Here is a 110,919-nt window from a genome sequence, read left to right as displayed (position 1 = left end):
ACGAGAAAGGCGAAGATGGCCAGCAGGGTGACGTTCTTTTCAAGGACGGCGTGTTTCTGAAGAATGCTCATGTCCGGTCCTCCTTATTCGGCCGGAGTGGCATGGGCCGTGGCGGCGCTGGCTTCGACAGCCGGTGCGCGTTTCACGGTCATCCACAGGTTGTAGCACATGATGAGGCCACCGGCGACGTAGAGCACGCCACCAAGGGCACGCACGACATACATCGGGAACTTGGCGCCCACGGTGTCGGCGAAGGAGTTCACGAGGAAACCGTTCGCATCGACTTCACGCCACATCAGGCCCTCCATGATGCCGGTCACCCACATCGAGGCGGCGTAGAGCACGATGCCGATGGTGGCGAGCCAGAAGTGCCAGGAGACCATGCTGAGCGAATACAGACGCTCGCGGTTCCACAGCTTGGGCACCAGGAAGTAGAGCGCGCCGAAGGTGATCATGCCGTTCCAGCCAAGCGCGCCGGAGTGGACGTGACCGATGGTCCAGTCGGTGTAGTGCGACAGCGAGTTCACCGCGCGGATCGACATCATCGGGCCTTCGAAGGTGGACATGCCGTAGAAGCCGACCGAGATCACCATCATCCGGATCACCGGGTCGGTGCGCAATTTGTCCCAAGCGCCCGACAGGGTCATCAGGCCGTTGATCATGCCACCCCAGGACGGCATCCACAGCACGACCGAGAACACCATGCCCAGGGTCGAGGCCCAGTCAGGCAGCGCGGTGTAGTGCAGGTGGTGCGGACCGGCCCAGATGTAGATGAAGATCAGAGCCCAGAAGTGGATGATCGACAGCTTGTAGCTGAACACCGGACGTTCGGCCTGTTTCGGGATGAAGTAATACATCATGCCCAGGAAGCCGGCGGTCAGGAAGAAGCCCACGGCGTTGTGGCCGTACCACCACTGCGTCATCGCGTCTTGCACGCCCGAGAAGACCTGCACCGACTTCGATCCCCAGATCGAGACCGGGATGGCCAGGTTGTTGAAGACGTGGAGCATCGCGACGGTCAGGATGAAGGACAGGTAGAACCAGTTGGCCACGTAGATGTGCGGCTCTTTGCGGCGGACGATGGTGCCGACGAAAACCGCAAGGTAGGCAAGCCAGACGATGGTCAGCAGCCAGTCGACGTACCATTCCGGCTCGGCGTATTCCTTGGCGTGGGTCGACCCCAGCACATAGCCGGTCGCGGCCAGAACGATCACCAGCTGATAGCCCCAGAACACGAACCAGGCCAGGTTGCCGCCCCAGAGGCGCGCGGCGCTGGTGCGCTGCACGACGTAGAAGGACGTCGCGATCAGCGCGTTGCCGCCAAAGGCAAAGATCACCGCGCTGGTGTGCAGCGGGCGCAGGCGGCCGAAGTTGAGGTAGCCCTGCGCCCAGTCAAAGTTCAGCGCGGGAAAGGCCAGCTGAGAGGCGATGAAAGTCCCGGCGATGAAACCGATCACGCCCCAGAAGGCGGTCGCGATGACGCCGAAGCGGACGACATCGTCCATGTATTCGTTTTGCGGAGCCGGTGCCGCCGGCTCGTCGGTGTGGCGCAGGACCCACAGAAACAGCCCGGCGGAGACCGCCAGGACAATGATCGCATGGATCAGGTAAGCCACATCTCGTGCGTAGTTGATTGCGATCATCGAGAATATCGCAATCAATCCAAGCACGATGAGCTTGAGATAATTCAACATTTTTCGTCCCTTCGTCTGACCCGCGCGATTCGTTGTCCGCAGGGGCGGTTTTAGACTGGGGACGTGTTAGCTATGTTCGCCGAAAGGCATCCTTGATCTGCATCAATGGATGGCCACGCTAACCTTGACGCGGGTCAAGGTGCGACGAAAGGCGCGGGGTTAGCCTCGGGCCACGCAGCGACGGAGACGCAAATGTCCTTCAAATCGATACTGACCGTGGTCACCGACCATGATCTCATGACCTCGACCCTTTCCCATGCCGCCACGGTGGCCAAGATCCATGACGCACATCTTGGCGCCTTGTGTCTTGGCGTGGATCGCACCCAGACGGGGTACTACTACGCCGGGGCCAACGCGATGGTCCTGCAGGAAACCCTGGAACGGGCCACCGCCGAGGCCGAGGCGCTGGCCACCGCCGCGCGCGGCGAGCTGGAAAAGACCGACACGCTGTGGAGCGTCGATCACGGCGTGGCACAGCTGGCCGACATCGGCCGGCATGTGGCCTCGCGGGCACGCTTCACCGACCTCGTGGTGCTGCCGCAGCCCTATGGCGAGGGCAAGGGCGTGGAACTGGAACCCGTCCTCGAAGGCGCGCTGTTCGAGGGCCAGGTGCCGGTCATGGTCGTGCCCGAGGATGTCGAGCCAGCGGCCAAGCCCAAGCGTATCGTGCTTGGCTGGAACGAAAGCAACGAGGCCCTGCGCGCGGTACGGTCCGCCATGCCCCTGCTGAAGCAGGCAGATACGGTGCATGTGGTGGTGATCGACCCGCCGAAACACGGTCCGAACCGGTCGGACCCGGGGGGGATGGTGTCGGAATTCCTTGCCCGCCATGGCGTCAAGGCAGAGGTCGACGTGCTGGCCAAGACGATGCCGCGCGTGTCCGATGTCCTGCTGCGGCATGTGTCGGACATCAGCGCCGACATGGTCGTGATGGGCGCCTATGGCCACTCGCGCTTCCGCGAGGCCATCCTGGGCGGCGCCACCCGCAACATGCTGGAACAGGCGGGTGTGTCGGTCTTCATGGCCCATTGATGCGGATGCCATGACCGGATCGGGGCCGTTCGTGTCGGGAGCACGGGCGGCCCCTTTTCGTGAGGGGGCTCAGGCGGCGGGTGGCACAAGTCGTCCCGAACTGACCGGCACCGCAGAGCCCTGGACATGGATGCTGTCCAGGGCGCCGCCGGTGGCCTGGATACGCAACCCGATTCGGCTGGGGCGGCCCATGTCGACCCCCTGTTCCAGCACCAACCGTGTTTCGCCTTCCGACAGCGCGCCCGAAGCCAGCAGTTGTGCCGCGAGGATGGCAGAGGCCGATCCGGTGGCCGGGTCCTCCGGGATGCCTTCTCCGGGGGCGAACATGCGTGCGGAGAAATCCGTCTCTTGCCCCGGCGCATAAAGGTAATGCGAGCCAAGGCCGGTCGCGGCGCATAGCGCCTCCCATGCGGCGCCATTGGGCCGCGCGGCGGCCAGGGCGGCGCGGTCGCGCACCGGGACGTACCCAAAGGCCGGTCCACCCTGCCAAAGGGCGGGGCGGTGCCCTTCAAATCCAATCTGCTCTGCCGAGAGGCCAAGCGCGGCGGCGATCGCTTTCCTGCTGGGCATCTCGCCGGTGTTGGCCGCGTGTGGCAGGACCGGCGCGCGGAACTCTGCTCCCAGGCGTCCGTCCCGGCGCCAGACTTGTACCGGAACCAGCCCGGCCACTTCTTCCAGCGTGATGCGGGTCTCGAAATCGCCTTCGGGTGCATCCTTCAGTGCAAGGTGGATGGCACAGCCAATGGTCGGATGCCCCGCAAAGGGGATCTCTGCCGTGGGAAAGAAGATCCGGACGCTGGCGGTGTGCGCCGGATCGGCGGGAGACCGGACAAAGATCGTCTCGGACAGGTTGAACTCGCGCGCGATGGTCTGCATCGCGGCATCGCTCAGCCCATCCGCATCCTCGACGACGGCCAGCGGATTGCCGGCATAGGCGGTTTCCGTGAAGACGTCGCAGGTGAAAAAGGGCAGTCCCTCAGACAAGCAGACCCCCGTCCGCGTCGTCCCCTGCCTCGTCCATCAGGCGGGACATGTCCGGCACGGTGACGTGGCGCTTGCCTTCCAGGTGGATCACGCCGTCCTTTTTCAGGGCCGAGATCTGGCGGCTCACGGTTTCCAGCGTCAGGCCCAGGTAATCGGCCATCGCCTCACGGGTCAGCGGCAGGTCAAAGACGATCGGGCCGGCGGCGGCACCGCGCTTGTTCAGGGTGGCGTCGCGGCGGGCAATGATCGACAACAGCGAGGCGATCTTCTCGCGCGCGGTCTTGCGCCCCAGAACCAGCATCCATTCGCGCGCGGCATCCAGTTCGTCCAGCGTCATCTCCAACAGGCGCTGGGCGATATGCGGCGTGCGTGTCATCAGGTCCTCGAAAGGGGACCGGCGGAAACAGCACATGACGACATCGGTCGTGGCCACCACGTCGTAGGCGGCGGTGTTGCGCCCGGGGCGGCCAACGAAATCGCTGGGCAGCAGTAGGCCCACCATCTGCGTGCGACCGTCTTCCATCGCCTGGCTCAGGGTTGCGATCCCGGACACGACGGACCCCACGAAATCCATGCGGTCGCCGGCCCAGATGATCGACTGTCCGGCCTCGAACTTGCGGTAATACTTGATCTGCTCAAGGCGCTCGAGTTCGTCGCTTTCGCATCGTGCACAGACCGCCCGGTGGCGGATCGGGCAATCGCCACAGTCGGGCGCGACACTCAAGCTTCGTTCATTCAGCATATCGCTTGCCTTATGTTGATCTGCGTCAAAGCCCGGCGCTTTTCCGTGCCCTAACCGTACGCTTATGGCGAACCGAACTCAACTCGCGCGGCTTGGACTCTTTGACGCCAAAGTGCCGCGATACACGTCTTATCCGACCTCACCGCATTTCGATGGCGACGTGGGGCCGGCGCGATTCGACGAGTGGATTCGCTCTGTTCCTGTAGATGGTAACATATCCCTATATTTGCATGTACCTTTTTGCCGCAGGTTGTGCTGGTTCTGTGCCTGTCGAACGCAGGGAACGTCGACATTAGGCCCAGTCGAAAGCTATGTGACCGTTCTGGAGCAGGAGCTGGAGCTCTTGCGCGGTGCCTTGCCGCAGGGGGTGCGCCTGTCGCGACTGCACTGGGGTGGTGGCACGCCGACCCTGCTGTCACCTGACCTGATGAAACGCCTGATCGCGGCGACCCGACGGGTCGCCGATTTTGCGGAGGGCTACGAGTTTTCCGTCGAAATCGACCCGAACGAGATCGACGCGGCGCGGCTGGACGCCCTTGCCGAAGGCGGCATGAACCGCGCCTCGATCGGGGTGCAGGATTTCGACCCGCAGATCCAGGGCGCGATCGGTCGCGAACAGGGCTATGACGTGACCCGTGCGGCGGTCGAGCTGATCCGCGCGCGTGGCGTCGCAAGCCTGAATGCCGACATCCTGTTCGGCCTGCCGCACCAGACCCGTGCCCGCATCACCGAAACCGTGCAAAAGCTGCTCAGCTTCGCGCCGGACCGCGTGGCGCTTTACGGCTATGCGCATGTGCCCTGGATGGCCAAGCGGCAGCAGATGCTGCCCTCGGACGCGCTGCCCACGCCACAAGAGCGGCTGGAGCTGTTCGATACGGCACGGCGCCTCTTCGTCTGGGATGGCTATGCAGAGATCGGCATCGACCATTTCGCCACCCGCGACGACGGGCTGGCCGTGGCACAGCGCAACGGCAGCCTGCGGCGGAATTTCCAGGGCTACACCGATGACACCTCGGATGTGCTGATCGGGCTGGGGGCGTCGTCGATCTCGAAGTTTCCGCAGGGGTTCGCCCAGAACGCGCCTGGCACGTCGAAGTACATCGCCGCGGTGAGGGACGGCCAATTCGCCACCGCGCGCGGCCATACCTTCAAGGGCGACGACCGTCTGCGCGCCCGCCTGATCGAGGCATTGATGTGCGATTTCCGCATCAATGCCGCCGAGATCCTGCGCGATTTCGCCATCTCGCGCGAGGCGCTGTTCACCCTGTTCCGTGAGGCCGACGCCCGGTTCGAGAACATGCTGGTCATCAGCGACGACGGGCTGTTCATCCCGCAGGAAATGCGGCCGCTGACCCGTATCATCGCGCGCGCCTTTGACGCCTACGACCTGTCAAAGGCAGGCCATTCCAGCGCGATCTGACGCGGCTCAGGCCGCGTCGAAGGCTGCGGCCAGCAACTCCCGGGTATAGTCCGTCTGCGGCGCCTCGAAGATCGCCTCGGCGGGGCCATATTCCACCACGTCGCCCTGTTTCATCACGATGACCTTGTGGCTCATCGCGCGCACCACCTTCAGGTCATGCGAAATGAACAGGTAGGCGAGGTCATACTTGCGCTGAAGGTTGCGAAGCAGGTTCACGATCTGCACCTGCACCGTCATGTCCAGTGCCGAGGTCGGTTCGTCCAGCACCACCAGCCGGGGCCGCAGCACCATGGCGCGGGCGATCGCGATGCGCTGGCGCTGCCCGCCCGAAAATTCGTGCGGGTAGCGGTGCATGGTCATCGGGTCCAGGCCAACCTCGGTCATGACCTCGGCCACCAGTTCGCGGTGGGGGCGCCCGTCCGGCGCGCCATGCACCTCCAGCCCCTCGGCGATGATCTGTTCGCAGGTCATCCGCGGGCTCAGCGAGCCGTAGGGGTCCTGGAAGACGATCTGCATTTCCGAGCGCAGCTTGCGCAGGCGCTTGGTCGACCAGGCGTTCACGTCCTGGCCGCGATAGGTGATACCGCCCTCGGACTTGATCAGCCGCATGATCGCCAGCGCCAGCGTTGTCTTGCCCGAGCCGCTTTCGCCCACGATGCCCACGGTTTCGCCGGCGCGCACCGCGATGGTCGCGTCGTTGACCGCCTTGACGTAGCCCACGGTGCGTTTCATCAGCCCGCGCTGGATCGGGAACCAGATCTTGAGGTTGTCGGTGCGGGCGATTTCCTCGGCGCCTTCGTCCACGGGGTCCGGTTTGCCGGTGCTTTCCGCCGACAGCAGCATCTGTGTATAGGGATGTTTCGGGGCGGCGAAGATTTCGGACGTCAGGCCCTGTTCGACGATCTCGCCATCCTTCATCACGCAGACCCGGTCGGCGATGCGCCGCACGATGCCAAGGTCATGGGTGATGAACAGCAGGCTCATGTCCTCCTCGGTCTTGAGGTTTCCCAAGAGGTCGAGGATCTGCGCCTGGATCGTCACGTCGAGCGCGGTGGTCGGCTCGTCCGCGATCAAGAGTTCCGGCCCGTTGGCCAGCGCCATCGCGATCATGACCCTCTGCCGTTGCCCGCCCGACAACTGGTGCGGATAGGACCCCAGCCGGCTTTCGGGGTCGCGGATGCCGACCTTGGTCAAGAGTTCGATGATCCGTTCGCGGGCCTTGGCGCCGGTCAGCCCCTGGTGCAGTTCCAGGCTCTCGCGGATCTGCTTTTCCAGCGTGTGCAGCGGGTTGAGCGAGGTCATCGGCTCCTGGAAGATAAAGCTGATGTCATTGCCGCGCACGTCGCGCAGGCGCTTGTCCGCGGCGCCGATCATCTCGGCCCCGTTGTAGAGGACCGAGCCTTCGACACGGGCGGAGTCCCCCAGCAGGGACACGGTCGACAAGGCGGTGACCGACTTGCCAGAGCCGGATTCGCCCACCAGCGCGACGGTTTCGCCCTTCTGGATATCAAAGGACACGCCCTTGACCGCCGGGATGGTCTGCCCATCCTGGCGGAAGCTGACCTTGAGGTCGCTGACCTGAAGCAATGCGCTCATGAGAAGGTTTTCCTGGGGTCGAATGCGTCGCGGACACCTTCGAAGATGAAGACCAGCAGCGACAGCATGATCGCGAAGACCGTGAAGGCGGTGAAGGCCAGCCAGGGCGCCTGCAGGTTCTGTTTCGCCTGCAGGGTCATTTCACCCAGCGACGGCGCGGAGGAGGGCAGGCCGAAGCCGAGGAAGTCGAGCCCCGCCAGCGTCGAGATCGTGCCGGTGACGATGAAGGGCATGAAGGTCAGCGTCGCCACCATCGCGTTGGGCAGCATGTGCCGGAACATGATGGTCCAGTTCGAGACTCCCAGGGCCTTGGCTGCGCGGACGTATTCCAGGTTGCGCGCACGCAGGAATTCCGCCCGCACCACGCCCACCAGCGCCGTCCAGCCAAAGAGGATGGTGAGAAAGACCAGCAACCAGAAACTTCGCCCCAGGATCGCGAAGAGGATGATGATGATATAAAGCGACGGTGTCGCCCCCCATATCTCGATCACCCGCTGAAAGATCAGGTCCAGCCAGCCGCCGAAATAGCCCTGTAGCGCCCCGGCCACGATGCCGATGACAGAGGCGCAAGCGGTGACGATCAGCGTGAACAGGATCGACAGGCGGAACCCGTAGATGACGCGCGCCAGCAGATCGCGCTTGCCCTTGTCGGTGCCCAGCCAGTTCTGCTCGTTCGGCGGCAGAGGCGCGGCGCCGCGCCGGTCCACGGGCGTGTCATAGCTGTAGGGGATCAGCGGCCAGAGGATCATCCCCTTGTGGAAATTGTCATCCGTCAGCACGCCGGCCTCGGCGTTCTCGATCAACCCGTCGGGATCGTCGAAACAGGCATCCAGCCCGCCGGTGATGATGAGGCAGCGCACCTCGGGGTCGCGATAGGCGGCCTCTGTCCGGAAATCGCCGCCGAACTGGGTTTCGGGGTAGAAGTTGAAGATCGGGGTAAAGGTCTCACCGCGATAGCGCACCATGATCGGCTTGTCGTTGGCGATGAACTCGGCAAAGAGCGACAGGCCGAAAAGGATCACGAAGATCCACAGCGACCAGAGGGCGCGGCGGTTGCGCTTGAAGTTGTTCCAGCGCCGCTGGTTCAGCGGCGACAGGGAAAACAACCCCTTTTTCGGCTCCGGCGGCACGGTGACGGCGGGCTGCGTGTCCGGGGTGGTCTCGGGCTGGGGATTCGCGACCATGTCTCAGCCCTCCCGCTTTTCGAAGTCGATGCGCGGATCGACGACCACATACATCAGGTCAGAGATCAGCCCGACGACAAGCCCGATCATCGAGGTGATGAAAAGCGTGCCGAAGATCACCGGGTAATCGCGCGCCACCGCCGCCTCGAAGCCAAGGCGTCCAAGGCCGTCGAGCGAAAAGATCGTCTCGATGATGATGGAGCCGCCGAAGAAGACGCCGATGAAGACGCCCGGCAGACCGGCGATGACGATCAGCATGGCGTTGCGGAAGACATGGCCATACAGAACGCGATCCTCCGACAGGCCCTTGGCGCGGGCGGTCATGACATAGTGCTTCTTGATCTCGTCGAGAAAGCTGTTCTTGGTCAGCAGAGTCAGCGTCGCAAAGGCAGAGATGGTCGAGGCGGTGATCGGCAGGGCGATGTGCCAGAAGTAGTCCGCGACCTTCATGAAGATGTTCAGGTCTTCCCAGTTGTCGGAGACCAGCCCGCGGATCGGGAAGATCTGCCAGTAGGAACCCCCGGCAAAAAGCACCAGCAGCAGGATCGCAAAGAGAAACCCGGGAATGGCATAGGCGACGATGATGATGCTGGAGGTCCAGGTGTCGAAACTGGTGCCGTCGCGGACGGCCTTGCGGATGCCCAGCGGGATCGAGATCAGGTAGGCCAGCAGGGTCGACCACAGCCCCAGCGAGATCGAGACCGGCATCTTTTCCAGCACCAGGTCGATCACGCCGATCGAACGGAAATAGCTCTCGCCGAAATCGAGGCGGATGTAATTCCACATCATGTTCAGGAAGCGTTCCAGCGGCGGTTTGTCGAAGCCGAACTGCCGTTCCAGGTCTGCGATGTATTCCGGTGGCAGGCCCCGGGCGCCCGCATAGGTTTCATCGCCCGGGGTCATGCTGCCGGCATCGGGGGAGTCCGAGCCGCCGGCAAAGCCGCCGAACACGTCGCCCTGGCCCTCGATCTGGGCAATGATCTGCTCGATCGGGCCGCCTGGCACGAATTGGACCAGCACGAAGTTGATGATCATGATCCCCAGCAGCGTGGGGATGATCAGCAGTATGCGTCGGAGAATGTAGGCTCCCATGTCAGTCCAGCTGACCTTCCGCCTTGAGCGCCGCTTCCTTCTCGGGGTTCACCCACCAGAAGCTCAGATAGCCCAGTCCGTAGGGCGGGATCTGTTCGGGGCGTTCGTACATGTCGTAGTAGGCGACCCAGTGGTCGGCGATATACCCGGTCGGGATCACGAAGAACTCGTAGCGCAGCGCGCGGTCCAGCGCCATCAGCGCGACGTCGGTATCCGCCTGGCTCTGGGCGTCGAAACTGGCCTCGATGATCGCGTCGACCAGCGGGCTGGCAAGGCCCGCGGGGTTGAACAGGCTGAACTCGGCCTCGCGCGATCCGTACATCTGCGTCAACCCGCCGCCGGTGGACAGGAAGGCGCCATAGCGGGTGGAGTAAAGCACGTCGTAATCGCGTTCACGGCGGCGCAGCGTGTATTGCGAGGGGTCGATCCGTTCAAAGGTTGCATCGACACCGATCTGGACGAGGTTGCGGACAAAGGACTCATGCATCGCCTCGACCGAGGGTTCGATATTGGTCGGGATCAGCATGTTGACCTTCAGCGTCTCGCCATCTGCATTGCGGCGGATGCCGTCGTCGCCCACTTCCCAGCCGGCCTCGGACAAGAGCCGCGAGGCCGCGCGCAGGTTGCCACGGTCGGGCAGGCGGGCAGGGTCGGAAGAGTGCATCACCCGCACCGGTTCTTCCAGAAGGTCCGCGGGCACGATGTCACCCAGGCTTTTGAGGAACTCCAGTTCCGCGCCCTCGGGCACGTCCTTGGCCTCGACCGGGGTGCCCTCGACGAATGAGCTGCGCGGGGAATACAGCCCGTAGAGCAGCGACTCGTTCGACCACTCGAAGTTGTAGGCAAGGGCAATAGCCTCGCGCACGCGCTTGTCCTGCAACTGCGGCTTGGCCAGGTTGAAGACGAACCCGGTCGGGTTCGGCGGGCTGCCGTCGGGGATTTCCTCCAGCTTGACGACGCCCTCGTCGACCTTGGGGAAGTTATAGGCGGTCGCCCATTGCTTGGGATCGCTTTCCACCTTGAAGGTATAGGTCCCGGCCTTGAACGCCTCGAAAGAGGCGGTCTGGTCGGCGAAATACTCGACCCGGATGCTGTCGTAATTGTAGCGGCCGGCGTTGTAGGGCAGGTCCTTGCCCCAGTAGTCGGGATCGCGTTCATAGACGATGTGACGGTTCACCTCGTAGGTTTCCAGCTTGTAGGGGCCGGACCCCAGCGCCACCTCCAGCCGCGGCTCGTCCAGGCGGCGGTTTTCCGGGTCGGCTTCGAACCATGCCTTTGAAAACACCGGGGTCGAGCCCACGGTCTCGATCCGCGACCGTTTGGTCAGCTCGGGGTTGAAGGTGAATTTCACTGTGTAAGTGTCCAGCGCCTCGGCGCTGGTGACCATGCGACCGACCGCCTGCGCGTAGGACGGAAGGCCCTGGGTGATGAACAGCTTGTGCGAATAGACCACGTCCTCGGCTGTGACAGGGGTGCCATCCCAGAACTTGGCGTCCTCACGCATGTGAAAGATCACCCAGTCGCGGCTTTCGGGGTATTCGATGCTCTCGCAGAGGATGCAGTAGTACTGGCCGACCGAATCCTCGACCGACTCGATCAGCTGGTCATACATCACCGTGGTCAGGGTGCCTGGGCGGCCCTTGCGCGAATAGGGGTTGAGGCTGTCGAAGGTGCCGGTGGCGCCGATCACCAGCTCGCCGCCCTTGGGGGCGTCCGGATTGACGAAATCGAAATGCGCATAGTCCGCCGGGTAGTCCAGGTTGCCGAAATAGGAATAGCCATGCGAGGTGACGATCTTTTCGTCTCCGTCCTGCGCCAGCGCGGCCACGCCCAGCAACGCCACGCCGATGGCAAGGGCCCCGGTGGCGACGAACCGAAGGTCCGGCAGGGCGCGGGCCCGGGTCGTGCTGCGGCGATGTGGTCGTTTGGCCTGGATCGTCATGGTCATCTCCCTGTCAACCGGCGGTTCGGCCCGGTAATTGAGCGGTATTCTTTGTTAATTCTAAGCTAAGTTTTCCGCGCGACCACATTCAAGACGAGATTACGGAAACGTCAACGCCTTAAGGGGGCTCCGCCACCGTGTCGGCGGCAGCCTGCGCGGCAATTGCGCATGAAAAAGGCCGCCCGGTCGGGGCGGCCCTTTGAAAGCGCGCGATGCGGTCGGATCAGCCGCCGGTCGTCTGCAGGTAGGCGATCAGGTTCACGCGATCCTCGGCCTTGGGCAGGCCGGCAAAACCCATCGCGGTGCCGGGTGCGAAGCCGCGCGGGTTTTCGAGGAAGTGGAACAGGTTTTCCGGCGTCCAGACGTCCGCCGCCTGTTCCAGGGCGCCCGAATAGCCAAAGCCTTCCACGGCATCCACCGCGCGTCCAACCACACCGTCGAGGTGCGGGCCGACGGCGTCGGAGCCGTCCAGCTTGTGGCAGGCGCGGCACTTGCCCCAGACGCGTTCGCCCTTGCCGGCGTCGGCCGAGGCCATCAGCGCGGCGAAATCAACCTCTTCCTCTTCGACGGGTTCGCCGTCTTCCACCTGGATCGCAAAGCCCGCGGCGTGTTCCTCGCCGCCGTGGCCGCCGCCGGTGTGGTACAGGCTCTCCGCAGCCCATTTGCCCATCAGGAAGATCAGCAAGGCGCCGCACAGGCCGCCGACGATCTTGGTAAAGGTCATGGTATCGAACATGGGAAGCCCTGTCTGCTTGGATCTCTGTCGGGCGCGTATCTATTGCTTTCCATCCCCTTGGGCAAGCGGTAGAAGGCGCGACCAATCGCCCGCGTGCGGCGGGATTTGCGACGAGGGCCACAGATGACACAGCGGATCGCCTTCCAGGGAGAGCTTGGCGCCTATTCCCACCAGGCCTGCACCGAGGCCCGTCCGGGCGCCGAGGTGCTGCCCTGCCGGAACTTCGAGGACGTGATTTCCGCGGTGCGCGAGGGCCGGGCGGACCTTGCCATGTTGCCGGTCGAGAATTCCACCTACGGGCGCGTCGCGGACATTCACCGGCTGCTGCCGGAATCGGGCCTGCGCATCGTCGACGAGGCCTTTGTGCGCGTGCACATCAGCCTCATGGCACTGCCCGGCGTGCAGATCGAGGAGCTGGAGCGGGTGCGCGCGCACCTGGTGCTCTTGCCGCAGGCGCAGAGTTTCCTGTCGAAATACGGCATCCAGGGAATCGCCGCGGCGGACAGCGCCGGGGCAGCCGCCGAGCTGGCCAAGGCGGAACTGCGCGATGAGGGCGTGCTGGCATCGGACCTCGCGGCCGAGATCTACGGGCTGCACATCCTGGCCCGCCACATCGAGGATCACGCCCACAACACCACGCGTTTCCTGTTGATGGCGCCGGAACCCGACATCTCGCGCCGGGGCAGCCACGGGATGATGACCACCTTCATCTTCCAGGTGCGCAACATCCCGGCTGCGCTCTACAAGGCGATGGGCGGTTTCGCGACCAACGGTGTCAACATGACCAAGCTGGAAAGCTACATGGTCAATGGCTCCTTCACCGCGACGCAATTCTATGCCGACATCGAGGGCCATCCCGAAGATCCCGGCGTCAAGCGCGCGCTCGAAGAGCTCGATTACTTCACCGACATGCTGGACATCCTGGGCGTCTATCCGCGCGACCCCAAGCGCGACTGATCCCGGCCCGTGGCTCAGACCGCGTGGGGCCGGTTGATGCTGGGGGCGGTTGCCGAGGGCTGGGCGGGATCACAAGCAGGATGATCCGGTTTCCAAGGGCAGACATCTTGTGACGTCAGGACATTCCGTCCAGGCCGGGGCGGATACACTCAAATCCGGGTTTATGCCGGGTCGGACAACCAAAAGCGTGTCGATCAGCATGGAAAGGCAGCCGTCACCAATTCTTTGGCGACGGATGGGGCTGCCCCGTCAGATCAGCAATCCGCCCGCCCCCTCGTGACGCAGCAGCCAGACCTTGGTCTCGACCCCGGTGCCGCCGGAAAACCCGCCCAGCCCGTCGCGGCCCAGCACGCGGTGGCAGGGGATGATCAGGGCAATCGGATTGCCGCCACAGCCGCGCCCCACTGCCTGTGGCGGCGCGCCAAGGGTGCGGGCGATGTCGCCATAGGTCAGGGTCTCGCCAAAGGGGATCGCGGCGATCTGTGCGCAAACCTGCTTCTGAAAGGGGCTTGCCGCCACCCGCAGGGGCAGGTCGAAGGTGGTCAGGCGCCCGTCGAAATAGGCGGCCACCTGGTCCGCCGCGCGTCGCAGCAAGGGTGTCGCGTCGCTTGCATCGCTCCGGGTCCAGGTGGCCCGGGTTATGGCGCCATCGGTTTCGGTGATCTCGAAGGGGCCGGTAGGGGTGTCGATGCAGGTCCGCGGCATCAGTCAGCCCAAACCCGGATCGCGGCGTGCCGCCGGCGCTGTGCCAAGGGGGCGAGGCCAGTCAGTGGGTTCTGCCGGGGGCTATTGCTGGGCGACGTCATGCCGAAACGCTAGGGGCCTGCGACGCGGCGCACAAGTTTCATGTCGCAAACGGTGCGGACCGGGCACAGGGTGTCGTCGCAGGCTGGCCGCAAACAGGGAGGAACGGATGCAGACGGGATTCATCGGACTGGGCGCGGTGGGCGCCAAGCTGGCAGGCAACCTGCTGCGCAACGGCGTCGGACTGACGGTATTCGACCTCGACGAGACGCGGCTGGCCGGGATGGTCGCCGCAGGGGCCGAGGCGGCGGCATCGGCGGCAGAGGTCATGACCCGCTGCGACGTGGTCATCACTTCCTTGCCCAGCCCCGCCGCCTCGGAGGCGGTTCTGGCCGAGATGCTGACCGAGATGGGGCCGGGCAAGACCTGGGTCGAGATGTCGACCACCGACCCGGCGGTGATCGTGGCCCAGGCGGCGCGGGTGGCCGAAACCGGCGCCGTCGCCATCGAGGCACCGGTTTCGGGCGGGTGCCACCGGGCGGCGACGGGCAATATCTCGGTCTTTTGCGGTGCGCCGCGCGACAGTTTCGAGGCGATTCTGCCGCTGTTGACGATTCTCGGGCGACAGGTGCTGCACACCGGCGAGGTCGGCACTGCCTCGCGCCTGAAGGTCATGACCAACTACCTGGCCACCGCCAACCTGCTGACGCTGTGCGAGGCCCTGGCGACGATGCAGGCGGCGGGGCTGGACATGGCCACGACCTATGAGGCAATCCGCATTTCCTCGGGCAATTCCTTTGTCCACGAGACCGAAAGCCAGCTGATCCTGTCCGGCAGCCGCGACGTGGACTTCGCGCTGGACCTGGTGATGAAGGATATCGGCCTGTTCCAGGCGCTGGCAGATGAGCATGGCGTGCCGCTGGAACTCTCGCCGCTGGTGATCTCGATGATCCGCGACGGTCAGCAGCGGATGGGCGACCGGGCCCAGTCCGACCGGATGATCGAGCGCCTGGAACACGCGGCGGGCCTGTCCGTACGGGCGCCAGGCTTTCCCGAGGTGCTGGTGGACGAAGAGCCGCCCGCGCGCGGCGCCGAGGTGGTGGTGCGGCGCTAGCCCGGGCGCAACGCGTGCGTTGGGCGCGGCCTAGAGACGACCGAGGCCCCGCAATACCTCGTCGAGATCCGCCTGCCAGTCCGGACGGCCCAGGTTGAAGGCCCGCGTAAGCGCCGTGTTGTCGAGACGCGAGTTGTGCGGGCGGGCCGCCGGGGTGGGGTAGGCGCTGCTGGGAATATCGGCCACTTCGGGCGTCAGCCCCGCACGGGCAAAGATCGCGCGGGCGAAATCGGCCCAACTGACATCCGGCCCGCCGGAAAGATGATAGGTGCCGGTCCTGTCCGGATGCTGACACAGCGCCTCTGCCGCGGTCAGGCAGACCCGCGCGATGGCGGCGGCAGAGGTGGGGCCGCCCACCTGGTCGGCGACGATACTCAGCCGCTGCCGTTCCGCGCCCAGCCGCAGCATCGTCTTGACGAAGTTGTTGCCATGCGCGGAAAAAACCCATGAGGTCCGCAGGATGGCATGGGGGCCGCCCGCCGCGCGGATGCCGGTTTCGCCGGCCAGTTTCGACCGGCCATAGGCATTGATCGGACGGGTGGGATCGTCCGGCGACCAGGGGCGGGTGCCCGACCCGTCAAAGACATAGTCGGTCGAGATATGGACCAGTGGGGTCCCGGTCTCGGCACAGGCGCGGGCCATCGCGGCGGGGGACGCGCCGTTGATCGTGGTGGCCAGCGGCTCTTCGTCCTCGGCCCGGTCGACCGCCGTGTAGGCGGCGGCGTTGATGACGACCCGGGGCTGTTGGCTGCGGATCGCTTCTGCGCAGGCCTCGGGGTCCGCCAGATCGGCTTGGTCGCGCCCCAAGGCGGTGACCTCTCCCAGGCGTTGCAACTCTGTCGCGACCTGTCCGGTCCGGCCGAAGATCAGGATCATGCGCCCACCCCCAGCCGCTCTCCCACCCCTTGCCGGGCCTGCAGGGCCCGCCACCACGGCTCGTTCGCAAGATACCAGTCGACGGTCTTTTCCAGCCCTTCCTCCACCGTCACCGAGGGCCGCCAGCCGAGTTCCTCGCGGATGCGTGTCGGGTCGATCGCATAGCGGGCGTCATGGCCGGGCCGGTCGGTGACGAAGGTGATCAGGTCGGCATGGGACCCGCTGTCGCGCGGGCGCTTCCGGTCGAGGATCGCGCAGAGCGTCTGCACCAGGTCCAGGTTCGTGCGCTCGTTCTCACCGCCGATGTTGTAGCTGCGGCCCACCGCGCCTTTTTGCACCACCAAGAGCAGCGCCTCTGCGTGGTCCTCGACATAAAGCCAGTCGCGCACGTTCGAGCCGTCGCCGTAAATCGGCAGCGGCTTGCCCGCAAGCGCGTTCAGGATCACCACCGGGATCAGCTTTTCCGGGAAATGAAACGGCCCGTAGTTGTTCGAGCAATTGGTCAGGACGACGGGCAGGCCGTAGGTTTCGTGCCAAGCGCGTACAAGGTGGTCCGACCCCGCCTTGGACGCCGAATAGGGCGAGCGCGGATCATAGGGTGTTTCCTCGGTGAACTGTCCTTCCGGCCCCAGAGAGCCAAAGACCTCGTCGGTGGAAATATGGTGAAAGCGGAAGTCCTCGGGCCGGCCCGCGCGGGTCCAGTAGGCGCGCGCCGCTTCCAGCAGGTGAAAGGTGCCCATGACATTGGTGTCGATGAAGGTGCCCGGCCCGTCGATCGAGCGGTCGACATGGCTTTCGGCGGCCAGGTGCATCACCGCGTCCGGGCGATGCTGCGCAAAGACCCGGTCCAGCGCGGCGCGGTCACGGATGTCCGCATGTTCAAAGGCATAGCCGGGATCGTCCGCGACCGAGGCCAGGTTGTCGAGACAGGCGGCATAGGTCAGCGCATCCAGGTTCACCACCTCGTGCCCTGCGGCAATCGCCTGCCGCACCACCGCCGAACCGATGAACCCGGCGCCGCCCGTGATCAGCAGTTTCATGCTGTGCCTTCCCATGCGAACGGGCTGTTGAGCTTGTTGAACACTGGCGCCGCGGCGTCCTTTTCGCTCAGGATCGGAGGCCCCTCCAGGCCCCAGTCGATGCCGATGGCCGGATCGTCGAAACGCACCGCACCTTCGCAGTCGGGGGCGTAGTAATCCGAACACTTGTAGATCACTTCGGTGTCGGGCGCGCGCGTGACGAACCCGTGCAGGAACCCACGTGGCACAAGAATTTGCCGTCCGTTCTCGGCACTCAGCTCCACCCCGATCCAGTTGCCATAGGTCGGAGAGCCCACCCGGATGTCCACCGCCACGTCGAACAACCGCCCGCGCCCGCAGCGCACCAGCTTGTCCTGGGCATGGGGCGGTGCCTGGAAATGCAGCCCGCGCAGGGTGCCGGCCTCGGCCGAGAGCGAGTGGTTGTCCTGCACAAAATCGAGGTCGATCCCGTGTTCGGCCATGCGCTTGCGGTTCCAGCTTTCGCTGAAATAGCCGCGCGCATCGCCAAACCGGCGCGGCGTCAGGATGAGCACACCAGGCAAGGCGGTGGCTTGAACGTCGAGCATAGGGCCCCCATCGGTGCAGAGTTCGACGCCCTTTTAACCAAGTCAGGCGGCAACAGTAAGGCGCAAGCGGGGCGTCAGGGCACTGATTGTTTCCCCTTTCGCCACACTCTTGACAGAGTGGGGGGGCACTAGGGCGGAACACAGGGATTTCAGGGGGTCGCATGACCAGGCGCAAGGGCATCATTCTGGCGGGCGGATCGGGCACACGGCTGTACCCGATCACGATGGGTATCTCGAAACAGCTGGTGCCGATCTACGACAAGCCGATGATCTTCTACCCCCTCTCGGTGCTGATGCTGACCGGCATCCGCGAGATCTGCATCATCACCACGCCGCAGGACCAGGACCAGTTCCGCAGCACGCTGGGTGATGGCAGCCAGTGGGGACTTTCGCTGGACTACGTGGTGCAGCCCTCTCCGGACGGGCTGGCACAGGCCTATCTGCTGGCCGAATCCTTTCTCAATGGCGCGCCCTCGGCGATGGTGCTGGGGGACAACATCTTTTTTGGCCACGGGCTGCCGGAACAGCTGCGCACTGCCGATGCGCAAGAGGCGGGCGGCACGGTCTTCGGCTACCGGGTCGCCGATCCGGAACGCTACGGCGTGGTGGACTTCGGCCCCGATGGCACGGTGCGCTCGATCATCGAGAAGCCGACCAAGGCACCGTCACCCTACGCGGTCACCGGGCTCTATTTCCTCGACGGCAGCGCGCCGGACCGGGCGCGCGCGGTTGCCCCCTCGGCACGTGGAGAGCTGGAAATCACGTCGCTCCTGGAGATGTACCTGCACGAAGGGCTGCTCAACGTGCAGCAGATGGGGCGCGGCTATGCCTGGCTGGACACCGGCACGCATGGCTCGCTCCTGGATGCGGGCAATTTCGTCCGCACCCTGTCGGAACGGCAGGGCCAGCAGGTTGGCTGCCCCGAAGAGATCGCCTATCAACAGGGCTGGATAGATGCGGATGCCTTGATGGAACGCGCCCGCATGTTCGGAAAATCCGGCTACGGCGCCTACCTGGCGCGACTGGTAGAGACATGAGCGATGTGACGACAGAGCGGCGCGGGCGCGTGCTGCTGGTGACTTTGGACCGGCCCAAGGCCAACGCGATCGACGCCGCCACCAGCATCGCGCTGGGTGAGGCGTTTCGCTGCCTGCAAGAGGACGACACGCTCTCCGTCGGCATCGTGACCGGGGGCGGTGAACGCTTCTTTTCCGCCGGCTGGGATCTCAAGGCCGCCGCCGAAGGCGAGGCGGCGGATGCGTATCAGGGCGTCGGCGGCTTCGCCGGGCTGACCGAATACTGGGACCTGACCAAACCCGTCATCGCCGCCGTCAACGGGCTGGCGCTGGGCGGCGGGTTCGAACTGGCGCTGGCGGCGGACATGATCGTCGCCGCCGATCACGCCGAGTTTGCCCTGCCCGAGGCCACCATCGGCGTCGTGCCCGACAGCGGCGGGGTGATCCGCCTGCCGCGCCGCCTGCCGCGCGCGGTGGCGATGGAAATGCTGATGACCGGCCGCCGCGCCGGGGCCGAAGAGCTGCACCGCTGGGGCGTCGTCAATACCGTGGTGCCCGCGGATCGGCTTATGGACGCCGCGCTGGAGCTGGCAAACCGTGTCGCCGCCTCCGCGCCGCTCTCGCTGCAGGCGATCAAGGAAATCGACCGCGCCACCGACGGGCTGGGCGAGTGCGCAGCCTTTGACCGCATGCGCGCCGGCAACCTCTCTGCCTACGGGCGCGTCTACGCCAGCGAGGACGCCATAGAGGGCATCGCCTCGGTTTCCGAAAAGCGCGACCCGGTCTGGAAGGGCCGCTGATGCTGGAGACCGAAACCTTCCTGCACGATTGGACAGGAGAGATCGCGGCCCCTCTGACCCTTGTCCGCAATAGGGTCAAACCCGAGTGGGTGGACGAATACCGCCACCTGAACATGGCCCACTACCTGACCATCTGCGACCAGGCAAACTGGGCCTTCTGGAACTGGATCAACGCGCCCTTGCAGAGCATCGAGGCGCGGGCGGGCCATGAATACGCCATCGTGGAAAACCACGTCACCTATACCGGCGAACTGGCCGAAGGCGCGGCGTTTTCCATCCAGACGCAGCTTCTGGACCTCGATGCCAAGCGGTTCGTCCTCTTCCACCGCGTGCTGAACGCCGATGGCAGGCCAAGCGCCACCAACGAGGCCAAGATGCTGGGCTTCAACCTCGACACCCGCCGCGCCGAGGCCTGGCAGCCGCAGGTCACCGAAAGGCTGGCGCAGGTGCTGGCGGCACATCGCGCGCTGGGCACCCCGCCCGAGGCCGGGCAGGGGATCGCGCTGAAGCACCGCTGAGGCTTTACAATCGCGCGGCCACGCCCGAGTTTCGTCTCCACGTCAGCAGGAGGAGACGACAGGTGAGCGACAAGGACCTATTCCCGAACGGCTGGGCGCCGACGACGCGCTATCCCGACCCGGCGGTGCAATCGCTCGATCCCGCCTTCGACAAGTACCGCCTGCCGCTGGCGGGGGTCGAACGGCTGGCGACGGGCCTGCGCTGGGCCGAAGGCCCGGTCTGGTTCGGCGACGCCCGCCACCTCCTGTGGAGCGACATCCCCAACAACCGCATCATGCGCTGGACCGAGGAAACGGGCGCCGTCAGCGAATACCGCGCGCCGTCGAACTACGCCAACGGCCACACGCGCGACCGGCAGGGGCGGCTGATCTCCTGCGAACATGGAACGCGGCGCATCACCCGCACCGAACATGATGGCACGATCACGGTGCTGATGGACAGGTTCGACGGCAAGCGCCTGAACTCGCCCAACGACATCATCGTGAAATCAGACGGCTCGATCTGGTTCTCCGACCCGGTGTTCGGCATCCTCGGAAACTACGAGGGTTACCGTTCTGACCCCGAACTGCCCGAGGCGGTCTACCGGCTGGACCCGGAAACGGGGCAGGCCTCCCTGGTGGCCGACGGCATCCTTGGGCCCAACGGCCTGTGCTTTTCGCCGGACGAAAGCCTCCTCTACATCGTCGAATCCCGCGGCACGCCCAACCGCAAGATCCTGGCCTGTGACGTCGGCGCGGACGGGCAGAGCCTGTCCAACCGTCGCGTTCAGATCGACGCGGGGGCAGGCACGCCGGACGGGATGCGCTGTGATGTGGACGGCAACCTCTGGTGCGGCTGGGGCATGGGCGATCCCGGTCTCGACGGGGTCATGGTCTTCGCCCCCGACGGGCGCCCCATCGGGCGCATCGCCCTGCCGGAACGCTGCGCCAATGTCTGCTTCGGCGGGCGCGCCAACAGCCGCCTGTTCATGGCCGCCTCGCAATCTCTCTACGCGCTCTACGTCAACGTCGCGGGCGTCAAGGGCGGCTAGGCCACACCGGGACTACGCAAGTTTCTTTGGGCCGAAAATACCTCCGGGGGTTTGGGGGCAGAGCCCCCAACGCGCCCAAAAGCGAAAAGCCGCGGAAACGCGGCTTTTCTCAACTCTTCAACGCAGGGGCCGGGACTCAGTCCAGCGCCGCATCCGTGATGACATGGGTCCAGGCGCCTTCCGGCTCCTTGGTGATCACCGGGTCGGACCCGCCGGCCAAAAGCGTATCCACGGTCCGCTGGTAATCCGCCGGGTCCAGCGCGCCGTTCGATCCGGCCGTCAGCTTGGCGACCTCGCCCATCATGCGGATCTGGTGGCCCTCGGTCTGGGCGCCGGTCTCGTCATAGTCCAGCACGATCATCGCCGCGTCCTCGGGGTTCTCTTCGGCCCATTTCCAGCCTTTCATCGAGGCGGCCACGAACCGCGCCATCTTGTCGACGTACGCGGGATCCTCGAGGTTCTCCTCCAGCACATAAAGGCCGTCTTCCAGCATCGCCACGCCCTGATCCTCGTATTTGAAGGTGATCAGTTCGGACGGGTCCACGCCCGCGTCGATCACCTGCCAGTACTCGTTGTAGGTCATGGTGCTGATGCAATCCGCCTGGCGCTGCAGCAGCGGGTCGACGTTGAAGCCCTGCTTCAGCACCTCGACCGAGCCTTCGGCCTTGCCGTCGGTGGCGATGTCCAGCTGGCTCATCCAGGCGAGGAAGGGGAATTCGTTGCCGAAGAACCAGACCCCCAGTGTGCGGTTGTCCAGGTCGGCGGGTGCGGAAATCCCGGCGTCCTTCCAACAGGTCAGCATCATGCCCGAGGATTTGAACGGCTGGGCGATATTGACCAGCGGCAGGCCGTTTTCGCGGGCCGAGAGCGCCGCCGGCATCCATTCCACGATCACGTCGGCACCGCCGCCCGCGATCACCTGCGTCGGCGCGATGTCCGGCCCGCCGGGCAGGATCGTCACGTCAAGGTCGGCCTCTTCGTAATAGCCGTTTTCCAGCGCCACGTAATAGCCCGCGAACTGCGCCTGCGTGACCCATTTCAGCTGCAGCGTGACCTCGTCCGCCGCCAGCGCGGGGCTGGCCAGCCCCAGGGCCGCAACGGCGGCGATCCATGTCTGTTTCATCTTCAGTACCTCCTTGGTGCCTAGTGTCTTGTGGCCGGTTTTGTCCGGTCCGGTTATCGGCCGCCCCGGTGCGAGGCGTGCCAGAATGTCATGCGGCGTTCGGCCAGGGCCACGAGCCCGTAGAACACCGTCCCCGAGAGCGCCGACACGAGGATGGCCGACCAGACCATCCCGAGGTCAAGCTGGCCGATGCTGGTCGAGATGCGAAAGCCAAGGCCCAGCGTCGGGCTGCCGAAGAACTCGGCAACGATGGCCCCGATCAGCGCCAGCGTCGAGCAGATCTTGAGCCCGTTGAAGACAAAGGGCAGGGCGGCGGGCAGGCGCAAGGTCCACAGCGTCTGACCCCAGGTCGCGGCATAGGTCCGCATCAGGTCGCGCTGCATCGCGGTGGTCTCCGACAGGCCGGCGACCGTGTTCACCAGCATCGGGAAATAGACCATCAGAACGACCACCGCCGCCTTGGACTGCCAGCCAAAGCCGAACCACATCACCAGGATCGGCGCGGTGCCGACGATGGGCAGGGCGGCCATGAAGTTGCCCAGCGGCAGCAACCCGCGTCGCAGGTAGTCCGAGCGGTCGACCAGCAGCGCGGTCACAAAGGCCGCGCCGCATCCGAAGATATAGCCTGACAACGCCCCCTTGAGGATCGTCTGCACGAAATCGCCCCAAAGCGTACCAAGGTTCTCGGCAAAGCTGGCCGCGATCAGCGAGGGCGGCGGCAGGATCACGGTCGAGACCTGCATGCCCCGCACGATCAGCTCCCACATGCCAAGGATGGTCAGGCCGAAGATCAGCGGCACCGCAAGGCGCACAGCGCCGGTATCCCGCGCAGGCCCGTTCGCCAGCACGACGTTCACGCCAAAGCCCACCGCCCAGAGCAGGACTGCGAAAATCACCAGCGTCATGGCATCATCCCCATCCTGCGCAGCGTGCGCCTTTCCAGGGCCGCGATGGCATAGACCAGCAGCGCCGCCAGCGCCGCCGCCACCAAGAGCGCGGCCCAGATCTGCGCTGTCTGGCCATAGTAGCTGCCCGCCAGCATCCGCGCGCCTAGCCCGCCTTTCTGCACCGGCAGTTCCCCGACGATGGCGCCCACAAGGCTGGCCGCGATGGCGATCTTGAGCGAGGCAAAGAGGTAGGGGATGGACGAGGGCAGGCGCAGCTTCGTCAGCACCGAGGTGGTCGGCGCGCTATAGGTGCGCATCAGGTCCATCTGCATGGCGTCCGGGCTGCGCAGCCCTTTCACCATGCCCACGACCACCGGGAAGAAAGAGAGATAGGCCGAGATCACCGCCTTGGGGATCAGCCCCTGCACCCCGATGGAATAAAGCACCACGATGATCATCGGCGCCAGCGCCACGATGGGGATGGTCTGGCTGACGATGGCCCAGGGCATCACGCTCATGTCCATGACGCGGGAATGCACGATCCCCACCGCCAGGCCCACGCCCAGCAGGGCGCCGATCAGGAAGCCCAGGAAGGTGGCGTTCAGCGTCACCAGCGCGTGGTAAACCAGGCTGCGGTTCGACAGCGTCCCCGACCGCACGATCCCGCGCCGCCCGTTCAGCTCTTCGTCGATGGTCGAGTCGTAAAGCTCCACCAGCACCTGATGCGGCGCGGGCAGTTTCGGACGGTCCGAGCTCCAGCTGTCCCCAAGCGCATGGGTGTTGCGAAGGACCAGAGCCCAGTTGCCCATGTCGCGCCGGTCCACGGCGGAGGGCGGGGACACCTCGACGCCCGCACGTTCCGCCGCTGTCAGCACCTCCTTGACGTTCATCGGGACGACGGCAACGTACCAGATCGCCAGGAGGGCCAGCACCATGCCCAGCACAGGCGGCAGACGCAGCCAGCGGGGCCAACCCGTCCCGGCGGTGGCTCCGGCCTTCGGATCGCTCGCCTCAGCCATGCGTTCCCTCCCGGCGCGGGGCGAGCTTGTTCCGGGTCAGGCCCGGGACGGGAATGCGCTGCGTGACCCTCATTCCTCGTACCCCGCGCGCAGCCCCTCGCGCACGCGGTGCGCGATCTCGATGAATTCCGGCGTGTCGCGGATGTCCAACGGGCGCTCCTTGGGCAGGGGGCTTTCGATCACGTCGGTGATCCGGCCCGGACGCGGACTCATCACGACGATATGCGTCGACAGGTAGACCGCCTCGGGGATCGAGTGGGTCACGAACCCGATGGTCTTTTCCGTCTTGTCCCAGAGCTTCAGCAATTCCTCGTTCAGCCGGTCGCGCACGATCTCATCGAGCGCGCCAAAGGGTTCGTCCATCAAGAGGATGTCTGCATCGAATGCCAGCGCCCTTGCAATTGACGCACGTTGCTGCATGCCTCCGGACAGCTGCCAAGGGAATTTCTTTTCAAAACCCGACAATTCCACAAGCTCCAGCACCCGCGCCACGCGCTCTGCCTGTTCGGCCCGGGAATAGCCCATGATCTCCAGCGGCAGCGCGATGTTGCGCCCGATGGTTCGCCAGGGGTACAGACCGGCGGCCTGAAAGACATAGCCATAGGCACGCGCCCGGCGCGCCTCGTCCGGGGTCATGCCATTCACCGTCAGGCTGCCGCCGGTGGGATGCTCCAGCGCCGCGATACAGCGCAGGAAGGTCGTCTTGCCACAGCCCGAGGGGCCGATGAAGCTGACGAAACTGCCCTTGGCGATGTCCAGGCTGACGTCTTTCAGCGCATGCACCGGCCCGTCATTCGTCTGAAAGGTCAGGTCGAGGTGGTCCGCCCGGATGACGGGGGCAGTGGTGGCGGTTTCCGCCTCCGGCCAGTTCTTTATTTCTTCATCGCTCAACACGCGTGATCCTTGTTTGGCGAAGCGGCAGGGCCGCTGTAGGCTGGACATTCAGGATGTTGGATACCGGGGATCTACCATGACCGACTGCAAAAAGCTGCGCCCGGGGGGCACATATGACGGCAAGCAGGGTTTTTCCTATTTCGAGGGCATCGCGAAGGAGACCGCAGGCGCGCAGGGGATCTGCATGCACCTGCTGACGGTCCCGCCGGGCGGGCGGGCCAGGGCGCATAAACATGCGACCCATGAGACCGCGATCTATGTCATTTCCGGCGGGGCGAAAATGTACTGGGGCGAGCGGCTGGAACATTGCATGGAGACGGGGCCGGGCGACATGATCTACATCCCGGCGGATGTGCCGCATCTGCCGCTGAACGACGGGGACGAACCCGCCGTGGCGGTGATCGCCCGCACCGACCCGCATGAACAGGAATCCGTGGTCCTGCTGCCCGAGCTGGAGGCGCTGGTTCCGGCCTGACGCGGGCACGCTCATTCCGGCATCTCCCAAAGAGCGGGGTCCGCGAATTCCACGCTGTTGCCCGCCGGATCCCGCACATAGACGGATCGCGGCCCGTGCGGCCAGTTGAAATCGCTTTCAATCGCGATGCCGTTATCCGTCAAGTGTGCGACCATCGCGTCCAGATCCGCCCCTGGCACAGAGAAACACAAGTGCCCCGGTCCGCGCGCCCCATGCGGCGGCACGGGCAGGGCGCCCGGCTTGGGCGGCTGCTCCGTGGCCTCCGCGATGAAGGCCAGCACGACCGATGTGCCGCAGCGAAAGAAGACATGCCGCCCCTCGACCCGGATGATCTTTTCCAGCCCAAGGAGATCGCCATAGAACTCCTCGGCGGCGTCGAGGTCATCGACGTAGATGGCGGCTTCGAGGACGCCGGAGAGGGCGGGGGCGGTCATCGGGCCTCCCTCGGCGAAAGGAGATCTCGGCGTGCCCAAAACCGCCAAGCCAGCCAGATAATGGCCGCGACGGCCACTGGTCCAAGAAAGTACAGGTAAAACCTGTCAATCATGCCCCCCGGAGCGTCACAATTGAAAACCATTTGTCCTTCACCACCCGAACCAAGTTCCGGCGGGACGAACGTTGGCGGTTGGCTGCAGTGGATCAAGCCGGAAATGATGTTCTGAACAAGGGAACCCGCAGCCAGAACGGCAAGGCCAATCGACACCCAGACATGCAACCAGCGACGCGATGCCCACATCAAGGCCCATGCCAAGCCGACATATAGCGCCAGCGTGACCACCAAGGATATGAGCATCGCACCAAGCATCACACCCCGCTCGCCGGGATGCCGGTGCGCGTCACCGGGCGCGGCGCGGTCAGTTCCTTCCACTTCGACAGCGCCTTGTTCGTGGGCGTGCCCGGTGTCCGTTTGACGAACTCACCATGCCCTTCGCGCGACCGCAGTTCGCCGTCGTGCACGGCCACATGGCCCCGCGTCAGGGTAAAGCGCGGCAGGCCCTTGACCTGTTTGCCCTCGAAGACGTTGTAGTCAATCGCAGAGACCTGGCTGGCGGCACTGATGATCTTTTCCTTTTCCGGGTCCCAGACCACGATATCCGCGTCAGATCCCACCCGGATCGCCCCCTTGCGGGGGTAGCAGTTCAGGATCTTGGCGATATTGGTCGAGGTCATGGCGACGAATTCCTCGGGCGTCAGGCGCCCGGTGCCCACCCCATGCGTCCAGAGCATCGGCAGCCGGTCCTCAAGCCCGCCGGTGCCGTTGGGGATCTTGGTGAAATCGCCCACGCCATAGCGTTTCTGATCGGTGGTGAAGGCGCAGTGATCCGTCGCCACGACCGACAGAGAGCCGGACATCAGCCCGTGCCACAGGCTTTCCTGGTGTTTCTGGTTGCGGAAGGGCGGCGACATCACGCGGCGCGCGGCATGGTCCCAGTCCTTGTTGAAATACTCGCTTTCATCCAGCGTCAGGTGCTGGATCAGCGGCTCGCCCCAGACGCGCTTGCCCTGCTGGCGCGCGCGCCGGATCGCCTCATGCGCCTCTTCGCAGGAGACATGCACGATATAAAGCGGCACACCGGCCATGTCCGCGATCATGATTGCGCGGTTGGCGGCCTCGCCCTCGACCTGCGGCGGGCGCGAATAGGCATGCGCCTCGGGTCCGGTGTTGCCCTCCGCCAGCAGCTTTTGCGACAGGTCCGCCACCACGTCGCCGTTCTCGGCGTGGACAAGGGCGATCCCGCCCAGCTCGCCGACGCGCTGGAAGCTGGCGAACATCTCGTCGTCCTGCACCATCAGCGCGCCCTTGTAGGCCATGAAGTGCTTGAAGGTGGTGATGCCGCGATCCTCGACGACGGTCTTCATCTCGTTGAAGATCTGCTCGCCCCACCAGGTCACCGCCATGTGGTAGGAATAGTCGCAATGTGCGCGGCCGGACTTGTTGTCCCACATCTGCAGCGCGTCCAGCAGGCCCTGGCCGTCGGGCGAGGGCAGGGCAAAATCCACCACCATCGTCGTCCCGCCGGCCAGTGCCGCCCGGGTGCCGCTGTCGAAATCATCGCTGGAATAGGTGCCCATGAAGGGCATTTCCAGGTGCGTGTGCGGGTCGATCCCGCCCGGCATGACGTAACAGCCGGTGGCGTCCAGCTCCTCGTCGCCTTTCAGGTTCTCGCCGATCTCGGTGATGAGGCCGTACTCGACCAGCACGTCGCCCTTGTAGCTGAGATCCGCCGTGACGATGGTGCCGTTCTTGATGACTGTGCTCATGTGTTTGTCTCCCTGGTGTATTCCGCCCCGGCCCTGAGCCGGGGCCGCGCCCCGGACATCAAGGGATGGCGTGTATCATGTCCTGCCAGTTCGGGTTGAACTCGGTGATCAACTGGTCTTTCCATGCGCGTCGCCACCGTTTCAGGCGGCGTTCCCGGCGCAAGGAACTCTCGAATTCCGCGTGTTCCTCGAACCAGACCAGTGTGTGGATACCATATCGTGCCGTATGTACGGAAAGCCCGGCGCGATGTGTCGCGACGCGGTCGCGCAGGTTGGTGCTGCGACCGATGTAGAGTGCGCCCCCCGGACGAGCGGCCATGATGTAGACGAAATGAGGCACCTGTCCTGAGTGCCGAATTTCGGTAAACAAAGTGTAAACCCCGCCCCGGCCTCCGCGCCGGGGCCTCGCCGGCTCGGAACGGCAGAAGGTCCCGGATCAAGTCCGGGACGGGGTCTCCGGTCCGCGGTGTCACTCCACGATCTCCGCCGTCTCCACCACCGCGTGGAACAGCACATCCGCCCCCGCCTTGGCCCAGTCCTTGGAAATCTCCTCGGCCTCGTTGTGGCTGAGGCCATCCACGCAGGGGCACATCACCATGGCCGTCGGCGCGACCCGGTTGATCCAGCAGGCGTCATGCCCGGCGCCAGAGATGATGTTGCGGTGCGAATAGCCCAGCCGCTCCGCCGCGTTCCGGATCGCCGCAACACAGCCCTCGTCGAAATCCACCGGGTCGAAGCCACCGACCTTCTCGAAGTCCACTTCCAGCCCCATGTGGGTGCAGATCTCCTCTGCCGCCGCCTTCAGCCGCGCCTCCATGTCCTTGATCACCGCCAGTTCGGGCGACCGGAAATCGACGGTGAACACCGCCTTGCCGGGGATCACGTTGCGCGAGTTCGGGTAGACGTCGATATGGCCCGCCGCGCCCACCGCATGCGGCGCATGGCTCAGCGCGATTTCCTCGACCTTCTCGAGGATGCGGGCCATTGCCAGCCCTGCGTTCTTGCGCATCGGCATCGGGGTCGAGCCGGTATGCGCATCCTTGCCCGTCACCGTCACCTGGGTCCACGACAGCCCCTGGCCATGCGTGACCACGCCCACGTCCACGCCCTCGGCCTCGAGGATCGGACCCTGTTCGATGTGCAGTTCGAAAAAGGCATGCATCTTGCGCGCGCCGACCTCCTCGTCGCCCTTCCAGCCGATCCGTACCAGTTCGTCGCCGAAGGACTTGCCCTCGGCATCCTCGCGCGCATAGGCCCAGTCCTGCTCATGCACCCCGGCAAAGACACCCGAGGACAGCATGGCCGGGGCAAACCGCGTGCCTTCCTCGTTGGTCCAGTTGGTCACGACGATCGGGTGTTTCGTCTTGATGTCCAGGTCGTTCAGCGTCCGGATCAGCTCCAGCCCGCCCAGCACCCCCAGCACGCCATCGTATTTGCCGCCGGTCGGCTGCGTGTCCAGGTGAGAGCCCACGTAGACCGGCAGCGCGTCGGGGTCGGTTCCCTCGCGGCGGGCGAACATGTTGCCCATCGTGTCCAGCCCCATCGTGCAGCCGGCCTCTTCGCACCAGCGCTGGAACAGGGCGCGCCCCTCGCCATCGGCGTCGGTCAGGGTCTGGCGGTTGTTGCCCCCGGCGACCCCGGGGCCGATTTTGGCCATCTCCATCAGGCTGTCCCACAGCCGGTCGGCATTGATGGTCATGTTTGCAGCAGGTGCGGCCATGTCGTATCTCCCCGTGAAATTCCCCGTCTCTCGCGGGTGTTCCGATTTGACCAACCGGTCAAATCAACGCTACCAGAGGGAAGGAGTCAGTCAAGCGTCCTGCCGTCAATTCCGGCAGATGCTGTTAAATAGGGCAGGGGCGCGTGGCCATGATCGGAAAATCGGCATCGGAACAAAGTGGAAAAGCCGCGCCGCAGACCCGTATCCAACGGGCCAAGCGCGAGGCGATCCTCGAGGCCGGGCTGACGGTCTTTTCCGAGGCCGGGTTCCGCGGCGCCACGCTGGATCGGATCGCCAGCGAGGCGGGCCTGTCGAAACCCAACCTGCTCTACTACTACCCTTCCAAGGAGGCGATCTACGAGGCGCTTCTGCGCGGTCTGCTGGAAACCTGGCTGGACCCCCTGCAGGCCATCGACCCAATGGGCGAGCCGGTCGAGGAACTGCTTGGCTACGTGCGCCGCAAGCTGCAGATGTCGCGGGATTTCCCGCGCCAAAGCCGGCTCTTCGCCAACGAGATCGTGCAGGGCGCGCCCCGGATCATGCCCGTGCTCGAGGGCGAGCTGCGCGGCATGGTCGACAGGCTGTCGATGGTGATCGAGGGCTGGATTGCCGAGGGGCGGCTGGCGCCGGTCGACCCGCGCCACCTGATGTTCTCCGTCTGGTCGCTGACCCAGCACTATGCGGATTTCGACGTGCAGGTGCGTGCCGTGCTGAACGCGGACGACCCCTATCCCGGGGCCGAGACGCATCTCGAACTGTTGTTCCGGCGTTTGTTGACGCCCTGATGGCCCCCGAAGACCGGACAACGCATTCCGGGCCGGGCCGTTGAGGGGGCGCTGCCCCCGTCTCCCTGCGGTCGACTCCCCCGGAGGTATTTTTGGCCCAAAGAAACATGGGCGCGGACCGGTGTTTCTTTGGGCCAAAAATACCTCCGGGGTGAATGGCGCCGCAGGCGACAGAGGGGCAGCGCCCCTCCTGCCTTACTCCGCCGCCTTGGCCATCGGGTTGTTCGGATGCGTCGTCCAGTTGGCATAGTCGTCCGACACGGTCTTGCCCGTGCGCGGGTCGGTGCTGCCCGCCGCCATCCGCTCCATGGTGATGCAGTCCTCGACCGGGCAGACATCGATGCACAGGTTGCAGGCCACGCATTCCGCGTCGTTGACCTCGAAGACACGGCCTTCCTTCATCCAGATCGCCTGGTGGCTGGTGTCCTCGCAGGCGGCATAGCAGCGGCCGCACTTGATGCAGGCGTCCTGGTCGATCTTGGCCTTGGTGACGTAGTTCAGGTTCAGGTACTGCCAGTCGGTGACATTGGGCACCGCCTTGCCGATGAACTCGGAGGTCGAACGATAGCCCTTCTCGTCCATCCACTGGCTCAGCCCGCGCTTCATCTCTTCGACGATCCTGAAGCCATAGGTCATGGCCGCCGTGCAGACCTGCACGTTGCCGCAGCCCAGCGCCATGAACTCTGCCGCGTCGCGCCAGGTGGTCACGCCGCCGATGCCGCTGATCGGCAGGCCATGCGTTTCCGGGTTGCGGGCGATTTCCGAGACCATCGACAGGGCGATCGGCTTCACCGCCGGGCCGCAATAGCCGCCGTGGCTGCCCTTGCCGTCAATCGTCGGTTCAGGGGCGAAATTGTCGAGGTCGACCGAGGTGATCGAGTTGATCGTGTTGATCAGGCTCACCGCGTCGGCGCCGCCGTTCTTCGCCGCCGCGGCAGGCTTGCGGATGTCGGTTATGTTGGGGGTCAGCTTCACGATCACCGGCTTGTCGTAGTACTGTTTGCACCAGCGGGTGACCATCTCGATGTATTCCGGCACCTGGCCCACAGCCGAGCCCATGCCGCGTTCGGACATGCCGTGCGGACAGCCGAAGTTCAGCTCGATCCCGTCACAGCCCGTCTCCGCCACGCGCGGTAGGATCGCCTTCCACGATGACTCGTCGCAGGGCACCATGATCGAGGCGATCAGCGCCCGGTCGGGGTAATCCGCCTTCACGCGCGCCATTTCCTCGAGGTTGGTTTCCAGCGGCCGGTCGGTGATCAGCTCGATGTTGTTGATGCCCAGAACCCGCCGGTCGGCGCCGTAGACGACGCCATAGCGCGGGCCGTTCACGTTCACGACGGGCGGGCCCTCTTCGCCGAGGGTCTTCCAGACCACGCCGCCCCAGCCCGCCTCGAAGGCGCGGCGGACGTTGTATTCCTTGTCGGTCGGCGGCGCCGAGGCCAGCCAGAAGGGGTTGGGCGAGGTGATGCCCAGGAAATCGGTTGTCAGATCAGCCATCTCAACGTCTCCATTTGATCCGTCGCGCCCCGGATTTGATCCGGGGCCTCTTGCTTGGGTCGGAGGTCCCGGGGCAGGCCCGGGACGGGGTCACTGCGCCATAAGCGTCGCGTGAATGTCCTCTGCGGCGTCGCGGCCCTCGGCCACGGCGACCACGGTCAGGTCCTCGCCGGGCGTGCAGTCGCCCCCGGCCCAAACCCCCGGAACCGAGGTCCGCCCGGCGCCGTTCACCTTGACCTTGCGGCCCTCCAGGTCCAGCCCGTCGACTGGCGCCAGGGTCTGGCCGATGGCGCGGAACACCTGGTCGGCGGGCAGGCGGATGGTTTCGCCCGTGCCCTGCAGCTTGCCGTCCAGAAGGGCGGTGTATTCCAGCTCGATCTCGCGCACCGCGCCGTTGCCGTGCATGGCGACAGGCATCACGTTGAACATCAGCCGCACGCCTTTGGACGCCGCCAGGTCCTGTTCAAATCCGCTGGCGGGCATTTCCTCGCGCGAGCGGCGATAGGCCAGAGTCACGGTCTCGGCGCCCAGCAGTTTCGACTGCACGGCGGCATCCACGGCGGTCATGCCGCCGCCGATCACCACCACGTTGCGGCCCACCGGCAGGGCGGCCAGGTCGTCGCTCTGCCGCAGGTCGGAGATAAAACGCACCGCGTCCTCGACCCCGGCCTTTTCACCGCCCTCGATCTCCAGCAGGTTCACCCCGGCCAGGCCGACGCCCAGGAACACCGCGTCGAAATTCTCGCGCAGCCCGTCCAGGGACACTTCGACCCCCAGCGCGTTGCGGTACTCGATGGTGATGCCGCCGATGCCCAGCAGCCAATCGACCTCGCGCGCGGCATAGCCGTCCACGGTCTTGTAGGCCGCGATGCCGTATTCGTTCAGCCCGCCGGGCCGGGGCCGCGCCTCGTAGATGGTGACCGCGTGGCCCTTCATCGCCAGCCGGTGCGCGCAGGCCAGTCCCGCGGGGCCGGCGCCCACAACCGCCACGCGCTTGCCGGTCTCGGGGGCGCGGTCAAAGGGGTGGCCCTGCCGCGCCATCAGCGCATCGGTGGAATAGCGTTGCAGCCGCCCGATCTCGACCGGCTTGCCCTCGGCGGTCTCGCGCACGCAGGCCTCTTCGCACAGCGTTTCCGTGGGGCAGACCCGGGCGCACATGCCGCCCAGGATGTTCTGTTCGAAGATCGTCTTGGCCGCCGCCTCCGGCTGGCCGGTGGCGATCTGCCGGATGAACAGCGGGATGTCGATTTCGGTGGGGCAGGCGGTCACGCAGGGCGCGTCGTGGCAGAAATAGCAACGGTCCGCCGCCACCGCCGCCTCGTGCGGGTCGTAAGGCGCGTGAAGATCCTCGAAGTTCCGAGCCAACTGATCCTGGCTGAGGCGCCCGGACTGGATGCCGGGGGTCTGCGGGCTGGTCATGGCCTCTCCCTGTTTTTTTCCTGTTCTGTGGACTCAGCCTGCCACAGGTCGGAATTTTATCAAACGGTAAAATTCTGCCCCGGCCAGAAACCCGCTGTTTTCCCGCCCTCTGCCCACCCGCGCAGCAAAAAGGGGGCCGTCCGGCCCCCTTGTCTTCGGCAGGTCGCCCGGCTGGTCAGGCGCCGGGCACCAGCACCAGCTGAACACGGCGGTTCTCGGCGGCATCCGGCGCGCGCGTGTTCTTGAGATAGTCAAAGCCCACGCCCACCGCCTCGATCTGGCCGGTGCCCAGGCGCATGGTGCCCTGGACATAACGCGCGACGGCATTGGCCCGGCGCTGCGACAGCGCCTTGTTGTAGGCCGCGCCCCCCACCGCGTCGGTGTGGCCGATGAAGATCAGCTTGCTGTCCTTCAGCCGCGGATCGCTGAGCGCATTGGCCAGAGTCGACAGTTTCGCCATCGCCTGCGGCGTCAGCGCGTCCGAATCGTAGGCAAAGAGCACCTCGAGGTCGATGGTGGGCAGCGGTTCGGGCTTTTTCGTGCGGTCCTCGATGGCGATGGCCACGCCGGCCCGGGCCGGCGTGGCCGAGGCCGGCGGCTTGGGCTTGCGCTCGACCACGCCCAGGTTGACCACGTCGTCCAGCGTGAACTTGGCCCCGCCGCCGAATTCGGCGTTGTCGCATGCCGTCGGATCGACAAGGCAATCGCGCATCTCCGCGGCGGCGGCATCCGGCTTGGGCGGATCCCCGAGAGAGAAACTGTCCAGCGTCACGGTCGACTGGGCGAAGGCCACGCCGGGCAGGACCAGCGCGGCGGCGAAAAGGGGAAGGATCGTCTTGGTCATGGCAATATCCAGCGTTGGTCAGAAGGAAAGCAGGTATTTCGGCACGATTGCCAGCTGCACCCGGCTGAGTGTCGTGCCTGGGCCAGGGCGGCAAGGATCAGAATGGGAAATGAACGGTGCATCGCGGCCCCCGGAAAATATGGGGACAAGATACCCGAAATCCCCTGCTTTTTCCACTTACCGCATTTTTTCCAAGCGCGCAGGTAGGGATTTGCTATGCTTCCAACGGATTTGTCTGACCAGAGGATTGCCATGCCCCGCGTTGTCCGCCCGTTTGCCGCTGCCTCTGCCATGGCGCTCTGCCTCCTGCCCGCACAGGCCCCGGCCCAGGACGGGATCCAGAAGGAACTGGCCATCGAGGGCTACAACAACGAGGCGATTCACACCTACGCCGAGAGCTCGGACTTCCGCAGGCTGGGCCGGGGCGTCGGCAAGCTGCAGATCCGGACCGACGCGGGCGAAAACCCCTGCACCGCCTTCCTGGTGGATGCCACCCATATCCTGACCAACTACCATTGCATTCCCGGCGTGCTGGAAGACCCGCGCATCGGCGCCACGGAAATCACCTCGGTCACCTGGATCGCCGGGTTCGTCGAGCCGGGCCGGGACGAGGAAACCGCGCGTTTCACCGTCAACCCGGTCCCGGTCGAAAGCTCGGCAGAATTGGACTATTCCGTGCTCGAGGTGACGGGCGTGCCGACCGACCGCTTTCCGCCCTTGCCGCTGTCCGATGCCCCGCCGGTCGAGGGGATGCCCTTCTGGATCATCGGCCACCCGATGGGCAAGTCGCAGCACATCAGCCGCGAGGGCTGCCGCGCCGCGCGTCCACCGCTGGAAAAGGCGCCCGAGGCCCAGTCGGGGCAGCGGGTGCGCCATACCTGCGATACGCTGGGCGGCAATTCCGGCTCTCCGATCATCGACAGTTCCGCCCGCCGGGTGATTGCCCTGCACAACTCCGGAAACCGCAACGTGGGCATCAACTACGGCATCCCGATGGCCGAGATCCTTGGCCGTTCGAAGGTCCTGAAACCCGCGGCTGCTCCGACGCCCAAACCTCTGCCGATGCTCATGTCGGCCTTTCCCGCCAGTCTCGGCGTGGGTGGGGAACTGTCGCTGGTGGCCGACATGCCCGCCGACTGCACGCCGGCCTTTGTCGACATCTCTCCCAGCCTGCAACTGACGCCGATCCCGCTGGAAGTCTTCGAGAAGGTCGATCTTGGTCCCGGCCAGACCCGCTACCAGGTCACCCCGACCAGCCGCTATGCCGTCGTGGTGCAGGAACAGGACGAAAAGGGCGAACACCGCATCGGCTATCTCTGCAGCAGCAGCGGCGTCAGCGATGCCGAACAGTTGAAATCGGCACTGCGGCTGGTGGTGGCCGACCTGAACAAGGGGCAGCTTTCGGGCAAGGTCACACTCGATGGCGGTACCGTCGACTACGCCTTCAAGAGCTACGTGATCGAGTAATGTGCCTGATCCGCGCGGTCCTCGCCGCGACCCTGACCCTGGTCGGCAGCGCCGCCTTTTCTGCCGAGATCACGCTGCGCGATGACCTGCGCCCGCGGCTGTCACAGCTCTGGCCGATCTACGGCGAGGAAACAAACACTGGCCGCAACCGTCCCGTGGTCCTTCCGGCGGGTGAAGAAGATGGATACTATCCCAACGGTCTTCGGATCATCTCGGTCTCGGGTGTGATTGAACCCGGCGATGCCGAGCGGCTTGCCGCGATGATCCGGGTAGCGGTCCCTGTTCCAGCATTTGTCATCGTCTTCGACAGCCCAGGCGGCAATTTCGCGGAAGGGGTCAAGATCGGTCGCCTGCTGAGCCACTATCGTGAGGGAAATTCTGCTCCGAAGCTGCATGGCGTGATCGTCCTTGACGACGCGGAGTGCATGTCCGCCTGCGCCGTGGCATTCACCTTGGCCGCCAAGCTACGCGATTCCGGTCGGTCGGTGCGCTATGTCGAACAGGGGGCGCAGCTGGGCTTTCACATGCCGTACGTCCCGGTGGACCAGCAAGATCGCCAGACTGAAATCGTTGCCGCGATGGACCTCACCTATCAGATCATGTCGGAATACATTCGTTTGATCGGCAACGGCATCGCGCCCTCGGCGTTGGTGCAGAATGCGCTTCACTACCGCCGCCCCGACGCGTTCTTTCTGTTGCGTGGGGGGCTGGTGACGCGGTTCATGGACTTTGTCCCGGTCGCGGGGCCGAAGGGCGGCACGGCACTTGCGCTTTCTGGCCTGACCCAGCGCGACGCGCTCAACATGTGCCAGTATCTGACCTATTCGCAGGGGCGCGACATGGTCGCCGCCGAATACGAGTTCTGGCCGGTCGACATAGGCAGCGAATTTCCCGATGACACCCCGCTCAAGACTCTTTTCGAAAGATACGGCGATCGCCGGCTGGCCAATGACGGGTGCAGTATCGAGTGGCAGCAGGGCGATACACTGGGCATTGCCGCCTTCGGTGACTGTGGCCGCCGGTCCACCGGCAGCGGATGGTGTGCGGCGCCGCGAAACAACAACGGTTACACCCAGCACCGGGGCGACCTTCCGCGCGCCACTGGCGCCCTGCTTGGGGACAGTCTCGGCTGTCACGGCGGAAACCTGACCACCCGCTATTACCGCTGGGACGCGGGCAACCGGTTCTTCGAAGAGGAAGACCCCGAGGCCTACAGCTGGGTCGGAGAACGCCATGACGCGCCCGAAGCGCCGATCCTGTCGATGGACTGGTCCGGCGCGCGGCTCGAAACCAATCTCAACATCCGCAGCGCGCCCGGCGGCGACCGTCTCGCCCGCTGGTCCGAGGGCACCCCGGTCGAGGTGCTGGACTGCACCCTTTCCGCGGACGGGCAGGGGGTCTGGTACCAGCTCCGCAGTGCCGGGCAGACCGGCTGGGCCAGCGCCCGCTACGTCGAGGTGCCGGCGCTTGCGGGATGGGATCTGATGATCCGGCCGGTCGGGTTCGAATAAGGGGCCGGGAGGCGGGTTAACGAAACCTGACCGCTTTGTACGAAATGCTGGAATCGCCGTACGTTTTGTACAAAACGTACAAAACGCGACGGGGGTCAGACGCCCAGGTAGCGGTGCGCCAGTTCCGGGTCCAAGCCATCCAGCGCCCCGGTCCAGGCCGTGCGCCCCCGGTTCAGGATCACCGCCCGGTCAGAGACCTGCGTCAGTTCCTTCAGGCTCTTGTCGATGATCAGAATGGCCATGCCCGTCTCTCGTTTGAGCTGGCCGATGGCGTCCCAGATTTCCTGCCGGATCAGCGGTGCCAGCCCCTCTGTCGCCTCGTCCAGGATCAGCAGGCGGGGGTTCGTCATCAGCGCCCGGCCGATCGCCAGCATCTGCTGTTCGCCTCCCGACAGCGACCGCGCCACCTGTGTCCGGCGTTCGTCCAGGCGCGGGAACAACATGCCCACCTTGCCCATGTCCCAGGGGCCGGGACGGGCGGCGGCGGTCAGGTTCTCCTGCACTGTCAGGTCCGAGAAACAGCGCCGCCCCTCGGGCACCAGACCAATCCCCAGCCGCGCGGCGCGGTGCGCGGGAAGACGGCGCAAGTCCTTGCCGTCAAAAGAAATATGTCCCTCGGCGCGCAGCAGGCGGCAGATGCATTTCACCGTGGTCGTCTTGCCCATGCCGTTGCGCCCCATCAGCGCCACGACCTCGCCCGAGGCGACCTGAAGGTCGACCCCGAACAGCGCCTGGCTGGCGCCGTAGGTGGCTTTCAGCCCTTCGACCTGCAAGAGCGCGCTCATGCCTCGTCCCCCAGGTAGGCTTCGCGCACGGCCTTGTCGCGGCGGATTTCCCCGACCGTTCCACTGGCGATCACACGGCCATAGACCAGCACGCTGACCCGGTCGGCCAGCGCAAAGACCGCGTCCATGTCATGCTCCACCAGCAGGATCGGCGCCTGCGCCCGCAGCCCGTCCAGAAAGCCGGTCAGTTGCGCCGAGCCCTCGGTGCCCAGGCCCGCCATCGGCTCGTCCATGACAAAGGCGCGCGGTTCCAGCGTCAGCGCCACCGCTACCTCCAGCTTGCGCCGCTCTCCATGCGACAGCTCTGCCGCCCGCATCGCCCGTTGCCCGGCCAGCCCGACCCGCTCCAGCGCCGCCTCGGCCCGGTCCCGGATCGCCCGGTCACGCAGCACCGGGCGGAACATGCCAAAGGGGCGTCCCTGCGCGCCAAGCGCCCCCAGCGCGACGTTCTGGAGAACCGTGTCCTCCATTGCCAACTGACTGATCTGAAAGGTTCTTGCCAGCCCGGCGCGGGCGCGGGCCTGCACCGGCAGGCCGGTGACATCCCGGCCATCCAGCACCACCTGCCCGGCATCCGGGGCCAGCGCACCGCTGATCTGCGCGATCAGCGTCGACTTTCCGGCCCCGTTCGGACCGATGATGGCGTGGATCTCTCCGGCCCGCAGCGAGATCGAGACGTCATCCGTCGCCTGCAGGGCGCCGAACGCCTTGCGCAGGTCCCTGGTTTCCAGAACCGCCTCAGCCATGCGCCCGCGCCTTTCCGGCGATCAACCCGATGACGCCGCCGCGTCCGAACAGAACGATGACCAGCAACAGTAGGCCGAACCAGATGTGCCAATAGTCGGACCAGCCGCCGATGTAATGTTCCAGAACCACGAAGAGGCAGGCGCCGACGACCGGTCCGAACAGGCGCGCTGTGCCGCCGATGATGATGAAGACGATGAACTCTCCGGACAGTTGCCAGCTGAACATGGTGGGCGAGACAAAGCGGTTGAGGTCCGCGAACAGCGCACCCGCCAGCCCGGTGATCGCCCCCGAGATCGTGAAGGCGATAAGGCGCAGGCGGAACGGGTCCAGACCCACGGCGCGCACCCGGTCGGGCACCTGTCGCGCCGCGTTCAGCGCAAGGCCGAAGCGCGAGCGCGCCAGCGCGCCGTTGAACCCCAGCGCCAGCACCAGTGCCGCAAGGCAAAGGCCGTAAAACTGGATCGGGATCAAGGTGTTGAGGCCGGGAAACCCGTTGCGGACATAGATCGACATGCCGTCCTCGCCGCCGTAGGCGGACCAGGAAATCGCGAAATAGTAGAACATCTGCCCGAAGGCGAGCGTGATCATGATGAAATAGACGCCGCTGGTGCGCAGCGACAGCAGGCCGATGACCAGTGCCGCCAGCGCCGAGGCGATCACCGCCACCAGCCAGATCACCGGCATGGACTTGGTGCCCTCGATCAGGAAGGGCGCCTCCATCAGCGGCATGTAATTCTGCGCGTGAAAGGCGAGAATGCCCATCGCATAGCCCCCGATGCCGAAAAACACCGCGTGGCCAAGGCTGACGAGCCCGCCGACCCCCAGGGCGATGTTCAGCCCCACCGCCGCCAGCGACAGGATCACGGCGCGGGTGGCCAGCGTGATGGTAAAGGGTTCGTCCGCCAAATGTGCATAGAGGGGCAGGGCAACGAGCCCCGCCAGGACGGCGAGGTTGAACAGGGTTTCACGGGTCATGCGCGTGCTCCGAACAGGCCCGTCGGGCGCCAGATCAGGACCACGGCCATCAGGATGTAGATCGCCATCGAGGAGAGCGAGGCGCCGGTCTGCGTGGCGGCGGCGGGCGCCATGAACAGCTTGAAGAGTTCGGGCAGGAAAACCGAGCCCAGCGTGTCCGTCAGTCCCACCAGCAGGGCGCCCACAAGCGCGCCCTTGATCGAGCCAATACCGCCGATCACGATGGTGACAAAGGCCAGGATCAGAACGGGTTCTCCCATGCCTACCTGCACCGACTGGATCGCGCCCACCAGCGCACCGGCCAGTCCCGCCAGCGCCGCGCCGAGCGCAAAGATGAAGGTATAGAGCCGGTCGATATCGACACCCAGCGCGGCGATCATCTCGCGGTCGTTTTCGCCGGCGCGGATCTGCACGCCGATCCGGGTCCGGGCGATCAGCCAGAAGAGGCCCGCCGCCACGGCAAGACCGGCGAGGATCAGCGTCAGCCGGTACAGCGGATACTCGATGCCGCCGGGCAGGGTCACGGGGCCGGACAGCGCATCCGGCACGTCGAGGTAGAGCGGAAATGAGCCAAAGACCCAGCGGGTGCCTTCCGAAAAGACGAGGATCAGCGCGAAGGTGGCCAGCACCTGGTCAAGGTGGTCGCGATCGTAGAGCCGCCGGATCACCACCAATTCGATCACTGCGCCGGCTGCCGCCGCGCCCGCCAGCGCGGCCATCAGTCCCAGCGCGAAGGACCCGGTTGCCGCCGCCGCCGCAGCCGCGCAAAAGGCGCCCACCATGTAGAGCGAGCCATGCGCCAGGTTGATCAACCCCATGACGCCGAAGATCAGCGTCAGCCCGGCCGCCATGAGGAAAAGCATGATGCCGGATTGCAGACCGTTCAGGATCTGCTCAAGGATCAGGGTAGTGGTCATGGGGAATGTCGTCGGGTCGGACGCCCCGGGACGGCCCGGGGCGTACAGGTGTGTTACATCTTGCAGTCGTCGACGTAGGCGTTTGCGCGGTCTTCCATCGCGGTGGCGACGATCTTGTTGGTATAGATGTCGCCTTCCTTGATGACCTCGCGAACGTAGACGTTCTGGATCGGGTGGTTGTTGGCCGCGAAGGAGAATTCACCCCGCACGCTGTCGAACTCTGCCGCCTTGAGCGCCGCACCGAAACCGGCCTCGTCCGAGATATCGGCCTTGTCCAGCGCCGAGAGCATCAGGTTGGCTGTGTCATAGCCCTGCGCCGCGTAGATCGACGGAAGGCGGTCGTATTTCGCCTGGAATGCCTCGACGAAGGCGGCATTGGCGGCGTTGTCCAGATCCTTGGACCAGGTCGAGGAGTTCTTGACCCCCAGTGCCGCGTCGCCCACCGCCTGCAGGATGCCCTGGTCAAAACTGAACGCCGGACCGACCAGCGGCAGGTCCACGCCCGAGTCCGCGTATTGCTTGAGGAAGGAGATGCCCATGCCGCCGGGCAGGAAGAAGAAGACGGAATCCGCGCCGCTGGCCCGGATCTGGGCGATTTCTGCGGCATAGTCGGTCTGGCCCAGCTTGGTATAGACCTCGCCCGCCAGGTCACCTTCGTAGAAGCGCTTGAAGCCGGTCAGGCTGTCCTGGCCCGCCGGATAGTTGGGCGCAAGGATGAAGGTGTTCTTGAACCCGGCCTGCGTCGCATAGGCGCCCGCGCCCTCGTGCAGGTTGTCGTTCTGGTAGGAGACCGAGAAATACCTGGCATTGCAGCCCCGCCCGGCCAGTTGCGCCGGCGCGGCGTTGGTCGAGAGATAGAACTTGCCCTGAGCCGTGGCCGAGGGCACCACCGCCATCGCGAGGTTGGACCAGACGATGCCGGTCAGCAGGTCGACCTTTTCCGACTGGATCATCTTGTCGGCCAGCTGCACGGCCACGTCGGGTTTGCGCTGGTCGTCCTCGATGACCACCTCGATATCGGTCCGACCCGATTGTTCGATGGCTAGCATGAAGCCGTCGCGCGTGTCGATGCCCAGGCTTGCGCCACCGCCGGACAGCGTGGTGATCATGCCCACCTTGACCTCGGCTGCGGCCGGCAGGGCCAGGGCGGCGCACAGCAGCCCGCCCATCGTCAATGTCTTGAGACTCATGGAATTCTCCCGGTTGTCAGATGTCAGAACGCGCGGAACGTCAGCGTCGTCAGCGTGCGTTCGATCCCGTCGATGTCCAGCAGGTTGTCGTTGATGAATTTGCCCGTGTCCTCTTCCTTTGGGATGTAGATCTTGAGGAGCAGGTCATACTCGCCGCTGGTCGAGTAGAGCTCGGAATGGATTTCGCGCAGGGCGATGTCGCCGGCCACGCGATAGGCGGTGCCGGGGCGGCATCGGATCTGGACGAATACGCAGTTCATGGAACCCTCCTTTCCGGTCGTGCGCCGACTAGACCCGATATCGCGCCATGATTCCAGCCCTTTGACAGGCTCTTGCGCGGAACGGTCTGCGCGGCGAGAGTGACAGGGATGTCTGCAGGGGAGAAAGCCAGTGACCGAACAACTTGCAGGGGGTGCGGCGTTCCCGGACCTGCGCGGCACGTCGGTCTTCATCACCGGCGGCGGCGCGGGGATCGGGGCCGCGCTGACCGAGGCTTTTCTTGAACAGGGGGCTCGGGTTGCCTTTTGCCAGCGGTCGGACGTGACGGTGTTCTGCGACCGGATGGAAACACGGCATGGCAACCGACCGCTGTTCCTGCAATGCGACGTCACGGATGAACCCGCTCTGCGCGCCGCGATGGCCGAGGCCGCCAGCGAACACGGCCCGATTACCGTGCTGGTCAACAACGCCGCCAACGACATCCGCCATGACACGCTGGAAATCAGTTCCGACGAATGGGACGATCTGATCGCGGTCAACCTGAAAAGCTATTTCCTGACCACGCAGATCGCCGTGCCGGGGATGATGGAGGCGGGCGGCGGCGCCATCGTCAATTTCAGTTCGATCAGCTACATGCTGGGCATGGCAGAGATGACGGCCTATACCACAGCCAACGGCGGGATCACCGCCATGACGCGGGGCCACGCGCGCGAATTCGGCCGCGACGGCATCCGCGTCAACGCGGTGGCGCCGGGCTGGGTGCTGACGGAACGCCAGTTGCGGCTCTGGGCCTCGCCCGAGGCGCTGGACGACTTCCTGACCAAGCAGTGTCTTGGCCGTCACCTGGAACCGGCGGATCTTGCCGGCCCCGTGCTGTTCCTGGCCTCGCAGGCCAGCGCCATGATCACCGGACAATGCCTTGCCGTCGATGGCGGGGTTGTCACCACCGCCGCCTGAAGGATCAAAGATGCCCCAACCCGCCACGCTTTCCGCCACCCGCTGCACCCTTGGCGAAGGGGCGTTGTGGCACCCGGACCGGAACAGCTTTCTGTGGTTCGACATCCTGGGTCACCGGCTGTACGAGCATGACGGGCAACAGGAACGTCACTGGCAGTTCGACCGGGCGGTGTCGGCGGCGGGTATCGTGGACGCCAAGCGCCTGCTGATCGCCTCCGAGCGGGACCTGTTCCTGTTCGATTTCGACGTCGCCACCGAAACCCATCTTTGCGATCTCGAGGCCGACAATCCCGTCACGCGGTCCAACGATGGCCGCGCCGATCCGCTGGGTGGGTTCTGGATCGGGACGATGGGCTACGGGGGGGAAACCGGCGCCGGGGCGATCTATCGCTGGTACAAGGGAGAGCTGCGCAGGCTCTTTGCCCCGATCAGCATTCCCAACGCGATCTGCTTCGTCCCTGATGGTGGGCAGGCCTATTTCACGGACACGCCGACCGGGGTGATCCGCCGCGTCGCGCTGGATGCCGAGGGCTGGCCCACGGGCGACGCTGAGGACTGGCTGGACCTGCGGCCCGAGGGGCTGAACCCCGACGGTGCCGTGACGGATGCCGAGGGCAACTTCTGGAATGCGCAATGGGAGGCAAGCCGCGTCGCCTGTTACGCGCCGGACGGGCGTTTCCTGCGCGCACTGGACCTGCCGACGCCGCAGACGACCTGCCCGGCCTTCGGCGGACCGGAGTTCACCCGGCTGATGGTCACCTCTGCCGCCGAAGGCCGCCCGGATGAGGACAGGGCGGCGGGGAACACCTTTGTCTTTGAAACGGACGCGCAGGGCAGGGCGGAGCCGCGCGTTCTTGTCTGACCCCGTCCCCGATGACCTACAGGGATTTGACAATGTCCACATCCATCCATCGCGACCAGCTGCGCCCCGGAGAAACCCTTGCCGAGTTTCCGCCCGCCACCGACGCGGGCTTGCGTTTCATCGGCCGGATCGAGACGCCTTTCAGGGTGCGCGCCGATTGCCCCCGGCAGGGCGACCCCGAGACTGGCCCGGACTGCACCGTGACCGTTGATCCGGTCTATGCGCCCGCGCTGGACGGGATCGAACAATTCGAGTTCATCGAACTGCTCTACTGGCTGCATGAGGCCCGGCGCGACCTGCTCACCCAAAGCCCCAAAGCCGATGGCCGGACACGCGGCACCTTTTCGCTGCGCAGCCCGCTGCGTCCCAACCCCATCGGAACAAGTATCGTCCGGCTGATCGAACGCGACGGTCCCCGGCTGATCGTGCGCGGGCTGGATTGCCTGTCCGGAACGCCGCTGCTCGACGTGAAACCCTATCGCTGCGATTTTGCCGTGCAGGCCCGCGCCAAGCCGGGCGTCTCAACCTGAGAATAGCCCCGCGAAACGCTCGCGCAGGGCGGCTTTCTGAACCTTGCCCATCGTGTTGCGGGGCAGGGCGTCGATGACCTCCATGTGGCGGGGATGCTTGAACCGGGCCAGTTTCGCCGAGACCTCGGCGTCGATGGCGTCAAGGTCGGGCGTCTGGCCGGGTTCAGGAACGATGACTGCCACCGGGGTCTCTCCGAAATCCGGATGAGGCACGCCGACCACGGCGCTTTCCAGCACGCCCGGTTGTTCGTCCAGCAGTTCCTCGATCTCCTTGGGGTAGATGTTGAACCCGCCCGAGATGATCAGGTCCTTGCCGCGTCCGACGATGGTGACATAGCCATCCTCGCTCATCTGGGCGAGGTCGCCGGTGATGAAAAAGCCGTTCTCGCGCAGCTCGGCGGCGGTCTTTTCCGGCATCTGCCAGTAGCCCTGAAACACGTTCGGGCCGCGCACCTCGAGCATGCCGATCTCGCCGCGCGGCAGTTCGGTGCCGGCCTCGTCGCAGACCTTGGCCTCGACCCCCGGCAGGGGCAGGCCCACGGTGCCGGCGCGCCTGTCACCGTCATAGGGGTTCGAGGTGCTCATGTTGGTTTCGGTCATGCCGTAGCGTTCCAGGATGCGGTGGCCGGTGCGCGCCTCGAACTGGCGATGCGTTTCGGCAAGCAGGGGCGCCGAGCCGGAGATGAACAGCCGCATGTCGCCCGCAACCTCGACGCCAAATCGCGGGTTGTCCAACAGGCGGGTGTAGAAGGTCGGCACCCCCATCAGGCTGGTCGCCCTGGGCATCCAGTCGATCAGCGCGTCGGTGTCCAGTTTCGGGAAAAACACCATCGCGCCGCCCGCCGCCAGCATCACGTTGGTCGCCACGAACAACCCGTGGGTGTGAAAGATCGGCAACGCGTGCAGCAGCACGTCGTCCCTGGTGAACCGCCAGAGGTCGACCAGGGTCAGAGCGTTGGACAAGAGGTTGTCCTGGCTCAGCATCGCACCCTTGGAGCGGCCCGTGGTACCCGAGGTGTAGAGAAAGGCGGCAATGTCATCTTTTGCGCGCGGTTCGACGGGGGCCTCTTCGGGGGCTGCGTCTGCCCGTTCGGCCAGGGTGCCGGCCCCATCCGGACCGAATGTTTCGCAATGGGCGCCGCAGCGCGCGGCAACCTCGCCCAGCAGGCGGGCGTCGGCCGGGTCGCAGACCAGCACTCGCGCGCCCGAGTTTTCGACGAAATAGGCGATCTCGTCCCCGGTGTAGCCGGTGTTCAGCGGCAGAAAGACAATCCCGGCCTGGATGCAGCCAAAGACCAGGGCCAGCGCGTCGGCGCATTTTTCGACCTGCAAGGCCAGCCGGTCGCCGGGTTCCAGCCCCAGTTCGCGCAGCGCCCCGGAGAACTGGGCCACGCGCGCGGTGAACCCGGCATAGCTGATCTGCCCACCGTCCGGGAGGTGCAGAAAGACAGAGCTGTTCGCGGTCTGATGACCAAGGAGCGTGTCGTAAAGCGGATTGGACATTGGGCTCTCCTGCTGCGCTGGCCCCTCGTGTTTAAACGCAGCGTGCACAGGGGGTAAAGCGGGCTCAGTGCAACTGTTCTACCGGGCGCAACACGGCGGAAAGTGCGTCGCGCGTCGTCTGCCAGCATTCGGCCAGATCGGCCTGGCGCCCGTCCAGCTCCATTGCGTTCCCGGCCTTGGCCGCCTGCTCGATCTCCTGTAGCAGCGTCATCAGCCGGGCCGCGCCCATCATCGCGGCAGACCCGGCCATGCGGTGGGCCTCCGCGGCCAGGGTCGCCTGCCCGGTGATCCCGGCCTTGGCGAGGTCGGGCATGGCATGCTGAAAATCGGTCATCTCGAACAGGAATCTTTCGTGCAGGTGCCGTAGTCGCGCCGGGGCGAGGTCCTGGCGCATTTCCTCCAGGTGAGCCTCGTCGATCACGGTGGTCTGGTCACCGGGCGCGGGCGGGCGGGTCGCGACAGGGCGGACCGCCACACCTGCTGCCAAGACCTCGGTCAGGACAGTGCGGATCGCGTCAAGCGTCAACGGCTTGATCAACACCGCCTGCATCCCGGCCGCATGAAAGGCCTCAACCTCTTGCGGCAGGGCATGGGCGGTGGTGGCGACCACGGGGGTTGCCGCGTTGATTCCGGCGCTGTGCCGCAAGGCGCGCGCCACGTCGATCCCGTCCATGCCGGGCATCGAGATATCCATCATCACCACGTCGAAACGCCGGGTTCCGAGGGCGGAAAGCGCCGCCTCGCCACTGTTGGCTGTCTCGACCCGGTGGCCGTCGCGTTCCAGGAGGTCGCGGCCCACCAGGCGGTTGATCTCGTTGTCCTCGACCAGCAGCACATCGCAGGCCGGGGGGCGCTCGCAGGGCTCCGGGCTGGGCGCCTCTGGCATGGGTTTCTCTTCCGGCGGGGCCAGCGGGACCCGCAGCCAGAAAACGCTGCCGTCCCCCGGTTCGCTTTCCACGCCCAGCTCCCCCCCCAGGACCGTGGCCAGTCGCAGCGAGATGCCCAGCCCCAGCCCCGTGCCCGAGGTGCTGCGTCCATAGGTGCTGTCGATGGTGACGAAATCCTCGAAGATCCGGTCGATGTCCTCTTCGGCGATGCCGATCCCGGTGTCCGTCACGCGCAGTTCGACCGACTCCAGCCCGGCGGCGCAGTCGGCCTCCAGCGTGATCCGCCCGTTCCATGTGAATTTGATCGCGTTGCCGACGAGGTTCAACAGGATCTGGCGCAACCGGTCAGGATCGCCGTAGACCCGGTGCAATTCGGGGTTTGGGGGCACCAGGATCAGCCGGTTTCCCCGGGCGCTGGCGTGCTGGCCCTGGTTGTCGACGATGTCTTCCAGCAGTCTAACCAGGTCAAAACCGCTCTTGCGCAGTGTCATCTTGCCCGCGTCCAGCCGCGAGATGTCCAGCACGTCGTTCACATGGCCCAGCAGGATACGGCCCGAGTCGCGCACGATCCGCAGGTAGCGTTGGTGACGCGCGTCCAGCGACTGGTCATCGACCAGTTCCAGCGTGCCCAGCATCCCGTTCAGCGGCGTCCGCATTTCGTGGCTCATGACGGCCAGCAGTTCGGCTTTCTGTTTTTCGCCTGCGATGGCGCGGTCGCGGGCGCGTTTCAGCTCGGCCTCGTTGCGGACCCGGTCCGAGATGTCGCGCAGGAACGCGATGTAGATTTCGCCGGCGGGACTTTGCGCCCGGGCCAGGGAAAGGTCGACGGGAAAGACCGTGCCGTCGCTGCGGCGGGCGTCCAGCCGCACGATCCCTTTGCCGATCACCCGCGCGTCACCGTCACGGCGGAACCGGGCCATCCCGCGCCGGTGCGCGGCGCGGTAATGATCCGGTACGATCAGGTCGGCCATGTCCGCCCCCAGCGCCTGGTTGCGATCATAGCCGAAGATGCGCTCGGCGGCGCCGTTGTAGTCCAGGATGCGCCCGGCGGCATCCGAGACCACGACCGCGTCCAGCGACGTGGACAGGATCGTCTCGATCCGCTCGCGTGTCTCGCGGTTGGCACGGGCCTCGGCGTCGCTCTTGCGTGCCAGCCGGAACAGCATCAGCGCCAGAACCGCCAGGAGGATCACGAGGGCGACGGTCAGTAGGCCGACGCGCACCATGCTCCGGCTCAGGCTGTCGCGCTGTTCAAAGCCCTGTTGGGAAAAGAACTCGACCCCGGCCAGGGTGGTGTCGCGCACGGTGGTGCGCACCGACCTCGCATCTTCGGCCAAGTCGGGCAAGGCGGCCCTCAGGGCCTCGTCCGGCCCGTCGATCAAGGGCAGCCAGTTGCTGCGAAACGCCCGGATTTCCTCGATCCGTTCGGGCATCACGCCGATCTGCATCAGGGTTTCGAACCTGTGGCTTTCGGTCAGGGTCTCGACCCGGCTGTAGAAGATGTCATAGCGCAGACGCACGTCGCTCAGCGAGACGTCGCCCGTATCGGCGCGCAGGGCGGAAATTTCCAATGCCATCAGTTCGACCTCGGCCTGGCCCAGGGTCCACTGCATGTTGTCTGCTGCCGACGAGGCCAGCCGGCGTGTCTGCTGTTGCAGGTCCAGGACCAGCACCGCGATGGACACCACGATCATCACAATGACGATCCCCGTCAGCCAGTTCGGCAGGCTGGACATCCAGCCGGGCCCATCGCGGCCCGGGGTGCGTTCGGGTCCCTGGGTCACGCGGTGCTGCCGCCCGAGGACGAGGGCGGGCGACTGCATCTCGGCGTGACCGGGGGGGGGGTGGCTTGGATCATCCGGATCTCCTGGCTGGCCAACGGCCCTCTCCAGAAAAACGGGCCAGAGAGGCGGGCGCAAGGGGCCAAAGCCGGTCAAAGTGTCATCTGACCGGAACTGATGTTTGTAATAGGTAGCGTTTTCTGTATCTTTCAGGGTTCCTGAGGCGCCGTGGCGGGCTAGACTGCCACTGTGCGTGTATCCGCCATCGGCGCAGATGGGACGAGTTGAAAGATGAGAATTCTGGTTGCAGACGACCACGACCTGGTGCGGGACACGATTGCGGCTTATCTGGACGGTGCGGATGTCGAAGAAGTCTGTACCGTGGCCACGCTGCAGGATGCGGTTTCGCTCGCCAAATCGAGCGGCAGTTTCGATCTCGTGCTGCTGGACTATAACATGCCTGGCATGAACGGGCTGGAGGGGTTGGAACGCATGCGCGCCGCGAACGAGGGGCGCCCGGTGGCGATCCTGTCCGGCAGTGCCACGCGCGACGTGGCCACGGCGGCGCTGAAGGCGGGGGCACAAGGGTTCATCCCCAAGACGCTCAGCGCCCGGTCGTTGCTGACGGCGGCCCGTTTCATGGCCGCCGGAGAGGTCTACACCCCGATCGAGTTCCTGAAAACCGGCGGCAAGGGCGAGGATGACATTCTTACCCGCAGGGAACAGCAGGTCCTGCAGGGCATCTGCGAAGGCAAGTCAAACAAGGAAATCGCCCGCGACCTTGACCTGCAGGAGGTCACGGTAAAGCTCCACGTCAAGACGCTCTCGCGCAAGCTGGAGGCGCGTAACCGGACCCATGCCGCGATGATCGGGCGGGACCGGGGACTGATCTGAACGCCGGTTTCGGACACGGGGTCAATCCCGGTGCAAAGACAACCGGATCGGGCCGGAGGCGCCAGTCGGGTCTACCAGGCGCCCTTTCTGGGTGGCGACCAGCGGCAGGGTTGCCGCGACCTGCCGGACGCGGGGCATTAGCGGGCGCCAGTCGCTGGCCAGTGTCTTTGCCGGCTCTGATGCGCACAGGCTCTTGCCGGAGCCTCTTGCGCGGGCCAGATCCATCAGAACTGCGGCGATCTCTGCGTCAGTTGGGGCCATAGCGGCGGCGTTCAATCGTCACCCGTCCCTGTGCATCCGCCCGAACGATGTGAAGATCGCCGTATTCGATGGGCATTGGCTCGGACAGGCCCAGGTCCTCCCAGATCGTGGCGATATTGCCCTTGTTGCCGATCCAGATCAGCGTCTTTCCGGCACCGCTCTGGACCAGACCGGCGGTCGGCGCCTCTTGTGGCAGGCGGTTCACGGCCAACCCACGGGCGCCCGCCAGCGGCGCGGCGGTGTCGAGGTTGCGCTTTATGCCGGGGCTGAAGATCAGGTCGATGTCGAAATCCTTGACCGCCTGCACCAGCGCCCGCGCGCGTTCGCGCCCCCGCGCATTCAGGTCCTCGCCGTCGCGGTCGGCGTGGCGTGTGACGATCAGCGTGGAGTTGGGGGCAAGCGCCAGGGCCTGCCCTGGCATCATGCCACAGGCGGGCACAAGCGCGGCGGCGCCCAACAGGAAGAAACGGCGGTTCATGGCATCCCTCGTCTGTTTTTCTGATAGCCTAACCCCACGTCACCTTTCGGGCAACGCCGGAGGGAAAGGCCCTGGACGGCCATGAAAAAGGCCCGAAGTCCGGCAGGACTTCGGGCCTTGCAGGCTATTCGATGCGCTCTGGGGATCAGTCCAGGGCGGCGTTGCAGCGTTTGCAGGTGGCGGGGTGGGCATGGTGGCCCACGTCCGGCAGGATCTTCCAGCACCGCTGGCACTTTTCGCCTTCGGCTTTTTCAAAGACCACGCCGACGCCTTCGACCTCGGGCATCCGGTAGGCCTCGTTCGGCATCGGGTCGCCGGTCAGGAAGATGTCCGAGGTGATGCAGACATCCTCGAAGGCGACCGATTTCAGCGCCTCCAGCATGTCCGGCTCTCTCACATGTACCACCGGCGCCGCTTCCAGCGAGGCGCCGATCACCTTGTCAGTGCGCTGCACCTCCAGCGCGGCGGTGACGACACGGCGGGCGCGGCGCACCATCTGCCACTTGGCCGCCAGCGGTTCGTCCAGCCAGTCCTTGGGCGTCTCGGGGATGTCCTGCAGGTGGATCGAGCTATCGTCGCCCGGGAAGCGTTCCAGCCAGACCTCTTCCATCGTGAACACCAGGATCGGCGCCAGCCAGGTGGTCAGGCGGTGGAACAGCAGGTCCATGACCGTGCGTGCCGCGCGGCGGCGTGCGGTGTCGCCATCGCAGTACAGCGCGTCCTTGCGGATGTCGAAGTAGAAGGCCGAGAGTTCCACCGTGCAGAAGTTGAACAACTGTTGGTAGACGCCCTGGAAGTCATAGGCGGCATAGCCTTCGCGCACCACGTGATCCAGTTCCGCAAGACGGTGCAGGATATAGCGTTCCAACTCGGGCATGTCCTTGGCGTCGACGCGCTGATCCTCGGTGAAATGCGACACCGCGCCCAGCATGTAGCGCAGTGTGTTGCGCAACCGGCGATAGCCGTCGGCGGTGCCTTTCAGGATCTCCGGCCCGATCCGCAGATCGGCGGTGTAATCCGCTTGTGCCACCCAGAGCCGCAGGATGTCCGCACCGTACTGCTTGGTCACGTCCTCGGGCGCCACGGTATTGCCGAGCGACTTGGACATCTTGTTGCCCTTCTCGTCCAGCGTAAAGCCGTGGGTCAGCGCGCCGCGATAGGGCGCGCGGCCCAGCGTGCCGCAGGCCTGCAGCATCGAGGAGTGGAACCAGCCGCGGTGCTGGTCGGTGCCTTCGAGGTAGAGGTCCGCGATGCCGTCCTCGGAGCCGTCCGGCCGGTCGCGCAGAACGAAGGCATGGGTCGAGCCACTGTCGAACCAGACGTCGAGGATGTCGAAGACCTGTTCCCATTCGCTGGGGTCATAGTCATTGCCCAGGAACCGTTCCTTGGCGCCGGGCTTGTACCAGGCATCCGCGCCCTCGGCCTCGAAGGCCTCGAGGATGCGGGCGTTGACCGCCTCGTCGCGCAGCAGGAAATCCGCGTCCGTCGGCATCGCGGCGCGTTTCACGAAACAGGTCAGCGGCACACCCCAGGCGCGCTGGCGCGACAGCACCCAGTCGGGCCGCGCCTCGATCATGGAGTACAGCCGGTTGCGCCCGGTCTGCGGCGTCCATTTGACCAGCTTGTCGATGCTGGTCAGGGCGCGTTCGCGGATCGTCTTGCCATAGGTGTCCTGACCGTCGCCGACCTCGCGGTCGATGGCGGCGAACCATTGCGGCGTGTTGCGGTAGATCACCGGCGCCTTGGAGCGCCAGGAATGCGGATAGCTGTGTGTCATCCGCCCGCGCGCGATCAGCCCGCCGACCTCGACCAGCTTGTCGATGACGGCAGTGTTGGCCTTGCCTTCCTTGCCCTTGGCGGTGATGACCTCAAGCCCCTTGAACAGCGGCACATGGGGCAGGAACTCGCCCGCTTCGCCGACGTTGTGGGTCATCCGGTCCATCCAGCCGCGCTTGACGAAGGCGTCATAATCCTCCTGGCCGTGGCTGGGCGCAGTGTGGACAAAGCCGGTTCCGGCCTCGTCGGTGACGTGCTCACCATCGATCATCGGCACGTCGTAGTCCCAGAAGTCCTCGCCGCCCTCGACGCCCCGGAAGGGGTGGGCGAGGGTCAGCCCGGCCAGCTCGTCAGCGGACACATCGCGGACACGGGTCCATTGTCCGTCGGACAGGCGGGCCTTGGTCAGCACCTCTTCGGCCAGTGCATCGGCCAGAAGATAGGTATCGCCCACCTTGACCCAGCATTCCTCGGGCGTGCCCGTGACCTCGTAGAGGCCGTAGGAGATCGCCGGATTGTAGGCGACTGCCTTGTTCGAGGGGATGGTCCAGGGGGTGGTTGTCCAGATCACCACGCGGGCGGACAGCAGGTCCGTGTCCATGCAGGCGCCGGTATTCGGGAAGTTCGATGCGGAGACAACATCGAACGGCACCCAGATCGTGTGCGACTTGTGATCGTGGTATTCCACCTCGGCCTCGGCCAGGGCGGTCTTTTCCACCGGCGACCACATCACCGGCTTGGACCCCTGGTAGAGCGTCCCGTTCATCAGGAACTTCTGGAACTCTTCCGCGATCACCCGCTCGGCGTGAAAGTTCATCGTCAGGTAGGGATCGACCCAGTTGCCGGTCACGCCCAGGCGCTTGAACTCCTCGCGCTGGATGTCGATCCAGCCCTCGGCGAACCTGCGGCATTCCTGGCGAAAGTCGACCACGTCGACCTCGTCCTTGTTCTGGCCCTTCTCGCGGTACTTCTGCTCGATCTTCCATTCGATCGGCAAGCCGTGGCAGTCCCAGCCAGGGACGTAACGCGCGTCGCGGCCCATCATCTGCTGCGAGCGGACGATGAAATCCTTGAGGACCTTGTTCAGCGCGTGGCCGATGTGCAGGTGGCCGTTGGCATAGGGCGGGCCATCGTGCAGCGTGAAGGCCGGGCGGCCCTCTTTCTCGCGCAGGCGGTCATAGACGCCGATCTTTTCCCAGCGGGCCAGCCAGTCGGGTTCGCGCTTGGGCAGGCCGGCGCGCATGGGGAAATCGGTTTTCGGCAGGGACAGTGTGGTCTTGTAGTCGGGCACTGTCGTTTCGGTCGTGTCGGCGCACATTTGTGGCGTCCTTTGAATCACTGGTGTTGGTCAGGATGTTGGGGCGGCGCGACGTCTCATACGCCTTGTCCCGGCGGCTCGTATCCTCAGAGCGCCGGGCATGTAATTCGAATGATGAACACATGGTACGTCATCTTGCGCGCCTTATAGGCCCGCCGTGCGGGCGCGTAAAGTGGGCAGGCATCGGCGGGAACCTGCGATGCCGCCCTGCAGCATGGGCGGGAAACGGCTGTCTGGTGACATCCTTGGGTTGTATCCGCCGGAACCCGCCGAGGCGACTCTGCCGTTTCGGCGGGCCTTGACCGATCCGGTTCCGCGTCGGGATCGGCGGGTTTTCCGGGCGCGTAGCTTCCCCATCTTGGTACATGAGCGCCGGCCACTCCCGGCGCGCCAGGAGGAAAGGAAAGCCAGATGACACATCAGACGACAGACCCGTACCTGCGACAACACGAAGCCCGCTATTCGCCCGAAGAGCGCATCGACGATCGCCTTGCCAGTTCGCGCCGTTCCGGTGGGTCGGCACTGGGCATCCTGGTCGCCCTGTTGGTCGGCCTCGGGGTCGTGGCGCTGATCGCTTACGGCTCGGGTTCGACCACGACGCCGGTCGATCCGGCGGCCATTGATCCTGCAGGGGCGCCGACGGCGATGGACCCGACCCTGGGCACCGCCGCGCCCGAGGCAGAGACAAACGCGCCCATCGCTCCGACGGAACCGGCGGTTCCCGCCGAATGAACCCGCCCGGGCGGGTGGCAGCGCCCGGGGCCGGCATTACCGGTCCCGGGCTTCTTTGCGTCAGTCGCCGCGGTTTGCAGGAAATTCAGGCCGCCTGCGGCAGTGCGCCGCTTGCGCTGTCGTGCCTCTCCGGGCTTCCCTGTCGGTTGGGAGGGGCGGCATGTCCAGAAAACTCGACATCGCGATCGCCGGGGCCGGAATGGGTGGCCTGGCGGCGGCCACGGCGCTGCGGCAGTCCGGCCACGACGTGACCGTCTTCGACCAGTTCGAGGCGCCCGCGCCGGTCGGTTCGGGGCTGGTGATGCAGCCGGTGGGCCTGGACGTCCTGGAACAGCTGGGCGCCTTGCCCGCAGCGATGGCCAAGGGCAACCGCATCCACCGCATGTTCGGCCACGAGGCCAACAGCGGGCTCCCTGTGCTTGACGTGGCTTATGACGCGCCGGGTGTGCCCCGGTTTGGCCTGGCGATCCACCGGGCCGCCCTGTTCCAGGCATTGTTCGACACTGCTTTGGCATCCGGTGCGCGGCTGGAGCCCGGGCATCGCGTCACCGGTGAAAAGGACGGCAAGCTGTTGTTCGAGAATGGCAGCGCAGGTCCTTTCGATCTCATCGTGGATGCCACCGGCGCCGGTTCTCCGTTGTCGCCGATGCGCGCCCGGCCGCTGGGCTACGGCGCCCTCTGGGCGACCGTCAACTGGCCGGACAGGACCGATTTGCCACGCAACGAGCTGCGCCAGGCCTATCGCCGCGCCGACCGGATGATGGGCGTCCTGCCCGTGGGGGCCGTTCCCGGGCAGGAGGGATTTCGCAGCGCGATCTTCTGGTCTCTGCCGTCCGGCAGTCATGCGGCCTGGCTGGACCGAGGTCTGGAGGACTGGCAGGCCGAGGCCGTGGCGCTCTGGCCCGATTTCGCGCCCTTCATCAGCCAGATCACCGATCCGGGCCAGATGACGATGGCGCGCTACGCGCATGGCACCCTGAGGCGCCCCTTTCGCGAGCGCGTGGTGCATATCGGCGATGCGGCACATCGCGCCAGCCCGCAGCTGGGGCAGGGGGCGAACATGGCGCTTCTGGATGCCTGGGCCTTGGCGCAGGCTCTGAAGCTGGCACATGATGACCTGCCGCTGGCCGCGCTGACCTATGCCCGGGCGCGGCGCTGGCACGTTCGCAGCTACCAGTTGATGAGCCGGCTTTTCACGCCGCAGTACCAGGGCGACGGCCGCCTGTTGCCGATCCTGCGCGACAGGGTGCTGTACCCGATGTCTACGCTGAAACCGATTCAGGGTATCCTGACGCGGCTTGTCTGCGGGGACCTTCTGCCGCCGTTCGGTTCTCTCGCACCTCCTGAAGCGTGACGCGCCTTGTCCGGGCAGCCTCTGCCCGGCGATCGGATCCCCTGCGTACCAGGCGCAGGACAATGGCCGCGATGCCTATGCTGATCCAGAACACCTGGATCAGGGCCGAAGCCAGGTTGAATTCATGGCTGAGGCCGATCAGCACCAGCGACGCGGCCGCCGTATTGCCGACGAAATAGGTCAGACAATCCCCGGTCACCAGCCGAAAGCTGAGCGCCGCGTACACGCCGACATAAAGGAAGAACCCGCAGAGGCCGATGGCGCGAAAGATGTCCTCTGGCTCGGCGGTGGACAGGAAATCGATCATGGGAAAAAGGGTCCGGGCAAATGGGAATGGGCGGAAACAATAGCGCCATCCTGTGCCGGACTCCCGTTTGGCGCGAGTGAGGTATACCCGACTTTCCCGCGGACTACCCGAACAGCGATCCCACCCAGTAGGCGATCCCCGCGGCTACGCCGCCGATGGCCAGCGTCTCCAGCCCCGACCGCCACCAGGGGGCCAGCGACCAGATGCTTTTCAGCGATCCGATGGCAAAGAAGGTCACCAGCGTCAGCACGCTGGCCACCGTGAACCCATGCGCGAGCCCGATCAGGAAGGGCAGGAGTGGCACGGCGCCCGCCACCAGGAAGGCGCCGAATGTCACCAGCGCGGCGCGCATTGGATGAGGATCGACAGAGCCGATGCCGTACTCGCCTTCCAGCATGGTCTCGATCCAGATCTGGCGGTTCTTCGCGATCTGCTCTACCGCGTCGTCGAGCGTTGCGCCTGACAGGCCTTTCTGGCGCAGGATCTCGCGCAACTCGCGGCGCTCTCCATCCGGGTAAAGGCGGATATGGCGTTCCTCGACCTGGCGCAGGCGCAGCTTGTTGTCGCGGTCGGCCTTGGTGGCCGAGAAGTTCCCGGCGGCCATCGAAAACCCGTCCGCCAGCACGTTGGCCAGCCCAAGCGCCACGATCACGAAGGGCGATAGTCCGGCGCCCGCCACACCCGCGACGATGGCAAAGGTGGTTACACACCCGTCGATGGCGCCATAGACCGCATCGCTCAGGTCGCCACGGCCCGGCGGGTGGGCCAGGCGCTCGGCGATCTCGCCTTCGGAATGGCCATGTTCCGGCAGGTCCATGTGCCCGCTCTCCCTCGTTCGGCCCCTCTTGGTTGGCGCGCGCGACGCCTGCGGTCAAGGGCGCGGGCGTCGCACCCTCAGGCTTCGGGCGCCGGTGTGGCGCGGGTCTGTGCCCAGCGGTTGACCCATGCCAGCCCCGCCAGCGACAGGCCCAGCAACAGGAAGGAAAACACCCTGACCAAGCCCGCCAGTCCCGAGATGTCGATCAGAAAGACCTTGGCCACGGCCAGCGCGATCACGGCGACGCCGGCCCGGCGCAACCCGTCAGAGCTGCGCGCCAGCGACTGGTAGAACAGCCCGGCCCCGGCCAGCAGCAGGCCGACGGTATAGCTGTACAGCTCGCCGTCGGTGATGCCGTTGGCGGTGTGCATCAACGTGCCGCCCTGCCAGGCGTGACGGATCACCAGTCCCAGCCACAAGAGCGCCAGGAGAGCACCGGGCGCGCCGATCACCACGCGCAGCCAGCGCCGCAGGTGGGTCAGCCGAAGGGCGCCCGCCAACAGAACCGCCGCCGGCAGCAGGTAGGCCGGAATCAGCGTGTTCACCCCGATCAGGCCGTGTATCACCTGTTCTTCGAAGAGCGGGTTGCCCAGGGTGACCCCCAGCGCGAGCCAGATCAGCGACACCAGGCCAAAGACGGCCGCCAGCCCGGCGCGCAGCCAGCGCAGCGCGCCGCCCGCCTTCAGGCGTTCCAGTTGGGCCAGCGCGGTGCCGATCCAGATCGTCGCATAAAGACCCAGCGCCCAATGCGCCTCTTTCGGGACATGGCCCACGTAGGCCTCGATGGCGTGATACAGCGTCAGGCTGACCGTCATGCCGCCCACCGACCAGGCGGCGCTTTCCAGGAAGACCTGCGCGCGGGGGCGTGGCCGGGACTGGCCCAGCATCAGCGCGCCCAGCAGGGCCGCGAGGGTTCCGCCATAGGCGGCCAGCATCTCCAGCACCGGCGCCTCCAGCGCCCAGGGGAGCCCCGGCTGGATCAACAGCCGATAGCCCAGGGCCAGCACGCCCGCCGCGACAAAGCCTGTCATCTGCGGCAGGTCGAACCGCCGGTCCAGCGCAGTGGCGCTGACCACGACAGCCGCCAGTGCCAGGGTAAGGGCGGCATCGGTCAGCAGGACGGTCAGGGCAAAGGCGATGCAGGCCAGGGCCGAAACCGTGGCCAGGGCGGGCCGCAGCCGGTCCCCGGGGTCGGCCTGGGCAAACCGCGCCGCCTTGGCCACCATCAGTCCCGCCAGTGCCAGTGCGTGCAACGCCCAGGGCCAGGCGCCGATCATCATCGCCGGGTGCCAGCCGAATTCCAGCGCCAACCCCGCAAGCGGGGCGATCAGGGCCGCGGCTGCGGCCCAGCCGGCGTGGCCCCCGGGTTGCAGGCTGCGCCAGGCCGCCGCCAGCCCCGGCAGCACCGCTGCCAGCAGGATCAGCGTGAAATCCATCAGCATCCGCTGTTCGGTCAGCTCTTGCCCGGCGATGAACCGCGCTGTCAGCACGTCTTGCGCGGGGGCGTTCAGATCCGGCATTCCGATCAGCGCAAGCAGGGTCAGGACCGGCAGTGCCACCAGTTCCTGCAAGGCGGGCGCCCCGCGTGACCACAGCGTCAGTGCCACGGCCAGGCCCGAGGCCAATGCAAGCGACAACCGCCAGGTCAATGCGCTTTCAGGCGCGGCATGGACGAGGATCGCGCAGGCCGCTGCCAATGTGCCGAGGGCCAGGATCAGCGGAAAACCGGGCCGTCCGCGAGCGCCGGTCTCCAGCACGGATTGCACGAGGCCGGGTCCCTCATGGTCGGGGGCCAAGCCGCGCGAAGGAATCAGCAGGACCATGATCACCAGCGCGACGCCAAAGGCCGCGAGGCCCGCCATCATCGCCTCACCGCCCGACGTGGCCAGCAGCAGCCCGGCGCCCAGCGCCAGCACCACCGACAGCACGCTGACCCAGGCCCAGCGACGCAGCGTGTCGATGCCCAGGCCCATGCCTGCGAGCAGGCCGAAGTAGACCAGGAACCACTCGGGCGCGTCGCTTTGTCCGCCGACGACAAAGGGGGCCCCCATGCCGCCGATCAGCCCGATGGCCGCCAGCAGGGGGCCATGCCGCCAGCCCAGGACCAGCCCGAACAGTGCGACGCCGAACAGCGCCGACAAGGCGAATCCCGGCCCGACGAGGTCATACAGCAGCCGCGCCGCAAGGATGCCGCCCATCAGCGAGACGAGGCCCGCGCCCGACAGCACGGACGGCAGGTAGACGGTCGAACTGCTTTCGTCGTCACCGAACCGCCGTCGGATGGTCTCTCCTCCGCCGATCAGGGCGGCGCCGAACACCAACGCCGCGATCACGCGGGCGGTGGGCGTCAGCAATCCGGTTTCGATCCCGTATTGGACCAGGAAGATCCCGGCCAGCGACAGCGAGACGGCGGCAATGGCGTAGAACCAGTTTTCCTGAAGCCAGCGGCCCAGCCGGTCAAAGGCCGAGGGTGCGGCCGGGGAAGGCGCGGAGGGGCGGGGGGCTTCGGTACGGGCGGGCGCTGGCGGCCGAGCGGGCGGGCTTGCCGGCGCCTGTTTCGCGGGCGCCTTGGGGGCCTCTCCGGGCGCGGGCGACAGGTTGGCCGGCTGCGGTGTGGCGGATCGGGCGGCATCCCGCGGCGCGCTGGCGGTCACAGGCGTGGGCCTTGGCCGCTCTGCCGGGGCTGGACGGGTGGTTTGCGCAAGGCTGCGTTCGAGATCCTGCAGACGGGCCTGCAAGGCGCGCACCTCGCGGCGCGTGCGGATTTGCATGACGACCGTGACGATCACAACGATGGGCAAGGCCAGCAGGCCCAATCCCAGAATAACGAGAAGCGCTTCCATCCGTCGACGGTCTCCGATGTCTTCGGTCGCGCAGTCTAGGACGGGGGGCCGGCGCTGCACAGGTCCGGAATGCCGGACCCCGCGCAAGCCGGCCGTGTCACCCTTTGTCCTGCATCACGAGGCCGCTAAGCGAGCTGCGGATGATCGCCCGGACCGAAGGGCGTTTGCCCTTGCCAAAGGGCAGGGGGCGGCAGACCTCCATCGCCGCGACGCCGACGCGGGCAGTCAGGGCGCCGTTCACCATCCCCTCGCCAAAGCGGCGCGACAGCTTGCCCAGCAGGCCGCCGCCAAGAATGGGCTCCAGCATGTCGTCGCCGATGGCGACCGCCCCGGTGGCGACCAGGTGGGACATGACTGCCCGCGTCAGCCGCCAACTGCCCAAAGTGCCCGACCGCCCGCCATAGATCTCGGCGATGCGGCGGATCATCCGCAGGTTCGCCGTCAGCGCCGCCGCCACATCCGCCAGCGCCAGCGGCACCAGCGCCGTGACAGTCGCCACTTGCCGCGCCGCCGCCTCGACCTCGCGTCGGGCGGCCGTGTCCAGCGGTGCCAGCAGAGAATCTTCGGCATGGGTCAGCAATCCGGAGGCGTCGAAAATCTCGTCCCGCCGGGCTTTCAGCTTGTCCCGGCCCCACCGGGTGTCCTCGCGCCCCTTGTAGAGCGTCACGAGGTCGTCGGTCAGCTTGCGGGCCCCGGCAAGGTCCTCATCGGCCAGCGCGGTTTCGGCGGCATGGTGCAGCGCGTCGATCCGTGACAGGCGCGAAAAGGCCGCGATCTCCTTGATGACGATCATCAGGCAGACCAGGCCAAAAGCGGCGAACAGCGCCGTCACGGCCCAGCCCAGCATCGCGTTGCTGGCGATCAGATCGGTGACAAAACGCCAGGCCGCGATCGAGACCAGCGTACCCACCAGCGCCAGCAGCAGCCGCCAGAACCAGCGCGCCAGCGGCGAGGGATCGCGCGTGGCCAGCGCCGCCACCGTGGTCATGGCCGCGCCTTCGGGCGGGGGCAGGTGCGGTTCGGGGACGGGGGGCGCCTCGGAGGGGGTGGGCGTTGCGCCGTCGTCGTCGAGGTCGATCAGGACGGGACCCTTGGGGGGCTGGCTCATGTCACGGGCTCCTGCAGGGCGCCCGCATCGCGGCGCCATAGGTAATGAATGTCGGGCAAGCCTTCCTCATTGTCGCCATTCGTGCGGCGGGTCTCGGCAAAGCCGTGGCGCAGATAGAACCGCTGCGCGCCCTCGTTCCGTTGAAAGGTCCAGAGTTCCAGCCGGTCGGCCCGGGTCTTGGCGTGGTCCAGCAGCGCGCTGCCCAGCCGCCGCCCCTGTGCCCAGCCCGCCACGAACAACGCGTGGATTTCAGACCCTTCGCGGGCGAGGAATCCCGCCACCTCCGGCCCCAGTTCCGCCACCGTGACCCAGCCACGGTCGATCAGCGTGCCCGCGTGCGAGATGTCCTGCGCCGCCGAATGCAGGCGCGGCTTCCATGCGCGGGCCTCGACCGCCTCTGTGATCATCGCGCCAAGCCGTCCGGCATCGCCCGGGTCCGCTGCGCGCAGGGTGATCGTTTCGGCGGTCACAGCCGATCCCCGATCAGGAATTGTGCCGCGCGGTCCAGCCGGATGTGCGGCGGGCCTTCGCCGGGTTTCAGGGTCAGCGGTGCGGGGGCGAAATTCATCACCGAGTAATCCTGATCGAGCCATTTTTCCGCCCCTTCGCGGGCGCTGCCCAGCAGGTGCGTCGGATCTTCCGGCAATTCACCGGGGTAGAAGGCTGCCTGCTTGCCACTGTCCATGAGGGTGCCGCGCACGCAGGGCAGTTCGCTGCCCTGATGGGGCATCATCTGTTCCGTCGTCGCGCGCAGGGCGGCGATGGACATGGCCTGCGTCTCGGCCCCGGCAAAGCGCGCCCGGTCGCGCGCCTCGCGGGTCAGGGCCTCCATGATGCCGGTCAGGCGACCGTGTTGCAGGTGGTGCAGGTGATCGGCCTTGGTGGCGGCGAACAGGATCTTTTCCACCCGTTTGCCCATCAGGAGGTTGGTCAGAAAGGCATTGGTGCCGGGGCGGAAGGCGGTCAGGATCTCGGCGAGGGTGCGGCGCAGGTCCTCCATCGCGCGCGGCCCGGCATGGACGGCGCCAAGCGCATCCACCAGCACGATTTGCCGGTCGATGCGGCTGAAATGATCGCGGAAAAAGGGTTTGACGACGCGCGATTTGTAACTGTCATAGCGCCGTTCGAACTCGCGGTAGAGCGAGCGCCGCGGGACGCCGTCGACACGCGGCAGCGGCGCAAAGGTCAGCACGGGCGAGCCTTCCAGTTCTCCGGGTAGCAGGAACCGTCCCGGCGAACAGTCGGAAAATCCGGCGGCGCGGGCGGCGTGCAGGCTGTGGGTATAGGCCTCCGAGAGCGCCCGCGCGCGGGCTTCGTCCAACTCGGCACTGGCGTCCTCGGACCGCAGGCGGTCCAGCGTTTCCGGGCCGCCGGGACGTAGTTCCAGCCGCTCAAGCATGTCCTGCGACCACTCGGCATAGGATTTGTCCATCAGCGAGAGGTCCAGCAGCCATTCGCCGGGGTAATCGACGATATCGAGGTGCAGCGTGCGCGGCCCCTGCAGGCCCGCCAGCAGCCCGGCAGGCCGGATTTTCAGCGACAGACGCAGTTCCGAAACGGCGCGGGTGCTGTCCGGCCAATGCGGCGTGCGGGCGGTCAGGGCGCCCAGGTGGGTTTCATAGTCGAAGCGCGGCAGCGTGTCGTCGGGCTGGGGCTGCAGAAAGGCCGAAAGGATGCGCTGTTCGCTTTCGGCCACCAGTTGCGCCATGCGGGCGCGGTCCATCAGGTTCGCCACCAGCGAGGTGATGAAGACGGTCTTGCCCGCCCGCGACAGCCCGGTGACGCCCAGCCGGAGGGTCGGTTCGAAGAAGGTTTCCGACAAGGTGCCGGTGACATTCTCGACGCTCCGGGTGAGCGTGTCGGCGATGGCGCCAATGACCATGAGTTCCGGGCCTTTCCCTTCGGTTCGGATGCGAACTTAGTCATTGCCGCGGTGCGGGGCCAGAGGCGGACAGGGGGAATGTGGGCAATGTTGCGCCCCGCGCGCGGCGCGTCTCCCACGCGCCCATCCCCGTCTTGCCGCGCGCGGGACAGCCCGGCGGGATTGCCCTTGGTCCGGTGTACGGCTAGGAGGCGCGTCATGCCCAGGTATGCGCTTTTGGTGGAATATGACGGCCGTCCCTTCGCGGGCTGGCAGCGGCAGGCGGATCAGCCTTCGGTTCAGGCAGCCATCGAGGCGGCACTGGCCCGGCTGGAACCGCGCGACCATACTATCGCCGCCGCAGGGCGCACTGACGCCGGGGTGCACGCGCGCGGGCAGGTGGCCCATTGCGACATGGACAAGGACTGGGATCCCTTTCGCCTGTCCGAGGCGCTGAACTTTCACCTCAAGCCCGCACCGGTGGCGATCCGCGCGGCATCGGCCGTCTCCGATGACTGGCACGCACGGTTCTCAGCGGTCGAACGGCGCTACCTGTTCCGGCTGTTGATGCGGCGGGCGCCCGCGACGCTGGAGGCGGGGCAGGTCTGGCGGGTCAACCACGAGCTTGACGTCGATGCCATGCGCGACGGCGCGGCCCACCTACTGGGTCAGCATGATTTCACCACTTTCCGGTCCGTCATGTGCCAGGCGAAATCGCCGGTCAAGACGATGGACGAGATCACCATCAGGCGGGTCGAGGGGCTGGCCGGTCCCGAAGTACATTTCTTCCTGCGTGCCCGCAGTTTCCTGCACAACCAGGTGCGGTCTATCGTGGGCACCTTGGAACGGGTCGGCGCCGGTGCCTGGGCACCGGAGGACGTGAAGACGGCGCTCGAGGCGCGGTCGCGCGCCGCCTGCGGCCCGGTCTGCCCACCGGACGGGCTGAGCCTGATGGGCGTGGGCTATCCGGACGATCCTTTCGCCTGAGACAGCCCACCGCCCTTTGAATTGCTGACCCAAGAGGCGCCCGTCGGACCGGATTCAGCGGTTGAACAGGACCGGGAACCAATCCTCGCGCAGGCGCTGGCCCTCGGTCATGTCGTGGCCGGGGAACGGCGGAGAGGTGGGGCCGGGTCGCTTGGTATAGCGCGCGTCATCGCCCACCAGCCGCAACGAGAAGGCACGGCGCCGCGTCGGGCTGTCATTGCCGCGCGCGCCGTGAAGGACGGCAAAGTTGAAGGCGACGGCGTCGCCTGGTTCCAGCGCCCATTCGCGAACTTCCATGCCTTCGGCGTCCGGATCCGGCACCGGCATGTAGGCATCCGCGTCGGGATAGAAATCCTCCTCGGACAGCCAGCGCGTCGGCAGCACGGGCTTTTCCCAGAGGTGGGATCCGGCGACGCAGCGCAGGGTGGCTTCGCGCACCGGGTCCAGCGGGCTCCAGAAACTGACGGTCTGGCGACCCTCGACAAAGTAATAGGGGCCGTCCTGGTGCCAGGGCGTGGGCTTTGACGTACCCGGCTCCTTGACCAGCACATGATCGTGGAACAACTGCGCGCTGTCCGACCGCATCAGGTCCGCGGCGACCTCGGCCACGGCAGAGCTGCGGATGACCTCTTCGAACTCGGGGATGCGCTGCCAGTTGCAGTAGTCATCAAAGAAACGCCCGGCCTCGCCCTCCTTGAGGTTTTCTGCCGCGTAGGGACCCGGTTCGGACATGTTGCGGGCCACGCCGGCGCGCAGCGTTTCAACCTGGTCAGCCCAGAGCCCCCGCACAACGACCACGCCATTGCGCTGGTAATCGTCGATGTCGGCCTGGGTCAGCAAAGGGTGGGGCATGGGACTCTCCTGAATTTTGGCGGAGAGAAGCACGGGGCGCCGGAATGGGCAAGCCGCGCCCGGGTCAGTCGTTGTCGATGTCGCCCGCTCCGGCGCCGGCGCTGCGCGAGCTGTCCGTGGCCGGGACATATGTCAGGGCCGCGAGGGTGGACAGCCGGTCTATCAGCGCCGGATCTGCCGCGATGCGCGGGGGGAGGGTGGGGGCCGCGCCCTGAACGGGGGCGGTGTCCAGACACAACCGTGGCAGGCCGTCCTCGCTTTGGCCGAGCTCGGTGCGCGTGATGTGCAGGGCGGTCAGGCGGGCATAGGCCGGGGCCAGCGCCTCGTCCCCCGGTTGCAGGGTGAGGGTGATCTCAGGACCGGCGAGGTCCACCGCGCGCTGGATGTCTTCGACCAGCAGCGGAAGGCGCAGGATCGGGCTGTCATCAGGATCGGCGAGCGCGTCCAGCAGGGCCTGCGCCTCGCCTCCGCTGGCCAGGAATTGCACCGTCGCGGCGCCGAAAATCTGCGCCTGGTGCGGCGGAAAACCGGCGCCGCGCGCGGCCTTCTGGGCCAGCGTGGCGATTTCATTGGCGGAATAGCTCATGCGCCAAACCCCGCAAGCCACCAGTCATCGGCCCGCGCGGTCCCCAGGTCCTCGGGCAGCGGGGCGCCCTGGGCAAGGGCGATGCGTGTCCAGCGATCGGATTTCGGATCGAACTTGGTGGCGCCGAAAAAGGCGAGCTTGCAGCGCAACATGTCGATGGGCAGACAGCTTTCGGCGATCAGGTTGTCGCGGATTTCGGCATAGGGATGCGCGGCCAGGCAGGCGACCCGGGCAAGGGCCAGTTCATGCTCGGGCCGGGCGGCGCGAAAGGCGCGCAGGTCCGTGACGCCGTCCAGCGCATGCCAGAGCGCCTGCACGCGCCGCGCAATGTCCAGCGGGCTTTCGCGGTCCGCGCCGGGGTCGTCGAAACGATCGCCCAGCCTGGGTTCAAGCTTTTCTTCGGAGACGTACCAGAAGCGGCGTTGCTGTGCGGTCTCTTCGAAATCCAGCCGCAGCACCCAATCGAAATGCGTTTCGATGGCCGTGCGCAGGGATTGGGCGTCGTCGAACCCGTTTACCGGCGGGGTCAGCGGGTCCGTCATGCCCGCGGCGAGGTCGTCCACGATGTCTCCGAAGGGTTCCAGCGCCAGCGCAACGCAAAGCTCCTGCGTGTCGACCGAAAAGGCCTCGGACCGGCGGATCAGCGCGTCGACCGGCGAGTCCTGCGGAAGCTCCTCGACAAAGCCGCGGATTGCGGGCCATTCGGCCCGGATCAGGTCGATCCGCGCCTGGTGGTCGGGGGCTGGCACCTGCCATTCTACAAGGTGCGCGGCCACGCGATCGCACAGGGTGGTCAGCCTTGTGCGGTCTTCGCGTCCCAGCGTGGGCAGGGCGCGAACCCTGGCCAGGGCGGTTTCCCGCGCCTGCATCCAGTTGTTCAGCAAAACGGGATGCGAGACCAGGAAGGGCGCCATGCCCAGCCCGGTGGAATTGCCGATTCCAAGGTGGCGTTTCAGGGCCGGATCCAGGGCCGTGCCGCCCAGGTGCTCGACAAGATCGTGGGTAAAGCTGCGGATCATCCAGACCGTCAGCATCTCGGCGGCAAAGGGACCTTCGATCCCCGGCCGGCCCGCGATCAGCCCCCGGTCGGCGATGCCGAACTTGCCGTTCCCGTAAACCGCCGTTGTCCGCATCAGGTAGCCGACCTCGTTGACCAGCGCTTCATCCGGTTGCCGGCCCTCGCGCAGGCGTTCGATCACGTGGGAAAACAGCCGCACGGATTTGTTGGCACGCGACAGGACCAGGTCCCGTTCCGTGTAGCGGGCGGCCTCCTGTTGCGGAGCGGCGGCGCAGATGCGGGCGATTTCATCGGAGTCGGGCACGCCATCATAAAGGACATAGGCCGTGTCCCAGGCGGTCGCGATCACGCGGTCGGTGCGCATCTCGTCTGGCAGATGGGTCGAGACGGCGACAAGGCTGTAGTCGTGCCCGCCCAGTGCAATGGTATAGACCGCATGGCCAAAACCCTCCGCACCGATGTTCCAGACCGGGCGCCGCAGCCTCGCCCCTTCGGCGGCCAGGCGTCGGGTCAGAACCCGCAGAAAGCTCAATCGTGTCGGAAAGCTTGCGCCCATGCGGTGCAGGCGCATGACCTGCGACGGCGGGCGCAGTCCGGTCCGGGGCGAGGGGCAGACGAGATCCTTCATGCGGTGACTGTGCCACCTAGATCGCGAGCTGGGAAGAGCCTGCCGGGCTTGCATCGGGGGCCTGCGCCGTGAAAGGCTGCTCTATCGGCAAGGGGGAAGGCATGTCCGCAGTGGATGCGATCGACGCAAGCGTATTGCAACGGGCGCGGGCCTTGCGCCATGCGCTGCACCGGGCGCCGGAATTGTCCGGGGCGGAACATGCCACCGCCGTGCGTATCGCCGCGGAAATGCGGGCGCTGGGCGCGTCCGAGGTCATCACCGGGCTGGGGGGGACCGGCGTGGCGGCGGTCTTTGGCAGCGGGCAAGACGGGCTTGTGATCCGGTGCGAACTGGACGCGCTGCCGATCGAGGAAACCGGCGCGCCTGCCTGGCGATCGGAACAGCCGGGGGTTGCGCATCTTTGCGGTCACGACGGTCACATGGCGATCCTGCACGCGGTGGCGCAGGTTTTGTCGCGGTCCTCGCCTGCGGGCCGGGTGATCCTGCTATTCCAGCCTGCCGAGGAGACTGGGGCTGGGGCGCGCGCGGTGCTGGCGGACCCGCGCTTTGCCGCGCTGGGCGCGCGGATGGCGATTTCACTGCACAACCTGCCCGGCTTGCCGCTGGGTGCCGTGGCATTGCGAGAGGGGCCAGCCAACTGTGCCTCGCGCGGCTTGCGCGTGCGTTTGAGCGGGCGCACCGCCCATGCTTCGCAGCCCGAGACCGGCAAGTCGCCCGGCGTGGCGCTGGCCGCGCTGATCCCAGGTCTGGCCGGGCTCAGCCGTGATCTGCCGACCGATGACGTGCGGTTCCGGCTGGCCACCGTGACCCATGCCCGGCTGGGCGTGCCTGCATTCGGCGTGGCGCCCGGCGAGGCCGAGCTTTATGTCACCCTGCGGACACTGCTGGATGACCAGATGGCGGATCTTGAGGCCGAGGCACGGGGCATGATCGCCGGTGCGGCGCGGGGCTTTGGCACGGAGATCACGGTGCACGAGGCCTTTGGCCATTGCGTGAACGCGCCCGAGGCGGTGGCCCTGCTGGAACGCGCGGTCGAAGGACTGCCGCGCAAGGATGCCGCCGTGCCCATGCGTGCCTCCGAGGATTTCGGGCTGTTCGGCAGCGTGATGCCCTCTGCCATGTTTTTTCTGGGGGCCGGGCAAGAGGCTCCGGCGCTGCACAATCCCGACTATGATTTTCCCGACGAGTTGATCGGGATCGGCGCGGCGATCTTCCTGGGCGCCATCGCCGCGCAGGGGGGCTGAATGTACGTCGGGAATACCGGACTGGCACTGCGGGCGCTTCCGGGGTTTCTGGCGCCATGACCGACACGATCTATTTCTACGCCCAGACCGACCCTTACGGAGAGTTCTCGAACTTCGCGCCCTTTGGCGTGGACAAGGAGGGCCTGTGGTGGCGCACGGTCGAACATTATTTTCAGGCGATGAAGTTCCACGACATCACCCACCGGGAACGCATCCGCATGTGTTCGCGCCCGAAGCAGGCCAAGGCGCTGGGCATGACCCGTGACATCCCGATCCGCAGTGATTGGGAAGAAGTCAAGGACGGGATCATGATGGAGGCCGTCTTTGACAAGTTCACCCTGCACCGGGGGCCGCGCGACCTGCTCTTGTCCACGGGGGACGCGCAGATCGTCGAAAACGCGCCGATGGATGCCTACTGGGGCTGCGGCCCGGACGGGCAGGGGCTGAACCGGCTGGGCGAAATCCTGATGCAGGTGCGCGAAGAATTGCGCGGCTGAGGTCAGAACCGGGTGATGACCGTCGCGCCGCGCGCCTGAAAACTGTCCATGTCCATCAACGCAGGCGCCGCCTCTTCAAGGCTGATCCGGTCGCCGACCAACTGGTCTGGGGACAGGGCGCCGCTGGCGATCATGTCCAGCATGGCACCATAACGGTGCGCCTGCATACCGTGGCTGCCGAGGATTTCCAGTTCCCAGCCGATCACGCGATCCATCGGCAGGGGCGGACGGCTCTGGTCGCCCAGCAGCAGGCCGACCTGCACATGGCGGCCGCGCTTGCGCAGGCTGAGGATCGAGTTCGCACAGGTCTCGGGGTGGCCAAGGGCGTCGATCGACAGGTGCGCGCCACCCCGCGTCAGGTCGCGCACTGCCTCTGGCACGTTCCCGGCGCGCGCGTCCACGACCGCCGTGGCGCCCATGCTGCGCGCCATGTCCAGCTTGTCCGCGTCGATGTCCACCGCCAGGACCCGCGCGCCCATCGCCCGCGCGATCATGATGGCAGACAGGCCAACGCCGCCGCAGCCATGTACGGCGACCCATTCGCCGCCGGAGACCCGCCCCTGGTCGACCACGGCGCGGAAACTGGTGGCAAACCGGCAGCCGAGGCTGGCCGCGGTATCGAACCCCATGTCAGGCGGCAGCCCGACAAGGTTCAGGTCCGCCTGAGGCAGCGCGACGAATTCGGCATAGCTGCCCCAATGGGTGAAGCCGGGTTGAAACTGGTTGTCGCAAACCTGCTGATGCCCCGCGTGACATTCAGGGCAGGTGCCGCAAGAGCAGATGAAAGGAACGGTCACGCGGTCGCCCTCGGACCAGCGCGTGACGCCGTCACCAACCGCCGCGACGGTGCCGGCCAGTTCATGCCCGGGCACATGCGGCAGCGCGATGTCCGGGTCGTGGCCCATCCATCCGTGCCAGTCGCTGCGGCAAAGGCCCGTCGCCTCGACCTTCAGCACGACGCCGCCCCGTGCAGGCGCGGGATCGGGGAGGGTGGTGATCTTCGGCGCGGCGCCGAAGGCCTCGTAGAGCATGGCTTTCATGGGGGGTCCTTTCAGGCCGGGTCAGGCGGGGCCAAAGCTCGTCTCGTAGAAACGCAGCCAATTGCCGCCCAGGATGCCATCGGTCTCGACCCGTGAAAAGCCGATCTCTCGCAGCCCGTCGCGGATATTGTCCCAGTCGCGATTGTCCTGGAACCAGTCCGGCATGGGCGGGAACCCGGGCGCCGAGGCAGAGCCTTCGCCGAAGTCCATGTCCTTGGTCCAGCGGCCTACGCGCATCCATTCGACCACGCTGTCCGGCTGGTCCTGGCACAGGTCGCTGCCCATCCCGAGGTTTTCCGCCCCGTAGCGGTCGGCGGCCTCTGCCACCATTTCGCAGAACCCAGTGAGCGAACAGTTCGTGCCGCCCGCCAGGTGATGTGGGTACAGGGAAAACCCCAGCATTCCACCGGAGTTTGTCAGCGCGCGCAGCACCGCGTCCGACTTGTTGCGCAGGGCAGGGTGCCACCAGTCGGGATTGGCATGGGTGATGGCGATGGGGCGGGTGGACTGGTCGATCGCCTCCAGTGTCGAGCGTTCGGCGGAATGGCTCATGTCGATGACCAGACCGACGCGGTTCATCTCTGCCACCACGGCGCGGCCCATGCGGGTCAGGCCGGTGTCCTCTTCCTCGTAACAGCCCGTCGCCAGCAGGGACTGGTTGTTGTAGGTCAGTTGCATGAAGCGCACGCCCAGCTGGTGCGCAATCTCGACGAGACCGATGTCGTCCTCGATGGGCGAGGGGTTCTGAAAGCCGAAGAAGACGGCGGTGCGGCCAGCCTCCTGCGCCGCGCGTACATGCGCCGCCTCGGTGCCGCGCATGATGAGATCGGGGAAGCGTTCGAACCAGCGGTTCCAGCGTTCGAGGTTCAGCACCATCTCGCGGAAACTCTCGTGGTAGGCAATGGTCACATGGATCGCGTCCACCCCGCCGGCGCGAAGCTGGCGAAAGACCTTTTCCGAGAAGTTGCAGTACTGCAGGTTGTCGATGAGAGGCGCTGTCATGACGATGACGCTAGCCGCGCGGGCCGTGGCGCGCAATGCCGTCCGCAATGCCTCGGGGTTTCCCCTTCGTCCCGATGGTCCGGACCGGCGTTCGGAGGAATCCCGGACTTGCCTTGAACACAGGCCGGGGCCGATCCTGAGGCAGACACATCAGAAAGTGCAGGTTGCCATGTTCCATGCCACGCAGGGCCCGGCCGTGGGCGCAAGCCCGGCCCCGAGTGTCGAGGTTGTCGCGAGCGAGCGGGTAAGGCCCCTTCCGGGCACTGACCCTTGGGCGGGCCGTATCCACTGGGCGCCGGGCAAAAGCGTCTGGTGGTTTGCACATGCCCTAAGCGGTGTTCTGGCGGTCACGGCTTTCCCGTCGTGGAGTGGTCTGGCCGTGTTCCTGGTGCTGACGGGGATCACCATTTGCGCCGGCCACTCCGTCGGTATGCACCGCTTGTTGATCCATCGCAGTTTCGAGACCTCAAAGCCTGTGGAATACCTGCTTGTCTGGTTGGGTGTCCTCGTCGGCATGGCAGGGCCTTTCGGCATGATACGTGCCCATGACATGCGGGACTGGCACCAGCGACAGGCCAACTGCCCACCGCATCCGTCACACGGCGCCGGGCCTCTGAAAGACGCCTGGTGGCAGATGCACTGCGAATTCCGCCTCGACCATCCGCCGGTTTTCGAGATCGAACCCGAGATTGCGCAGGACCCGGTCTATCGCTGGATGGAACGCCTGTGGTGGGCGCAACAACTGCCCGTTGCGCTGGCTCTGTTTGCCTTGGGCGGCTGGGGCTGGGTGCTTTGGGGGGTGTCGCTGCGGATCGTGGTCTCGCTGACCGGACATTGGGCCATCGGCCACGCGGCTCACAAGGGCGGGCAGCAGGACTGGACCATCGACGGACTGCCGGTGCAGGGGTACAACCTGCCGGGTCTTGGCCCGATCACCTTCGGCGAGAACTGGCACTGCAATCACCACGCCTTTCCGCATTCCGCTCGGCTGGGTGTCCTTCCGGGGCAGTCGGATCCGGGCTTTCGCCTTATTCAGGCGCTGGATTGGTTGGGGCTGGCCAGCGGTATCCGCCTGCCGCACAGCGCCCCGCCGCGTCCCGGCCTGCGGCGGCTGGACTGAGGTGCCTGCGTTTTATCGCTTTTCTTTCTTCGGCGATCCGTCTATCTGCGCAGCATGATGCACGCGATCCGAACACGACGAGTCTGAGCTCACTGTTCCCCGCGCCCTGACAGGGCGTGACGTCCTGCGTCTTTTCTCCCTTCAAAACATGGCCCTTCTTGACTTGGCCCCCGGGCCTTGCCACCAATCGGGCTTCCACACTTTCGAGGACTGCGACATGATCCCCTCCGTTCTGCCCACCTACAACCGCGCGCCCCTGCATTTCGTGAAGGGCGAGGGCTGCTGGCTGACAGAGGAAGACGGGCGCCGATTCCTGGACCTTGGCAGCGGCATCGCCGTCAACGCGCTGGGCCATGCCAACCCCGACCTGGTCAAGGCGCTGACCGACCAGGCGGGCAAGCTCTGGCATGTCTCGAACCTCTACGAGATCCCGAACCAGCAGGCGCTGGCCGACAAGTTGGTGGAAACCAGCTTTGCCGATACGGTGTTTTTCACCAATTCGGGCACCGAGGCCTGCGAACTGGCGGTCAAGATGGCGCGGAAAAACTGGTACGAGAAGGGCCAGCCGGAAAAGACCACGATCCTGACCTTCGAGGGCTGTTTTCACGGGCGCTCCTCCGCCGCTATCGCCGCCTCTGGGTCGGAAAAGATGGTCAAGGGGTTCGGCCCGGTGCTGGGCGGATTCAAGACCCTGCCGTGGGGCGATCACGACGCATTGCACGCCGCCATCGACGAGACCGTGGGCGCGATCCTGATCGAGCCGGTGCAGGGCGAGGGCGGCATTCGCGTCCTGCCCGACCAGTGCCTGAAGGGGCTGCGCGCGTTGTGCGACGAAAAAGGCATCCTGCTGATCCTCGACGAGGTGCAATGCGGTGTCGGCCGGACCGGACGGCTGTTCGCGCATGAATGGTCGGGGGTGGAACCGGACATCATGATGGTCGCCAAGGGCATCGGCGGTGGCTTTCCGCTGGGGGCCGTGCTGGCCAAGGAAGAGGCCGCCTGCGGCATGACCGCGGGCACGCACGGCTCGACCTATGGCGGCAACCCGCTGGGCTGTGCCGTGGGCAAGACCGTGATGGACATCGTCTCTGATCCGGAATTCCTTGACGGGGTACGTGCCCGGGCGGGGCTGCTGCGGCAAAAGCTCGAAGGCTTGGTTGCGGCGCATCCGGATGTCTTCGAGGGCGTGCGCGGCAGTGGTCTGATGCTGGGCTTGAAATGCAAGGTGACAAACCTGGACGTGGTCAAGGCGGGATATGACGCCGAGGTCATCACCGTGCCGGCCGCGGACAATATCGTGCGCCTGCTGCCGCCACTGAACATCACCGAGGACGAAATCGGCGAGGCGCTGAAACGGCTCGACGCCGCGGCCTCTGCCGTTACCAAGGCCTCTGCCTGAAACCGGCCTTTGGCCGAAAGGGACATCGGGGGTGGCGCCCATCGCGCCCCCGGCTTGCAAGAAGAACAATGACATGAACCATTTCCTGGATATCCACAAAACCGACAAGGCCGCCTTGCGGTCAATCATCGACCAGGCCAAGTCGATGAAATCCGCCCGCAACGGAAGGCCCAAGGCCGCCCCCGACGACGATCAGCCGCTGGCCGGACGGATGGTGGCGCTGATCTTCGAGAAACCCTCGACCCGGACGCGCGTCTCCTTTGACGTGGGTGTGCGCCAGATGGGCGGGCAGAGCATGGTGCTTTCGGGCAACGAGATGCAGCTGGGCCACGGCGAGACCATCGCCGACACTGCCCGCGTTCTGTCGCGCTATGTCGATCTGATCATGATCCGGACCTTCGATGAATCCGTGTTGGAAGAGATGGCGGAATACGCCAGCGTGCCAGTCATTAACGGGCTGACCGACCGCACGCATCCCTGCCAGATCATGGCGGATGTGCAGACCTTCGAAGAGCATCGCGGCCCGATCGCGGGCAAGAAGGTGGTCTGGTGCGGCGATGGCAACAACGTCTGTGCCTCTTTCCTGCACGCCGCCGGTCAATTCGGGTTCGACCTGACCTTTTCCGGCCCGGTTCAGCTGGATCCGGAAATGGAGTTTGTCGGCTGGGCGCGCAACGAGGGCGCGACGATCACCATCGAGCGCGACCCGATGCGTGCGGTCGAAGGCGCAGACCTGATCGTCGCCGATACCTGGGTGTCGATGCACGACGCGCAGAGCGCCAAGGAACGGCGCCACAACATGCTGCGTCCCTACCAGGTCAACGCCAAGCTGATGGAAGCGGCCAAGCCCGATGCGCTGTTCATGCACTGCCTGCCCGCGCATCGCGAAGAGGAAGTGACATCCGAGGTCATGGACGGTCCGCACTCGGTGATATGGGACGAGGCGGAAAACCGTCTGCACGCGCAGAAGGCAATCATGCGCTATTGCCTGGGGGCCTGAAGGCGGGGCTGTCCGGCGCCCCGGCTGCCGCGCCTGCGCGCGTCAGCGGCCCACCCGCCAGCCACGCCCGTCATGTCCCGCGCGGTTTTGCCCGCAACGTGGGGTCGGCCTGTGTCGGGTCCTCGGGCCAGGGGTGCCTGGGATAGCGTGCGCGCATGTCCTTGCGCACGTCGGCATAGGACCCGGACCAGAAACCGGGCAGGTCCATCGTCGTCTGTACCGGACGCTGCGCGGGTGACAGTAGGGTGATCCGCAGCGGGGTACGCCCGACCATTGGATGCACTGTCTGGCCAAAGAGCTCTTGCAGGCGCAACTGGATTTCCGGGTGTTCGCCTGAATAATCGATCGGCACCTTGCGCCCCAGCGGCGTGGTGAAATGCGCCGGAATGCCTGCGTCCAGCGCCTGTGTCTGGGTCCAGTCCAGCCGCGCACGCAGGGCCGGCAGCAAGTCAAAGCGTTTCCAGTCGGCGGCGGTGCGGACGCCGCCCAGGAAGGGCAAGAGCCAGTCTTCGAGCGTTTCCATCAGCGCCTCGGGGGACATGTCGGGCAGGTCCTGCCCGGCTTCGCGGGCGAGGGTCACGCGGGCAGTAAACCGTCGGGCGGCATCTGACAGCGTGATCCCCAGGTCTCGCACCCCGTCCAGCATGGCGCGGGCCACGGCCTCCTCCGGGGCGTCCTTCCAGATGCGGTCATCCAGCGCGATGGCCCCCAGCCGTTCCTGCTGGCGGGCGATGACACGGCGGTCGCGCCTCGACCATTCGCAGAGGTCGTGCCACGCGATCCGGTCGGCAAAGAGTGCGCGCACCTCGGCCAGGGAGATCGCGATGGCTTGGCGAATGCGCGCCTCGCGCGGGTTGCCGTCCGTATCGGTGACGACGATCAGTCGCTCGCCTGCCAGCGGGTCGTGATCCTCCATCACCGCGCCCTTGCCGCCGGACAGCTGGAAACGGGCAGCCTCGCCCTTGCGGCGCAGACCGATGCGATCGGGATAGGCCAGGGCGGCCATTTCGGCGTCACTGAAATCCTGCGCCTTTTCAGAAGGTTTGTCGCGCTTCCTGATGCTTTGCGAGAGGCGTTTCGCCTCTGCGCGGATGCGGTCCAGGGCGCCACGATTGATCTGCTCGGGCCTGCGCTCGGAAAATCCGCGCGGATCGCGCAGCGCATCGAGCCGCAGGGCGAGGTCTGTGGATGCAGATGTGAGCGGATCGCGATCAGATAAGAGTGCAGCCAGATTTGCCGCCTTTGCACCCCCCAGAGTCATCATATGTGCAAGCCGAGGGTGAAGTGGCAATGTGGATAAGATCCTGCCGTGCGCGGTGATCCGGTTTTCGTCGTCCAGCGCGCCGAGGAATCTGAGCAGGGACTGGGCTTCGGCGAACGCGCCTTCGGGTGGGGGCATGAGAAATGGCATTTCCGCCGGATCGGCACCCCAGAGCGCGATTTCCAGCGCCAGACCCGCCAGGTCCGCGGCCTCGATTTCCGCGGGTGGATAGGGTCTTAGCCCGCCTTCCTCACCTTTGGTCCAGAGTCGGTAGGCAATCCCGGGCGCGACGCGGCCTGCGCGCCCGGCGCGCTGGGTCGCCTCGGCGCGCGTGACACGTTCGGTGACCAGCCGGGACATGCCCGAACCGGGGTCGAAGCGCGCCCGGCGGGCCTTGCCGCCGTCCACGACCACGCGAATGTCTTCGATCGTCAGCGAGGTTTCGGCGATTGAGGTCGCCAGAACCAGCTTGCGACCCGACCGTTCCGGGCGGATGGCGGCACGCTGCGCGGCAAGATCCATCGCGCCGAAGAGCGGTCGCAGAAGCGTGTCCTTTGGCAGGCGTGATTTCAGCAGGGCCTCGGTCCGGCGGATCTCGCCCTCTCCGGGAAGGAAGGCCAGGATACCCCCCTCTGTCTCGTCATGGGCCTGAAGGATCAGGTCGGCGAGGGCTTGGTCGAATCTATGCCGCTTGGGCAGGGGGTGCGGCAGCCAGCGGGTGTCGACCGGAAAGCTGCGTCCCTCGGAGGTCACGATGGGCGCCTGCATCAGGTCGGCCACGGGCTGGGCGTCCAGCGTCGCGGACATGGCCAGAAGGATCAGGTCATCGCGCAGGGCATCGGCGATTTCCAGGCAGAGCGCCAGCCCGAGGTCGGCGTTCAGGGATCTTTCGTGGAATTCGTCGAAGAGCACCGCACCGATCCCGGACAACTCCGGATCGGACTGGATCATGCGGGTCAGGATGCCTTCGGTCACAACCTCGATCCGGGTTGACTTCGAGGCCTTCGATTCGCCACGGATGCGATAGCCGACGGTCTGGCCGGGGTCCTCACCCAGTTGCTCCGCCAGCCGTTGTGCAGCGGCCCGCGCGGCAAGGCGGCGGGGTTCCAGCATGACGATCTTGCCGGATGTCAGGCCGGCCTCAAGCATCGCCAGAGGCACGCGCGTCGTCTTGCCCGCGCCGGGGGGCGCTTGCAGCACCGCGCGGGAGCGATCACGGAGGGCAGAGATCAGCCCAGGCAGAGCGTCTTCGATGGGCAGTCTGGTCATGGGCGCGTTATGAGCGACCACGGGGCGCTTGGAAAGTGGGCGCCTGGGGAGAGGTCTGACAGCGACGTCGCGGCTCTGGACTTTTCCACGCGGGCGCGGGAAATGGGCACATGGATATCGAGGATCTCAAGACCCGCATCCTGGCGGGCGAACGGCGTGCCCTGGCGCGTGCCATCACGCTGGTGGAAAGCGGGCGGGCGGATCACCGCGCGCAGGCGCTTTCCTTGCTTGAAGCGTTGAAGGGGCATGGCCGCGAGGCGCTGCGCGTCGGCCTGTCGGGTACGCCGGGCGTCGGCAAATCCACCTTCATTGAGGCCTTCGGCATGATGCTGACGGCGCAGGGACTCAAGGTCGCCGTGCTGGCCGTGGATCCCAGTTCGGCGCGTTCGGGCGGGTCGATCCTGGGGGACAAGACACGGATGGAACGGCTGAGCCGGGACAAGAACGCTTTTATCCGACCCTCGCCGTCGCAATCGCAGCTGGGCGGGGTCGCGCGGCGCACGCGCGAAGCGATCGACCTCTGCGAGGCGGCGGGATTCGACGTGGTGCTGATCGAGACGGTGGGCGTCGGCCAGTCCGAGACGATGGTGGCGGAAATGTCCGACCTGTTCTTGCTGCTGCTGGCACCTGCCGGTGGTGACGAGTTGCAGGGGGTCAAGCGCGGCATCATGGAGATGGCCGACATCCTGCTGGTCAACAAGGCGGACGGGGCGCTCAAGACCACCGCCGTGCGGACCTGCGCGGACTATGCCGGGGCACTGCGCCTGTTGCGCAAGCGTCCGCAGGACCCGGAGGGCTTTCCGAAGGCGATGACCGTTTCGGCGCTGGAGGATTCGGGTCTGCTGACGGCCTGGGAAGAGATGCAGTCCCTCGCCGATTGGCGGCGTGAGACCGGGCATTTCGCGGGCCGTCGCGCCGAACAGGCGCGCTTCTGGTTCGAAGCTGAAGTCCGTGAGCGCCTGCTGGCACGGCTGAAGCGGGAGCCGGTCAAGGGGGCGATGGAGGCACTTGCGCGCGACGTCGAGGCAGGCGGGCTGACGCCTTCGGCGGCAGCAGAGGAGCTGTTGCGCGACTACCTTCAGATGGGATGAGGCTGCCATGCAGGCCGCGGGACGAAAGCCTTGCAACAGGGACTTGACGAAACCCGCGCATCTGCATATGCACCGTCAGACCAGATTCCGGGCGCCCCCCGAATAACCAAAACGGGCGGCGCCCTTTGATATTGGCAGGGTCTTCGATTCGTTTGAACCGGGGTACGCTGCAAGGATGAGACCGGCGGGGCAGAGGCCTTGCCACCAGTGGATGAGGACGAAGCGATGTCGCGTGTCTGCGAACTGACCGGCAAGGGCCCGATGGTGGGCAACAATGTGAGCCACGCCAACAACAAGACCAAACGGCGTTATCTCCCGAACCTGAACGACGTGACCCTGCAGTCCGAGACTCTGGGCCGCGGCATCAAGCTGCGCATCACGGCGCACGCGCTGCGTTCGGTCGACCACCGTGGCGGCCTGGACAAGTTCCTGGCCAAGGCGAAAGATGTCGAGCTTTCGGATCGCGCCCTGAAGGTCAAAAAAGAGATCATGAAGGCACAGGCCGAAGCCTGAAGCTTTCCTGAGGGACAGTGAAGACAGCCCCGTGGCCCCGGCCGCGGGGCTGTTTCCTTTTGTCGCTTTGGGGCGCCCGGACAGGGGGTCTATATCGTTGAAGCGATGCTGAAACTCCGGCCCTTCATAGGCGTCTTGCTGGCGATGGTGCTGGCCCTCACGGGCCTGTCAGCCGCCTATGCGCGCGGGCAGGCGGACCCTGCAGGCAGAATCGTGATCTGTCGCGGTCTGACCGTCGTGACCGTGCTCGTGGACGATGAGGGCCAGCCAGTCGAGCCGCCCCATATCTGCCCCGACGCGGCAACTGTTCTTTTCGTAGAGACAGGCGCCATCGCGCTCCCGCTTGCCCTGGCGCTGACCTGGCGCACCGTGGATTGGGAGCAGCCAGAGACGATTCTGGCCGAGCAGGCAAAGGCTCAAGCCCGGGCCCGGGGACCTCCGCGTATTCTCTGACTGACAGACCACATCACTGACAGAGAATACCGAGGATATTGAAATGACCCTGAAAACCCTCTTTGCCGGCGCCTGCGCGCTGGCCCTTGCCACGCCTGCCTTTGCCGAAATCGTCGTCAAGGACGCCTACGCCCGCAGTTCCGGACCGCTGGCCAAAGCCGGGGCCGCCTTCATGATGATCGAGAACACCGGCGCGGAGGACGACCGGCTGATTGCCGCAAAGTCCGACATCGCCGTGCGGGTCGAACTGCACACGCACAAGGATATGGGCGAAGGCGTCATGCGCATGATGGAAGTCGAGGAAGGCTTTCCCGTGCCCGCGGGTGGTGCGCACATGCTGCAACGCGGTGGCGATCACGTCATGTTCATGGGGCTGAAAGGTCCGATGGAACAAGGTCAGACGGTTACCGTGACGCTGACCTTTGAAAAGGCGGGCGACATGGTCGTCGAAATTCCCGTCGATCTTGAACGCCAGCCGATGCAAGGCATGGGCCACGGTATGGGCCACGGCGCCGGCATGGGCGCCAGCAACTGAAGATGTGATTGGGCAGGCCTTGTGGGCCTGCCCTACACCTGCCGGGCCAGCAGACTGTCCACCCAAGGGGGGACGACCTCTGTCGCCTTGCCCATGCAGTGCCTGGTAAAGGCCCGTGACACCTCGGTCCGTTCCAGGTTCAGTTCCACGGTTTCCGCCCCGGCGAGCGCGGCTTCGACGACGAAACCTGCCGCCGGATAGACCTGTCCAGAGGTTCCGATAGCGGCGAATATCGCACAGTCCTGCAAATGCTCTGCGATCTCGTCCATGTGATAGGGGATCTCTCCGAACCAGACCACGTCCGGTCGCGTCGCGGGGGCGGCACAGGCGGGGCAGGGGTCCTCGGGCAGCATCGTCTCTGGTGCGGTCCAGCGGTGACCGCAGGCCGCGCAAAGCGCCCCGGCCAGCGTACCGTGCATATGGACCGCTTCGCCGCCAGCGCTTTCATGCAGCCCATCGACGTTCTGCGTCACAAGAATCACCTCGCCAGGCCAATACTGTTGCAGGCGGGCCAGCGCTTCGTGGGCGGCATTCGGCGCGGCACCTGCGGATTGGCGGCGTCGGGCGTTGTAGAAATCGTGGACAAGGGAAGGGTTGCGGGCAAAGCCTTCGGGGGTCGCCACGTCCTCGATCTTGTGTTTCGCCCAGAGGCCGTCTTCGTCGCGGAAGGTACCCAGCCCGCTCTCCGCCGAAAGCCCGGCGCCGGTCAGGATGACGATCTTGCCAGTCATATCCTCGGTCCTTGCCCTGTTCCCCACGGCTCGCTAGGACCGTGACATGGCCCATCGTATCCTCTTTGTCTGCCTCGGCAACATCTGCCGCTCCCCTTCTGCCGAGGCGGTGGTCCGGACGCTTGCAGAGGCGCGCGGCATGGCGGTGGACCTGGACAGCGCAGGGACCGGGCGCTGGCACATCGGAGAGCCACCCTATGCGGCGATGCAACAGGCGGCGCATCAGCGGGGATATGACCTGTCGGCTCTGCGTGCGCGGCAGGTCACGGCGCGCGATTTTGCGCGTTTCGACCTGATCGTTGCGATGGACGGGCAGAACCTTCGGGATCTGCGCGTCATGGCGCCGGCAACGGGCGGGGCAGAGCTGCGACTGATGACGGACTATGCCCCGTCGCTTGGCACCGACGAGGTGCCCGATCCCTATTACACGCGTGACTTCGACGGGACTCTGGACCTGATCGAGCGCTGCGCAGAGGGTCTGTTGGATCAGTTGTAGAGCTGACGGGCCACCAGCCAGGACACCGGCGCGGCGACCACGAACCCGGCGATGGCGGCTACGACAATCGGGTAGAGCGTGTCTTGCCCTGAAACCAGCGCGACAATGATGAAGGTCCCCGCCAGGGAGGTTGAAATCAGGGAATAGAGAAGACTGGCAAGACGAAACATGAAACCCTCCGGACGTGCTTGATTTCGCGACACATATCCGGAACCGCATGCGAAATCCTTGATCTGGGTCAGGCACCGCTTGATCGGGATGGACGACTCTCGTAGGTTCGCGCCATCGTATTTGATCCAATGGATAGACCATGCGCAAACTTGCCCTTCTGTCGGCCTGTGTCCTCGCCGTGGCGGGATGCGACCCGACAACCTACATCGCCCAGAGCAGCCGCGCCGAGGCGCCCGAGATTTCCTGCCTGACCCAACCGCAGGGGGGCTGCAGTTTCAGCCAGTCGCCGCTGCGGGTCCTCGACGAGCCGGTTGAGCTGCCGCGGCGCCCGTACAAGTTCTTCCCAACCGCCGATCCGCTGAACTTCGTCGATGCACATGGAAAATCCTGGAACGCTCCGCCGCGGACACTGACGGATGGTGCGTCGATCCCCAAGATCTTCATCAGCATCGTCGGCGATCCGACCTCTCCCGAATACATCAATGCCGCGGCCGTGCATGACGCCTATTGCGGTGTCGGAAACGAACGCGGGCCGATGTTTCACCGCGCGAAATGGGAAGACGTGCACGTCATGTTCTATGACGGGCTGATCGTCGGCGGTACGCCAGAGATCCGTGCCAAGATCATGTTCGCGGCGGTCTGGCTGGGCGGCCCGCGATGGGCCGATCCCAGGGGCGCGGTCGTCTCGACCCAGGGGCAGGGGGCGGCACGCGGGCCGTCCTTCCACAATCCGCTCGACGCGGTCCCAACCTGGGAGAAGCAGGAGGCGATGCGCAAGGCCAAGCGCTATATCGAGCGCAACCGCCCGCCACTGCCGCGGTTGATCGCCTACCTGCGCCGGCTTGAGAATGACCTGGTGCGCAACCAGATGCCCGCACCGGAGGACGAGTTCCAGCACTACGGCGATGAAGGCTATTATTTCGACTTCATCCTGGATGATCCGGCGACGGGCTATGACTATCCCGAGGTCACCGATCCTGGTCTGGGCACCGACGGAACCTGACCCGATCGGACGTCTGGCCTGATCCGGATCAAGGCCACCCGCGTGGTCCTGGCCTATCCTCCTCCTGATGTGCGTAGATCCGGGAGGGGAAAGATGATCACGCTGGACGATATCGAGGACATGACCTGCCTGACACGGGAGGAGATCGAGGCCGTTGCCGAACATGACCGACTGCCGGACGTCAGCGCCTCCTGCCTCGCCGAATACATGATGCACCAGCATCACGGTGCCGCGAAGGTGCAGCAGATGATCTGCGAGGACATCCGCGAGGCGCTGCACCGGGGGGACAAGGCGCATGCCAGGGAGCTTTACGGCGTGCTGCACCATTTCCTGAAAGAGCACCCCGACGCGGCGCGCGGCGCCTCGGCCTGAGGGGTGTTCGCGGGTCAGGTGCCGGGGCAGATATAGACGATGGTCAGCCCCGGCCCGTCCAGCGACAGCGCATAGCTGGTGCCGGTCTCTCCCCGGAAGGGGCTGGGCCGCGGTTCGCTGCTGGGGGCGGGGCCGGGCAGGCTCTGCCCGCTGCTGGCATGGATCACCACCTGTCCAGGACCAAGATTGTAGAGCGTCCAGGTATGCGTGGGCGCCAGTAGCTGGATGCGCTGATCGGGGCTTTTCAGGTCATGCCCGATACACTCCCCCGGTTCCTGCGCGGCAAGTGGGCCGGGTAGGGCGAGGGTAAGCAGGGCGAGTCGAAGGGGCAGTCGCATGAGGCCGGGACATTAGGGGTTTGCGCGTCCGTGGCAAAGGGGGATTCGGATAGGTCGAGAGGTCCTGGGGCGGGACGTGGACGGGGAAGTGAGAGGCTGACAGTGTTGGGTGCCAGCAAGGAGTAGGTTGCCATATACCCGCCATCCGCGCCGCGCGCCTGTGTGTTTGTAGGCCGGTCGCACGGGCGGCGCCTTTGCCCTTGTTTCGGGTTGGCGTTTGCCCGGCGGTCTTTGGTTTAGATTATGGGTCGGTGGTGAAAGCAAGAGTACATACAAATTCTAACTCAGAGAGGCGAGTGACAGTTTCTGCGTTGATGCGCCAACTGTCCGTCAACAGCCTCTTTTATTCTAGTCTATCCGGTATTCTAAGCTTCAGAGCTTTGATTAACACTTCGAAATCGTCCCACGTTGCAGATGCAAGTTTGTTGGCTTCCCTAGAAAGAGAAAGGCGTCGATCGTATTCCTGTTGGGGTACTGTTCTTAGGGGTTTGAAACCAGTCATCATTCTTCCGGCGACAAACTCAGGTGTTGTGTGCTGTGCAATGAAACCATAAAATTCATTGAGAGAAAGGATGAATGAACCGAGCTTTTCATCAAGTGACTGATCGCTAAATTCTAGTTCGCCAATTTCTCGACGATTCAAAAGGGTGCCACATAAAGTGAAGATTTCGGAATCGTGAAACTGAAAAAGATCATCGTCTTTGAGAATGGTTCTCAGTTGATGTCGATGTAAGTTGATCAGTTCTCCACATATCCGTCGGTCACTTTCTGACGGATCCCAGTTTTGAGCCTCTTCGCTTAACTTGAACTCAGTCGCAATCCAAACGACTAGGCCAACAAGGAACACAAAAAGAGGTTCGGGGTCCCAGAAGGCGATCAAATCATCCGGCCAGAGAAGCCAAACCAATGCACCCATTGACGATAAACCTGCGCCAATTCTGGAAAGTGTTTGCTGAATCCGCACGCCGCTCACCATCAAATAGTTTGTGATCTCCGTTTGGATATGTGGAGACCGATTCGTTTAAACCAATTTTCGCCTATTTTACGCGAGATGGATAAGTGTTCATCTAACTTCAACGGTTTTTTCTTTATAGGTGTGCACGCGCATATTTCTTCCTCAAACACTTCCGCCCGCCATCCCTGAAAATGGACTATTCGTCCATCTTCAGCGCAGAAATAAACGCCTCTTGCGGGATCTCCACCTTCCCGAACTGGCGCATCTTCTTCTTGCCGGCCTTCTGCTTTTCCAGCAGCTTCTTCTTCCGGGTCGCGTCGCCGCCGTAGCATTTCGCCGTCACGTCCTTGCGCAGCGCCGACAGCGTCTCACGCGCGATGACCTTGCCGCCGATGGCCGCCTGGATCGGGATCTTGAACATCTGGCGCGGGATCAGGTCCTTGAGCTTGGCGCACATGGCGCGCCCGCGCATCTCGGCCCGATCACGGTGCACCATCATCGAGAGCGCGTCCACCGGCTCATCGTTCACCAGAATCTGCATCTTGACGAGGTTGTCCTCGCGGTAATCGGTGATCTCGTAATCAAAGCTGGCATAGCCCTTGGTCACGGATTTCAACCGGTCGTAGAAGTCAAAGACCACCTCGTTCAGGGGCAGGTCGTAGACCGCCATCGCCCGCCCGCCGACATAGGTCAGGTCTTGCTGCAGCCCGCGCCGGTCCTGGCAGAGTTTCAGCACGTCGCCCAGGAACTCGTCCGGCACCAGGATCGTCGCCTTGATGCGCGGTTCCTCAATGTGGTCCACCTTGGAGGGGTCGGGCATGTCGGCCGGGTTGTGCAGGTCGATCCGCTCACCATCGCGCATGAAGACGTGGTAGACGACCGAGGGCGCGGTGGTGATCAGTTCGATGTCATATTCACGCTCGATCCGGTCGCGAATGACCTCTAGGTGCAGAAGGCCGAGGAAGCCGCAGCGGAAGCCGAAGCCAAGCGCGGCCGAGGTTTCCATCTCGTAGGAGAAGCTGGCGTCGTTCAGGGCCAGTTTCTCGATCGCGTCCCGCAGGTCCTCGAATTCCGAACTGTCGACCGGGAAAAGGCCACAGAAGACCACCGGGATCGAGGGTTTGAAGCCCGGCAGCGGTTCGGCGCAGGGTTTCTTGTCATGGGTGATGGTGTCGCCGACCTTGGTGTCGCGCACCTGCTTGATGGAACCGGTGAAAAAGCCGATCTCGCCCGGGCCCAGTTCCTTGACGTCCTGCATGGCGGGGCGGAAGACGCCCAGCTTGTCGACGCCGTACTTGCCGCCGGTGCGCATCATGCGGATGTTGTCGCCCTTTTTCAGGGTACCGTCCATGATCCGGATCAGGACGACGACGCCGAGGTAGGGGTCATACCACGAGTCCACCAGCATCGCCTTGAGCGGCGCGTCCGGATCGCCGCCGTGGGGCGGGGGCAGGCGCTTGACGATCGCCTCGAGCACGTCGGGGATGCCGATGCCGGTCTTGGCCGAGATCAGGCAGGCGTCCGAGGCGTCGATGCCGATGACATCCTCGATCTGCTCGGCCACGCGTTCGGGTTCGGCGGCGGGCAGGTCGACCTTGTTCAGGACCGGGATGATCTCATGGTCGGCGTCGATGGCGGTATAGACATTGGCCAGCGTCTGCGCCTCGACGCCCTGAGAGGCATCGACCACCAGCAGCGAGCCTTCGACCGCGCGCATGGAGCGGGAGACCTCATAGGCAAAGTCGACGTGTCCGGGGGTGTCGATGAGATTGAGGACATAGGTGTTGCCGTCCTTGGCCGGGTAGTCGATGCGGACGGTGTTGGCCTTGATGGTGATGCCGCGCTCGCGCTCGATGTCCATCGCATCGAGAAGCTGAGCCTTCATGTCGCGTTCGGCGACAGTTCCGGTCAGCTGGATCAGCCGGTCGGCCAGGGTGGATTTCCCGTGGTCGATGTGGGCGACGATGGAGAAGTTGCGGATGCGGGACAGGGGTGTGCTCATGAGGTGCGATATGCTGTGGAACAGGGGTTTGGTCAAGTGGGGATGGGAGAGAGCGACCTTGGCACGGTGGGGCTGACAGGGCGCAAAGCAGCGACTGCGCACTGGTGCTTGTCGACCCCGGTTTCCTGCCGCGCATAGGTGGCAGTCCCCGCGGTCAATGACCTTCAGAAATCCCGCCGCAGCGGTTCGTTGGCCGCCCAGGCCTTGCGATCCATGATGTAAGGTGTTTCGCCGAAATCAACGGCCCAGGTCTCGACGATGAATTCCTGCCCGGTGTCCTTCTGATAGATCGAGGCGACCGTGTGGGTCCAGAATTCGCGCGTCATGAAACCGATCGTGACGCGTTGGCCGGGGCGGTGAAAGCGCAGGTCGCCAGCATCGTCCAGCATTTTCAGGTAAACGGCGGTGTTGACCATTTCGTCGACGCAGTCCTGCGCCTTGACGCCCATTTGCAGGGTCGATCCGGCCCTGTCGCTGTCATATCCCGTCTTGCGTCCCACCACGACTTCCAGCCGGCGCAGGGTCTCGGCCAGGGCGCGGCGCTCGGCGCCGGGGGTGCGCGGGCGGCTGCGCAGAGGGGCTCTGGCACTGGACCATTCGGCCGGGCTTAGCGAAACGGCGACGCGCTTGCGGCAGTTGTGGCTGCCGCAGACATGGAAGGCAGAGGGCTTGGGATTTGTCACGCCGAAGTGCTGCCGCGCGCGGTCGAGGCTACCGCCATCGACGTCGCAGCCCGTCAGACCGAATGTGCCCAGGAGGCAGGCCAGCAGAGCCAATCGCCGCATCTTCGAGGGTCCTTCTTTGACGGAGGTGTCTTGGCAAACGGACATCCCGGGGGCAACGCTGCACGACTCATGTGATGCGGGAATGGTGAGAAATGGCAACAGGTTGCAGCGGCGGAACGGCACCGCTGGGGGATTTCCGGACTGTGCCGCCGCAATTCGTGCCCATAGGGTCCTCACAGTTGATTGGCGAAGTTTGATGACCCGTATCGTTGCCCTCGCCATTTTTGTCCTTGCCGGCCTCACGGCCATTGCAGTCGAGGCCGCTCCGGAAGCACGCGAGACCACGGATCGAAGCGCCCGGATCGACGGGTTTGCCGGGGCTTCGGGAACGGGCAAATCCGTCGCGGGCGGCTTTGCCAGCGACGGCGGCCTTGGCGGGACGCGCTGATCCCGGGCTTCTGCTTGTTCCGATCACGTTTTGATCTGCCGTCGAGAAGCATTTTGTATAGATTTCTCAACGATCCGGGCGCGGAAACGTGCGAAGCTCCTGTCCCGGCAGGCGCTTTGACAAATGGTTCACGCATTCAACTCGAACGTGCGGCGCCGCGTCAAATTCTCGGTGCCCGGGTTGACATGTGATGTCTTTTGCCAAATTTTTTGTAGGTGTGTTCATCGGGATCTGGGTTTGAAAAATGGCAACGTATGACGCGGGTGGGTATTGGTCATATTCAGGTTCAGCGGGGCTGGCCACGTATTCGTCATCCACCGGCAGCGGCGTCAATTTGGATGATGGCGAGGCAAACGGTACGTTCGAGGTCGGGGACATTCTGATTGGCTCTGACAACGCCTTTGTCGGGACCATCGAGGTCCCGCTCGTGGCGGGCGGTACCATGTGGTTGCCGGTGACGCACAATGGGACCTTCAGCCATATCTGGATCCCTGAAGGCATGAACCTGGGTGACTTCGATGAGCCCAGGACTTTTCGCCTTTTGGACTTGAACACCAGCGATTTCCCGACCTGCTTTCTGGAAGGCACTGGGATCGATACGCCCGAGGGCACCGTGGCGGTTCAGGATCTCGAAATCGGCCAGGTGATCTGTACGGCGACCGGAACGACGAAAGTCAGGTGGATCGGTCGCCAGACGCTCTTTCCCCGGTTCCAGCCCGCCGAAAGGGTGAGGCCCGTCCGCCTCTGTGCCGACGCGCTGGGCCGGGGTGTGCCCCGGCGCGATCTTCTGCTTACTGCCGATCACGCGCTGCACATCGACGGGCTACTTATCAATGCCTCGGCGCTGGTCAACGGCACCAGCATTCTCTGGGAGCCGATCGAGGCCCTGGGAGACAGTTACACGATCTATCATGTGGAAACCGAGGCGCATGAGCTGATCCTGGCTGAAGGCGCCGAGGCGGAAAGCTATATCGACTATGTTGCGCGCAGCTGTTTCGACAATTACGCCGAGTACCTGGAGCTATACGGCGCGGACACCGGAATCACCGAAATGGACTTGCCGCGGCTGAGCGCGGCGCGCCTAATGCCGGAAAGTGTCAGGGTGCGTCTTGAAGGTCTGATGGCGGCCTGACCGTCAAGACGCCCCCTGACGCTCTGGGGACAAATAAGGGCGGGCAATGTTTGTCCCTGAACGCTGGTGGATTCTTGAAGCTGACGGGCAAATCGCGCATGATGCGCCCGAGGGCAGTGCCGGGGCAGACGGAAAATCCGCGTCCGGGCAACGAGAGACAGGTGAGATGAAGCAAGCAGTTATTCTGGCTGCCTGCCTTGGGCTGGCAGCCTGCGGTGGCGGAACAGCATCCAAACGCAGCTATGGGGCAGCGCCGCAGGTGCGCATCAGTTCGGGGCCGATCGCCGATGCCTGCGTGGCGGCGGGCCGACAAGGGGCGACGCGACGGTTGTGCGGATGCGTGCAGGGGGTCGCGGACCGGGATCTTTCGGTCTCGGATCAGAGAATGGCGGTCTCGTTCTTTTCAGACCCGCACCGCGCACAGGAAATCCGCCAATCGGACAACCCGAGGCACGAGGCCTTCTGGCAGAAATACAAGGCCTTCGCCGCCCGCGCCGAACAGGTTTGCCGCGGACAGTAATCCGGATCGTCAGCCGGACTGCGCATGGCCGAGGATCCGCCCCACGAGGCAGTCGAGGCTGTCCGTCCAGGCGATGTCCCGTGGCAACAACGGGGCGGCCAGCGACAGTTCGGTGCAGGCGATGAGGATGTGATCGGTGCGCTCCTGCAGGCGCCTGGCCTCTTCGGTCAGCGCGGGCAGGATCTGTTCGGGCGTCGCGCCGGCCTTGATCGCGCGGATCATCCCAAGCAGGGGCGCGTCGTCCGGCGGCGCGGTGAAGGGCGCATCCAGATAGGTGTCGAATATGCCGGTCAACCGTGTTGCCGGAGAGGCCAGGATACCGATGCGCCCCTTTCCCTCGAGCGACTGCGCAGTGGCGGCCAGCATGTCGAGAAATGGCAGGTCGGTGGCCGCGCGGATACCGGCGGCGTAATGATGCGCGGTGTTACAGGGCATGGCCAGCGCGGTGGCGCCTGCGGCGGCCAGGTCGCGGGCCATGCTTTGCAGGACGGGCAGGGGTGAGGGGCCCGTGCCTTCGATCAGGGCGGCGATGCGCGAGGGGACGCCCGGGTTCTGATGCACGATCACCGGCACGTGGTCGGAGTCATCCTGCGCAGGCACCACGTCCAGCAGTTTCTGCATCAGCAGGATGGTGGCCTGCGGCCCCATCCCGCCAAGAATGCCGACCGCCCTCATGCGCGGGATTTCACATCGAAGGCATGCGTGTAGCCGGTCAGCCCTATGGCGCCGCCGGTGTGCAGGAAGACGACGCGCTCATTGCTCTTGAAATGGCCCTGGCGGATCAGGTCGATCAGCCCGGCCGCGCCCTTGGCCGAATAGACCGGGTCCAGAAGGATCGCCTCGTGTCGGGCAAAGAGGTCGATGGCCTCAAGGGTGCTTTCCGCCGGGATGCCGTAACCGTCGCCGACGTAGTCCGTGTTGGCGACCACGTCCTCGCGGGCGACCACGCCGGGACACCCCAGCTTCTCGGCTGTCTTCACGGCCAGGTCAAAGACGTTTTCTTCTTGTTTTGCCTTGGGTGCGCGGACCCCGATCCCCAGCAGCGGAATACCGGCGTTCATCGCGCTGAGCCCGGTGATCAGCCCGGCCTGTGTCCCGGCAGAGCCGGTGGCGTGAACGATGTGATCGACGCGCAGCCCGGTCTCGACGAACTGGTTCAGCATCTCCAGCGCACAGTTGACGTAGCCAAGTGCGCCCGTCGCGTTCGATCCGCCGCCCGGGATCGTATAGGCGCGCTTGCCATGCTCGCGCATGGTCTCGGCCACGGCCTCCATTTCGGCATTCATGTCCAGGTCCGGCCCGCGATGTTCGATCGTGGCGCCGTGCAGCACGTCCAGCAGGACGTTGCCGTTGTAGCGATAGTTCTCGTGATTGTAGCCGGTGCGGTCCTCCAGCAGGATATGGCATTCCATGCCCAGCTTGGCCGCCGCCGCCGCTGTCTGGCGAGCATGGTTGGACTGCGTTGCGCCCTGGGTCAGGACAACATCGGCGCGCTGCTCCAGCGCCTCGGCCATCAGGAATTCCAGCTTGCGGGTCTTGTTGCCGCCGGTCGACAGGCCGGTGCAGTCGTCGCGCTTGATCCATATCTCGGGACCGCCGAGAAATTCGGTCAGGCGCGGCAGCGGTTCCAGCGGCGTGGGCAGGTGGGCAAGGCGGACACGGGGAAACTTGGCGAGGTTCATCTTTCAACTTTCGTTTGCGGCGCAGGCGCGTGGGGACAGGTTTGCGAGGCGGGCCTCTGCCGTCAAGGCGTGTCCAGTCATGCCTTCGGCCCGCGAGATGACAGACGTGGCATGGGCCAGGGCGGGCAGGGCCTCGCCCCGGGCCTGTTGCCAGGTGACGGTTTTCAGGAACTTGTGCACCGACAATCCGCCAGTGTAGCGAGCGGCGCCTCCGGTGGGCAGTACGTGGTTGGGGCCAGAGGCCTTGTCGCCAAAGGCGACGGTGGTCTCGGCGCCCAGGAACAACGAGCCGTAGCTGGACAGGCGTGACTGCCACCAGGGAAGGTCGGCGCATTGGACATGCAGGTGCTCGGGGGCATAGCGGTCGGCCTCTGCCGCCATCTCCTCACGGCTGCCGCAGAGGGTGATTTCGCCCATCGCCTCCCAGGCCTCAAGGGCGGTGCGAGCATTGTCGCCGCCAAGCCGGGCGCAGGTGCGCGGCATGATCTCCGCAACACAAGTGGCCAGTGGTTCGTGATCCGTCACCAGCCAGCAGGGCGAGGTTGGCCCGTGTTCGGCCTGCCCGGCCAGGTCCAGCGCAACCAACTCCGGATCGGCGGTGGCATCGGCCAGGATCAGCACGTCGGTCGGTCCGGCGAACATGTCGATGCCCACGGGGCCGAAAAGCTGGCGCTTGGCTTCGGCGACATAGGCGTTGCCGGGGCCGGCCAGGACGTTGGCGGGTGGTGTTCCGAACAGGCCGTAGGCCATCGCGGCGATCCCCTGCACGCCGCCCAGGGTCAGGATCGTGTCGGCCCCGGCAAGCTGCATGGCATAGAGCGTCGCCGGGTCGATCCCCAACGCGGTTCCGTCCACGTCTCGGCGTGGCGGAGCGCAGGCCGTGACATGGGGCACACCGGCGGCGCGGGCGGTGGCAATGGTCATCAACGCCGAGGCGATATGCGCGTAACGTCCGCCGGGGACGTAGCAACCGGCCGCCGCGACAGGTAGGCTTTTCTGGCCGGTGGTCAGGCCCGGATGAAGTTCGATTTGGAAATCCCGGACCGATGCGCGCTGTGCCTCGGCAAAACGGCGGATGTTGTCGTGAGCATAGGCCAGCGCCTGTTTCAACGCATCTGGTACCTGGCGGGCGGCCTGATGCAGCTCATCGGGTGATACGGTGATCTCTCCGGTCCAGCCGTCGAGGCGCTCGGCATAGACACGCGCGACCTCTTCGCCGCCGCTCTTGAGGCGGGCCAGCATGATCTGCACGGTGTCGGAAATTTCCGCGATCGAGGCGGGGGGCAGGCCGGGGGCGGATTTGATCAGGCGGGACATGCGTTTTCCTTGACGTAAGCGGACAGGTTTACAAAAACGGAAACTGTGGCCTCGGAGATTCTGCGATGTTGATGAAAGGCGTGACGTTGCGCGGGCTCGAGGTCTTCGAGGCGCTGGCGGAAACTGGCTCGGTCGCGAAGGCGGCCGAGGTGACGGGACTCAGCCAGCCGGCGGTCAGCCAGCAGATGCGCAACCTCGAGGGCGCACTTGGCGTGGATCTTGTGGATCACGGGCGCCGACCGATGCGGCTGACCCCGGCGGGCCGGTCCTTCCTGGGGCGGACCCAGGCGGTGCTGCGGCAGTTGCGGCTGGCGCAGAACGAACTGACGGTGATGGATCTCACCCATCTCAGCACGCTGAGCCTGGGGGTGATCGACGATTTCGACAATGACCTGACGCCGCGTCTTGTCACCATCCTGGCCGAGAGCATGACGCGCTGCCGGTTCAAGCTGATCACCGCGCCCAGCCACGAGATCTCCGAAGAGATCAAGGCGCGCCGCTTGCATCTTGCCATCGCTGCCAGCAGCGGCGAGGTGATGGAGGGGATCGTCGAATACCCTTTGGTGCGAGACCCTTACATCCTTGTTTGCGCCCGCGGAGCGGTCGAGGCGGCGGGCGGGGTCGAGGCGATGATGCAGGCGCTGCCGATCCTGCGCTACGATCGCGCACAGCTGATCGGGCGCCAGATCGAAGCCCACCTGGCGCGGCAGAAGCTGGAATTCGCCGAGAGATTCGAGATCGGGGCGCACCTCTCCCTGATGACGCTGGTGGCGCGTGGCATGGGCTGGGCGATCACCACGCCGTTGGGATACATGCGCGCCGGGCGTTACCACGAACAGATGGAGGCGCATCCCGTACCCTTCAAACCCTTCTCGCGCACCATTTCCCTTTTTGCCGGAACGGACTGGGCGGACCGGGTGCCGCGCGACGTGGCGCGCACCATGCGGATGCTGGTGGGCGACATGGTCATTGCCCCCGCGCTGGCGCAGTTGCCCTGGCTGGACGGCGAATTGAGAGTGATGGAAAGCTGACGGCGCGCGGCATCTGCGCGCGCGCAGCGTATTGATCTGTCGCATGACGCCAGATTGCCGCAAGGGCATGGCCTGTCCACGGGGCAATCGTCTGTTTTCGGAAGGAAATGCCGCAGTTTCGGGAATCGTGAAACTGCCCTTGGCCCGCTACCCTTCGACGTGATCCACGAAAGCCCGAACCGAGGCCTCGAACCCGCGCGGGTCTTCTGCGTGCAGCCAGTGTCCTGCCTTAGGGATCTTGGCAAACCGTGCTTTTGGGAACAGCTCTCGAATACGCGGACGGTGTTCGGCCTGAACATAGTCGGACTGACCGCCCGAAAGGAACAGCGTCGGCCCGTCGTATCGACCCTGGATCTCGGGAAACCCGAGGATCTTGGGCATTTCCCGGGCCAGCGTGTCCAGGTTCAGCTTCCACCGTTTGTTCTGAACGTCCAGAGACTGTGTGAAGAAGCTTTGCAGGGTCTTGTCCTCGACATGCAGTGCCAGCTGCTCAACCGCGTCCGAGCGTTTTTCGACCCGGGACAGATCAACCGCGCGCATGGCTTCGATGAACTGGATCTGGCTGTGTGTATAGGCCACGGGCGCGATGTCGGCGACGAGGAGCGAGGCAAGCTTTTCAGGGTGTTGCAGTGCCAGGACCATTGCCGCCTTGCCGCCCATCGAATGACCGACGACGTGCGCGCGGCCGCCGTGGGCATCGATCAGCTCTGCCAGGTCCCCGGCCAGGTCGGGATAGCTGTGGGTTTCGGTCCGGGGGCTGTCGCCGTGGTTGCGCATGTCCGGGGTCAAGACGTGCCAGCGGTCGGACAGGCGCTTGGCGATCACACCCCAATTGCGCCCCGATCCGTAAAGCCCGTGGACGATGACTAGGGGCGTGCCGCCGGGCGTGCCGTGAGAAAGCGTATTCAACATGGGCTACACATACGATGCACCGTGGGCGAGGGCCAGTGGCGCCGCGTCAGTCGCGCATCCCGGCACCATGCAGGCGCAGGAACAGGCTTTCCTCGTCGTCGTTGCGGAAGAAGGGGACGGAATCGGGGGGTGTTTCGTCCGTTGCGCGCGCCGCAACCTCTGCCAGCACGACCTCGGTGATGAAGGGCATGTCATAGTTGCGGATCTCGTCCACGGCGATCCACTGCAGGTGCGAGAGCTCGTCCGTGGCGGCGTCGAAATCATCCGGATCCGAGGCGAGTTCGTCCGCGTCGAGAAGGAAAAACCGTGCATCAAAGCGGCGCGGTCGTCCCGGCGGGGTGATGGCGCGAAAGATGAACTGCAGTGGTTCGGCCGAGGGGCGGTGCCCGGTACCGGCGAACTCCAGCCAGTCCTCGGGGATCGATTCGGGCCAGGGGGCTGGAACGCCAAGGATCTGGCCGGTCTCCTCCCACAACTCGCGTACGGCGGCGACGGCCAGCGCGCGGGCCATGTCGGGCGAGGAATCCTCGCTCAGCCGCGCCGCGCAGAGCGGGGGCAGGGCGCGGGCCAGCGGGATCTGTGCGTCCTGCGCATCGACCGCGCCACCGGGAAAGACGAACTTGTTGGGCATGAAGGCGGCCTTGGCACCGCGTTGTCCCATCAGGACGCGCGGACGCGTGGCCCTGTCACGCAGGACAACCACCGTGGCGGCATCGCGGATCGCGGTCTTGTCGATGGTCTTGGTCGTCGTCTCGGTCATCTGCGCCCCTCAGCTTGGGGGCGCAAAACCATGCATGCCGCGTGCCCACTGGAAGGCCACGATCGCCCCTTTCAATCGGGGCAGAAGATAGAGCGAGAGTGCGACGCAGCCAACGCCAAAGATCGTGAACAGGACCAGTGGCTCGGGGCGCCAGGTGGTAAAGACCACATGCAGCAGGGGCGCCATGAGGTGCCCGACGATCAGGATCGTCAGGTAGGCCGGGCCGTCGTCCGCCCGGTGATGGTGCAATTCCTGGCGGCAGACCGGGCAATGATCGCGCACGGTAAGGTAGCCCGACAGCATCGGGCCGTTGCCGCAATTGGGGCAGCGTCGCCGCCAGCCCCGCCACAGCGTCGGCCACAGGCTGTCTTTTTCCGGTGTGTCCGGCATGTCGTACATCTCAGTTTTTCGCGTTTCCAGCTTTCAGGATGGGGGCGCGACCGATGCGGTGGAAGGGTGCAAAACGTCATTGCGTCCGGATGTCACAGATCACGGCAGCGTGAAGGCAGTGCTGCGATTTCTTGCGACGGAATTGCCGGGGTGGGCCGTGAAAGACTGCAGAGACGCCCGGAGAGCGGGCGGCTTGGACACCCGAGACTAGCTCTGGAAGGACAAGGAAATGAAAACAACTGCACTCTGGATCACCGGCGCGATGGTTGTGGCGATGGGCACCGCAGGTGTGGCCTCGGCCAAGGGCATGGAGTTCGGCGCCCACGGACCGCGCGGCGCCTTCATGCAGGAAATGTTTGCCGAGATCGACGCGGATGGCGACGGCAAGGTGACCAAGGAAGAGATCGAGGCCTTCAAGACCGCACGGTTTGAGGCCACGGATACCGATGGCGATGGCAAGCTCTCTCGCGAAGAGATCGCGGCGGCCCGCGACGCCCGTCGCGTTGCGCGGATGCAGACGATGGTCGAGCGGCTGGACCAGGACGGCGACGGATTGCTGAGTGCCGATGAACTGGCTGCAGGTCCGGCCCGGCGCGCGCCCCAGGACATGTTCGACCGGCTGGATGCGGACGATGATGGCGCGCTGACGCTGGAAGAGATCGAGAAGGCGCGCGGTGCCTTCCAGCGCGGCGGCAAGTCCCGCTTTGGCCATAAGGACCGTGAGCACGGCCACCGTGGCGGGCATGGTCATCACGGCGGCATGGGCTTTCCGTTCTTCGGTGGCCCCGACATGTCGGACGACAGCTGAGTGATGAGACCGGGCGGCGCTGGCCGCCGCCCGGACCGTTGCACGCGGCGAATTGCCGGGATAGCGCGGAACGATGGACGGGATATGCCTTTCGAAGCCATGAGTGCGGCAGCCGACGAAGACCTGCTGGCGGATTACGCCGCCGGCGACGCCAGCGCGGCGCGGGTTCTGACCCAGCGCCTAGCGCCGCGTGTCTTCGCACATGCCATGCGGATGCTGGGCGGTGACAGGGCCGAGGCTGAGGACGTGGCTCAGGAGGCTCTGTTGCGGCTATGGCGTGCCGCGCCGGGGTGGCGGATGGGCGAGGCCAAGGTTTCGACCTGGCTTTACCGCGTGACCGCGAACCTCTGCATCGATCGCATCCGGCGGCGGCGTGGCGGGACGGACATCGACTCGGTGCCCGAACCTCTGGATGAAACACCCTCGGCAGCGGAGGGGCTGCAGCAACAGGCCCGCGCCGAGGCACTGCAGGGGGCGCTGGACGCCTTGCCCGACCGGCAGCGACAGGCGGTGATCCTGCGTCATATCGAGGGGCTGCCCAACCCCGAGATCGCCGAGATCATGGACATCGGGCCGCGCGCGGTCGAGAGTCTTGTGGCGCGGGGCAAGCGGGCATTGGAGGCGGCGCTGATTGGGCGCCGCGCAGAACTGGGATATGAAGACGATGACTGAGCGCAAGGACAACCAGGACGATGATGCGCTGGGGCTGTTTTTCGCAGCGGCACGCGCCGAGGCTCCGCTTCCCGACGGCGATTTCCTGGCCCGGATCGAGGCGCAGGCGTTGGCCGAGCAGCCGCGCGCGGCGTCCCCGGCGCCGGTTGTGCGGCCGCCCAGGCCGGGCCGGTTGGCGCAGCTGCGCGAAGCCTTGGGCGGATGGATTGGCGTGACCGGGCTGGCGACCGCCTGCGCGGCGGGGATCCTGATCGGGGTCAGCTCTCCGGAAAGCCTGTCGGTATTCTGGGGGGGCGATGCCGCCGGGCTGGGGGCGCTCGGTGTCGATCCCCTCGGCGGTTTCGACCTTGCTTTGATGGAAGGGTAGGCAATGGCGTCGGAAATGGAAACCTCGGGTCGGCCTGGGCGCTGGCTGCGCATCCTGCTGTTCCTGTCGCTGGCGCTCAACCTGCTGGTGGTTGGCGCGGCGGTGGGGTTTTTCCTCAATGGACCGCCAGCGCCGCGCGGCGACCGGAGCGATCCGGTGCTGCCTTACACGCGCGCCTTCGACGAGGATCAGCGGCGCGAGTTGCGTCGAGGGCTCTGGCGGGCGATGCGCAAGGATGCCGGTGCAATGCGGGCAGGCTATCTTGCGGATTACCAGCGTGGACTGGAGCTGTTGCGGCAGGACCCCTTCGACCAGGCAGCCCTTGCGGCACTGCTTGCGGATCAGGCTGCGCGCGGCGTCGAAGTGCGGACGCGGGGCCAGGAGGTCCTGGTGAAATTCCTGGTCGAGATGAGCGCCGAGGAGCGTCGCGCCTATGCCGACCGGCTGGAAGCCGAGCTGGAACGGATGCGGAGCCGCGGACATGGACGGGACAAGGACCGCGACGGACGCCAGCCGCCGAAACCGCCGCGCGACTGAGCGCGGCGGACTTTTGTCAGGTCTGTCCGGCGCGTCGAGCCTCGGCTTCCTTGTCGTCCTTGGAAGACAGGGTTTTGGCCAGCGGCGTCTGGCCGCGCGTCGTAAGCGGGCGTACCGTGTCTGCCATGACCACCGTGTTGCGGCCCTTGTGCTTGGCCGCATAAAGCGCCCCATCCGCGCGTTCGATCAGTTCCAGCGGGCTGGACTCGTGGCCGGGGCGGCCAATTGCGACCCCGATGGACAGCGTCACGGTCAACTGCTTGCCGTCGGGCAAGGTCACCGGCTGGCGCGACATGATCCGGCAAAGCCGTTCCGCCGTACGCTTGGCCGCGGTTCGGTCGGCGTCCGGCATGGCCACCAGGAATTCTTCACCGCCCCAGCGCGAAATCAGGTCAGCGGCGCGCAGGTTGTCCTTTAGCCGCTGGGCCAGGGTAACAAGGACCGCGTCCCCGGCTGCATGGCCGTGGTTGTCATTGACCTGCTTGAAGAAATCGAGATCCGCCAGCAACAGGGCATAGGGGCGTTTCTGGCCCGTGGCACGGTCCGCCAGCCGCGACAAATGCGGCACCGCATAGCGGCGATTGTAGAGCCCGGTAAGAGGGTCGCAGACCGCCGCGCGCAGCCCGTCGCGCATATTGGCGCGCAGCCGGTCATTGGTGCGCTTGCGCTCGACCTGCTTCTTCAACCGGATGGCCAGTTCGTCCAGGTCCAGACCCGAGCTGAGCAGGTCGTTCGCGCCCATGTCGAGCGCACTTGCCGCCTCTCGCTGCTGGTTGGGCTGGGCGATGTAGATCAGCGCCGAATGGCGGGTGTGACGGCTGGCGCGCAGTTGCGGCAAGAGCGTCAGCGCCTCGCCGGAACTGCCCGGCGCCTCGGCGACGACCACGACATCCGGAGCGCGGGTATGCTCGCGCAACGCGTCCTCGGGGTCGACCACCTCGATCCGGTCGGGAATGCGCGCGGCCAGCCCCTCGCTCAGAGCCTTCGTCTCGGGCAGTTTCGGCGGAGAGACCAGGCGGACAAGGCCCGGCGCCACGAATGCAGTCCCCTGTTCGGCAAGGCCGAGCGCGCGCTGAGTGTCGTCGCGCAACTGCAGCTCTGCCTCCGCGTCGCGGGCACGCAGGAGAGAGCGCAGCCGGGCCAGCATGACAAGATCATCGACCGGACGGGTCAGCACATCGTCGGCGCCCGCTGCAAGCGATGCAAGCCGTTCGCCGGGGTCGTCGGCGCCATGCAGGATCACCACGGGAATGCGCACGCTGGCCGGCAACTTGTTGATTTCCGCGCAGAGCGCACGCCCCGTCATGTCGGGAAGGTCGGTGGCGGTAATCACGAGATCGGGCGAGAGTTTGCGCAGCAAGGCCAGCGCGGCCTCTCCGTTGTCGGCTTGAATCACGTCGTAGTAGGCGGCGGACAGTTTGACACGCAGGATGATGCGGTTCGTCGGAACCGAATCCACTATCAATATCCTTCCGGTCATCTTTCGATACCCCCGCATATGCAGGTTAGCCGCAGTTAGCCGCGCTTGCACTTTTCTTTCCGCTCAGCTTTGATGACTATTGGTTAAGAAACCCTTTCGGAGAGAGATCAAAATGGATCTGTCGCGGGAAGCCGCCGAAACCGTCGGCTTGCAGGCGGTGGCCTGGCTGGCCGGAAACGACGAGTTGCTGCCGGTCTTCCTGGGCGCGACGGGGGCCTCGCAGGAGGACTTTCGGGAGGGGTTGCAGGACCCGGTCTTTCAGGGGTCGGTTCTTGATTTCCTCCTGATGGATGATGCCTGGGTCATGGCTTTCTGCGAGGCGGAAGGTCTTCGGCCGCAGGACCCTATGGCCGCGCGGATGGCCCTGCCGGGCGGGGAAACGGTACACTGGACATGACTTTAGCCGCGATCGAGGCGGTGCTCTTCGACAAGGACGGCACCCTGTTCGATTTTGCTGAAACCTGGAACGCCTTTGCGGCGCGCCTGATCCTACGGCTGGCCGACGGAGATGACCTGCGACGGCACGGTCTGGCGCGGGCCCTGATGTTCGATCTCGAGGCGTGCAGTTTCCTGCCTGGCAGCCCGGTGATCGCGGGAACCAACCGCGAGGTTGCCGAACTGATCGCCCCCATCCTACCCGAACGCGGTATCGAAGAGCTCGAATCGCTGATCATCGCCGAGGCGGCCGACGCCCCGTTAAGCGAAGCCGTGGCGCTGGTGCCCTATCTCGCCGGGCTGGCGGCGCGCGGGCTCAGTCTGGGAGTGATGACCAACGACAGCGAATCCGTGGCGCGTGCGCATCTGCGGGCCGCCGGGATCGAGGGGATGTTCGATTTCGTGGCCGGCGCTGACAGCGGTCACGGCGCCAAGCCGTCGCCCCGGCCCTTGCTGGCCTTTGCCTCGGCGACAGGTCATGCACCGGACCGGGTGATCATGGTTGGCGACAGCTTGCATGACCTTGCCGCCGGTCGTGCCGCAGGCATGTGGACAGCCGGTGTGCTGACCGGGATGGCGGATGCGGATACCCTGGCACCGATGGCGGACGTGGTTCTGCCCGACATCGGGCATCTTCCGGACTGGCTCTCTGGTCGCGGAACCTGAAAGCGACCAATTTCGTCGGTTTTGCGAAGGAAGGCGCGTCGCGGGCGCTGTGTGATGGTGGGCACCAGACACGGAGAGCCACCATGCCGGATGCCGCTGACGCTATCTTGACCGCCCAGAAACGCCGCCGGACCGGGGGGCGCGCGGGCAACCGGCGCCGCGGTGGCGCGGCAATCGAACAGATGCCCTGGCGTCTGCCCGTCAACATCGATCGCCCCACGGAACCGCTGACCGAGGAGGGCGTGGAACGCCTACACCATGCGACCATGCGCATCCTCGAAGAGATCGGAATCGAGTTTCTGCACCCCGAAGCGGTCGAGATCCTGCGTGCCGCGGGTTGCACCGTCCAGGGCGAGAACGTCCGCATCGGGCGTGACATGGTCATGGAGATGGTCGCCAAGGCCCCGGCGAAGTTCACGCTCATGCCGCGCAACCCAGACCGCAAACTGACCATCGGGGACGGGCATATCCTCTTTGGCAACGTCTCGTCCCCGCCCAACTACTATGATCTGGAGATCGGCAAGAAGGTCTCCGGCACCCGCCAGCAATGTGCCAACCTGCTCAAGCTGACGCAGTATTTCAACTGCATCCACTTCGCCGGCGGCTACCCGGTCGAGCCGGTGGACGTGCATGCCAGCGTGCGCCATCTGGACGTGGTCTTTGACAAGCTGACGCTGACCGACAAGGTCATGCATGCCTATTCACTGGGCAAGGAGCGGGTCGAGGACGTGATGGAAATGGTCCGGATCAGCCAGGGGATCGGCCACGAAGAGTTCGAGGCGGTTCCGCGGATGTACACCAACATCAACTCGACCTCGCCATTGAAGCATGACTACCCGATGATGGATGGCTGGATGCGCATGGCGCGGCGCGGGCAGGGACTGGTGGTGACGCCCTTCACGCTGGCCGGTGCGATGGCGCCTGTGACGATGGCGGGCGCGGTGGCGCAATCCCTGGCCGAGGGGCTGGCGGCGGTGGTTCTGGCGCAGATCATCAATCCCGGTGTTCCCTGCGTGATCGGGACTTTCACCTCGAACGTCGACATGAAGACCGGCGCGCCGGCCTTCGGCACCCCGGAGTACATGCGTGCCACCCAGATGACCGGCCAGATGGCGCGGTTTTACGGATTGCCAATGCGGTCATCGGGGGTCTGCGCGGCCAACGTGCCGGACGGGCAGGCCATGTGGGAGACAGAACATTCGCTCTGGGCCGCGGTCCAGTCGGGCACCAACATGGTCTATCACGCTGCGGGCTGGCTGGAAGGCGGGCTGGTGGCCAGCCCGGAAAAGTTCATCATGGACTGCGAGGTTTTGCAGCAGATCCAGCGTTACCTCGAACCCGAGGTCTGCGATGTTTCGGACGATGCACTGGCGGTCGAGACGATCCGCGAAGTCGGCCCCAATGGCCATTTCTTCGGGGTCGATCACACGCAGGAACGCTACGAGACCGCCTTTTACCAACCCTTCCTGTCGGATTGGAAGAACTTCGAGGCCTGGGAAGCCGCTGGCGCTGTCTGGACGGCCGAGCGCGCGCATACACAGTTCAAACGTATCATGGACGAGTTCGAGGCGCCGCCCCTGGACGTGGCGATCCGTGAGGAGCTGGAGGACTTCGTCGCGCGCCGCAAGGCAGAGGGCGGGGCGCCGACGGATTTCTGAGACTGGTCTTTGTCCGCAGGCTTCCCCGCGGAAATCCGGGCAATTGTACCTGTTTCCGGATTTTTAATCGCTGACCGCCATGCTCCGACCAAGGCGTTGAGGTATGGCAAGATGCATGGGTTGATCCTGCGGACCTTCCAGGTCTTTGTGGAGGATACATATGGGCCCGGGATATGGGCCGACATTGCCGAGAAGGCGGGCCTCGAGGTGCCCGACTTCGAGGCGATGTTGAACTATGCGCCCGAAACCTACAGCGCATTGATCGGTGCGGCGGAAACCGTGCTGGACAAGCCGGCCGAGGCGATCTGGGAGGATGTCGGCACCTACCTCGTGTCGCACCCCAACAGTGAGGGCTTGCGCCGCCTACTGCGCTTTGGTGGCGTCGATTTCATCGAGTTCCTGCATTCCCTGGACGATCTTCCGGACCGGAGCCGCCTGGTGGTCGCCGATCTCGTCCTGCCTGACCTTGAACTGACGGACAACGGCAACACCCAGTTCAAGCTGCGGGTGGGCGGTGGCCTGCCCGGGTTCGGCTACGTCATGATGGGCGTCTTACGGGCGATGGCCGATGACTACGGCGCGCTGGTTCTTCTGGATACCGAAAGCGGGCACCGGGGCGAACAATACCTGATGGTGACGGTGATCGAGACCGCCTATGCCGAGGGGCGGGAGTTCGAACTGGCTGCGGGCAGTGGCGGGGCGGGCGAGGGATGAGCATGCTGCCCGAGGAAATCCTGCACCTGATCTGCCCGATGCACCTGCTGTTGGAGCCTTCGGGCCATATCCGCCAGGCCGGCCCGACCTTGCACAAGATCAGTCCCGAACCGCTGGAGGGCGCCCGCTTCCTCGAGGTGTTCGAGGTTTTTAGGCCCCGCGCCGTAACCTGCATGAAGCAGCTGTTGCAGACCGAAGGCCGCAAGATCCGTCTGCGGCTGCGCGGCGGAGTCCGCACACAGCTTTACGGCGTGCTTGTTGCCGATGGACAGGGTGGCGCAGTGGTCAACCTGTCTTTCGGCATCCATGTCATGAGCGCGGTGCGGGACTATGCCCTGACCAGTTCGGATTTTGCGCCCACGGATCTTGCCGTCGAAATGTTGTACCTGGTCGAGGCAAAGTCCGCGGCGATGGATGCGTCCCGGAACCTGAATACCAGGCTTCAGGGAGCGATGGTCGCCGCCGAAGAACGGGCCTTCACGGATACCCTGACCGGGCTGCGCAACCGCCGGGCGCTTGACGCGGTTCTGGAACGTTTCAAGCGCGGAAGGGAACCGTTTGCCCTGATGCACATCGACCTGGATTTCTTCAAACAGGTCAACGACACCTTGGGGCATGCGGCCGGGGATCTGGTGTTGCGGCATGTGGCGCGCATCATGACGGACGTTATCCGCAAGGATGATACCGCAGTCCGGGTCGGCGGGGACGAGTTCCTGATTGTCTTCGGTGGCCTGATGCGGCCCGAGCGTCTTGGTGAGATTGCCGCCGATCTCATAGACCGGATCGAGGAACCGGTAAGCTACGACGGCCGGGAGTGCCGGGTTTCCGCCAGTATCGGCATCGCCACCGCCAGCGGCGGCATCGAGAATCCTGACGAGTTGCTGGAGCAGGCAGATATGGCACTCTACGCCTCCAAACGCGCCGGGCGGGCCCAGTTCCGCTTCTTCGGAGAGGCTCCGGCAGAGGGTGGTCCGGCGCAGATGGCGGGTAAGTGAAATTCCTGAAACTTTGGTCTTGATCCCGCTGAAACCTCATCGTAAGTAGCGCGCCACGGTTGGGGTGTAGCCAAGTGGTAAGGCAACGGTTTTTGGTACCGCGTACCGTAGGTTCGAATCCTACCACCCCAGCCAAGTTTCACCGAAGTGAGCGATTATCAATATTCTGAAGAGCCACTGCGGCCCTTCGTGAATTTCCCTTGAGTGAAATAATTTGAACCCGAGGCTGTCCTGCTGTATCGCTCCCGACTCTGGAAACGGGTCTTCTGGGCAGGGCGCAGGATGGAAATACGGTTCGATTTCGGCCCCGGCTATGCGGCAGCAGAATTTGCCAACCCGTCGCGCCTGATCCGTGCCGACAGCGCAGAGGACGTGCCGACGGCACTCGCGGAGCTCGATGCTGCGCGCCAGGCGGGGCAGTGGCTTGCAGGCTATGCCAGCTACGAACTGGGCTATGCGCTGGAGTCGCGCCTTGAAGACCGGATGCCGGACAGGCGGCGCATGCCGCTTTTGTGTTTTGGCGTCTATCCCGCACCCGGACCCGTCTCAGCGCCTCGGGGCGGAGATTTCAGTCTGGGGACCTTCCGACCGGACTGGGATGCGACACGCTACGCCAGCGCCTTTGCGCAGGTTCATGACTGGATTGGTTCCGGGGACATCTACCAGGCCAACCTGACCTTTCCGCTTTGCGCGCCCTGTTCAGGTGACTTGAGGGCACTCTACGGTGCGCTCTCCGCCCGTCAGCCAGTGTCGCACGGCGCGCTGGTCATGCCTGATGATGGCCCGGCTATCCTGTCGCGCTCGCCCGAACTGTTCTTCCGCGTCGACGGGGACGGCCGAATAGCGACGCGCCCGATGAAGGGAACCGCGCCGCGGGGACGAACGGCGAAAGAGGACGCGGATCTGCGCAGTTGGCTGGCTGGGGATGAAAAGACCCTGGCCGAAAATCTGATGATCGTTGATCTCTTGCGCAACGACCTGTCCCGGGTCGCGACGCCCGGAACCGTATCCGTGCCGGAACTGTTCAAGGTGGAGACCTATGAAACCGTGCATCAGATGGTCAGCCAGATCGAGGCGCGGCTGGCGCCCGGCATTGAACTTTCTGATATCTTCCGGGCCCTGTTTCCCTGTGGATCGATCACCGGCGCGCCCAAGATCCGCGCGATGGAAGTCATCAACGACCTGGAGACGGCCCCGCGCGAGGCCTATTGCGGCGCCATCGGCTGGGCGGCACCCGACGGGCGATCGGAATTCAACGTGGCGATCCGGACGCTGTTGGTCGAGAATGGCACAGCGGTACTGAATGTCGGCGGTGGCCTCGTCTGGGACAGCCGTGCAGACAATGAATACGAGGAGGCGCTGTGGAAAAGCCGTTTCGCGACGTTCCAGCAGGAACCGGCCTGATCGAAACCATGCTGTGGCAGCCGGGGCAGGGCGTGGTCCTGGCGCGTCGGCATCGGGACAGGATGTGCCTCGCGGCTCGCAAGCTGGGGTTTCGCTTTGATCCCGGGGCATTTGATGGTGTCTTGGCGGGGATCGAAGGGGCAGACCCGCTGCGGGTGCGCGCCGTATTGCACAGCGACGGGCGGCTCGAGACGACAACGGCGTCCTTGCCGCCCCCTGCGGCTGTCTGGCGTGTTGCCATCGCGCCGGCAACGCTCGATTCGAAAGACCCTTGGCTACGGGTGAAATCCACGCGCCGACGTCTCTACGATGACATGCGCGCAGCACTTCCCCAAGGCGTGGACGAGGCGGTCTTTCTGAATGAGAAAGGGCATGTCTGCGAAGGCACGATCACCAACCTGCTGGTTCGTCAGGGGGATCAGTGGGTGACACCGCCCCTGTCGGACGGGGTCTTGCCGGGGGTCATGCGGGCGCAGCTGTTGTCGACCGGAAAAGTGCGGGTTGGCTGCGTGACCCCGGATGACCTGCTGACAGCCACGGGCCTGCGAATGTGCAATGCATTGCGCGGCCAGATAGAGGCAGAACTGGTGAACTGGCCCGGCTGACCCTGTTACGGCGCAGGTCCTGCCAAAAGCGGTTCCACCCCTGTGCGAGTCTTCGCCGCCATGTCGATTCTCCAGCCTGATTCCCGGGCTTTCAGGCGTCGGATGACAATGCGTTTTGCTCTCTGGGCGCGCGACAACGGTCACCAATCTCATCGGCAAGGGCGGGTCGAAAGCCCAGGCAGCGAGGCTTGCCGCTGAATTTCACTGGCATTGTTAATTGAGCGCTTCAGATCGACCGGTTGTCACCGCCATCCAAGGAGTGGCGGCGGCCCGATCTATCGCGCGAAGAACACGACTGAATGTGCGAGCAAGTGTTTCGTGTTGAGGCGTGTTATTCGAATCAAGTAATTGATTATAAATTAAAAAATATAAATTTCCTATCCGCGAAATTTGTTTCTCTGCGAAGGCAGGCGCCGTTCGGATCGACCGCGCCAAGTGCACGATTCCATCCTCTTCAGCGATGCCCTTTTCCCTTCGGTGCCAAAATTTGGTGTTGACCGTGGGTAAAATAAATTGATTATTGGGAAAGTATTGAAGGTCTAAAAACCGAGAGGATCGTTGAACATGTCGCTCGATGACGTGGGTATCTGGAAGACAGGCCGAGGCAAGGGGCGTCACACGCCGAAAGGCCGTCAGTATGATGACGAAGCACTGGCCGAGGTTCGTTCTCTCCTCGGGGATGCGCCGCGCCGCCGTGACCTGTTGATCGAGCACCTTCACCGGATCCAGGACCACTTTGGACATCTTTCGGCCCGGCACCTGCGGGCCCTTGCCGAAGAAATGCGCCTGAGCATGGCCGAGGTCTACGAGGTCGCGACCTTCTATGCGCATTTCGACGTCATCAAGGAAGACGACACCCCACCGCCCGCGCTGACAATCCGTGTCTGCGACTCGCTGTCCTGCGAACTGGCGGGTGCGGATCAGCTGCGCGCGGCGCTGGAAAAGGGGATGGACCCGACCCAGGTGCGTGTCCTGCGGGCGCCCTGCATGGGGCGTTGCGATACCGCGCCGGTGCTGGAACTGGGGCACAATCACATCGATCATGCCACGCCGGAAAAGGTGCAGGCCGCGATCGCTGCGGGTGAAACCCATGCCCGCATTCCCGACTATGAAACCTTTGACGCCTACAAGGCTGAAGGTGGCTACAAGGTGTTGGCCGACCTGCGTCAGGATGGCGATTGGGAAGCGGTCCAGGACAAGGTCCTGTCCGCCGGCCTGCGCGGGCTTGGCGGTGCTGGTTTCCCGTCCGGCAAGAAATGGGGCTTTGTGCGCGCCAATCCGGGCCCGCGTTACCTGGCGGTAAACGGTGACGAGGGTGAACCCGGCACGTTCAAGGACCGTTACTACCTTGAACGCACGCCGCATCTTTTCCTCGAGGGGATGCTGATTGCCGCCTGGGCGGTCGAGGCGGAAACCTGTTTCATCTACATGCGCGACGAATACCCCGCCGTGCTGGAAATCCTGCGCCGCGAGATTGCCGCGCTGGAAGAGGCCGGTATCGTTACCCCCGGATACATCGACCTGCGCCGTGGCGCGGGCGCCTATATCTGCGGCGAAGAAAGCGCGATGATCGAGTCGATCGAGGGCAAGCGCGGCATCCCGCGCCATCGTCCGCCCTTTGTGGCCCAGGTCGGGGTCTTTGACCGTCCGACACTGGTTCACAACGTCGAAACGCTGAAATGGGTGGCCCGCATCCTGCGCGAAGGGCCGGAGGTTCTGAACTCGGTCGAGAAGAACGGTCGCAAGGGTCTGCGCAGCTACTCGGTGTCCGGCCGTGTGAACACGCCCGGCGTGCATCTGCTGCCGGCAGGCTCGACCATCACCGATATCATCGAGGCAGCGGGCGGCATGCTGGAAGGGCACAGCTTCAAGGCGTACCAGCCGGGTGGTCCGTCCTCGGGGCTGTTGCCCGCGTCGCTGAACGACGTGCCGCTGGATTTCGATACCTTGCAGCCGCATGGCTCCTTCATCGGCTCGGCTGCCGTCGTGGTCCTGTCGGACCAGGACAGCGCCCGCGATGCCGCGCTGAACATGCTGCGCTTCTTCGAGGACGAAAGCTGTGGCCAGTGCACGCCCTGCCGCGCAGGCTGTGAAAAGGCGGTCAAGCTGATGCAGGCCGGCCGCTGGGACCAGGGCCTGCTTGAAGAGCTGAGCCAGACGATGGTCGACGCCTCGATCTGTGGCCTCGGACAGGCCGCCCCGAACCCGATCCGCCTGACAATCAAGCATTTTCCCGACGAGGTCTGAGCGATGAGCGAGACAATCACCTTCAAGCTGGACGGCCAGGACGTCACCGCCGAAAAGGGGATGACGATCTGGGAAGTGGCCAATGGTCGCGGTCTGAAGATCCCGCATCTCTGCCACAAGCCCGCACCGGGGTATCGCCCCGATGGCAACTGCCGCGCCTGCATGGTCGAGATCGAGGGCGAGCGCACGCTGGCCGCCTCCTGTATCCGCGAGCCGTCCGAGGGCATGGTCGTCAACACCGCGAGCAACCGCGCCAAGGCCGCGCGCAACATGGTCATGGAACTGCTTGTCGCGGACCAGCCGGAACGCGAAGTGGCACATGACCGGTCCTCGCACCTCTGGGACATGGCGGATGAAAACGGCATCGACACCAGCCGCTTTCCCAAGCTCGAAGAAGGCCGCATCCCGCTGCTGGACGACAGCCACGTCGCGATGAGCGTCAACCTGGATGCCTGCATCCAGTGCGGCCTATGCGTGCGGGCCTGCCGCGAGGTTCAGGTCAACGACGTGATCGGCATGGCCGGTCGTGGTCACGATGCCTATCCGACCTTCGATTTCGCCGACCCGATGGGCGCCTCGACCTGTGTGGCCTGCGGGGAATGCGTTCAGGCCTGCCCGACCGGCGCCCTGATGCCCTCGACTGTCGTCGACGAGGCGCAGCATGGCGACAGCTCGGATTATGACAGCGAAACCGAAAGCGTCTGCCCCTTCTGTGGCGTCGGCTGCAAGGTTTCGCTCAAGGTCAAGGATGGCAAGGTCAAGTATGTCGAAGGCATCAACGGCCCCGCGAACGAGGGGCGCCTTTGCGTCAAGGGCCGCTTCGGCTTTGACTATATCCACCACCCGCACCGGCTGACCAAGCCCTTGATCCGCCGCGAGGACGCGCCGGCCAAGGGGCTGAACGTCGATCCCGGCAACCTTTTGACCCATTTCCGCGAAGCGTCGTGGGAAGAGGCAATGCAGGCCGCCGCCGGTGGCCTGGCCAGGCTGCGCCAGGCTCATGGCGGGCAGTCGGTGGCAGGCTTCGGCAGTGCCAAATGCACCAACGAAGAGGCCTACCTGTTCCAGAAGCTGATCCGCCAGGGCTTCAAGCACAACAACGTCGACCACTGTACGCGGCTCTGCCATGCGTCTTCTGTTTCGGCCCTGATCGAAAACGTCGGATCGGGCGCGGTGACCGCGACCTTCAACGAGGTCGAGAACGCGGACGTGGCGATCATCATCGGCGCCAACCCGCTGGAAAATCACCCCGTTGCCGCGACCTATTTCAAGCAGTTCGCCAAGCGCGGCGGCAAGCTGATCGTGATGGATCCGCGCGGGCAGGGGCTGAAGCGCCATGCCTACCAGATGGTGCAGTTCCGCCCAGGTGCCGATGTCAGCCTGCTGAACGCGATCATGAACGTGATCGTCGAAGAGGGGCTTTACGACCAGCAGTATATCGAGGCCTTCACCGAGAACTGGGAGGCCGAGAAGGAACACCTCAAGGCCTTTACCCCCGAGGCGATGGAGCCGATCTGCGGGATTGCACCCGACGTGATCCGCGACGTGGCCCGCACCTTTGCCGGAGCCAAGGCGGGCATGATCTTCTGGGGCATGGGTGTCAGCCAGCACATCCACGGCACCGACAACTCGCGTTGCCTGATCAGCCTGGCGCTGATGACCGGCCATGTCGGTCGTCCGGGAACCGGCCTGCATCCGCTGCGCGGTCAGAACAACGTGCAGGGTGCATCGGACGCCGGTCTGATCCCGATGTTCGTGCCCGACTACCGCTCGGTCGAGGATGACGCGGTTCGGGAAGACATCTTTGGCGTCTGGGGCCGGGACGAGGATTGGTCCAACAAGAAGGGCCTGACCGTCACCGAGATCGTCGATCAGGTCTATGCCGGCAACATCAAGGGCATGTACATCCAGGGCGAAAACCCGGCCATGTCCGACCCGGATGTGGACCACGCCCGCGAGGCCTTTGCCAAGCTGGAACACCTGGTGGTGCAGGACATCTTCCTGACCGAGACGGCGAACTTTGCCGATGTGATCCTGCCTGCCTCGGCGCTTTATGAAAAGAACGGGACGGTCAGCAACACCAATCGGCAAGTACAGCGCGTGCGTCCGGCCGTTCCGCCGCCGGGCGAGGCGCGCGAGGACTGGGAGATCACCGTCGACCTGGCGCAGCGCCTTGGCCTGCCCTGGGACTATTCGGATGTCTCCGAGGTCTTTGCCGAGATGAAACTGGTGATGAAGTCGCTGGACAACATCACCTGGGACCGGCTGGAAACCGAAACCGTGACCTATCCTTCGCTCAGCCCGACCGATCCGGGACAGGCGGTGGTCTTTGGCGACGGGTTCCCCCGCGCCGAGGGGCGGGCAAAGTTCACCCCCGCCGCCGTCATCCCACCGGACGAGGCGCCGGACGAGGCCTATCCGATGATCATGACCACGGGCCGCCAGCTGGAACATTGGCACACCGGGTCGATGACACGGCGGGCCAGCGTGCTGGACGCGGTGGAACCCGAAGCGAACTGTTCGCTGCACCCCAGGACGCTGCGCTCGCTTGGCGTGGTTCCCGGAGAGATGATCCGCCTGACCACGCGGCGGGGCAGCATCGAGATCATGGCGCGGGCCGACCGCGCCGTGTCCGAGGACATGGTTTTCGTCCCCTTCGCCTATGTCGAGGCGGCGGCGAACGTCCTGACCAACCCGGCGATCGACCCCTACGGCAAGATCCCGGAGTTCAAGTTCTCGGCCGTGAGGGTCGAGGCCTTGGCAAAAACCGCAGCCGAGTAACCCAAGCTCCAACCCACAGGGACTTAACATGGCACATAAAACGGATATCGAAATCGCCCGCGAGGCCAAGAAGAAACCGATCCAGGAGATCGGCGACGGGCTGGGCATTCCGGGCGAACACCTGCTGCCCTACGGTCACGACAAGGCCAAGGTGAGCCAGGATTTCATCAACTCGGTTCAGGACCGCCCGGACGGCAAGCTGATCCTCGTCACCGCCATCAACCCGACGCCGGCGGGCGAAGGCAAGACCACCACGACCGTGGGTCTGGGCGACGGTCTGAACCATATCGGCAAGAAGGCGATGATCTGCATCCGCGAAGCCTCGCTTGGCCCGAACTTCGGGATGAAGGGCGGCGCCGCCGGGGGCGGCATGGCGCAGGTCGTGCCGATGGAGGAAATGAACCTCCACTTCACCGGCGACTTCCACGCCATCACCTCGGCGCATTCGCTGCTCTCGGCGATGATCGACAACCACATCTATTGGGGCAACGAACAGGAAATCGACCTGCGCCGCGTCCAGTGGCGCCGCGTTGTCGACATGAACGACCGGTCGCTGCGCCAGATCACCTCCTCGCTGGGCGGTGTGGCCAACGGTTTCCCGCGTGAGGACGGTTTTGACATCACCGTGGCCTCCGAGGTCATGGCAATCCTCTGCCTCGCCAAGAACCTCAAGGATCTCGAAGAGCGTCTTGGGTCGATGATCATCGCCTATCGCCGTGACAAGTCGCCGGTCTATTGCCGTGACATCAAGGCCGAAGGCGCGATGACCGTCCTGCTCAAGGACGCGATGCAGCCGAACCTGGTGCAAACGCTGGAAAACAACCCGGCCTTCGTCCACGGCGGTCCCTTTGCCAACATCGCGCACGGCTGCAACTCGGTCATCGCGACGACCACCGCGCTGAAGCTGGCCGACTACGTCGTGACCGAAGCCGGTTTCGGGGCCGACCTGGGCGCCGAGAAGTTCATGAACATCAAGTGCCGCAAGGCCGGTCTTGCGCCGTCCGCCGTGGTCTGCGTGGCCACCGTGCGCGCGATGAAGATGAACGGCGGAGTGGCCAAGGCCGACCTGGGCGCCGAAAACGTGGATGCGGTCAAGAAGGGTTGCCCGAACCTGGGCCGTCACATCGAGAACCTCAAGAGCTTCGGCGTGCCGGTCGTCGTGGCGATCAACCATTTCGTCACCGATACCGATGCCGAGGTCGCGGCGATCAAGGAATACGTCGCCAGCCACGGTGCCGAGGCGGTGCTGAGCCGTCACTGGGAATTGGGCTCCGAAGGCTCCGCGGATCTTGCGCGCAAGGTCGTGGCCGTGGCCGAGGGTGAAAGCGCCAACTTCTCGCCGATCTACCCCGACGAGATGCCGCTGGCCGAGAAGATCCAGACCATCTGCAAGCGCATCTATCGCGCCGACGAGGCGCTGATGGACAAGAAGATCCGCGATCAGCTGAAGCTCTGGGAAGAGCAGGGCTATGGCAACCTGCCGGTCTGCATGGCCAAGACGCAGTATTCCTTCTCGACCGATCCGAACCTGCGTGGCGCACCCACGGGCCATTCGGTGCCGGTGCGCGAAGTGCGGCTTTCGGCGGGCGCGGGCTTTATCGTCGTCGTCTGCGGCGAGATCATGACCATGCCGGGCCTGCCCCGGGTGCCGGCGTCGGAAAGCATCCGCCTGAACGACGCGGGCCAGATCGAAGGCCTGTTCTAAGGCGGATCGCTCCGCCCGACAGGCAAGAGCAACTGAGGGGGCCTGAGCCTCGGGTCCCTGACAGTGCGGGTGCGGCGGCGGAATGCTTCCGCACCCGTCCATCATTTCGGGGCGTGGCATGGACCGCGCGGAACAGGGACTAGAGAGATGAGCGCAACAATCATTGACGGCAAGGCCTTTGCGGCCACGGTCCGCGAGAAGGTGGCGGCGCATGTGGCGCGGCTGAAGGATGAGAACGGCATCACGCCCGGCCTGGCGGTGGTGCTGGTGGGC

The 110,919-nt window shown here is 65.3% G+C and carries 109 protein-coding genes, 1 tRNA gene and 1 pseudogene (1 of these 111 only partly in view); 51 read left to right on the top strand and 60 right to left on the bottom strand.

Annotation, left to right across the window (positions count from 1 at the left end; genetic code table 11):
* Positions 1-71 carry the 5' portion of a cytochrome-c oxidase, cbb3-type subunit II gene (gene ccoO, locus G9Q80_RS20635; RefSeq protein ID WP_069209160.1) on the bottom strand. The gene continues 658 nt to the left of window position 1, outside the view, so 71 of the gene's 729 nt are visible here — the first part of the coding sequence; its start codon is at positions 69-71; the stop codon falls past the left edge of the window.
* A 12-nt stretch (positions 72-83) separates the two neighbouring features.
* Entirely contained in the window at positions 84-1,694 is a 1,611-nt protein-coding gene (gene ccoN, locus G9Q80_RS20630) for a cytochrome-c oxidase, cbb3-type subunit I (RefSeq protein WP_043136462.1), read from the bottom strand.
* Positions 1,695-1,886: 192 nt separating this feature from the next.
* On the opposite strand from ccoN, the gene G9Q80_RS20625 reads away from it, so the two are divergent.
* Positions 1,887-2,726, top strand: coding sequence for a universal stress protein (locus G9Q80_RS20625; protein ID WP_069209158.1), 840 nt, complete (start codon positions 1,887-1,889; stop codon positions 2,724-2,726).
* Positions 2,727-2,795: 69 nt separating this feature from the next.
* Here G9Q80_RS20625 and G9Q80_RS20620 read toward each other — a convergent pair whose 3' ends face one another.
* On the bottom strand, positions 2,796-3,710 hold the full coding sequence (locus G9Q80_RS20620) for a PhzF family phenazine biosynthesis protein (protein WP_232788208.1): 915 nt from the start codon (positions 3,708-3,710) through the stop codon (positions 2,796-2,798).
* A complete protein-coding gene (gene fnrL, locus G9Q80_RS20615) occupies positions 3,703-4,452 on the bottom strand; it encodes a transcriptional regulator FnrL (protein ID WP_043136467.1) in 750 nt (249 codons plus the stop codon). The genes G9Q80_RS20620 and fnrL overlap by 8 nt, the downstream gene beginning before the upstream one ends.
* A 64-nt stretch (positions 4,453-4,516) precedes the next feature.
* On the opposite strand from fnrL, the gene hemN reads away from it, so the two are divergent.
* Positions 4,517-5,872, top strand: coding sequence for an oxygen-independent coproporphyrinogen III oxidase (gene hemN / locus G9Q80_RS20610; RefSeq protein WP_088715270.1), 1,356 nt, complete (start codon positions 4,517-4,519; stop codon positions 5,870-5,872).
* 6 nt (positions 5,873-5,878) lie between these two features.
* Here the strand turns inward: hemN and G9Q80_RS20605 are convergent, their stop codons facing one another.
* From G9Q80_RS20605 to G9Q80_RS20585, 5 genes are all read right to left on the bottom strand, one after another.
* Positions 5,879-7,468 carry an ABC transporter ATP-binding protein gene (locus G9Q80_RS20605; protein ID WP_088715271.1) on the bottom strand — a complete coding sequence of 530 codons (1,590 nt, stop codon included), beginning with the start codon at positions 7,466-7,468 and terminating at the stop codon, positions 5,879-5,881.
* Complete coding sequence (locus G9Q80_RS20600) at positions 7,465-8,652, bottom strand: ABC transporter permease (protein WP_083242252.1); 1,188 nt, start codon at positions 8,650-8,652, stop codon at positions 7,465-7,467. Before G9Q80_RS20600 ends, G9Q80_RS20605 begins: the two co-directional genes overlap by 4 nt.
* Positions 8,653-8,655: 3 nt before the next feature.
* Positions 8,656-9,744, bottom strand: a complete 1,089-nt coding sequence (locus G9Q80_RS20595) for a microcin C ABC transporter permease YejB (protein ID WP_043136473.1) — start codon at positions 9,742-9,744, stop codon at positions 8,656-8,658.
* A 1-nt stretch (position 9,745) separates the two neighbouring features.
* Entirely contained in the window at positions 9,746-11,686 is a 1,941-nt protein-coding gene (locus G9Q80_RS20590; protein WP_088669656.1) for an extracellular solute-binding protein, read from the bottom strand.
* A 223-nt stretch (positions 11,687-11,909) separates the two neighbouring features.
* Positions 11,910-12,422, bottom strand: a complete 513-nt coding sequence (locus tag G9Q80_RS20585; protein WP_074621203.1) for a c-type cytochrome — start codon at positions 12,420-12,422, stop codon at positions 11,910-11,912.
* Positions 12,423-12,545: 123 nt separating this feature from the next.
* On the opposite strand from G9Q80_RS20585, the gene G9Q80_RS20580 reads away from it, so the two are divergent.
* Positions 12,546-13,379, top strand: coding sequence for a prephenate dehydratase (locus G9Q80_RS20580; RefSeq protein ID WP_043136480.1), 834 nt, complete (start codon positions 12,546-12,548; stop codon positions 13,377-13,379).
* 249 nt (positions 13,380-13,628) lie between these two features.
* Here G9Q80_RS20580 and G9Q80_RS20575 read toward each other — a convergent pair whose 3' ends face one another.
* Entirely contained in the window at positions 13,629-14,084 is a 456-nt protein-coding gene (locus G9Q80_RS20575) for a methylated-DNA--[protein]-cysteine S-methyltransferase (protein WP_088715272.1), read from the bottom strand.
* Between G9Q80_RS20575 and G9Q80_RS20570 the strand changes: the two genes are divergently transcribed.
* Entirely contained in the window at positions 14,020-15,237 is a 1,218-nt protein-coding gene (locus G9Q80_RS20570) for an NAD(P)-dependent oxidoreductase (RefSeq protein ID WP_349237788.1), read from the top strand. The two genes, G9Q80_RS20575 and G9Q80_RS20570, sit on opposite strands and share 65 nt — an antisense overlap.
* A 30-nt stretch (positions 15,238-15,267) precedes the next feature.
* Here the strand turns inward: G9Q80_RS20570 and rfbD are convergent, their stop codons facing one another.
* Genes rfbD through rfbC form a run of 3 tightly spaced genes read right to left on the bottom strand, consistent with a single transcriptional unit; the run spans position 15,268 to position 17,719 of the window.
* Entirely contained in the window at positions 15,268-16,113 is an 846-nt protein-coding gene (gene rfbD / locus G9Q80_RS20565; protein ID WP_088715274.1) for a dTDP-4-dehydrorhamnose reductase, read from the bottom strand.
* The gene (gene rfbB / locus G9Q80_RS20560) at positions 16,110-17,153 is read right to left on the bottom strand and encodes a dTDP-glucose 4,6-dehydratase (protein WP_088715275.1); all 1,044 of its coding nucleotides are present in this window, start codon (positions 17,151-17,153) and stop codon (positions 16,110-16,112) included. Before rfbB ends, rfbD begins: the two co-directional genes overlap by 4 nt.
* Positions 17,150-17,719, bottom strand: coding sequence for a dTDP-4-dehydrorhamnose 3,5-epimerase (gene rfbC / locus G9Q80_RS20555; protein ID WP_069209150.1), 570 nt, complete (start codon positions 17,717-17,719; stop codon positions 17,150-17,152). The genes rfbB and rfbC overlap by 4 nt, the downstream gene beginning before the upstream one ends.
* A 161-nt stretch (positions 17,720-17,880) precedes the next feature.
* On the opposite strand from rfbC, the gene rfbA reads away from it, so the two are divergent.
* The 4 genes from rfbA to G9Q80_RS20535 all read left to right on the top strand — a co-directional run bounded on the left by rfbA (position 17,881) and on the right by G9Q80_RS20535 (position 21,084).
* Complete coding sequence (gene rfbA, locus G9Q80_RS20550; RefSeq protein ID WP_088715276.1) at positions 17,881-18,756, top strand: glucose-1-phosphate thymidylyltransferase RfbA; 876 nt, start codon at positions 17,881-17,883, stop codon at positions 18,754-18,756.
* A complete protein-coding gene (locus G9Q80_RS20545) occupies positions 18,753-19,535 on the top strand; it encodes an enoyl-CoA hydratase-related protein (RefSeq protein WP_088715277.1) in 783 nt (260 codons plus the stop codon). Before rfbA ends, G9Q80_RS20545 begins: the two co-directional genes overlap by 4 nt.
* Positions 19,535-20,053, top strand: coding sequence for a thioesterase family protein (locus tag G9Q80_RS20540; RefSeq protein WP_088715278.1), 519 nt, complete (start codon positions 19,535-19,537; stop codon positions 20,051-20,053). Before G9Q80_RS20545 ends, G9Q80_RS20540 begins: the two co-directional genes overlap by 1 nt.
* Positions 20,054-20,115: 62 nt before the next feature.
* The gene (locus tag G9Q80_RS20535; protein WP_088715279.1) at positions 20,116-21,084 is read left to right on the top strand and encodes an SMP-30/gluconolactonase/LRE family protein; all 969 of its coding nucleotides are present in this window, start codon (positions 20,116-20,118) and stop codon (positions 21,082-21,084) included.
* A 136-nt stretch (positions 21,085-21,220) separates the two neighbouring features.
* Here the strand turns inward: G9Q80_RS20535 and G9Q80_RS20530 are convergent, their stop codons facing one another.
* The 4 genes from G9Q80_RS20530 to G9Q80_RS20515 form a co-directional block, all read right to left on the bottom strand.
* Positions 21,221-22,207, bottom strand: a complete 987-nt coding sequence (locus G9Q80_RS20530) for an ABC transporter substrate-binding protein (protein ID WP_088715280.1) — start codon at positions 22,205-22,207, stop codon at positions 21,221-21,223.
* 53 nt (positions 22,208-22,260) lie between these two features.
* On the bottom strand, positions 22,261-23,112 hold the full coding sequence (locus G9Q80_RS20525; RefSeq protein ID WP_088669667.1) for an ABC transporter permease: 852 nt from the start codon (positions 23,110-23,112) through the stop codon (positions 22,261-22,263).
* Complete coding sequence (locus G9Q80_RS20520; protein WP_232788214.1) at positions 23,109-24,029, bottom strand: ABC transporter permease; 921 nt, start codon at positions 24,027-24,029, stop codon at positions 23,109-23,111. Before G9Q80_RS20520 ends, G9Q80_RS20525 begins: the two co-directional genes overlap by 4 nt.
* A 153-nt stretch (positions 24,030-24,182) precedes the next feature.
* Positions 24,183-25,004, bottom strand: a complete 822-nt coding sequence (locus G9Q80_RS20515) for an ABC transporter ATP-binding protein (RefSeq protein ID WP_416045626.1) — start codon at positions 25,002-25,004, stop codon at positions 24,183-24,185.
* A 79-nt stretch (positions 25,005-25,083) separates the two neighbouring features.
* Between G9Q80_RS20515 and G9Q80_RS20510 the strand changes: the two genes are divergently transcribed.
* Positions 25,084-25,482: a cupin domain-containing protein gene (locus tag G9Q80_RS20510; RefSeq protein ID WP_088715282.1), complete on the top strand. Its 399-nt coding sequence runs from the start codon at positions 25,084-25,086 to the stop codon at positions 25,480-25,482.
* Between the two features lie 11 nt (positions 25,483-25,493).
* Here the strand turns inward: G9Q80_RS20510 and G9Q80_RS20505 are convergent, their stop codons facing one another.
* The 4 genes from G9Q80_RS20505 to G9Q80_RS20490 all read right to left on the bottom strand — a co-directional run bounded on the left by G9Q80_RS20505 (position 25,494) and on the right by G9Q80_RS20490 (position 29,464).
* On the bottom strand, positions 25,494-25,916 hold the full coding sequence (locus G9Q80_RS20505) for a VOC family protein (RefSeq protein WP_088715283.1): 423 nt from the start codon (positions 25,914-25,916) through the stop codon (positions 25,494-25,496).
* Between the two features lie 370 nt (positions 25,917-26,286).
* The gene (hydA, locus tag G9Q80_RS20500; protein ID WP_088715284.1) at positions 26,287-27,744 is read right to left on the bottom strand and encodes a dihydropyrimidinase; all 1,458 of its coding nucleotides are present in this window, start codon (positions 27,742-27,744) and stop codon (positions 26,287-26,289) included.
* Positions 27,745-27,802: 58 nt separating this feature from the next.
* Positions 27,803-28,084 carry a GIY-YIG nuclease family protein gene (locus tag G9Q80_RS20495; protein ID WP_088715285.1) on the bottom strand — a complete coding sequence of 94 codons (282 nt, stop codon included), beginning with the start codon at positions 28,082-28,084 and terminating at the stop codon, positions 27,803-27,805.
* Positions 28,085-28,213: 129 nt separating this feature from the next.
* Complete coding sequence (locus G9Q80_RS20490) at positions 28,214-29,464, bottom strand: Zn-dependent hydrolase (protein ID WP_088715286.1); 1,251 nt, start codon at positions 29,462-29,464, stop codon at positions 28,214-28,216.
* 149 nt (positions 29,465-29,613) lie between these two features.
* Here G9Q80_RS20490 and G9Q80_RS20485 point away from each other — a divergent pair, with 149 nt between their 5' ends.
* A complete protein-coding gene (locus G9Q80_RS20485; RefSeq protein ID WP_088715287.1) occupies positions 29,614-30,249 on the top strand; it encodes a TetR family transcriptional regulator C-terminal domain-containing protein in 636 nt (211 codons plus the stop codon).
* A gap of 195 nt (positions 30,250-30,444) precedes the next feature.
* Here the strand turns inward: G9Q80_RS20485 and preA are convergent, their stop codons facing one another.
* The 3 genes from preA to G9Q80_RS20470 form a co-directional block, all read right to left on the bottom strand.
* Positions 30,445-31,749, bottom strand: coding sequence for an NAD-dependent dihydropyrimidine dehydrogenase subunit PreA (preA, locus tag G9Q80_RS20480; RefSeq protein ID WP_088715288.1), 1,305 nt, complete (start codon positions 31,747-31,749; stop codon positions 30,445-30,447).
* Between the two features lie 90 nt (positions 31,750-31,839).
* On the bottom strand, positions 31,840-33,168 hold the full coding sequence (locus tag G9Q80_RS20475) for an NAD(P)-dependent oxidoreductase (protein WP_088715289.1): 1,329 nt from the start codon (positions 33,166-33,168) through the stop codon (positions 31,840-31,842).
* 175 nt (positions 33,169-33,343) lie between these two features.
* Positions 33,344-34,012: an OmpA family protein gene (locus G9Q80_RS20470; RefSeq protein WP_074621218.1), complete on the bottom strand. Its 669-nt coding sequence runs from the start codon at positions 34,010-34,012 to the stop codon at positions 33,344-33,346.
* A gap of 252 nt (positions 34,013-34,264) precedes the next feature.
* Here G9Q80_RS20470 and G9Q80_RS20465 point away from each other — a divergent pair, with 252 nt between their 5' ends.
* Together G9Q80_RS20465 and G9Q80_RS20460 are read left to right on the top strand one after the other, a co-directional pair.
* Positions 34,265-35,479 (top strand): trypsin-like serine peptidase, encoded by a 1,215-nt coding sequence (locus G9Q80_RS20465; RefSeq protein ID WP_157903831.1) that lies wholly within the window; start codon positions 34,265-34,267, stop codon positions 35,477-35,479.
* Complete coding sequence (locus G9Q80_RS20460; protein WP_088715291.1) at positions 35,479-36,990, top strand: SH3 domain-containing protein; 1,512 nt, start codon at positions 35,479-35,481, stop codon at positions 36,988-36,990. The genes G9Q80_RS20465 and G9Q80_RS20460 overlap by 1 nt, the downstream gene beginning before the upstream one ends.
* Positions 36,991-37,085: 95 nt before the next feature.
* On the opposite strand, the gene G9Q80_RS20455 is transcribed toward G9Q80_RS20460, so the two are convergent.
* Genes G9Q80_RS20455 through G9Q80_RS20430 form a run of 6 tightly spaced genes read right to left on the bottom strand, consistent with a single transcriptional unit; the run spans position 37,086 to position 41,864 of the window.
* Positions 37,086-37,775, bottom strand: coding sequence for an ABC transporter ATP-binding protein (locus G9Q80_RS20455; protein WP_088715292.1), 690 nt, complete (start codon positions 37,773-37,775; stop codon positions 37,086-37,088).
* On the bottom strand, positions 37,772-38,521 hold the full coding sequence (locus G9Q80_RS20450; RefSeq protein ID WP_069209134.1) for an ABC transporter ATP-binding protein: 750 nt from the start codon (positions 38,519-38,521) through the stop codon (positions 37,772-37,774). Before G9Q80_RS20450 ends, G9Q80_RS20455 begins: the two co-directional genes overlap by 4 nt.
* Positions 38,514-39,497 (bottom strand): branched-chain amino acid ABC transporter permease, encoded by a 984-nt coding sequence (locus G9Q80_RS20445; RefSeq protein ID WP_088715293.1) that lies wholly within the window; start codon positions 39,495-39,497, stop codon positions 38,514-38,516. The genes G9Q80_RS20450 and G9Q80_RS20445 overlap by 8 nt, the downstream gene beginning before the upstream one ends.
* Complete coding sequence (locus G9Q80_RS20440) at positions 39,494-40,414, bottom strand: branched-chain amino acid ABC transporter permease (protein ID WP_088715294.1); 921 nt, start codon at positions 40,412-40,414, stop codon at positions 39,494-39,496. Before G9Q80_RS20440 ends, G9Q80_RS20445 begins: the two co-directional genes overlap by 4 nt.
* Before the next feature lie 53 nt (positions 40,415-40,467).
* Complete coding sequence (locus tag G9Q80_RS20435) at positions 40,468-41,604, bottom strand: ABC transporter substrate-binding protein (RefSeq protein ID WP_074621224.1); 1,137 nt, start codon at positions 41,602-41,604, stop codon at positions 40,468-40,470.
* Positions 41,605-41,627: 23 nt separating this feature from the next.
* Positions 41,628-41,864: an Lrp/AsnC ligand binding domain-containing protein gene (locus G9Q80_RS20430; protein ID WP_043136551.1), complete on the bottom strand. Its 237-nt coding sequence runs from the start codon at positions 41,862-41,864 to the stop codon at positions 41,628-41,630.
* Between the two features lie 130 nt (positions 41,865-41,994).
* Here G9Q80_RS20430 and G9Q80_RS20425 point away from each other — a divergent pair, with 130 nt between their 5' ends.
* Genes G9Q80_RS20425 through tsaA form a run of 3 tightly spaced genes read left to right on the top strand, consistent with a single transcriptional unit; the run spans position 41,995 to position 44,172 of the window.
* A complete protein-coding gene (locus tag G9Q80_RS20425; RefSeq protein ID WP_069209132.1) occupies positions 41,995-42,780 on the top strand; it encodes an SDR family NAD(P)-dependent oxidoreductase in 786 nt (261 codons plus the stop codon).
* 10 nt (positions 42,781-42,790) lie between these two features.
* Complete coding sequence (locus G9Q80_RS20420; RefSeq protein ID WP_088715295.1) at positions 42,791-43,642, top strand: SMP-30/gluconolactonase/LRE family protein; 852 nt, start codon at positions 42,791-42,793, stop codon at positions 43,640-43,642.
* Positions 43,643-43,674: 32 nt separating this feature from the next.
* Entirely contained in the window at positions 43,675-44,172 is a 498-nt protein-coding gene (gene tsaA / locus G9Q80_RS20415) for a tRNA (N6-threonylcarbamoyladenosine(37)-N6)-methyltransferase TrmO (RefSeq protein WP_088715296.1), read from the top strand.
* Here the strand turns inward: tsaA and G9Q80_RS20410 are convergent.
* Both G9Q80_RS20410 and G9Q80_RS20405 read right to left on the bottom strand, forming a co-directional pair.
* Positions 44,164-45,675, bottom strand: coding sequence for a malonate--CoA ligase (locus G9Q80_RS20410; RefSeq protein WP_088715297.1), 1,512 nt, complete (start codon positions 45,673-45,675; stop codon positions 44,164-44,166). The two genes, tsaA and G9Q80_RS20410, sit on opposite strands and share 9 nt — an antisense overlap.
* 64 nt (positions 45,676-45,739) lie before the next feature.
* Positions 45,740-48,385: a PAS domain-containing hybrid sensor histidine kinase/response regulator gene (locus tag G9Q80_RS20405; RefSeq protein WP_088715298.1), complete on the bottom strand. Its 2,646-nt coding sequence runs from the start codon at positions 48,383-48,385 to the stop codon at positions 45,740-45,742.
* Positions 48,386-48,634: 249 nt separating this feature from the next.
* Here G9Q80_RS20405 and G9Q80_RS20400 point away from each other — a divergent pair, with 249 nt between their 5' ends.
* The gene (locus G9Q80_RS20400; protein ID WP_043136561.1) at positions 48,635-49,237 is read left to right on the top strand and encodes a response regulator; all 603 of its coding nucleotides are present in this window, start codon (positions 48,635-48,637) and stop codon (positions 49,235-49,237) included.
* A gap of 21 nt (positions 49,238-49,258) precedes the next feature.
* On the opposite strand, the gene G9Q80_RS20395 is transcribed toward G9Q80_RS20400, so the two are convergent.
* The 3 genes from G9Q80_RS20395 to ileS form a co-directional block, all read right to left on the bottom strand.
* Complete coding sequence (locus G9Q80_RS20395) at positions 49,259-49,498, bottom strand: DUF3253 domain-containing protein (protein ID WP_088715299.1); 240 nt, start codon at positions 49,496-49,498, stop codon at positions 49,259-49,261.
* Positions 49,485-49,976, bottom strand: a complete 492-nt coding sequence (locus tag G9Q80_RS20390; RefSeq protein ID WP_069209127.1) for a histidine phosphatase family protein — start codon at positions 49,974-49,976, stop codon at positions 49,485-49,487. Before G9Q80_RS20390 ends, G9Q80_RS20395 begins: the two co-directional genes overlap by 14 nt.
* A gap of 145 nt (positions 49,977-50,121) precedes the next feature.
* Entirely contained in the window at positions 50,122-53,070 is a 2,949-nt protein-coding gene (ileS, locus tag G9Q80_RS20385) for an isoleucine--tRNA ligase (protein WP_088715300.1), read from the bottom strand.
* A gap of 411 nt (positions 53,071-53,481) precedes the next feature.
* On the opposite strand from ileS, the gene G9Q80_RS20380 reads away from it, so the two are divergent.
* Positions 53,482-53,802 (top strand): hypothetical protein, encoded by a 321-nt coding sequence (locus G9Q80_RS20380; RefSeq protein ID WP_043136566.1) that lies wholly within the window; start codon positions 53,482-53,484, stop codon positions 53,800-53,802.
* 160 nt (positions 53,803-53,962) lie between these two features.
* Positions 53,963-55,156, top strand: coding sequence for an FAD-dependent oxidoreductase (locus tag G9Q80_RS28500; protein WP_088715301.1), 1,194 nt, complete (start codon positions 53,963-53,965; stop codon positions 55,154-55,156).
* Here the strand turns inward: G9Q80_RS28500 and G9Q80_RS20370 are convergent.
* The 6 genes from G9Q80_RS20370 to G9Q80_RS20345 form a co-directional block, all read right to left on the bottom strand.
* Positions 55,065-55,463 carry a CBU_0592 family membrane protein gene (locus G9Q80_RS20370; RefSeq protein WP_184757157.1) on the bottom strand — a complete coding sequence of 133 codons (399 nt, stop codon included), beginning with the start codon at positions 55,461-55,463 and terminating at the stop codon, positions 55,065-55,067. The genes G9Q80_RS28500 and G9Q80_RS20370 overlap by 92 nt on opposite strands.
* A gap of 103 nt (positions 55,464-55,566) precedes the next feature.
* Positions 55,567-56,274 (bottom strand): VIT1/CCC1 transporter family protein, encoded by a 708-nt coding sequence (locus tag G9Q80_RS20365; protein WP_083242265.1) that lies wholly within the window; start codon positions 56,272-56,274, stop codon positions 55,567-55,569.
* Between the two features lie 83 nt (positions 56,275-56,357).
* The gene (locus tag G9Q80_RS20360; RefSeq protein WP_088715302.1) at positions 56,358-59,123 is read right to left on the bottom strand and encodes a DUF2339 domain-containing protein; all 2,766 of its coding nucleotides are present in this window, start codon (positions 59,121-59,123) and stop codon (positions 56,358-56,360) included.
* A gap of 97 nt (positions 59,124-59,220) precedes the next feature.
* Complete coding sequence (locus G9Q80_RS20355) at positions 59,221-60,231, bottom strand: YcjF family protein (protein WP_088715303.1); 1,011 nt, start codon at positions 60,229-60,231, stop codon at positions 59,221-59,223.
* Positions 60,228-60,701, bottom strand: a complete 474-nt coding sequence (locus G9Q80_RS20350) for a GNAT family N-acetyltransferase (RefSeq protein WP_232788209.1) — start codon at positions 60,699-60,701, stop codon at positions 60,228-60,230. Before G9Q80_RS20350 ends, G9Q80_RS20355 begins: the two co-directional genes overlap by 4 nt.
* Positions 60,698-62,113 (bottom strand): YcjX family GTP-binding protein, encoded by a 1,416-nt coding sequence (locus G9Q80_RS20345; protein ID WP_088715304.1) that lies wholly within the window; start codon positions 62,111-62,113, stop codon positions 60,698-60,700. The genes G9Q80_RS20350 and G9Q80_RS20345 overlap by 4 nt, the downstream gene beginning before the upstream one ends.
* 198 nt (positions 62,114-62,311) lie before the next feature.
* Between G9Q80_RS20345 and truA the strand changes: the two genes are divergently transcribed.
* Positions 62,312-63,079: a tRNA pseudouridine(38-40) synthase TruA gene (gene truA, locus G9Q80_RS20340; RefSeq protein WP_088715305.1), complete on the top strand. Its 768-nt coding sequence runs from the start codon at positions 62,312-62,314 to the stop codon at positions 63,077-63,079.
* A gap of 54 nt (positions 63,080-63,133) precedes the next feature.
* Here the strand turns inward: truA and G9Q80_RS20335 are convergent, their stop codons facing one another.
* The 3 genes from G9Q80_RS20335 to G9Q80_RS20325 all read right to left on the bottom strand — a co-directional run bounded on the left by G9Q80_RS20335 (position 63,134) and on the right by G9Q80_RS20325 (position 66,163).
* Positions 63,134-63,931 (bottom strand): phytanoyl-CoA dioxygenase family protein, encoded by a 798-nt coding sequence (locus tag G9Q80_RS20335; RefSeq protein ID WP_043136588.1) that lies wholly within the window; start codon positions 63,929-63,931, stop codon positions 63,134-63,136.
* Between the two features lie 64 nt (positions 63,932-63,995).
* Positions 63,996-64,517 (bottom strand): hypothetical protein, encoded by a 522-nt coding sequence (locus G9Q80_RS20330; RefSeq protein ID WP_088715306.1) that lies wholly within the window; start codon positions 64,515-64,517, stop codon positions 63,996-63,998.
* Positions 64,514-66,163, bottom strand: a complete 1,650-nt coding sequence (locus G9Q80_RS20325; RefSeq protein WP_088715307.1) for a hypothetical protein — start codon at positions 66,161-66,163, stop codon at positions 64,514-64,516. Before G9Q80_RS20325 ends, G9Q80_RS20330 begins: the two co-directional genes overlap by 4 nt.
* A 101-nt stretch (positions 66,164-66,264) precedes the next feature.
* Here G9Q80_RS20325 and G9Q80_RS20320 point away from each other — a divergent pair, with 101 nt between their 5' ends.
* Together G9Q80_RS20320 and ybiA are read left to right on the top strand one after the other, a co-directional pair.
* Positions 66,265-67,407, top strand: a complete 1,143-nt coding sequence (locus tag G9Q80_RS20320; protein ID WP_088715308.1) for an amidohydrolase — start codon at positions 66,265-66,267, stop codon at positions 67,405-67,407.
* A gap of 56 nt (positions 67,408-67,463) precedes the next feature.
* Entirely contained in the window at positions 67,464-67,904 is a 441-nt protein-coding gene (gene ybiA / locus G9Q80_RS20315; protein ID WP_088715309.1) for a riboflavin biosynthesis intermediates N-glycosidase, read from the top strand.
* 2 nt (positions 67,905-67,906) lie between these two features.
* Here the strand turns inward: ybiA and G9Q80_RS20310 are convergent, their stop codons facing one another.
* Together G9Q80_RS20310 and G9Q80_RS20305 are read right to left on the bottom strand one after the other, a co-directional pair.
* On the bottom strand, positions 67,907-68,944 hold the full coding sequence (locus G9Q80_RS20310) for a zinc-dependent alcohol dehydrogenase family protein (protein ID WP_088715310.1): 1,038 nt from the start codon (positions 68,942-68,944) through the stop codon (positions 67,907-67,909).
* Between the two features lie 21 nt (positions 68,945-68,965).
* On the bottom strand, positions 68,966-69,946 hold the full coding sequence (locus tag G9Q80_RS20305; RefSeq protein ID WP_088715311.1) for a membrane dipeptidase: 981 nt from the start codon (positions 69,944-69,946) through the stop codon (positions 68,966-68,968).
* Here G9Q80_RS20305 and G9Q80_RS20300 point away from each other — a divergent pair.
* The 3 genes from G9Q80_RS20300 to argF all read left to right on the top strand — a co-directional run bounded on the left by G9Q80_RS20300 (position 69,945) and on the right by argF (position 73,465).
* The gene (locus G9Q80_RS20300; RefSeq protein ID WP_232788210.1) at positions 69,945-71,066 is read left to right on the top strand and encodes an acyl-CoA desaturase; all 1,122 of its coding nucleotides are present in this window, start codon (positions 69,945-69,947) and stop codon (positions 71,064-71,066) included. The two genes, G9Q80_RS20305 and G9Q80_RS20300, sit on opposite strands and share 2 nt — an antisense overlap.
* 217 nt (positions 71,067-71,283) lie before the next feature.
* Positions 71,284-72,465 (top strand): aspartate aminotransferase family protein, encoded by a 1,182-nt coding sequence (locus G9Q80_RS20295; RefSeq protein ID WP_088715312.1) that lies wholly within the window; start codon positions 71,284-71,286, stop codon positions 72,463-72,465.
* A 73-nt stretch (positions 72,466-72,538) separates the two neighbouring features.
* The gene (gene argF, locus G9Q80_RS20290) at positions 72,539-73,465 is read left to right on the top strand and encodes an ornithine carbamoyltransferase (RefSeq protein WP_043136614.1); all 927 of its coding nucleotides are present in this window, start codon (positions 72,539-72,541) and stop codon (positions 73,463-73,465) included.
* A gap of 70 nt (positions 73,466-73,535) precedes the next feature.
* Here the strand turns inward: argF and hrpB are convergent, their stop codons facing one another.
* Positions 73,536-75,995, bottom strand: coding sequence for an ATP-dependent helicase HrpB (hrpB, locus tag G9Q80_RS20285; RefSeq protein WP_088715313.1), 2,460 nt, complete (start codon positions 75,993-75,995; stop codon positions 73,536-73,538).
* A 110-nt stretch (positions 75,996-76,105) separates the two neighbouring features.
* On the opposite strand from hrpB, the gene meaB reads away from it, so the two are divergent.
* From meaB to G9Q80_RS20265, 4 genes are all read left to right on the top strand, one after another.
* Entirely contained in the window at positions 76,106-77,086 is a 981-nt protein-coding gene (gene meaB / locus G9Q80_RS20280) for a methylmalonyl Co-A mutase-associated GTPase MeaB (RefSeq protein WP_088715314.1), read from the top strand.
* 225 nt (positions 77,087-77,311) lie between these two features.
* The gene (gene rpmB, locus G9Q80_RS20275; RefSeq protein WP_043136807.1) at positions 77,312-77,599 is read left to right on the top strand and encodes a 50S ribosomal protein L28; all 288 of its coding nucleotides are present in this window, start codon (positions 77,312-77,314) and stop codon (positions 77,597-77,599) included.
* Positions 77,600-77,704: 105 nt separating this feature from the next.
* A complete protein-coding gene (locus G9Q80_RS20270; protein ID WP_088715315.1) occupies positions 77,705-78,052 on the top strand; it encodes a hypothetical protein in 348 nt (115 codons plus the stop codon).
* Positions 78,053-78,095: 43 nt separating this feature from the next.
* Complete coding sequence (locus G9Q80_RS20265; RefSeq protein WP_088715316.1) at positions 78,096-78,587, top strand: copper chaperone PCu(A)C; 492 nt, start codon at positions 78,096-78,098, stop codon at positions 78,585-78,587.
* Positions 78,588-78,619: 32 nt separating this feature from the next.
* On the opposite strand, the gene G9Q80_RS20260 is transcribed toward G9Q80_RS20265, so the two are convergent.
* Positions 78,620-79,318, bottom strand: a complete 699-nt coding sequence (locus G9Q80_RS20260) for an NAD-dependent deacylase (protein ID WP_043136622.1) — start codon at positions 79,316-79,318, stop codon at positions 78,620-78,622.
* A gap of 46 nt (positions 79,319-79,364) precedes the next feature.
* Here G9Q80_RS20260 and G9Q80_RS20255 point away from each other — a divergent pair, with 46 nt between their 5' ends.
* A complete protein-coding gene (locus G9Q80_RS20255) occupies positions 79,365-79,814 on the top strand; it encodes a low molecular weight protein-tyrosine-phosphatase (protein ID WP_088715317.1) in 450 nt (149 codons plus the stop codon).
* On the opposite strand, the gene G9Q80_RS20250 is transcribed toward G9Q80_RS20255, so the two are convergent.
* Positions 79,805-79,984 carry a hypothetical protein gene (locus G9Q80_RS20250; protein ID WP_043136629.1) on the bottom strand — a complete coding sequence of 60 codons (180 nt, stop codon included), beginning with the start codon at positions 79,982-79,984 and terminating at the stop codon, positions 79,805-79,807. The two genes, G9Q80_RS20255 and G9Q80_RS20250, sit on opposite strands and share 10 nt — an antisense overlap.
* Before the next feature lie 140 nt (positions 79,985-80,124).
* Here G9Q80_RS20250 and G9Q80_RS20245 point away from each other — a divergent pair, with 140 nt between their 5' ends.
* Together G9Q80_RS20245 and G9Q80_RS20240 are read left to right on the top strand one after the other, a co-directional pair.
* Positions 80,125-80,988: a DUF1353 domain-containing protein gene (locus G9Q80_RS20245; RefSeq protein WP_088715318.1), complete on the top strand. Its 864-nt coding sequence runs from the start codon at positions 80,125-80,127 to the stop codon at positions 80,986-80,988.
* 93 nt (positions 80,989-81,081) lie between these two features.
* The gene (locus G9Q80_RS20240; RefSeq protein WP_043136631.1) at positions 81,082-81,360 is read left to right on the top strand and encodes a hypothetical protein; all 279 of its coding nucleotides are present in this window, start codon (positions 81,082-81,084) and stop codon (positions 81,358-81,360) included.
* Between the two features lie 14 nt (positions 81,361-81,374).
* Here G9Q80_RS20240 and G9Q80_RS20235 read toward each other — a convergent pair whose 3' ends face one another.
* The 4 genes from G9Q80_RS20235 to G9Q80_RS20220 all read right to left on the bottom strand — a co-directional run bounded on the left by G9Q80_RS20235 (position 81,375) and on the right by G9Q80_RS20220 (position 85,440).
* Entirely contained in the window at positions 81,375-81,698 is a 324-nt protein-coding gene (locus G9Q80_RS20235; protein WP_088715319.1) for a hypothetical protein, read from the bottom strand.
* A gap of 343 nt (positions 81,699-82,041) precedes the next feature.
* Entirely contained in the window at positions 82,042-82,614 is a 573-nt protein-coding gene (locus G9Q80_RS20230) for a hypothetical protein (protein ID WP_133066408.1), read from the bottom strand.
* A gap of 235 nt (positions 82,615-82,849) precedes the next feature.
* Positions 82,850-84,655 (bottom strand): translation elongation factor 4, encoded by a 1,806-nt coding sequence (lepA, locus tag G9Q80_RS20225; protein ID WP_043136640.1) that lies wholly within the window; start codon positions 84,653-84,655, stop codon positions 82,850-82,852.
* A gap of 164 nt (positions 84,656-84,819) precedes the next feature.
* Positions 84,820-85,440 (bottom strand): hypothetical protein, encoded by a 621-nt coding sequence (locus G9Q80_RS20220; protein WP_088715320.1) that lies wholly within the window; start codon positions 85,438-85,440, stop codon positions 84,820-84,822.
* Positions 85,441-85,636: 196 nt separating this feature from the next.
* On the opposite strand from G9Q80_RS20220, the gene G9Q80_RS20215 reads away from it, so the two are divergent.
* From G9Q80_RS20215 to G9Q80_RS20205, 3 genes are all read left to right on the top strand, one after another.
* The gene (locus G9Q80_RS20215; RefSeq protein WP_069209893.1) at positions 85,637-85,828 is read left to right on the top strand and encodes a hypothetical protein; all 192 of its coding nucleotides are present in this window, start codon (positions 85,637-85,639) and stop codon (positions 85,826-85,828) included.
* Positions 85,829-86,162: 334 nt separating this feature from the next.
* Positions 86,163-86,960, top strand: coding sequence for a Hint domain-containing protein (locus tag G9Q80_RS20210; protein ID WP_069209892.1), 798 nt, complete (start codon positions 86,163-86,165; stop codon positions 86,958-86,960).
* A gap of 166 nt (positions 86,961-87,126) precedes the next feature.
* The gene (locus G9Q80_RS20205; protein ID WP_043136648.1) at positions 87,127-87,480 is read left to right on the top strand and encodes a hypothetical protein; all 354 of its coding nucleotides are present in this window, start codon (positions 87,127-87,129) and stop codon (positions 87,478-87,480) included.
* 9 nt (positions 87,481-87,489) lie between these two features.
* Here G9Q80_RS20205 and cuyB read toward each other — a convergent pair whose 3' ends face one another.
* From cuyB to hisD, 3 genes are read right to left on the bottom strand one after another with little or no spacing between them, the layout of a single operon-like run.
* Positions 87,490-88,155, bottom strand: coding sequence for a cysteate racemase (gene cuyB / locus G9Q80_RS20200; protein WP_088715321.1), 666 nt, complete (start codon positions 88,153-88,155; stop codon positions 87,490-87,492).
* Positions 88,152-89,162, bottom strand: coding sequence for a D-cysteate sulfo-lyase (gene cuyA / locus G9Q80_RS20195; RefSeq protein ID WP_088715322.1), 1,011 nt, complete (start codon positions 89,160-89,162; stop codon positions 88,152-88,154). The genes cuyB and cuyA overlap by 4 nt, the downstream gene beginning before the upstream one ends.
* A 3-nt stretch (positions 89,163-89,165) precedes the next feature.
* The gene (gene hisD, locus G9Q80_RS20190; RefSeq protein WP_088715323.1) at positions 89,166-90,479 is read right to left on the bottom strand and encodes a histidinol dehydrogenase; all 1,314 of its coding nucleotides are present in this window, start codon (positions 90,477-90,479) and stop codon (positions 89,166-89,168) included.
* Between the two features lie 65 nt (positions 90,480-90,544).
* Here hisD and G9Q80_RS20185 point away from each other — a divergent pair, with 65 nt between their 5' ends.
* Positions 90,545-91,510 carry a LysR family transcriptional regulator gene (locus G9Q80_RS20185; RefSeq protein ID WP_088715324.1) on the top strand — a complete coding sequence of 322 codons (966 nt, stop codon included), beginning with the start codon at positions 90,545-90,547 and terminating at the stop codon, positions 91,508-91,510.
* Positions 91,511-91,657: 147 nt separating this feature from the next.
* On the opposite strand, the gene G9Q80_RS20180 is transcribed toward G9Q80_RS20185, so the two are convergent.
* Genes G9Q80_RS20180 through G9Q80_RS20170 form a run of 3 tightly spaced genes read right to left on the bottom strand, consistent with a single transcriptional unit; the run spans position 91,658 to position 93,572 of the window.
* Positions 91,658-92,422, bottom strand: coding sequence for an alpha/beta fold hydrolase (locus tag G9Q80_RS20180; protein WP_088715325.1), 765 nt, complete (start codon positions 92,420-92,422; stop codon positions 91,658-91,660).
* Between the two features lie 46 nt (positions 92,423-92,468).
* The gene (locus G9Q80_RS20175) at positions 92,469-93,182 is read right to left on the bottom strand and encodes an NUDIX hydrolase (RefSeq protein WP_043136660.1); all 714 of its coding nucleotides are present in this window, start codon (positions 93,180-93,182) and stop codon (positions 92,469-92,471) included.
* A 9-nt stretch (positions 93,183-93,191) separates the two neighbouring features.
* Positions 93,192-93,572 carry a DUF983 domain-containing protein gene (locus G9Q80_RS20170; RefSeq protein ID WP_043136818.1) on the bottom strand — a complete coding sequence of 127 codons (381 nt, stop codon included), beginning with the start codon at positions 93,570-93,572 and terminating at the stop codon, positions 93,192-93,194.
* A 229-nt stretch (positions 93,573-93,801) separates the two neighbouring features.
* Between G9Q80_RS20170 and G9Q80_RS20165 the strand changes: the two genes are divergently transcribed.
* The 4 genes from G9Q80_RS20165 to G9Q80_RS20150 all read left to right on the top strand — a co-directional run bounded on the left by G9Q80_RS20165 (position 93,802) and on the right by G9Q80_RS20150 (position 95,956).
* The gene (locus G9Q80_RS20165; RefSeq protein ID WP_088715326.1) at positions 93,802-94,380 is read left to right on the top strand and encodes an EF-hand domain-containing protein; all 579 of its coding nucleotides are present in this window, start codon (positions 93,802-93,804) and stop codon (positions 94,378-94,380) included.
* Between the two features lie 84 nt (positions 94,381-94,464).
* Positions 94,465-95,052, top strand: coding sequence for an RNA polymerase sigma factor (locus tag G9Q80_RS20160; protein WP_088715327.1), 588 nt, complete (start codon positions 94,465-94,467; stop codon positions 95,050-95,052).
* Positions 95,045-95,419, top strand: coding sequence for a hypothetical protein (locus G9Q80_RS20155; protein WP_232788212.1), 375 nt, complete (start codon positions 95,045-95,047; stop codon positions 95,417-95,419). Before G9Q80_RS20160 ends, G9Q80_RS20155 begins: the two co-directional genes overlap by 8 nt.
* 3 nt (positions 95,420-95,422) lie before the next feature.
* Complete coding sequence (locus tag G9Q80_RS20150; protein WP_052244224.1) at positions 95,423-95,956, top strand: periplasmic heavy metal sensor; 534 nt, start codon at positions 95,423-95,425, stop codon at positions 95,954-95,956.
* A gap of 16 nt (positions 95,957-95,972) precedes the next feature.
* Here the strand turns inward: G9Q80_RS20150 and G9Q80_RS20145 are convergent, their stop codons facing one another.
* The gene (locus G9Q80_RS20145; RefSeq protein WP_232786195.1) at positions 95,973-97,415 is read right to left on the bottom strand and encodes a diguanylate cyclase; all 1,443 of its coding nucleotides are present in this window, start codon (positions 97,413-97,415) and stop codon (positions 95,973-95,975) included.
* 133 nt (positions 97,416-97,548) lie between these two features.
* Between G9Q80_RS20145 and G9Q80_RS20140 the strand changes: the two genes are divergently transcribed.
* From G9Q80_RS20140 to G9Q80_RS20085, 12 genes and pseudogenes are all read left to right on the top strand, one after another.
* The gene (locus G9Q80_RS20140) at positions 97,549-97,833 is read left to right on the top strand and encodes a DUF3572 domain-containing protein (RefSeq protein WP_074621258.1); all 285 of its coding nucleotides are present in this window, start codon (positions 97,549-97,551) and stop codon (positions 97,831-97,833) included.
* A complete protein-coding gene (locus G9Q80_RS20135) occupies positions 97,830-98,537 on the top strand; it encodes an HAD family hydrolase (protein WP_088715329.1) in 708 nt (235 codons plus the stop codon). Before G9Q80_RS20140 ends, G9Q80_RS20135 begins: the two co-directional genes overlap by 4 nt.
* An 83-nt stretch (positions 98,538-98,620) precedes the next feature.
* Positions 98,621-100,195 (top strand): trimethylamine methyltransferase family protein, encoded by a 1,575-nt coding sequence (locus G9Q80_RS20130; RefSeq protein WP_088715330.1) that lies wholly within the window; start codon positions 98,621-98,623, stop codon positions 100,193-100,195.
* Between the two features lie 111 nt (positions 100,196-100,306).
* Positions 100,307-100,909, top strand: a complete 603-nt coding sequence (locus tag G9Q80_RS20125; RefSeq protein WP_043136831.1) for a heme NO-binding domain-containing protein — start codon at positions 100,307-100,309, stop codon at positions 100,907-100,909.
* On the top strand, positions 100,906-101,904 hold the full coding sequence (locus G9Q80_RS20120; protein ID WP_088715331.1) for a GGDEF domain-containing protein: 999 nt from the start codon (positions 100,906-100,908) through the stop codon (positions 101,902-101,904). Before G9Q80_RS20125 ends, G9Q80_RS20120 begins: the two co-directional genes overlap by 4 nt.
* A gap of 60 nt (positions 101,905-101,964) precedes the next feature.
* A tRNA-Gln gene (locus G9Q80_RS20115) sits at positions 101,965-102,039 on the top strand.
* Positions 102,040-102,186: 147 nt separating this feature from the next.
* Positions 102,187-103,308 (top strand): aminodeoxychorismate synthase component I, encoded by a 1,122-nt coding sequence (locus G9Q80_RS20110; RefSeq protein ID WP_088715332.1) that lies wholly within the window; start codon positions 102,187-102,189, stop codon positions 103,306-103,308.
* Entirely contained in the window at positions 103,266-103,913 is a 648-nt protein-coding gene (locus G9Q80_RS20105; protein WP_133066409.1) for an aminotransferase class IV family protein, read from the top strand. The genes G9Q80_RS20110 and G9Q80_RS20105 overlap by 43 nt, the downstream gene beginning before the upstream one ends.
* 564 nt (positions 103,914-104,477) lie before the next feature.
* Positions 104,478-106,160, top strand: coding sequence for an NAD(P)H-dependent oxidoreductase subunit E (locus G9Q80_RS20100; RefSeq protein ID WP_088715334.1), 1,683 nt, complete (start codon positions 104,478-104,480; stop codon positions 106,158-106,160).
* Between the two features lie 3 nt (positions 106,161-106,163).
* A complete protein-coding gene (gene fdhF, locus G9Q80_RS20095) occupies positions 106,164-108,941 on the top strand; it encodes a formate dehydrogenase subunit alpha (protein WP_088715335.1) in 2,778 nt (925 codons plus the stop codon).
* 28 nt (positions 108,942-108,969) lie between these two features.
* A complete protein-coding gene (locus tag G9Q80_RS20090; protein ID WP_043136686.1) occupies positions 108,970-110,646 on the top strand; it encodes a formate--tetrahydrofolate ligase in 1,677 nt (558 codons plus the stop codon).
* A gap of 147 nt (positions 110,647-110,793) precedes the next feature.
* Positions 110,794-110,919, top strand: a pseudogene (locus tag G9Q80_RS20085) (bifunctional methylenetetrahydrofolate dehydrogenase/methenyltetrahydrofolate cyclohydrolase); the annotation flags it as partial.

It is taken from the genome of Mameliella sp. LZ-28, from assembly GCF_012274245.1.
GTDB lineage: Bacteria > Pseudomonadota > Alphaproteobacteria > Rhodobacterales > Rhodobacteraceae > Antarctobacter > Antarctobacter albus.
The sequence above is the reverse complement of the archived record's forward strand: the minus strand, read 5'-3'. Positions and strand labels throughout refer to the sequence as shown.

Bases quoted from the DNA above. Each gene is read 5' to 3' on its own strand.
- ccoN (WP_043136462.1), bottom strand. From the start codon at position 1,694: ATGTTGAATTATCTCAAGCTCATCGTGCTTGGATTGATTGCGATATTC.
- G9Q80_RS20625 (WP_069209158.1), top strand. From the start codon at position 1,887: ATGTCCTTCAAATCGATACTGACCGTGGTCACCGACCATGATCTCATG.
- fnrL (WP_043136467.1), bottom strand. From the start codon at position 4,452: ATGCTGAATGAACGAAGCTTGAGTGTCGCGCCCGACTGTGGCGATTGC.
- hemN (WP_088715270.1), top strand. From the start codon at position 4,517: ATGGCGAACCGAACTCAACTCGCGCGGCTTGGACTCTTTGACGCCAAA.
- G9Q80_RS20605 (WP_088715271.1), bottom strand. From the start codon at position 7,468: ATGAGCGCATTGCTTCAGGTCAGCGACCTCAAGGTCAGCTTCCGCCAG.
- G9Q80_RS20600 (WP_083242252.1), bottom strand. From the start codon at position 8,652: ATGGTCGCGAATCCCCAGCCCGAGACCACCCCGGACACGCAGCCCGCC.
- G9Q80_RS20595 (WP_043136473.1), bottom strand. From the start codon at position 9,744: ATGGGAGCCTACATTCTCCGACGCATACTGCTGATCATCCCCACGCTG.
- G9Q80_RS20590 (WP_088669656.1), bottom strand. From the start codon at position 11,686: ATGACGATCCAGGCCAAACGACCACATCGCCGCAGCACGACCCGGGCC.
- G9Q80_RS20585 (WP_074621203.1), bottom strand. From the start codon at position 12,422: ATGTTCGATACCATGACCTTTACCAAGATCGTCGGCGGCCTGTGCGGC.
- G9Q80_RS20580 (WP_043136480.1), top strand. From the start codon at position 12,546: ATGACACAGCGGATCGCCTTCCAGGGAGAGCTTGGCGCCTATTCCCAC.
- G9Q80_RS20570 (WP_349237788.1), top strand. From the start codon at position 14,020: ATGGCGCCATCGGTTTCGGTGATCTCGAAGGGGCCGGTAGGGGTGTCG.
- G9Q80_RS20575 (WP_088715272.1), bottom strand. From the start codon at position 14,084: ATGCCGCGGACCTGCATCGACACCCCTACCGGCCCCTTCGAGATCACC.
- rfbD (WP_088715274.1), bottom strand. From the start codon at position 16,113: ATGATCCTGATCTTCGGCCGGACCGGACAGGTCGCGACAGAGTTGCAA.
- rfbB (WP_088715275.1), bottom strand. From the start codon at position 17,153: ATGAAACTGCTGATCACGGGCGGCGCCGGGTTCATCGGTTCGGCGGTG.
- rfbC (WP_069209150.1), bottom strand. From the start codon at position 17,719: ATGCTCGACGTTCAAGCCACCGCCTTGCCTGGTGTGCTCATCCTGACG.
- rfbA (WP_088715276.1), top strand. From the start codon at position 17,881: ATGACCAGGCGCAAGGGCATCATTCTGGCGGGCGGATCGGGCACACGG.
- G9Q80_RS20545 (WP_088715277.1), top strand. From the start codon at position 18,753: ATGAGCGATGTGACGACAGAGCGGCGCGGGCGCGTGCTGCTGGTGACT.
- G9Q80_RS20540 (WP_088715278.1), top strand. From the start codon at position 19,535: ATGCTGGAGACCGAAACCTTCCTGCACGATTGGACAGGAGAGATCGCG.
- G9Q80_RS20530 (WP_088715280.1), bottom strand. From the start codon at position 22,207: ATGAAACAGACATGGATCGCCGCCGTTGCGGCCCTGGGGCTGGCCAGC.
- G9Q80_RS20525 (WP_088669667.1), bottom strand. From the start codon at position 23,112: ATGACGCTGGTGATTTTCGCAGTCCTGCTCTGGGCGGTGGGCTTTGGC.
- G9Q80_RS20520 (WP_232788214.1), bottom strand. From the start codon at position 24,029: ATGGTGCTGGCCCTCCTGGCGATCTGGTACGTTGCCGTCGTCCCGATG.
- G9Q80_RS20510 (WP_088715282.1), top strand. From the start codon at position 25,084: ATGACCGACTGCAAAAAGCTGCGCCCGGGGGGCACATATGACGGCAAG.
- G9Q80_RS20505 (WP_088715283.1), bottom strand. From the start codon at position 25,916: ATGACCGCCCCCGCCCTCTCCGGCGTCCTCGAAGCCGCCATCTACGTC.
- hydA (WP_088715284.1), bottom strand. From the start codon at position 27,744: ATGAGCACAGTCATCAAGAACGGCACCATCGTCACGGCGGATCTCAGC.
- G9Q80_RS20490 (WP_088715286.1), bottom strand. From the start codon at position 29,464: ATGGCCGCACCTGCTGCAAACATGACCATCAATGCCGACCGGCTGTGG.
- G9Q80_RS20485 (WP_088715287.1), top strand. From the start codon at position 29,614: ATGATCGGAAAATCGGCATCGGAACAAAGTGGAAAAGCCGCGCCGCAG.
- preA (WP_088715288.1), bottom strand. From the start codon at position 31,749: ATGGCTGATCTGACAACCGATTTCCTGGGCATCACCTCGCCCAACCCC.
- G9Q80_RS20475 (WP_088715289.1), bottom strand. From the start codon at position 33,168: ATGACCAGCCCGCAGACCCCCGGCATCCAGTCCGGGCGCCTCAGCCAG.
- G9Q80_RS20470 (WP_074621218.1), bottom strand. From the start codon at position 34,012: ATGACCAAGACGATCCTTCCCCTTTTCGCCGCCGCGCTGGTCCTGCCC.
- G9Q80_RS20465 (WP_157903831.1), top strand. From the start codon at position 34,265: ATGCCCCGCGTTGTCCGCCCGTTTGCCGCTGCCTCTGCCATGGCGCTC.
- G9Q80_RS20460 (WP_088715291.1), top strand. From the start codon at position 35,479: ATGTGCCTGATCCGCGCGGTCCTCGCCGCGACCCTGACCCTGGTCGGC.
- G9Q80_RS20455 (WP_088715292.1), bottom strand. From the start codon at position 37,775: ATGAGCGCGCTCTTGCAGGTCGAAGGGCTGAAAGCCACCTACGGCGCC.
- G9Q80_RS20450 (WP_069209134.1), bottom strand. From the start codon at position 38,521: ATGGCTGAGGCGGTTCTGGAAACCAGGGACCTGCGCAAGGCGTTCGGC.
- G9Q80_RS20445 (WP_088715293.1), bottom strand. From the start codon at position 39,497: ATGACCCGTGAAACCCTGTTCAACCTCGCCGTCCTGGCGGGGCTCGTT.
- G9Q80_RS20440 (WP_088715294.1), bottom strand. From the start codon at position 40,414: ATGACCACTACCCTGATCCTTGAGCAGATCCTGAACGGTCTGCAATCC.
- G9Q80_RS20435 (WP_074621224.1), bottom strand. From the start codon at position 41,604: ATGAGTCTCAAGACATTGACGATGGGCGGGCTGCTGTGCGCCGCCCTG.
- G9Q80_RS20430 (WP_043136551.1), bottom strand. From the start codon at position 41,864: ATGAACTGCGTATTCGTCCAGATCCGATGCCGCCCCGGCACCGCCTAT.
- G9Q80_RS20420 (WP_088715295.1), top strand. From the start codon at position 42,791: ATGCCCCAACCCGCCACGCTTTCCGCCACCCGCTGCACCCTTGGCGAA.
- tsaA (WP_088715296.1), top strand. From the start codon at position 43,675: ATGTCCACATCCATCCATCGCGACCAGCTGCGCCCCGGAGAAACCCTT.
- G9Q80_RS20410 (WP_088715297.1), bottom strand. From the start codon at position 45,675: ATGTCCAATCCGCTTTACGACACGCTCCTTGGTCATCAGACCGCGAAC.
- G9Q80_RS20405 (WP_088715298.1), bottom strand. From the start codon at position 48,385: ATGCAGTCGCCCGCCCTCGTCCTCGGGCGGCAGCACCGCGTGACCCAG.
- G9Q80_RS20400 (WP_043136561.1), top strand. From the start codon at position 48,635: ATGAGAATTCTGGTTGCAGACGACCACGACCTGGTGCGGGACACGATT.
- G9Q80_RS20395 (WP_088715299.1), bottom strand. From the start codon at position 49,498: ATGGCCCCAACTGACGCAGAGATCGCCGCAGTTCTGATGGATCTGGCC.
- G9Q80_RS20390 (WP_069209127.1), bottom strand. From the start codon at position 49,976: ATGAACCGCCGTTTCTTCCTGTTGGGCGCCGCCGCGCTTGTGCCCGCC.
- ileS (WP_088715300.1), bottom strand. From the start codon at position 53,070: ATGTGCGCCGACACGACCGAAACGACAGTGCCCGACTACAAGACCACA.
- G9Q80_RS20380 (WP_043136566.1), top strand. From the start codon at position 53,482: ATGACACATCAGACGACAGACCCGTACCTGCGACAACACGAAGCCCGC.
- G9Q80_RS28500 (WP_088715301.1), top strand. From the start codon at position 53,963: ATGTCCAGAAAACTCGACATCGCGATCGCCGGGGCCGGAATGGGTGGC.
- G9Q80_RS20370 (WP_184757157.1), bottom strand. From the start codon at position 55,463: ATGATCGATTTCCTGTCCACCGCCGAGCCAGAGGACATCTTTCGCGCC.
- G9Q80_RS20360 (WP_088715302.1), bottom strand. From the start codon at position 59,123: ATGGAAGCGCTTCTCGTTATTCTGGGATTGGGCCTGCTGGCCTTGCCC.
- G9Q80_RS20355 (WP_088715303.1), bottom strand. From the start codon at position 60,231: ATGAGCCAGCCCCCCAAGGGTCCCGTCCTGATCGACCTCGACGACGAC.
- G9Q80_RS20345 (WP_088715304.1), bottom strand. From the start codon at position 62,113: ATGGTCATTGGCGCCATCGCCGACACGCTCACCCGGAGCGTCGAGAAT.
- truA (WP_088715305.1), top strand. From the start codon at position 62,312: ATGCCCAGGTATGCGCTTTTGGTGGAATATGACGGCCGTCCCTTCGCG.
- G9Q80_RS20335 (WP_043136588.1), bottom strand. From the start codon at position 63,931: ATGCCCCACCCTTTGCTGACCCAGGCCGACATCGACGATTACCAGCGC.
- G9Q80_RS20330 (WP_088715306.1), bottom strand. From the start codon at position 64,517: ATGAGCTATTCCGCCAATGAAATCGCCACGCTGGCCCAGAAGGCCGCG.
- G9Q80_RS20325 (WP_088715307.1), bottom strand. From the start codon at position 66,163: ATGAAGGATCTCGTCTGCCCCTCGCCCCGGACCGGACTGCGCCCGCCG.
- G9Q80_RS20320 (WP_088715308.1), top strand. From the start codon at position 66,265: ATGTCCGCAGTGGATGCGATCGACGCAAGCGTATTGCAACGGGCGCGG.
- ybiA (WP_088715309.1), top strand. From the start codon at position 67,464: ATGACCGACACGATCTATTTCTACGCCCAGACCGACCCTTACGGAGAG.
- G9Q80_RS20310 (WP_088715310.1), bottom strand. From the start codon at position 68,944: ATGAAAGCCATGCTCTACGAGGCCTTCGGCGCCGCGCCGAAGATCACC.
- G9Q80_RS20300 (WP_232788210.1), top strand. From the start codon at position 69,945: ATGACGATGACGCTAGCCGCGCGGGCCGTGGCGCGCAATGCCGTCCGC.
- G9Q80_RS20305 (WP_088715311.1), bottom strand. From the start codon at position 69,946: ATGACAGCGCCTCTCATCGACAACCTGCAGTACTGCAACTTCTCGGAA.
- G9Q80_RS20295 (WP_088715312.1), top strand. From the start codon at position 71,284: ATGATCCCCTCCGTTCTGCCCACCTACAACCGCGCGCCCCTGCATTTC.
- argF (WP_043136614.1), top strand. From the start codon at position 72,539: ATGAACCATTTCCTGGATATCCACAAAACCGACAAGGCCGCCTTGCGG.
- hrpB (WP_088715313.1), bottom strand. From the start codon at position 75,995: ATGACCAGACTGCCCATCGAAGACGCTCTGCCTGGGCTGATCTCTGCC.
- meaB (WP_088715314.1), top strand. From the start codon at position 76,106: ATGGATATCGAGGATCTCAAGACCCGCATCCTGGCGGGCGAACGGCGT.
- rpmB (WP_043136807.1), top strand. From the start codon at position 77,312: ATGTCGCGTGTCTGCGAACTGACCGGCAAGGGCCCGATGGTGGGCAAC.
- G9Q80_RS20270 (WP_088715315.1), top strand. From the start codon at position 77,705: ATGCTGAAACTCCGGCCCTTCATAGGCGTCTTGCTGGCGATGGTGCTG.
- G9Q80_RS20265 (WP_088715316.1), top strand. From the start codon at position 78,096: ATGACCCTGAAAACCCTCTTTGCCGGCGCCTGCGCGCTGGCCCTTGCC.
- G9Q80_RS20260 (WP_043136622.1), bottom strand. From the start codon at position 79,318: ATGACTGGCAAGATCGTCATCCTGACCGGCGCCGGGCTTTCGGCGGAG.
- G9Q80_RS20255 (WP_088715317.1), top strand. From the start codon at position 79,365: ATGGCCCATCGTATCCTCTTTGTCTGCCTCGGCAACATCTGCCGCTCC.
- G9Q80_RS20250 (WP_043136629.1), bottom strand. From the start codon at position 79,984: ATGTTTCGTCTTGCCAGTCTTCTCTATTCCCTGATTTCAACCTCCCTG.
- G9Q80_RS20245 (WP_088715318.1), top strand. From the start codon at position 80,125: ATGCGCAAACTTGCCCTTCTGTCGGCCTGTGTCCTCGCCGTGGCGGGA.
- G9Q80_RS20240 (WP_043136631.1), top strand. From the start codon at position 81,082: ATGATCACGCTGGACGATATCGAGGACATGACCTGCCTGACACGGGAG.
- G9Q80_RS20235 (WP_088715319.1), bottom strand. From the start codon at position 81,698: ATGCGACTGCCCCTTCGACTCGCCCTGCTTACCCTCGCCCTACCCGGC.
- G9Q80_RS20230 (WP_133066408.1), bottom strand. From the start codon at position 82,614: ATGGGTGCATTGGTTTGGCTTCTCTGGCCGGATGATTTGATCGCCTTC.
- lepA (WP_043136640.1), bottom strand. From the start codon at position 84,655: ATGAGCACACCCCTGTCCCGCATCCGCAACTTCTCCATCGTCGCCCAC.
- G9Q80_RS20220 (WP_088715320.1), bottom strand. From the start codon at position 85,440: ATGCGGCGATTGGCTCTGCTGGCCTGCCTCCTGGGCACATTCGGTCTG.
- G9Q80_RS20215 (WP_069209893.1), top strand. From the start codon at position 85,637: ATGACCCGTATCGTTGCCCTCGCCATTTTTGTCCTTGCCGGCCTCACG.
- G9Q80_RS20205 (WP_043136648.1), top strand. From the start codon at position 87,127: ATGAAGCAAGCAGTTATTCTGGCTGCCTGCCTTGGGCTGGCAGCCTGC.
- cuyB (WP_088715321.1), bottom strand. From the start codon at position 88,155: ATGAGGGCGGTCGGCATTCTTGGCGGGATGGGGCCGCAGGCCACCATC.
- cuyA (WP_088715322.1), bottom strand. From the start codon at position 89,162: ATGAACCTCGCCAAGTTTCCCCGTGTCCGCCTTGCCCACCTGCCCACG.
- hisD (WP_088715323.1), bottom strand. From the start codon at position 90,479: ATGTCCCGCCTGATCAAATCCGCCCCCGGCCTGCCCCCCGCCTCGATC.
- G9Q80_RS20185 (WP_088715324.1), top strand. From the start codon at position 90,545: ATGTTGATGAAAGGCGTGACGTTGCGCGGGCTCGAGGTCTTCGAGGCG.
- G9Q80_RS20180 (WP_088715325.1), bottom strand. From the start codon at position 92,422: ATGTTGAATACGCTTTCTCACGGCACGCCCGGCGGCACGCCCCTAGTC.
- G9Q80_RS20175 (WP_043136660.1), bottom strand. From the start codon at position 93,182: ATGACCGAGACGACGACCAAGACCATCGACAAGACCGCGATCCGCGAT.
- G9Q80_RS20170 (WP_043136818.1), bottom strand. From the start codon at position 93,572: ATGCCGGACACACCGGAAAAAGACAGCCTGTGGCCGACGCTGTGGCGG.
- G9Q80_RS20165 (WP_088715326.1), top strand. From the start codon at position 93,802: ATGAAAACAACTGCACTCTGGATCACCGGCGCGATGGTTGTGGCGATG.
- G9Q80_RS20160 (WP_088715327.1), top strand. From the start codon at position 94,465: ATGCCTTTCGAAGCCATGAGTGCGGCAGCCGACGAAGACCTGCTGGCG.
- G9Q80_RS20155 (WP_232788212.1), top strand. From the start codon at position 95,045: ATGACTGAGCGCAAGGACAACCAGGACGATGATGCGCTGGGGCTGTTT.
- G9Q80_RS20150 (WP_052244224.1), top strand. From the start codon at position 95,423: ATGGCGTCGGAAATGGAAACCTCGGGTCGGCCTGGGCGCTGGCTGCGC.
- G9Q80_RS20140 (WP_074621258.1), top strand. From the start codon at position 97,549: ATGGATCTGTCGCGGGAAGCCGCCGAAACCGTCGGCTTGCAGGCGGTG.
- G9Q80_RS20135 (WP_088715329.1), top strand. From the start codon at position 97,830: ATGACTTTAGCCGCGATCGAGGCGGTGCTCTTCGACAAGGACGGCACC.
- G9Q80_RS20130 (WP_088715330.1), top strand. From the start codon at position 98,621: ATGCCGGATGCCGCTGACGCTATCTTGACCGCCCAGAAACGCCGCCGG.
- G9Q80_RS20125 (WP_043136831.1), top strand. From the start codon at position 100,307: ATGCATGGGTTGATCCTGCGGACCTTCCAGGTCTTTGTGGAGGATACA.
- G9Q80_RS20120 (WP_088715331.1), top strand. From the start codon at position 100,906: ATGAGCATGCTGCCCGAGGAAATCCTGCACCTGATCTGCCCGATGCAC.
- G9Q80_RS20110 (WP_088715332.1), top strand. From the start codon at position 102,187: ATGGAAATACGGTTCGATTTCGGCCCCGGCTATGCGGCAGCAGAATTT.
- G9Q80_RS20100 (WP_088715334.1), top strand. From the start codon at position 104,478: ATGTCGCTCGATGACGTGGGTATCTGGAAGACAGGCCGAGGCAAGGGG.
- fdhF (WP_088715335.1), top strand. From the start codon at position 106,164: ATGAGCGAGACAATCACCTTCAAGCTGGACGGCCAGGACGTCACCGCC.
- G9Q80_RS20090 (WP_043136686.1), top strand. From the start codon at position 108,970: ATGGCACATAAAACGGATATCGAAATCGCCCGCGAGGCCAAGAAGAAA.